Below are 98460 nucleotides of genomic sequence, written 5' to 3' on the forward strand. Positions count from 1 at the left end.
CCACCGAGATCCATCACCACGTGTCGCATGACGGCGACGGCGCGGGCGCGTCCGGCGGCGCGGCCGGCCTGACGATGTGGGCCGCGATCGGCCAGATCGTGATGCTCGACATCGTGTTCTCGATCGACAGCATCGTGACCGCGATCGGCATGACCGAGCACGTCCCGATCATGTTCGTCGCGGTGATCGTCGCGGTGTCCGTGATGCTGTTCGCCGCCCAGCCGCTCGCACGTTTCATCGACCGCAACCCGACCATCGTGATGCTCGCGCTGTCGTTCCTCGTCGTGATCGGCATGACGCTGATCGCGGAAGGCTTCGGGTCGCACGTGCCGAAGGGCTATATCTACGCGGCCATGGCGTTCTCGGCGTTCGTCGAGGGCATGAACATGCTGGCGCGGCGTGCGAAGGCGAAGCGCGTGGCGCGGCGCGAAGGTCATTGAGCCAAGCGGGCGGGACGTGGCCCGCCCGCGATTCGGAATGTCCGACGAAAGGAGAAACGCGATGAAATGTCCGGTCTGCAAGACGCCCGACCTGCTGATGGCCGAGCGGCAATCGATCGAGATCGACTACTGTCCGACGTGCCGCGGCGTGTGGCTCGATCGCGGCGAACTCGACAAGCTGATCGCGCGCGAAACCGGCGACGGGCCGGCGCGCCGCAACGAGGTGCCGGTGCGGCACGATGCGCAGGCGCCGCGCGGGCGTGACGACGGCTGGGGGCGCGACGGCCGCGTGCCCGACGACCGTTACCGGCACGACGGCCGGCGTCGCAAGAAGTCGGTGTTCGACCTGTTCGATTTCGATTGAACGCGACGGCGAGCGTGTACTGCTCGGCACATCGAAAAAAAGCCCCGCCGCGCGTCATGCCCGGCGGGGCTTCGTCATTCGTCATTCGTCATGCGCGTCGCGTGACGAACACGCGCCGACGTTACGCGTTGCCGGCCGTCACGTCGATGCGGCGCGGGCGCGTTTCCTCGCGGCGCGGAATCGTCAGCGTGAGCACGCCGTCGCGCAGGCTCGCATCGATCCGCGACGTGTCGAGGTCGGGGCTCAGCACGAACGTGCGCACGTAGCGCGGCGCGCGGACTTCGGCGTGACGCACGCGCAGGTCGGCCGGCGTGTCGATGCGTGTGTCGGCTTCGATCGTCAGCGTGTTGTCGTGCACCTTCACGTCGAGGTTTTCGCGCGGCACGCCGGGCAGGTCGGCACGCAGCGTGACGCGCTGCCTGTCTTCGACGATATCGACGGCCGGCGTGATCGCGGGCCGGCGCGCGGCTTCGGCGGCGGCTGCCTGCGCGGCACCGGTCTGGCGTTCGGTCAGGGTCTGGCTCTGGCTCGTATTCATATCGTTCTCCTGAAGGTTACTGAACGGTGATCGCGCGCGGCTTCGAGGCCTCGCGCCGGCCGACGCGAATCAGCAGGCAGCCGTTCTCATAGCGGGCGCTGACGTTGTCGGCGTCCGCGTTCTGCGGCAGCTCGACCACGCGGCGGAACGCGCCGTGAAAGCGCTCCTGCGCGTAGGTGCGTACGTCGTCGCCGGCGTCGTGCGGTGCGGGTTTGCGCTCGCCGCTGATCGTCAGCAGGTCCTTGTCGATCGAGACGTCGAAGTCGGCCGCGGCCATCCCGGGAGCGAACGCGACGATCTCGATCGCGTCGTCGGTCGCGCCGACGTTCAGCGCGGGGAACGCGCTCGGACGCACCGCGCGGATGCCGGTCGGGGGCTCGCCGAACAGGCTCGCCATCTGCCGCTGTACCCGGGCGAATTCGTCGAACAGGTCGTGACCGAAATGAATACCGCTCATGAGGATCCTCCGGAACATGAGACGCGAAAGACACGATGGCGCGACGCCGATGGCGAGTGCGACGCACGGTTTTCCGCTGAGTCGAAACGGGGGCAGTGCGCGTGACGGGCACTGCCTGGCAACGGGTAATTAGAGGCCGCCGCGGTCGTTTTCAAGAGGGAAAGTGCAATCGGCATCAACGCGTCGTGACGGGGATCGATGCGACAATCGTCGCGCTATCCACAGACCACGGAGACGGAACGGACATGGAGATTCAACGCATCGCGATCGTCGGGGCCGGCGTGATCGGCGCGAGCTGGGCGGCTTTCTATCTGTCGAAGGGCTTCGACGTCGTCGCGACCGATCCCGCACCACAGGCCGACGCGCGGCTGCGCGACGCGCTCGCGGCCTTCCTCGGCGAGCGGGCCGCCGAACTTTCCGCGCGGCTGTCGTTCGACGCCGATCTCGTGCGCGCGCTCGACGGCGTCGATTTCGTGCAGGAAAACGGCCCCGAGCGGCTCGACCTGAAGCGCGCGCTGTACCGGCAGATGGACGACGTGCTGCCCGCGCGCGTGCCGATCGCGTCGAGCTCGTCGGGCCTGAAGATGTCCGAGATCCAGACCGCGTGCGACAGGCATCCGGAACGCTGCCTGATCGCGCATCCGTTCAACCCGCCGCACCTGATTCCGCTCGTCGAGCTGGTCGGCGGCAGCGCGACCGACCCGAGCGTGATCGCGCGCGTGAAGGCGTTCTACGACGCACTCGGCAAGCAGACGATCGTGCTCAACAAGGAGATGACCGGCCACGTCGCGAACCGGCTCGCGGCCGCGCTGTTTCGCGAGGTGTATCACCTCGTCGGCGAAGGCGTGGTGAGTGTCGCCGATGCGGACAAGGCGGTCGCGTGGGGGCCGGGCCTGCGCTGGGGCTTGATGGGGCAGTGCCTGACCTATCACCTCGGCGGTGGCGCGGGCGGGATCGCACACTTCCTCGAACACCTGTCGGGGCCGATCACGACGTGGTGGGACGACCTCGGCACGCCGTCGTTCGATCCGGCCGTCGATCGCAAGCTGAACGACGAACTGCGCGCGATCCAGGGCGAGCGTTCGATGCAGGAACTGGCGGCCGAGCGCGACCGGCTGCTCGTCGAGCTGATCGACGCGCGGCGCCGCAGCTTCCTGCCCTGAGCGCGTCGCCGCGCGGCGTTCCGGTCGCGCCGGGAAGGCTATTGCTGCACGGCCGTTTGCGGTGCCGGCTGCGGCGTCTGCGCGAGCCACGCGGGCAGCGCGGCCTGCACCAGTTCGCGATTGCGCGCGCGCGTCGCGGTATCCGGCGGATAGTTACCGTCGTTGGTCGGCAATTCGCCGTCGAGGTAGGCCTGCTTCAGCTGGGCGACGACTTCCGCGCGCGTGAGGCCCTGCGCGGGGGCGGCGGCATCGGTTTGCGCAAAGGCGGGGGACAGCAGCGCGGCTGCGGCGGCCGCGACGGCGATTCGCACGACGTTCATGGTGTGCTCCGATCAAGGGGACGGGACAGCGGACGCGCGGCACACTGCCGTGCGTTCCGATGCGGCCCATTGTCGCGAGCGGGGACTGCGCGGACGCTGACGTGTTCCGGGCAAGATGGTCAGTTGCGCGCGAACACCGCGGCGGCGTTGGCGTGAAGGCGGCAGCCAGCCTTACAGCTCGGCCGCCGCCGCGATCAGCGTCGCTTCGAGCGCGAGCGTCGAGCGCGACGCGGCCGCCGGCCGGTCGATCACGTATTCGAGTTCGCCGAGTTCGGGGAGCCCCGCGTCGAGCCGCGCGAGCCCGGCCGGAATCACGTAGCCGGCGAACGCGCTGACGCCGAGCCCCGCGCTCGCGGCCGCGCGCAGCACCGCGATGCTGCTGCTCACGACGGCGATCCGGTAAGGGCGGCCGACCGCCTCGAGCGACTCGAGCACGCGGCGGCGCGATACGCTCGGCTCCGGATGCATCGCGAGCGGCAGCACGGCCTCGTGGCCGGTGATCCGCGAATCGGGGCCGGTGCACCAGTACAGCGGTTCGCTGCGGATCACGCGGCCGCGCCGGCTGCCCGCGACGCGTTTCGCGAACACGAGGTCGTGACGGCCTTCGTCGAGCGCATCGAACAGGTCGCCCGACAGCCCGGTCGAGATCGCCAGCTCGACTTCCGGATTGCGCTGCACGAAGCTCGCGAGCGCGGCCGTCAGGTGCGCGGACGCGAAATCCTCCGACATCGCGAGCCGCACCTTGCCCGACAGCGGCGGGCCACACACCGACGTGACGGCCTCGTCCATCAGCTCGAGGATGCGCACCGCGTAGCGGAACAGTGCATCGCCGTGCTGCGACAGGTGCACGTTGCGCGTGTCGCGCTCGAACAGCGGCCGGTCGAGCAGCTCCTCGAGGCGGCGAATGTGCTGGCTGACGGTCGACTGCGACAGGCTCACGCGTTCGGACGCGGCGGTGAAACTGCCGGACTGGGCGACGGCGACGAAGCTGCGCAGCAGCTCGGGCGGTAATGGACGCATTGCTAAATCCACTGAATCGGTTTCGACAACTTCATAAATGGCCGGATGGTGCGGCGCTAGTATCGGATCACGCGCTGGTGCGGCCCATGCAAACGGGGCGCACCGGACGCGTAGCCCGTGTCGCGCCGCCGGCTCCATCGGTCAGTCTAAGCCATCCGGCGTCCGGCCCGAAACCGCATCATCCCATCGACCGCCTGAGAACGCGCTCGCACGACGAGCCGCCGGGCCGCGGCGCCCCGCCGCAGGAGACACCCAGTCCGCGCCCGGAACCGGCATGCGGGCCCGACTCCCGCACGCGTCAGGCACCCGTCACGAAGAGACTGGAGACGACTCATGATCATCTACGGAACCGCGCTGCTGGCGTTCTGCCATCTGGCCGGACTGTTCCTCGGCGACCTGCTGGGCGCAGCGATCGGCGTGAAGACCAACGTCGGCGGCGTCGGCATCGCGATGCTGCTGCTGATCTGCCTGCGCCTGTGGCTGCACCGGCGCGGCTGGCTGCCGAAGGAGACCGAGGCCGGCGTCGGTTTCTGGGGCGCGATGTACATCCCGGTCGTCGTCGCGATGGCCGCGAACCAGAACGTCGTCGCCGCGCTGAAGGGCGGGCCGGTCGCGCTGCTCGCCGCCATCGGCGCGGTCGCGATCTGCGCATGCTGCATCGCGGTACTCGTGCGCACCGGGCGCGACGACACGGCCTTCGCGGGCATTCCCCAATTCGAAGAACAGTAACGGAGGCCGCCATGCTGCAGATGCTCGAAAAAACCGTCGCCCACAACGGGCTCGTCGCGTCGTTCGCGCTGGTCGGCCTGATCATGTGGCTGTCGTCGCTCGCGTCGCGCAAGCTCACCTTCGGCCGCGTGCACGGCTCCGCGATCGCGATCGTGATCGGCCTCGTGCTTGCGTACGTCGGCGGCGCGTTCACCGGCGGCGAGAAGGGGCTGGCCGACGTCAAGCTGTTCGCCGGCGTCGGCCTGATGGGCGGCGCGATGCTGCGCGATTTCGCGATCGTCGCGACCGCGTTCGAAGTGCAGCCGACCGAGGCGCGCAAGGCCGGCCTCGTCGGCGTCGTGTCGCTGCTGCTCGGCACCGTGCTGCCGTTCATCGTCGGCGCGTGCATCGCGCGCGCGTTCGGCTATACCGATGCGGTCAGCATGACGACCATCGGCGCGGGCGCGGTCACCTACATCGTCGGGCCCGTCACGGGCGCCGCGATCGGCGCGAGCTCCGACGTGATCGCGCTCAGCATCGCGACAGGCCTCGTGAAGGCGATCATCGTGATGGTCGGCACGCCGGTCGCGGCGAACTTCATGGGCCTGAAGACGCCGCGCTCCGCGATGATCTTCGGCGGCCTCGCCGGCACCGTGAGCGGCGTGAGCGCGGGCCTCGCGGCGACGGATCGCCGGCTCGTGCCGTACGGCGCGCTGGTCGCGACGTTCCATACCGGCGTCGGCTGCCTGCTCGGGCCGTCGGTGCTGTTCTTCACGACGCGCGCGCTGGTCGGCGCATAGCCGCCCAAGCGTGCGATCCGGGCGACCGGTGCGCAAGCGCCGGCGCGCGCGGGCCGCGGCGGGGCCGCATCCATCGCGGCGTCCTCTGAGTCGCATTCGTCAACATCATCAATCGGCGGCGGCGCCAGGCTTAGAATGCCGCTGAACCATCGAAGCGGGAGAACTGTTCATGACGGGATGGAATCACGCGCGGCAGGCGCGCGATGCACGCCTCGCGGCCGGCGCGGCTTTCGCGTGGCCCAAGGCCACTTCCTCCGGGGCGCGCGGCAAGCGGGTCGATGCGCGCGACACCGTCGCGTTGCTCGAAGCGGTGCTGCGGCCCGGCGACCGCGTTTGCCTCGAAGGCGACAACCAGAAGCAGGCCGACCTGCTCGCCACCGCGCTCGCCGACGTCGACAGCGCGAAGATCCACGACCTTCACATGGTGCAGTCGGGCGTCGTGCTGCCCGAGCATCTCGACGTGTTCGAGCGCGGCATCGCGAAGCGGCTCGACTTCGCGTATTCGGGCCCGCAGTCGCAGCGCATCGCGAAGCTGCTGTTCGGCGGCAAGATCGCGCTCGGCGCGGTGCACACCTATCTTGAACTGTTCGCCCGCTACTTCATCGATCTCACGCCGCAGGTCGCGCTGATCGCGGCGGTCAGCGCCGATGCCGACGGCAACCTGTACACCGGCCCGAACACGGAAGACACGCCGACCGTCGTCGAGGCCACCGCGTTCAAGGACGGCATCGTGATCGCGCAGGTCGACCGCATCGTCGACAAGGTGCCGCGCGTCGACATTCCGGGCGACCGCGTGCATTTCGTCGTCGAGGCCGGCCGGCCGTTCTACGTCGAGCCGCTGTTCACGCGCGACCCGGCCGCGATCACCGAGACCCAGATCCTGACCGCGATGCTCGCGATCAAGGGCATCTACGAACCGTACGGGATCAAGCGCCTGAACCACGGGATCGGCTTCAACACGGCCGCGATCGAGCTGCTGCTGCCGACCTACGGCGCGAAGCTCGGGCTGAAGGGCAAGGTCTGCACGCACTGGGCGCTCAATCCGCACCCGACGCTGATTCCCGCGATCGAATCGGGCTGGGTCGAGCAGATTCACTGCTTCGGCTCCGAAGTCGGGATGGACGACTACATCCGCGCGCGCTCCGACGTATGGTTCACGGGCCCCGACGGGTCGCTGCGCTCGAACCGCGCGTTCTGCCAGACCGCCGGCCTCTACGCATGCGACATGTTCATCGGCTCGACGCTGCAGATCGACCTGTCCGGCCATTCGTCGACGGTCACGGCCGAGCGGATCGCCGGGTTCGGCGGTGCGCCGAACATGGGCAGCGACGCGCGCGGCCGGCGCCATCCGAGCGAGCCGTGGCTGAAGGCCGGCGCGGAAGCCGACCCCGACACGCCGGCGGCGCTCAGGCGCGGCCGCAAGCTGGTCGTGCAGATCGGCGAGACGTTCGGCGACAAGAACGTGCCGATGTTCGTCGAGAAGCTCGACGCGCTGAAGCTCGCCGACAAGCTGCAGCTCGACCTCGCGCCGATCATGGTCTACGGCGACGACGTCACGCACATCGTCACCGAGGAAGGGATCGCGAACCTGCTGATGTGCCGCGACAAGGACGAACGCGAGCACGCGATCCGCGGCGTGGCCGGCTATACGGGAGTCGGCCGCGGCCGCGATCGCAGGCTGGTCGAGCGGCTGCGCGAGCGCGGCGTGATCCGCCGCCCGGAGGATCTCGGCATCGATCCGCTCGACGCCGACCGCCGCTGGCTTGCCGCACGCTCAATCAAGGATCTCGTGCACTGGTCGGGCGGCCTGTATGCGCCGCCGGCCCGGTTCCGCAACTGGTGAGGAAGATGGCATGGAACAGTTGAACTATCGCTTCACCGCGCGCGAACGCGCGCAGGGCGAACTGGCCACGGCGCTCGTCGGCGTGGTCGCGTCCGGCAATCTCGAGGTGCTCGTCGAGCGCGTGCTGCCGGGCAACGAATGCGAGATCGACATCCGCACCGCGGCGGTCGGTTTCGGCGCGGTGTGGCAGGCCGTCGTGTCGGACTTCGTCGAACGGCGCGCGCCGGGCGGCCTGAAGCTGTCGATCAACGACGGCGGCGCGCGGCCCGACATGGTGTCGCTGCGGCTCGCGCAGGCCGTGCGAGCGATCGAGGGAGGCGCATGATGACCGACGCGATCCACGACGCACCCGCATTCGTCGCGAACCGCGCGAGCTGGTACGAAGCGTCGGCGCGCCAGCGCGTCGACGGGCTGCTCGACGCGGGCAGCTTCACCGAATTTCTCGGACCGGGCGATCGTGTGACGAGCCCGCACTTGCCGCTGTTCGACCTGCCGCAGCAGTTCGACGACGGCATGGTGGTCGGCCGCGGCCGGCTCGACGGCAAGCCGGTGTTGGTCGCCGCGCAGGAGGGCCGCTTCATGGGCGGCGCGTTCGGCGAGGTACACGGCGCGAAGCTCACGGGGCTGCTGCGTGCGGCGCGCGACCTCGGCACGCCGGTGCTGATCCTGTTCGATACGGGTGGCGTGCGGCTGCAGGAAGCGAATGCGGGCGAACTGGCGATCGCCGAGATCATGCGTGCGCTCGTCGAGGCACGCGCGGCCGGCGTGCCGGTGATCGGGCTGATCGGCGGGCGCGCGGGCTGCTACGGCGGCGGCGGCCTGCTCGCCGCGTGCTGTTCGGCGCTCGCGGTGTCCGAGCAGGGGCGCATCAGCGTGTCGGGGCCCGAGGTGATCGAGACCAATCGCGGCGTCGAGGAATTCGATGCGAAGGACCGTGCGCTGATCTGGCGCACGATGGGCGGCAAGCATCGCCGTCTGATCGGCGGCGCGGACCGCTACGTGGCCGATACGCCCGACGCGTTTCGCGCGGCCGCGCTCGACCTGATTGGCCGTGCGCCGAACTTCGACGCGCCGATGCTGCGCGCGGAGCAGGCGCGTCTCGAAGCGCGCGTCGAACGGTTCGGCGCATGCAAGGACGCGCTCGACGTGTGGCGCGCGCTCGGCGCGAGCGAGCCGGAAGCGATTCCCGGCATGCCCGACGATGAATTCGCGAAGCTCGCCGATCAACTGCAGGAGGCGCAGCATGACGCTCGATGAAGTACTGACCTCGCTGTTCCCGAACGGCCACGCGATCCCGCGGACCGGCGGCTTGCTGGCGGGCCACGCTGATCTGACCGGCACGCGCGTCGACGTGATCGGCGTCGCCGATCGTCTGCCGTTCGGCATCGACGAAGCGGTGACGCTCGCGTCGCACGTGCTCGACACGATCGGGCGCGGCGGCGACACGCCGATTCTCGTGCTCGTCGACAGCGACAGCCAGCGGATGAGCAAGCGCGACGAACTGCTCGGCCTGAACGAAGGCTTGTCGCATCTCGCGAAATGCCTGATGCACGCGGAGCTCGCCGGGCACCGGACGATCGGCCTGCTGTACGGCCATACGGCTGCGGGCGCGTTCATCGCGACCGCGCTCGCGACGCGCACGCTGCTCGCGGTGCCGGGCGCGGAGCCGGAAGTGATGGACCTGCCGTCGATGTCGCGCGTGACGAAGCTGCCGATCGACGTGCTGAAGGAGATGGCGTGCTCGACGCCGGTGTTCGCGCCGGGGCTCGACAACCTCGTGAAGATGGGCGCCGTCGACGCCGTGCTCGACCCGGCCCGCGCGCTCGACGCGCAGGTCGCCGAATGGCTCGGCAAGCCGGCCGATCGCAACGACGTGCGTGCGGCGCGCGGCCGGCCGGTCGCGGCCGACGTCGCGCGGCGTGTCGAGGCACTCGCGCGTGCCGCACGCTGACACGCCGCTGCGCCGCCACACGCTCGTCACGCTGACGGCGGCCGGGTGGGGCGCGGCCTGCGCGCGCGATCCCGCGCTGGCGGCCGATCCGCTCGTGCAGGCGTGGGCCGCGCACGGCTGGCCGCTGATCGTGCGCCGCGCGTCGCCCGACGAGGCCGATGCGGGGCGCATCCCGCTCGGCTTGCCGCTGCCGCCTTCGGCGGGCAAGCGGCGCATTGCAATGAACGTCGCCGCCGACGCGCTCGCGTCGGTCGGTCGGCTGCCCACGCTCTCTGATGTGCTCGCTGTCGCGCCCGACGCATGGCACGCGACGCTGCGCGACCTGGCTGCGCTCGGCGCCCGCTGCGGCGTGCAGGGCCGCGTATTCGGCAGCCTCGCATGGCAGGCGCTGACGGGCGAGCGCTACCTGAGCGCGTCGTCCGATCTCGACCTCGTGTTTCCGCTGCCGGACGCCGCATCGCTCGCCGCGCTGCTCGACGGCCTGGCGACACTCGACGCACGCGCGCCGATGCGCATCGACGGCGAACTGCTGCGCGACGACGGCGCCGGCGTGAACTGGCGCGAGCTGCATGCGCGGCTGCCTGAAGTCGCGGTCAAGACTGCAATCGCCGTCGAATTGATGCCTGCCGACGCATTCACCGGAGGCACGCGATGAGTGCGTGGGCCGCCTGCCGCGCGCCGGTGCCGTCCGATGCCGAGCGCATCGCCGAACTCGCCGAGCACAGCCTCGTGCTGGAAATCGACACCTATCCGAAGCCGGGCCTAGTCAGTCACGTCGACGCCGGCAGTCACGCGGACATGGATGCCATGATGTTCGTGCGCAGCGCTGCCGTGCTGCGGCCGTACTTCGCGGAGCTCGCCGAAGCCGGTGCGCGTGACGCCGACATGGCCGTGCTGCGCAAGATCGGGCTGCGCGCGGAACACGCGATGCTTGCCGCGACCGGCGGCGTCAACACGCATCGCGGCGCGATCTTCGGGCTCGGGCTGCTGTGCGCGGCCGCCGGCCGCCGCACGGTGCCGGGCGCCGCGGCACGCACGCTGACGCTCGGCGCGTTCGTCGCGCGGCGCTGGGGCACCGAGATCCTCGGCGGCCCGCGGCTGCCCGACAGTCACGGCGAGCGCGCGAGCCGCCGCTACGGCGTCGGCGGCGCGCGTCGCGAGGCGGCCGACGGGTTCACGACCGTGTACGACGTCGGGCTGCCGGCCCTGCGCCGCGCGCGGCGCTGCATGCCGGACGATCCGGAGGCCGCGCGCGTCGACGCCTGCTTCGCGCTGATCGCCGCGCTCGACGATACCAACCTGCTGCACCGCGGCGGGCAGGCCGGCCTCGATTTCGCGCGCGCCACGGCACGCGCATTCGTTGCCCGCGGCGGCATCCGCGCCCGCGACTGGCGACTGCGAGCGGCCGCCGCGCACCGCGCGTTCGTCGCGCGCCGGCTGAGCCCGGGCGGCGCGGCCGACCTGCTGGCGATGAGCGTGTTCGTCGATGCGCTCGAGACGGACGAGGAGGGACGATGACGCTGGCGATCCTCTGTTCGGGGCAAGGTGCGCAGCGTGCGGACATGTTCGAGCTGACCGGCGCGGTGCCGCAAGCCGATGCGCTGTTCGCGCACGCCGGCCGGCTCCTCGGCGACGATCCGCGCGACTGGGTGCGGCACGCCGAACCGGATGCGCTGCGCGAGAACCGCGCTGCGCAGATCCTCTGCACGGTGCAGGCGCTTGCGGCGACGATGTTGCTCGAGGCGATGTGGCCGCGGCGTCGTTGCGTCGCGGGGTACAGCGTCGGCGAAGTCGCATCGTGGAGCGTCGCGGGGATGATCGATCCGCACGACGCGCTGGCGCTGGCCGAGGCGCGCGCGCGCGCCATGGATGCCGCGAGCGGCGGCGATGAACGGATGGCATTCGTGCGCGGGCTCACGCGTGCGCGGCTCGCGCAACTCTGCGACGGCCGCGATGCGGCGATCGCGATCGCCAATCCGGGCGATGCTTACGTGCTGGCCGGGCGGCAGGCCGACGTCGCCGCGGTGGCCGACGCCGCCGCACGCGACGGTGCGCTGCGTGTCGCGCCCGTGTGCGTGCGGATCGCGTCGCACACGCACCGGCTCGCGGCGGCGGTGCCCGCGTTTCGCGCATCGCTGGCCGCTGTCAACGTGCGCCGGCCGCCGCCCGGCACGCGACTGTTTTCGGGGATCGACGGCGCGTCGGTGCTCGATGTCGACGCCGGGCTCGACAAGCTCGCGCGCCAGATCGCGGAGCCGGTCGAGTGGGCGGCCTGCCTGGCCGCGTGCGTCGAGGCCGGCGCGACCGCGTTTCTCGAACTCGGCCCGGGCCGCGCACTGGCCGAGATGGCGGGCACCGCGTATCCGGCGCTGCCGGCCCGCAGCGTCGCGGATTTCCGTTCCGTCGACGGTATCGCGAGCTGGCTCGCGCGCGTCGCGGCCGGCTGACCGGCGGCGTGCAAGCGGCCGGATCACGCGCCGGAACCGCTTCAAGTCCGCTTCGAATTCCGCTTCGAATTCCGCTTCGAAATCCGCTTCGAAATCCGCCTGCCGACCGGTCGTTCCGCGCCGGGTGTTGCGCCGGCGCAGCAGCGCTGCAGCAGGCGCTTGTCATGCGAATTGGCGTCGCTACAATGGCGCCCGCCATGAGACCAGCCGCCTTCCTCGTCACCGCGCTTTGCTGCGCGGCGACCGCCCACGCCAGCCCGATTCCGTCCGACGCCGCCGCGGTCGGCAGGTACTTTTCGTATGACAATGCGGCGGCCGACGCGACCGTCGACCTGATCGGTCAGGCGCAGCGTCGCGTGCTGCTGGCCGGCTACGCGTACGTGCCGCCCGCGGTCGCGGCGGCGCTGCGCGCGGCGCGTTCGCGCGGGATCGACGTGCGGGTCGTGCTGGTGCGCTCGTCGCGCGCGGGCAAGTACAGCGGCGCGGGCTATCTGAAATCGGCCGGCATCGACGTCGCGATCGATTCGCGGCACGGCGACCCCGCACCGCGTTTCGTGATCGTCGACGACAGCGTCGCGCTGACGACGCTGTCCGACGACGCGGCCGCGCACGCGGAAACGGTCAACGTGTTCCAGCGCGCGCCGGAACTCGCGCAGTCGTACGCGCAGTCGTTCTGGCGGCTGTATCGGCAGGCCGGCGGGCTCTGAGCGCGTGACGGCAGCCCGCCCCGGGCGAACGCCATCCATCCTTGTCAGTGCCGCGATCCGCCTGCCGCGCACGCCGGTATGACCCCGCTTGCATCGGCGTGTCCGATGAACCATGCTCGTTGAACAGGTGCCGGCGCGCAGGTCGCGCATCCGGCCCAACGGCAGGGAGCCGATCTTGACCGAGTGTTTTGCCGATCGCGCCGACGCGGGTCGTCAGCTTGCGCTCGCGCTGCACGACTATGCGGGGCGTCGCGACGTCGTCGTGCTCGCGCTGCCGCGCGGCGGCGTACCGGTTGCATTCCCGATCGCGCAGGCGCTGCGCGCGCCGCTCGACGTGCTGGTCGTGCGCAAGCTCGGCATGCCCTCCGATCCCGAATTCGCGATCGGCGCGATCGCGACCGGCGGGGCGATCCACCTGCAGCACGCGGCGATCCGCGCGATGGGCGTGTCCGATTCCCAGTTGGCCGACGTGATCGTGCGCGAGACCGCCGAACTGCAGCGCCGCGACACGCTGTATCGCGGCGCGCGGCCGCCGCTGCCGGTCGACGGGCGCATCGCGATCGTCGTCGACGACGGCATCGCGACCGGCGCGTCGATGCGCGTCGCACTGCAGGCGCTGCGCAAGCGCCATCCCGCGCGCATCGTGGTCGCCGCACCCGTCGCGCCGGCCGGCGCCCAGCATGCGTTCGACGATCTGGCCGATGCGTTCGTGACGGTGTCGCAGCCGCTGCGCTTCTTCGGGATCAGCCAGTTCTACGCGCGTTTCGACCAGACCGGCGACGACGAGGTGCGCGCGCTCCTCGATGCTGCCCGCGGACCGGACGACGACCTCACGTCCGCCTGACCCGGCGCCGGCGCGATATCGGACGAACGGTTTCCGCCTGCGCGAACACGCGCTGCAGCGCCGGATGGACGTTGCCGTGCCAGCGCGTGCCCGTGAACAGCCCGTAGTGATCGCAGTCGTCGATATCGAGACGCTGGCGCTCGCCGGCCTTGAGGCCGCGGCACATGTCGAGTGCCGCATGCGTCTGGCCGGCGCCGGTGACGGCGTCGCAACCGCCTTCGACCGTCAGCAGCGCGACGCCGCGCAGCGCGGCCGGCTCCACGCGCTGGCCGCCGACTTGCCACGTGCCGTTCGCGAGGCACATCCGCTGGAACACGATATCGACGGTGTCCAGGAAGTATTCGGCCGGCATGTCGAGCAGCGCCGTGTATTCGCGCAGCGCGCGCCGCGCGTCCGCCAGCGCCGTCAGGTCGAAGTGCGACGCGGCGCGCGCGTAGTCCTCGATCAGCGTCAGGAAGCGTTGCGGATACAGCAGCGCGATCTCGCCCTGCTGAAGATAGGTCGGGAACACGTGCCGGCCACGGCCGGGGAAGCGGGGCGGCACGATGTCGATCAGGTGGCGGCGGCACCACGTGAGCGAACGGGACGCGGCCGTGGTGCCGAGCGTGGTCGGGTTGATGCGTGCGTCGAGCGGCCCGCCGATCAGCGTGACGCTCGCGGGCGGTGCGTGGCCGCGCGCGGCGCGCAGCGCGAGTGCGCCGAGTGCGGGAACGGTGGCCTGGCATACGGCGACGACATGCAGCGGCCGGTCGTCGCGGGCGAGCGCGTCGACGAAGCCGTCGAGCGTCGCCACGTACTCGTCGAGCCCGAAGCGGCCCGCCGCGAGCGGGACGTCGCGCGCATTGACCCAGTCGGTCACGCAGACGTCGCCGTCCGCGAGCAGCGCCTCGACGGTCTCCCGCATCATCACGGCCGCGTGCCCCGCTAGCGGCGCGCACAGCAGCACCGCGCGCCGCGCATCGTCGCGTGCGAAGCGCCGCAACTGACAGAACGGCGTGCGCGCGACGATCCGCTCGTCGACGGCCGGCCGCCGGATCTCGAAGCGCGGCGGCCCGGCGGCCGGCCCGAGGAGCGGTTCGAACAGGTCGTCGTAGCACGACGACACGGCGTGCGGCAGCGTCGCGGCGGGCCATACGTCGAACGCGTGGCGCGTCGCGTCGCGCCAGGCGCGCATCCATTCCCGCTGCTGCTCGACGACGTCGTACCACATGGCGAACCTCGAGGCGGAAGGGGGATGAATCTGCATTATGGTCACTCCGGGCGCGCAGCGGGTGTCGGAAACGTGACCGGACGACGCGGATTTCGCCGCGCATTTCGGCGGCATCGCGCTAGGCACCGGCGCACGGCGCTGCTACAGTCGTCGGTCCCATTCCCTCAAGCGGAGCGTTTGCGATGAAGCTGATCGGCATGCTGGATTCCCCGTTCGTGCGCCGTGTCGCCATATCGGCGAAGCTGCTCGACCTGCCGTTCGAACACGAGTCGGTCTCGGTGTTTCGTCAGTTCGACCGGTTCCGGTCGTTCAGCCCGGTCGTGAAGGCGCCGACGCTCGTGACCGACGACGGTGCGACGCTGCTCGATTCGTCGCTGATCGTCGACTACCTCGACCATCGCGTCGCGCCGGAGCGGCGCCTGTTGCCGGACGCCGCCGACGCGCGGCTGCGCACGCTGGTGCCGGTCGGCCTCGCGCTGGCGGCGGCCGAGAAGACGGTGCAGGTGGTGTACGAGCACGCTTTGCGGCCGACCGACAAGCAGCACGCGCCCTGGCTCGAGCGCGTGCTGAGCCAGCTCGAGGCCGCGTACGGCGAACTCGAGCCGCTCGTCGCGGCCGCGAACGGCTGGTTCGGCGGCGCGCGGCTGCTGCAGTCCGACGTGACCGTCGCCGTCGCCTGGCGCTTCACGCAATTCATGGCGGCCGATTACCCGGCGCTCGCGCGGATCGATCCGGCCCGGTATCCGGCGCTGGCCGCGCATTCGGCGCGTGCGGAAGCGCTGCCGGCGTTTCTCGAGACGCCGCTCGCCTGAATCCGGCGTCGATCGCGGCGGCACCGGAACGACGGCGGGCGAGGGCGGCGCGTCCGGCCCCGCCGCGTCGGAACCGGGCCGGCATTCGGCGCGTATCGACCCAACCGCAGTCCGCGGTGCGTCCGACCGCGCGTTATTGTTCGGCGCGACGTGCTGAAAACCACGTCGCGCCGCTGCGTCTTATGCGCCCGCGCGCTCGTGCGCTGCCCGCCCGGCCCCGTCCGGCAAGGACGTGCCGATTGTTCTCCGCCGCTGACAAGTGACTTCGCAATCGCGCTGTTTATCCGGATGCGGGCCGTCCCTAGAATCCACTCCATCGAATATGCATTGCCTGATGGAGCCGATGATGAGAGCGCTGATCGAATCGAGTCTGTACCACCCGTCCGTCGTGTTGCCGCTTGCCGCGCTGACGCAGCTGATGGTCGAGCGCGACTTCAATCTCGGCCAGGTCGGCCTGATCGTCGCCGCGCGCGGCGCCCAGGCAGCCGTGTCGCGTTCGCGTGCGCTGATCTTCTGCCGCCACTGCGAAGCGCACGCATGAACCCGCGTCGCATCGTCGGATGAAAAAACGCCCGGCCGGCGTAAGCCGGTCGGGCGGATCGGGTTCGATCGAGCCCCGGCTTCGGCCGGGGCTTTTTCATGGGCGAGCGGGCGACGCTCAGGCGCGCGCGGGCGACACGACGCCGTAGATTTCCGCGTCGTCTTCCTCGCGCAGCTGGCGCGCCAGCTGGTGTGCCTCGCGGCGCGACGCGACGGCCGGCGGCGAGCCCTTGAGCGGCTGGCGTGCGGTTTCGGCGAGTGCGACGACCGACACGATGCCGATCACGGCCGCGCCCATCATGTAGTACGCGGGCATCATCAGGTTGTGGGTCACGTCGACGAGCCACGCGGTGACGAGCGGCGTCGTGCCGCCGAACAGCGACACCGATACGTTGAAGCCGATCGCGAGCGCGCCGTAGCGGATCTCGGTCGGGAACAGCGCCGGCAGCGCCGACGGCATCACGCCGGTGAAGCACGACAGCAGCACGCCGAGGATCAGCAGGCCGCCGAACACCGACGCGGTGGTGCCCGCATGAATCAGCATCATCGACGGGATCGACAGCGCGAGGAGGCCGACGCAGCCGGCCAGCATCACGGGCTTGCGGCCGACCTTGTCCGACAGGCGGCCGGCGGCGAGCGTCAGCGGCATCATCAGCACCATCACGATCAGCACCAGCACGAGGCTGTGCGACTCGTCGAAGTGCAGCGTCGACGACATGAAGCTCGGCAGGTACGACAGCACCATGTAGTCGGTCACGTTGAAGATCAGCACGAGGCCGACGCAGAGCAGCAGCGCGCGCCAGTTGCGCATCAGCGTCTCGCGGAAGCGCGCTTTCGGCACGGCCTTGTCCTGCGCTTCGCGCTCCTCGGCCTGGCGCTTGAACGCCGGCGTTTCCTCGAGCTTCATCCGGATGTACAGGCCGATCAGGCCGAGCGGGCCCGCGATCAGGAACGGCACGCGCCAGCCCCACGACAGCAGCGCTTCCTGCGACAGCGACGCGGTGAGCAGCGCGACGACGCCGGCGCCCATCACATAGCCGATCAGCGTGCCGAACTCGAGGAAGCTGCCCATGAAGCCGCGGCGCTTGTCGGTCGAGAACTCGGCGATGAAGGTGGCGGCGCCGCCATATTCGCCGCCGGTCGAGAAGCCCTGCACGAGGCGGGCGACGAGCAGCAGCACGGGCGCCATGATGCCGATCGACGCGTAGCTGGGGATCAGGCCGATCGCGAAGGTGCCGACGGCCATCATGATCATGGTGGCGGCGAGTACGCGCTGGCGGCCGATGCGGTCGCCGAGCGGGCCGAACACCATGCCGCCGAGCGGGCGCACGAGGAACGCGGCCGCGAACGTGCCGAAGGTCGCGAGCAGCTGCGCGGAAGGACTGCTGGACGGGAAGAACACCTTGCCGAGCGTGACGGCGATATAGCTGTAGACGCCGAAGTCGAACCATTCCATCGCATTGCCGATGGCCATCGCGCTGACGGCGCGCTTGAGCAGGCTCTGGTCGACGACGGTAATGTCGTCCGCGGCGAGCGGAGCCTCGCCGGACGACGTGGAGGAAGAAGCAGCGGTCGGGCTGACGTGTGTTGCGGTCAAGGTCATGCACTCCTTTGACTGCGCCGGAACGGGCGGGCCGTCCGACACGGTTTGCCGGCGAGCGCGATGTCGTGTGCGGCGCGTCGGGGCAGGCCATTTAAGCGCTTACTGCACATGAGGCGGTAAAGGGCCGTAAGGGACTGCTTCGACGCGGGCCCGATGGGCCGTCGCGACGGTGCGCTCATGAAGAATGGGCCGCGTGATGCGAGCGGCAGATGCCGGCGCGGACGGAGTCCGGCGTTCCGGCAAGCGCCCCGGAGGGGCAACGAAACGAGAAAAGCGGGCCTGTCGGGCGGGCTTTCCTGTGGATGCAATTTCGGTCGAAGCACCGGCCCGCAATGCGCGGACGGACTTCTTGCGAAATCGAATAGACAGAGATTGAATGTTGAAACAGGCGACATGATAGCACGATGACAGACGATCGTGCAAATTGCCCGGAATCCCCCGTCTGGTGGCGGTTCCGGCGGGGTCGGCTCCGGTATGATCGGCGGCGCGCGGCGGGGTCGCGCGGCCCACCGGATGGGGGCCGAATTTTCGAGGAACCGGATGACCGAACTGATCAGGATTGCGGCGTTGTTCGCCGTCACTGCACTGGCCGAGATCGTCGGCTGCTACCTGCCGTGGCTCGTGCTGAAAGGGGGAAGGCCTGTCTGGCTGCTGGTGCCGGCCGCGCTGTCGCTCGCGTTGTTCGCGTGGCTGCTGACGCTGCACCCGAGCGCGGCGGGGCGCACGTATGCGGCGTACGGCGGCGTGTATATCGCGGTGGCGCTGATCTGGCTGCGGGCGGTCGACGGCATCGCGCTGACCCGCTGGGATGTGGCGGGTGCGATGCTCGCGCTCGGCGGGATGGCCGTCATCGCACTGCAGCCGCGCGCTTGAGCGCGGCTGCAGGCACGGCTTCGGCGCGTGAGGCGCCGCGTCAGGCGGCTTCGGCGGCGTCCGCGTCGGCGGACTTGCGCCATACGCAGGCGCCCTTGACCGACTTGTCGAGTTCGTCGAGCTGGGCCTGGTGAGCGGCCAGTTCGTCGTCGCTCGCCGCGAGCACCGGCAGGTCGAGCGACGCGAGCGCCACGCGCTGGCCGTTCGCCGCGCCGCCGTCGGCGCCTGTGTCGTCGAGCATGTCGATCACGAGGCTGTCCTGGCCGCGCGTCATCGCGAGATAGACTTCGGCGAGCAGTTCCGAGTCGAGCAGTGCGCCGTGCAGCGTGCGGTGCGCGTTGCTGATGCCGAACCGGTCGCACAGCGCGTCGAGCGAATTGCGCTTGCCCGGGAACATCTGCTTGGCCTGCACGAGCGTGTCGATCACGCCGCCGCAATGCTCGGTGAACGGCGGCAGGTCGAGCCGCGCGAATTCTGCGTCGAGGAACCCGAGGTCGAACGGCGCGTTATGGATGATCAGCTCGGCGTCCTTCACGAAGTCGCGGATCTGGTCGACGACTTCCGCGAACTTCGGCTTGTCGCTCAGGAATTCGGTCGTGAGGCCGTGCACGGCCAGCGCGCCCGGATCGCTGTCGCGCTCGGGGTTCACGTAGATGTGCAGGTTGTTGCCGGTGAGCCGCCGGTTCAGCAGCTCGACGCAGCCGATTTCGATCAGGCGGTCGCCCGTGCGGGGGTTCAGGCCGGTGGTTTCGGTATCGAGAATGATCTGGCGCATGTCGGATAAATCGGGAAAGACGGTAGGGCGGCCTGCGTTCAGGCTGCGATTCAGGCCGCGAGCGATGCGACGCCGCGGTTCGCGAGCGCGTCCGCGCGTTCGTTTTCGGGATGGCCCGCATGGCCCTTCACCCAGCGCCACTCGACCTCGTGCTGCGCGACGAGCGCGTCGAGCCGCTTCCACAGGTCGGCGTTCTTCACCGGGGTTTTCGCCGCGGTGACCCAGCCCTTCTTCTTCCAGCCGTGGATCCACTCGCTGATGCCTTTCTGCACGTACTGCGAGTCGGTATGGACGATCACGCGGCACGGCCGCTTCAGCGCCTCGAGCGCGGCGATCACGCCCATCAGCTCCATGCGGTTGTTGGTCGTGTTCGGCTCGCCGCCGAACAGCTCCTTTTCGCGGTCGCCGTAGCGCAGCAGTGCGCCCCAGCCGCCGGGGCCGGGGTTGCCCTTGCAGGCGCCGTCGGTATAGATGTCGATGGTGTCGGTGGTCATGAGTGTTCTTGATGGGTGGTCGGGGTGGCCGCCGGCGTCAGGCCCGGCGCGAGCACGGGCTTCTTCATCTTGATCGGGCCGACGAGACGCATGCCGCGCACGCGCTTGACGGCGGTGACCATGTAGACGGCGCCGAAGATCGGCCACCAGCGGTCGCCGGCGGCTTCCATGAAGCCGTAGCGGGCAAGCCATTTGTCGGTGACGAGCGGCGGCCGGTAGCAGCCGAAGCGGCCGCGCTCGAGATCGAAGCCGAGCAGCTTGATCCAGTCCTTGAGCCGGATGAACGCGATCTGGTCGCGTGCGGCCGGCACGAACGGGCGGTTGGCCATGCGCCCGAACGACTGCCGCATGCCCCACAGGCTCAGCGAATTGAAGCCGGTGATCACGAGCTGGCCTTCCGGCATCAGCACGCGTTCGGCCTCGCGCAGCAGGCGGTGCGGGTCGGACGTGAATTCGAGCGTATGCGGCATCACGATCAGGTCGACGCTTTGCGACTCGAACGGCAGGTCGAGCAGGTCGCACCAGGTCGTGCTGCGGTCGGCCGGCGCATGCTCGGGCGCATGCGCCTCGCGCGCCCACGGATACTGGTAGGGCGTGCTCGCGCCGCTCGCCGGATCGAGCACGAGGCCGCGATACGGCATGCGGTTCTCGCGCAGCGCGTCGAGCTGCGGCAGGCCGAGCTGCAGCGCGTGAAACCCGAAGACGTCGGACACGATCCGGTCGAGCTGCGCCTGCTCCCAGTCCAGCACGTAGCGGCCGGGTGGCGAGTCGGTCCAGGCGGGCCAGTCTATAATTTGACGATCGGACATAACGATGATTGCGTGCCCATGAACGAGCTGGAATATGTGCCGGTGCCGGCATTCGAAGACAACTATATCTGGCTCGTCTCGGACGGCCGCGATGCGATCGCCGTCGATCCGGGTGAAGCCGCGCCGGTACGCCGTGTTCTTGCCGAACGCGGCTGGCGCTTGACCGCTATTTTACTCACGCACCATCACGCCGACCACGTCGGCGGTGTCGCGGCGCTGCGCGATGGCCAACCGGACGATGTGCCGCTGGTCGTTTATGGCCCGGCGGAAGAATCGATCGACGTGGTCACGCGCCCGCTCGCGGGCGGCGATCGCGTGACGCTCGGCGCACCGGCGCTTGCGTTCGACGTGCTCGACGTGCCGGGTCATACGCGCGGCCACATCGCCTATTTCCAGGCGGCCGGGCAGGGCGCGGCCACGCCTCACGTGTTCTGCGGAGATACACTGTTCTCATGCGGTTGCGGCCGGCTGTTCGAGGGCACGCCCGCGCAGATGCTCGCGTCGCTCGACGCGCTCGCGGCGCTGCCCGGCGACACGCGCGTGCATTGCGCACACGAATACACGCTGTCGAACATCCGCTTCGCGCTCGCGTGCGAACCGGGCAATACGGCGCTCTCCGCCTGGCGCGACGATGCGCAGGCGCTGCGCGCGCGCGGCGTGCCGACGCTGCCCACGACGATCGCGCACGAACGTGCCGTCAACCCGTTCATGCGGTCGGACAGCGCGGCCATCCATGCGACGCTCGAGGCCGAGCTGCACGAAACGGTGCCGGATCGACTGGCGGCATTCACGCTGATGCGCGAGTGGAAAAACCGGTTCCGATGACGATTTCGGGAGGACTCCAAACCTCAGGTAGCGTCTGTAAAAATTGCTGCAAATGTAGGATTTCGCTGAGTTTTCGGTGTTTTTATTGACGTGAAGCACGCACTTCCGTAGTATCGCCAGCAATTTCCAGCCGTCGGAAGCCGAGATTTTCATGCGACTTATATTGAGTGCGATGGTGGTCCTGCTGCTCGCCGCTTGCGCGAGCCAGGCCCCTGTCGCCAACAACGCCGCCGATTCGCAGGCGACGTCCAACTACCTCCGTAAATCAGCCACCGCCAAAGAAACTGTCGACGTCGACAAGCAATCCGTCGGCGACCTGACCAGTGCGGACTCCGATCTCTGGGGCCGCATTCGCCGCGGCTTCCAGATGCCCGACCTGCAGAGCGACCTCGTCGACATGCAGACGACCTGGTACACGCAACGTCCCGATTACGTGCAGCGCATGACCGAGCGCTCGCAGAAGTACCTCTATCACATCGTCGAGGAGCTCGAGGCGCGCCACATGCCGACCGAGCTCGCGCTGCTGCCGTTCATCGAATCCGCGTTCAACCCGCAGGCGCTGTCGGTCGCGAAGGCGGCCGGCATGTGGCAGTTCATGCCGGGCACGGGCCGCACGTACAACCTGAAGCGCAACATGTGGCAGGACGAGCGTCGCGACGTGCTCGCGTCGACGAGCGCCGCGCTCGACTACCTGTCGCGCCTGCATGACATGTTCGGCGACTGGTATCTCGCACTGGCCGCGTACAACTGGGGCGAAGGCAACGTGCAGCGCGCGATCGCGCGCAACCAGGCGGCCGGCCTGCCGACCGACTACCAGAGCCTGCGGATGCCGAACGAGACGCGCAACTACGTGCCGAAGCTGCAGGCGGTGAAGAACATCATCGCGAATCCGCAGCAGTTCGGCCTGACGCTGCCGGAGATCCCCAACCACCCGTATTTCGTGACGGTCACGACGGCGCGCGACATCGACGTGGCGGTGGCCGCGAAGCTCGCGAATCTGTCGCTCGACGAGTTCCGCTCGCTGAACCCGTCGTTCGCGAAGCCGGTGATCCTCGGCGCGACCGAGCCGCAGATCCTGCTGCCGTTCGACAACGCGGCGGCGTTCGAGAAGAACCTGAAGGCCTACAACGGCCAGTTGTCGACGTGGACCACCTATACGGTGAGCGAGCGCGCGCGCCCTGCCGCGATCGCCGAGAAGATCGGCGTGGACGCCGACACGCTGATGTCGGTCAACAAGATTCCGGCCGGCATGCGCCTGAAGCCGGGCTCGACGATCGTCGTGCCGCGCGGCGATGACGACGACGAGGACATCAGCGCGGACGTCGCGGAAAACGGCGTGCTCGCGATGGAGCCCGACGTGCCCGACACGCGCAAGATGCTGATCCGCGTGCGCCGCAAGCAGTCGATGGCGGCGATCGCCGGCCGCTACGGCGTGTCGGTCGCGCAGCTGAAGGCATGGAACCGCACGCATCGCGATCTCGCGATGCCGGGCCAGGCGCTCGTGCTGCACGTGCCGGTCGGCCGCGCGGTGCCGGCCGAGCCGGGGCCGGAGCGGATCGCGACGTCGACCGCCGGCGCGCATATCGAGCGCGCGAGCCTGTCCGTCGGCGGCAAGTCGCGCGGCGCGAAGCACGGTGCCGCGAAGCCGGCGGCCCGTGCGGCCAAGGCCGCGCCCGCGAAGGCTGCACCGAAGGCCGCTGCGCACAAGGGCAAGAAGTAACGCGGCCGCGATCGCGGTGCGGCGGCCCGACCGGGCCGCGCGATTGCGTTATCATCCGACGAAACGCGTAGCAACGCCGTCACCGAGGTGACGGCGTTTTCGTTTGTGCGCGGCAGCGCGGCCGCCGCTGCGCGCAGTCACAAGGAGAAGCGATGTCGTCGGTGCAGGTGAGGGTGCTCGCGCTGTTTGCGATCGGATATTTCGTGTCGTACGTGTTCCGCGGCGTCAATCTCGGCTTCGCGCCGTTCGTCACGCACGAGCTCGGGCTGTCGGCCGCCGATCTCGGGCTGCTCACCAGTCTCTATTTCCTCGGCTTCGCCGGCGCGCAGATTCCGGCCGGCGTGCTGCTCGACCATTTCGGCCCGCGCCGCGTGGCGGCCGGGATGCTGCTGTTCGCGGCCGCCGGCGCCGCCGTGTTCGGTATCGCGCACGATCTCGGCACGATGATGGTCGGCCGGCTCCTGATCGGCGTCGGCGTATCGGTGTGTCTCGGCGCGGCGTTCAAGGCGCTCGCGCAGCATTTTCCGGTCGGCCGGCTTCCGCTCGTCAACGGTCTCGTGATGGCGGTCGGCGGCCTGGGTGGTGTCGCGGTCGGCTCGCCGCTGACTTGGCTGCTCGGCGTGACGAGCTGGCGCGTGATCTGCGGCGGCCTCGCGGTGCTGACGATCGTCGTCGCGGCCGCGATCGGCCTCGGTGCGCCGGAAGCCGAGCGGCCGCGTCAGCAGGGCGGGATCGTCAGCCAGTTCAAGGGCACGTGGCACATCCTGGGCAGCCGTGCGTTCTGGAAGATTTCGTCGTTCTCGATCGTCACGCAGGGCGTGTTCTATGCGATGCAGTCGCTGTGGGTCGGCCCGTACCTGCGCGACGTCGCGGGGTTCGATGCGCAGCACGCCGCGCGGCTCGTGTCGGTGCTCGGCTTCGCGATGATGGCGGGCTGCGTCGGCTTCGGCGCGGCGGCGCGCGTGCTCGAGCGCCGCGGGGTGTCCGTCCAGGCATTTTGCGGCATCGGCATGGCGCTGTTCGTCGCCACGCAGGGCGCGATCGTCGCGCGCGTGCCGCTGCCGCCGGCCGTGCTGTGGGCGGCCTACGGGATGTTCGGCGGCGTCGGGATCCTGACCTACGCGGTGCTGGCCGGTCACTTTCCGGCGCATCTGATCGGCCGCGCGAATACGACGCTGACGCTCGTGATCTTCGTGCTGATCTTTGCGTTCCAGATCGGCATCGGCGCGGTGCTGTCGCACTGGCCGGCCGTCGACGGCCATTACCCGGCCGCCGCGCACGTCACCGCATGGAGCGTACTGCTCGCGCTGCAGCTCGCGAGCGCGGTCTGGTGCGTGTGGCCCGCGCGCAGCGCTGGCAAGCACGTTGATCCGGCGGTACGCTGACGGGTAGGGCGGCTGCGGAAACGGGGCCGCAGCAACGAGTGTCGTGCGCGACTGCGCGCCGTCACGCGCGCCGCATGCACGATCGGACGGCCATATCGATTGAAGATAAGGCCATTTTCGGGCTATAATTTGAAAGTTTGTGCTGATCAACCTCGCACCCTAGCGCCTACCTCACTCATCCCGTTCATCCGCCGCACGCCGCCTGTCGGGCGATGCCGCGAAGCCTCGTGCGCCACGCGCCGGGTTCGCGTCTCGACAACGCAGGTCGCGTCCAGCTAGCGATTCCGCGCGCCTACGCAGCGCGGCGCTCGCGCGGCAGGGTAAACAGGTCGGCAGCAGGGTGTTCCCCAAGGAGCCTCCCGTGTTGCCGTCTTTTTCTCCCGCCTTGCTTGCACTCGCCGACGGCACGGTCTTTCGTGGTTATTCGATCGGGGCCGAAGGCCACACGATCGGTGAAGTCGTGTTCAACACCGCGATTACCGGCTATCAGGAAATCCTGACCGATCCGAGCTACGCGCGTCAGATCGTCACGCTCACCTACCCGCATATCGGCAACGTCGGCGTCAACGCCGAAGACGTCGAAGCCACGAAAGTCCATGCCGCCGGCCTGATCATCCGTGATCTGCCGACGCTCGCATCGAACTTCCGCATGGACCGCACGCTCGGCGATTACCTGCGCGACGAAGGCGTCGTCGCGATCGCCGGCATCGATACCCGCAAGCTGACCCGGATCCTGCGCGACAAGGGCGCGCAGAGCGGCTGCATCCTGGCCGGCTCGGACGACGAGGCGAAGGCGATCGAGCTCGCGCGCTCGTTCGCGGGCCTCGCGGGCATGGATCTCGCGAAGGTCGTATCGACCACCAAGCCGTTCGAGTGGAAGCAGACCGAATGGCGCCTCGGCAGCGGCTACGGCATGCAGGAAGCGCCGAAGTACCGCGTCGTCGCGTATGACTTCGGCGTCAAGTACAACATCCTGCGCATGCTCGCGGAGCGCGGTTGCCACGTGACGGTGCTGCCGGCACAAGCGAGCGCGGAGGATGCGCTCGCGCTGAATCCGGACGGCATCTTCCTGTCGAACGGCCCCGGCGATCCGGAACCGTGCGACTACGCGATCGCGGCCACGAAGCAGTTCATCGAGCGTGGCGTGCCGACCTTCGGCATCTGCCTCGGCCACCAGATCATGGGCCTCGCGGTCGGCGCGAAGACGCTCAAGATGAAGACGGGCCACCACGGCGCGAACCACCCGGTGAAGGATCTCGGCGACGGTCGCGTGGTGATCACGTCGCAGAACCACGGCTTCGCGGTCGACGCGGATTCGCTGCCGGCCAACGCGCGCGTGACGCACGTGTCGCTGTTCGACGGCACGCTGCAGGGCTTCGAGCTGACCGACAAGCCGGCATTCTGCTTCCAGGGCCACCCGGAAGCGTCGCCCGGCCCGCACGACATCGGCTATCTGTTCGACCGTTTCACCGCACTGATGGACGCGGCGAAGCAGCGCAACGCCTGACGCAACTGAAGCAACCGAAGAACGGGAGATCCGCATCATGTTCGGCCACGCACTCGGCATCACGGATATCTGGACCTACGTGTTCGGCGTGATCTTCATCATCCTGCTGCCGGGGCCGAACTCGATGTACGTGCTGTCGCTCGCGGCGCAGCGCGGCGTGAAGGCCGGCTATCGCGCGGCTTGCGGCGTGTTCGTCGGCGATACGGTGCTGATGGTGCTGTCCGCCGCGGGCGTCGCGTCGCTCCTGAAGGCGAACCCGCTGCTGTTCTCCGTCGTCAAGTACGGCGGCGCCGCGTATCTGCTCTACATCGGCTCAGGCATGCTGCGCAGCGCGTGGCAGAAGCTGCGCGCGCGCAGCGATGCCCCGGCTGACGCACCGCAGGCGGTCGACGGCGAGCGGCCGTTCCGCAAGGCGCTGATCGTGAGCCTCCTGAATCCGAAGGCGATCCTGTTCTTCATCTCGTTCTTCATCCAGTTCGTCGACCCGGCATTCCCGCATCCCGCGCTGTCGTTCGTCGTGCTCGGGGCGATCGCGCAATGCGCGAGCTTCCTGTACCTGAGCACGCTGATCTTCGCGGGCGCACGGCTCGCCGAGCATTTCCGCCGCCGCCGCAGGCTCGCGGCGGGCGCGGCGAGCAGCGTGGGCGGCCTGTTCATCGGTTTCTCGGTGAAGCTCGCGCTCGCCACCATGAGCTGAGCGCGGCCTGCCGACCGACGACAACGCCACGACAAAGATTACTTACTGAATTCACAAGCCATGCCAAAACGCACAGACATCAAAAGCATCCTCATCATCGGCGCCGGCCCGATCATCATCGGCCAGGCTTGCGAGTTCGACTATTCGGGCGCGCAGGCTTGCAAGGCGCTGCGTGAAGAGGGCTACAAGGTCGTCCTCGTGAACAGCAACCCGGCGACGATCATGACCGACCCGAACACGGCCGACGTTACGTACATCGAGCCGATCACGTGGGAAGTGGTCGCACGCATCATCGAGAAGGAGCGCCCGGACGCGATCCTGCCGACGATGGGCGGCCAGACCGCGCTGAACTGCGCGCTCGACCTGCACCACCACGGCGTGCTCGAGAAGTTCGGCGTCGAGCTGATCGGCGCGTCGCCGGAAGCGATCGACAAGGCGGAAGACCGCCAGAAATTCAAGGAAGCGATGACCAAGATCGGTCTCGGTTCCGCGAAGTCGGGCATCGCGCACTCGATGGAAGAAGCGACCCAGGTGCACGCCGAGATCATGGCCGGCACCGGCGGCAGCGGCTACCCGGTCGTGATCCGTCCGTCGTTCACGCTCGGCGGCTCGGGCGGCGGCATCGCATACAACCGCGAAGAATTCGAAGAGATCTGCAAGCGCGGCCTCGACCTGTCGCCGACGCGCGAACTGCTGATCGAGGAATCGCTGCTCGGCTGGAAGGAATACGAGATGGAAGTCGTGCGCGACCGCGCCGACAACTGCATCATCGTGTGCTCGATCGAGAACCTCGACCCGATGGGCGTGCACACCGGCGACTCGATCACGGTCGCGCCGGCGCAGACGCTCACCGACAAGGAATACCAGATCCTGCGTAACGCATCGCTCGCGGTGCTGCGCGAGATCGGCGTCGACACGGGCGGCTCGAACGTGCAGTTCTCGATCAACCCGAAGGACGGCCGCATGGTCGTCATCGAGATGAACCCGCGCGTGTCGCGTTCGTCGGCGCTCGCGTCGAAGGCAACCGGCTTCCCGATCGCGAAGGTCGCGGCGAAGCTGGCGGTCGGCTACACGCTCGACGAGCTGAAGAACGAAATCACCGGCGGCCAGACGCCGGCGTCGTTCGAGCCGACGATCGACTACGTCGTCACGAAGATCCCGCGTTTCGCGTTCGAGAAGTTCCGCGAAGCCGATTCGCGCCTGACCACGCAGATGAAGTCGGTCGGTGAAGTGATGGCGATCGGCCGCACGTTCCAGGAATCGTTCCAGAAGGCGCTGCGCGGCCTCGAAGTCGGCGTCGACGGTCTCGACGAGAAGTCGACCGACCGCGACGAGATCGCGATCGAGATCCACGAGCCGGGCCCGGACCGCATCTGGTACGTCGGCGATGCGTTCCGCATCGGCATGACGGCCGAGGAAATCTTCGCGGAAACCGCGATCGACCCGTGGTTCCTCGAGCAGATCGAGCAGATCATCCTGAAGGAAAAGGCGCTCGCGGGCCGCACGCTCGCGTCGCTGACGTTCGACGAGTTGCGCTTCCTGAAGCAGAGCGGCTTCTCCGACCGCCGCCTCGCGAAGCTGCTCGGCGCGACGCCGGAAGACGTCCGTCGCCGCCGCATCGAACTGAACGTGCGCCCGGTCTACAAGCGCGTCGACACCTGCGCGGCCGAGTTCGCGACCAAGACGGCCTACATGTACTCGACCTATGAGGAAGAGTGCGAGGCGCAGCCGACCACCAACAAGAAGATCATGGTGCTGGGCGGCGGCCCGAACCGGATCGGCCAGGGCATCGAGTTCGACTACTGCTGCGTGCACGCGGCCCTCGCGATGCGCGAGGACGGCTACGAAACGATCATGGTCAACTGCAACCCGGAAACGGTGTCGACCGACTACGACACGTCCGACCGCCTGTACTTCGAGCCGCTGACGCTGGAAGACGTGCTCGAGATCGTCGACAAGGAAAAGCCGGTCGGCGTGATCGTCCAGTACGGCGGTCAGACGCCGCTGAAGCTCGCGCTCGACCTCGAGGCGCACGGCGTGCCGATCGTCGGCACGTCGCCGGACATGATCGACGCGGCCGAAGACCGCGAACGCTTCCAGAAGCTGCTGCAGGACCTCGGCCTGCGCCAGCCGCCGAACCGCACCGCGCGCGCCGAAGACGAAGCGCTCGCGCTGGCGGCCGAAATCGGCTACCCGCTCGTCGTGCGTCCGTCGTACGTGCTGGGCGGCCGCGCGATGGAAATCGTCCACGAGCCGCGCGACCTCGAGCGCTACATGCGCGAGGCCGTGAAGGTGTCGAACGATTCGCCGGTGCTGCTCGACCGCTTCCTGAACGACGCGATCGAATGCGACGTCGACTGCATCTGCGACGGCGAATCGGTGTTCATCGGCGGCGTGATGGAGCACATCGAGCAGGCGGGCGTCCACTCGGGCGACTCGGCATGCTCGCTGCCGCCGTACTCGCTGTCGAAGGAAACCGTGGCCGAGCTGAAGCGCCAGACGGGTGCGATGGCGAAGGCGCTGAACGTGGTCGGCCTGATGAACGTGCAGTTCGCGATCCAGCAGGTGCCGCAGGCGGACGGTTCGAAGCAGGACATCATCTACGTGCTCGAAGTGAACCCGCGCGCGTCGCGCACGGTGCCGTACGTGTCGAAGGCGACCAGCCTGCCGCTCGCGAAGATCGCGGCGCGCGCGATGGTCGGCCAGAAGCTCGCGCAGCAGGGCGTGACGAAGGAAGTCGAGCCGCCGTACTTCAGCGTGAAGGAAGCGGTGTTCCCGTTCGTCAAGTTCCCGACCGTCGATCCGGTCCTCGGGCCTGAAATGCGTTCGACCGGCGAAGTGATGGGCGTCGGCCAGACCTTCGGCGAAGCGCTGTTCAAGTCGCAGCTCGCGGCCGGTTCGCGCCTGCCGGAGTCGGGCACGGTGCTGCTCACCGTGATGGATGCCGACAAGCCGAAGGCGGTCGAAGTCGCGCGCATGCTGCACGACCTCGGCTACCCGATCGTCGCGACCAAGGGCACGGCTGCCGCGATCGAAGCGGCCGGCGTGCCGGTGAAGGTCGTGAACAAGGTGAAGGACGGCCGTCCGCACATCGTCGACATGATCAAGAACGGCGAGATCGCACTCGTGTTCACGACGGTCGACGAGACGCGCCAGGCGATCGCCGATTCGCGTTCGATCCGCATGAGCGCACAGGCGCACAAGGTCACGTACTACACGACGATGTCCGGCGCGCGCGCGGCCGTCGAAGGCCTGCGCTACCTGAAGGATCTGGAAGTCTATGATTTACAAGGTCTTCACGCTCGCCTAAACTAAGCAGTCAGTTACCTGTCGAAGCAACACGTGCCGCGATTAAGCGGTGTTTCCGGTTCACCGGAAATACGTTTAATCGCGGTGATTTTTTTTATAGCCGTTTTTAGCGATTGAGCCGTTTATGAGCACCATTCCGTTGACAAAGCGTGGCGCAGAGCAACTGCGCGATGAATTGCAGCGCCTCAAGTCCGTCGAGCGGCCGGCCGTGATCAACGCGATCGCGGAGGCTCGCGCACAGGGCGATCTGTCCGAAAACGCCGAATACGACGCTGCGAAAGAAAAACAGGGCTTCATCGAGGGTCGCATCGCGGAAATCGAATCGAAGCTGTCGGCCGCGCAGGTCATCGATCCCACCGTGCTCGACGCCGAAGGCCGCGTGGTCTTCGCATCGACGGTCGAACTCGAGGATCTCGAGTCCGGCGACACCGTCAAGTACCAGATCGTCGGCGACGACGAAGCCGATATCGATCACGGCCTGATCTCGGTCAGCTCGCCGATCGCGCGCGCGCTGATCGGCAAGTCCGAAGGCGACGTCGCGGCCGTGCAGGCGCCGAGCGGCGTGCGCGAGTACGAAATCATCTCGGTCAGCTATATCTGAAGCGGGGCGACGTGATGCCGCATCGCGTGTTCCGCCTGCTGTCGGCCGTGTGGGTAGGCAGCCTGCTGACGATCGGGTATGCGGTCGCGCCCGTGCTGTTCCGGACGCTGGAGCGGATGACGGCCGGCTCGGTCGCCGCCCAGCTGTTCCGCATCGAGGCGATCCTCGGTGTCGTATGCGGCGTGCTGCTGCTCGCGCTGTCGAACCAGCAGGTGCGGCGCGGCAGCGGCGATTATCGTCGCGTGCGCTGGATCGTCGCGGCGATGGTCGCGTGCGTGCTGGTCGGGTATTTTGCGTTGCAGCCGTTCATGAACGCGCTGCGGGTGGCCGCGATGGAGGCGGGCACCGATATCGCGAACTCGCCGTATGCGAGCCGCTTCGGGATGCTGCACGGCGTCTCGAGCCTGTTCTATCTCGTCGAGAGCGTGCTGGGGCTGATGCTGATCTGGCGTCTGCCGGCGCAAGACGCCTGAATGGCCTGAGCGCCGCGCGGGCAACGCGGCACGGGGTGCCCCGTGCCGCGCGGCGGGATTACTTGCCCTGGTGCGGCCGCTTCGTGCTGGCCTGACGCTTTTTCGCGCGCTTCACCGTGCCGCCTGCCGTCACGCGCTCGTTGCCGCGCACCGTGACCTTCACCGGCCGCGGACGGCGCACCGGGCTCGCGTTCGGCGACACCTTGACGACCTTGACGGTGCGCGGTGCACGGCCTTTCTTGTCGTCGACGGCTTCGGCCGCGCTCGGCAGCGCGCCGGCACGACGGCCGCGGGCCGGGGCCGTCACGGCAGCCTCGGGCTTCCAGATCACCAGCAGCTTGCCGATGTGCTGGATCGGCGCCGCGTTCAGGCGGTCGCAGATCTCGTCGTAAATGGCGACGCGCTCGTCGCGCTCGTCACCGAACACACGGATCTTGATCAACTGGTGCGCAGCGAGGTGCACCTTGATTTCCTTCAGCACGGCGTCGGTGAGCCCTTCGGCGCCGATCAGCACGACGGGCTTGAGCGCATGGGCCTGGGAGCGCAGCGCGGAGCGCTCGGCGGGGGAAAGCGAAAGGGCGGGCATGGAAATGTCGAAATCTAAATAGGGGCGCGCTGCGTCAGAAGCGAATCGCGGGAAGTTACCGCATCAGCCGCGCGCCGAAACCACGTAAAATCGCGGCTTGGGCCCGGAAGGGGCCGCAGCCGCGCGAAGAAGACGCGTATTATCCGCCAAAAGCACGGCTTCACGAAGCAAATAGCAGCAATCTCTCTCTCGAATGGCAAAAAACCGCTTTAACCAGCACTGGCTGCACGACCACATCAACGACCCGTACGTCAAAATGGCGCAGCGGGAGGGCTATCGCGCGCGCGCCGCGTACAAGCTGAAGGAAATCGACGAGCAGGACAAGCTGATCCGTCCGGGCCAGGTGATCGTCGACCTCGGCGCGACGCCGGGCAGCTGGAGCCAGTATGCCCGCAACAAGCTCGCGCAGGGCAAGAAGCGCGACGCGGAGCGCGAAGGCGGCATCGACGGCACGATCGTGGCGCTCGACATCCTGCCGATGGAGCCGATCGCCGACGTCCACTTCCTGCAGGGCGATTTCCGCGAGGACGACGTCCTCCACCGGCTCGAAGAAGTGCTCGAAGGTCGCTCGGTGGACCTTGTTATTTCCGACATGGCCCCCAACCTCTCCGGCGTGGCCTCGGCGGACGCGGCGCGCATCGAGCATCTGTGCGATCTGGCGCTCGAATTCGCGCAGAATCATCTGAAGCCGGACGGTGCGCTGCTCGTGAAGTGCTTTCACGGCAGCGGCTACAGCCAGATCGTCGAAAAGTTCAAACAGCAGTTTAAGACTGTCGCGCCGCGCAAGCCGAAGGCGTCCCGCGACAAATCGTCCGAAACGTTCATTTTGGGTCGGCATCTGAAGCATCCGCGCTGACGCGCAGCGGCGTGCCGCAAACGGGCTCCGGCCCTTGCCAGACAAGCGAAGCGCTATCGCGGCGGTTGTCAATCCTTATGGCAGGGGTGGTCGGACTGGATTAGAATGACCGAGGAGCGCCGCAAGGAAAATGTAGGCGCTCGTCTACGAGTGAAGGAGTGGTGCTTTGAACAACAATATGTTTTCGAAGGCAGCAGTGTGGCTGGTGATCGCACTGGTGCTGTTTACGGTGTTCAAGCAGTTCGACAAGCCCCGCGTCCAGGAAGGTGTGTCCTATTCGCAGTTCATGGACGACGCCAAGAACGGCAAGGTCAAGAACGTCATCGTTCAGGGGCGCAACCTCACCGTCACTCCGGCTGATGGCCAGAAATACCAGATCGTGTCGCCCGGCGACATCTGGATGGTCGGCGATCTGATGAAGTACGGCGTGCAGGTCAGCGGCAAGGCCGACGACGAGCCGAACGCGCTGATGTCCGCGCTGTACTACCTCGGGCCGACGATCCTGATCATCGTGTTCTGGTTCTACATGATGAGGCAGATGCAGGGAGGCGGCAAAGGCGGCGCATTCTCGTTCGGGAAATCGCGCGCGCGGCTGATCGACGAGAACAACAACGCGGTGAACTTCTCCGACGTCGCGGGCTGCGACGAAGCGAAGGAGGAAGTGTCCGAGCTCGTCGACTTCCTGCGCGACCCGCAGAAATTCCAGAAGCTGGGCGGTCGCATTCCGCGCGGCGTGCTGCTCGTCGGCCCTCCGGGTACCGGCAAGACGCTGCTGGCCCGCGCGATCGCCGGTGAAGCGAAGGTGCCGTTCTTCAGCATCTCGGGTTCCGACTTCGTCGAAATGTTCGTCGGCGTCGGCGCGGCCCGTGTGCGCGATATGTTCGAGCAGGCGAAGAAGCACGCGCCGTGCATCGTGTTCATCGACGAAATCGACGCGGTCGGCCGTCATCGCGGCGCCGGCATGGGCGGCGGCAACGACGAGCGCGAGCAGACGCTGAACCAGATGCTGGTCGAGATGGACGGCTTCGAAGCGAACTCGGGCGTGATCGTGATCGCCGCGACCAACCGTTCCGACGTGCTCGACAAGGCGCTGCTGCGTCCGGGTCGTTTCGACCGCCAGGTCTATGTCGGCCTGCCGGACATCCGCGGCCGCGAGCAGATCATGCGCGTGCACCTGCGCAAGGTGCCGATCGCGAACGACGTCGACGCAGCGGTCATCGCGCGCGGCACGCCGGGCTTCTCGGGCGCCGATCTCGCGAACCTCGTGAACGAAGCGGCGCTGTTCGCCGCCCGCCGCGGCAAGCGCATCGTCGAGATGCAGGATTTCGAGGACGCGAAGGACAAGATCTTCATGGGTCCGGAGCGCAAGTCGGCGGTGATTCGCGAGGAAGCGAAGCGCGCCACGGCTTACCACGAGTCGGGCCACGCGGTGATCGCGAAGCTGCTGCCGAAGGCCGATCCGGTACACAAGGTCACGATCATCCCGCGCGGTCGCGCGCTGGGCGTCACGTGGCAGCTGCCGGAGCACGACAACGAGACGTATTCGAAGGATTACCTGCTCGACCGCCTGGCGATCCTGTTCGGCGGCCGCGTGGCCGAGGAGCTGTTCCTGAACCTGATCAGCACCGGCGCGTCGGACGACTTCAACAAGGCCACGCAGACGGCACGCGCGATGGTGGCCCGTTTCGGCATGACCGACGCGCTCGGGCCGATGGTCTACGTCGACGACGAGAGCGACAACGGCCCGTTCGGCCGAGGCTTCACGCGCACGATCTCGGAAGCGACGCAGCAGAAGGTCGACGGCGAAATCCGCCGCGTGCTCGACGAACAGTACGGCCTTGCACGCCGCCTGCTTGAAGAGAACCGCGACAAGGTGGAGGCAATGACGGCCGCGCTGATGGAGTGGGAAACGATCGACGCCGATCAGATCAACGACATCATGGAAGGGCGTCCGCCGCGCTCGCCGAAGAGTTCGCCGGCTGTCGGCGGCGATTCGTCGGGCGGCGGCACCACCGCCGAAGTGAAGCCCGGCAACGCGCCGGCGCCTGCTTCGCCGGCCTGACCTTCGCCGTAGCACCGTTCACGGGCTGGTGTGGCTTCACACCGGCCCGTTTTGCATTCATCAACGCCTCCCGCCCGTGCCCGATTCCGCTGTTTCAGCATCCATTCCCGCGCCGCTGCAGTGCGGCCGTTTCTCCCTGACGTTCGAGCGCCCGCTCGTGATGGGCATTCTGAACGCCACCCCCGATTCGTTCTCCGACGGCGGCCGCTTCCTCGCGCGCGACGATGCGCTGCGCCAGGCCGAGCGGATGATCGCCGAAGGCGTCGACCTGATCGACATCGGTGGCGAGTCGACGCGCCCCGGCGCGCCGCCCGTGCCGCTCGACGAGGAACTCGCGCGCGTGATCCCGCTGGTCGAAGCGTTGCGGCCGCTGAACGTGCCGCTGTCGATCGACACCTACAAGCCGGCCGTGATGCGCGCGGCGCTCGCTGCCGGCGCGGACCTGATCAACGACATCTGGGGTTTCCGTCAGCCGGGCGCGATCGATGCGGTGCGCAAGGGTAACAGCGGGCTGTGCGCGATGCACATGCTCGGCGAGCCGCAGACGATGCAGGTCGGCGAGCCCGATTACGGCGACGTCGTGAGCGACGTGCGCGATTTTCTCGCCGCGCGCGCGCAGGCGCTGCGCGACGCGGGTGTCGCGCCGGAACGGATCTGCGTCGATCCGGGCTTCGGGTTCGGCAAGGCGGTGGTCGACGACAACTACGCGCTGCTGGCCGCGTTGCCGGACACGGCGCCGGCGCGGCCCGACGGGCGCGCGTATCCGATTCTCGCGGGCATGTCGCGCAAGTCGATGCTCGGCGCGGTGATCGGCGGCAAGCCGCCGATGGAACGCGTCGCGGCGAGCGTGGCGGCCGCGTTGTGCGCGCTCGAGCGTGGAGCTGCGATCGTGCGCGTGCACGACGTCGCGGCGACGGTCGATGCGTTGAAGGTCTGGAACGCCGTGCGCGAAGCCGCGCGGCAACGATAAGTCAGAAATCAGAAAGACGAAGGAGGAAGGTTCGCCATGGGACGTCGATATTTCGGCACGGACGGCATTCGCGGCACGGTGGGCGAGGCGCCCATCACGCCTGATTTCGTGTTGCGTCTCGGCTATGCAGCCGGCAAGGTACTGGCCGGTGCGGCCGACGTCGCGGCCGGTGCACGGCCGACGGTACTGATCGGCAAGGACACGCGCGTGTCGGGCTACATGCTCGAGGCCGCGCTCGAGGCCGGCTTCTCGGCGGCCGGCGTCGACGTGATGCTGGCCGGCCCGATGCCGACGCCGGGCGTCGCGTATCTCACGCGCGCGCTGCGCCTGTCGGCCGGCGTCGTGATCAGCGCATCGCACAACCCGTACCAGGACAACGGGATCAAGTTCTTCTCCGCCGACGGCAACAAGCTGCCCGACGAAACGGAAGCCGAAATCGAGGCATGGCTCGACAAGCCGCTCGAATGCGCATCGTCGGACCGGCTCGGCAAGGCGCGCCGCCTCGACGATGCGGCCGGCCGCTACATCGAGTTCTGCAAGAGCACGTTCCCGGCCGCCTACGATCTGCGCGGGCTGAAGCTCGTGATCGATTGCGCGCACGGCGCCGCGTACCAGATCGCGCCGCACGTGTTCCACGAGCTCGGCGCGGACGTGATCCCGGTCGGCGTCGCGCCGAACGGCTTCAACATCAACGACGGGGTCGGCGCGACGGCGCCCGACGCGCTGATGCGCGCGGTGCGGGCGAACCATGCGGACCTCGGCATCGCGCTCGACGGCGATGCGGACCGCCTGCAGGTCGTCGATTCGACCGGCCGGCTGTACAACGGCGACGAGCTGCTCTACGTGCTCGTGAAGGACCGCATCGCGACCGTCGGCAAGGTCGACGGCGCAGTCGGCACGCTGATGACGAACCTCGCGGTCGAAGTCGCGCTGCAGCGTGAGGGCGTCGAGTTCGTGCGCGCGGCGGTCGGCGACCGCTATGTGCTCGAACAGTTGCGCGAGCGCGGCTGGCAGCTCGGCGCGGAAGGCTCGGGCCACATCCTGTCGCTCGACCGCCATTCGACCGGCGACGGCATCGTGTCGGCGCTGCTCGTGCTGGCCGCGCTCAAGCGCAGCGGCCGCACGCTTGCGCAGATGCTCGACGGCGTCACGCTGTTCCCGCAGAAGCTGATCAACGTGCGGATGAAACCGGGTGCCGACTGGAAGGGCAACGCATCGATTCGCGCGGCGATCGACGCGGCCGAAGGCGCGCTGGCCGGTCACGGCCGCGTGCTGATCCGCGCGTCGGGCACCGAGCCCGTGCTGCGCGTGATGGTCGAGGCCCGGCATGCGGCCGACGCGACGCGTCACGCGGAAGCGATCGCCGACGCGGTGCGAGCGGCGACGGCCTGAACCGGCTCGGCGACGGCGCGCGACGGTCCGGCCGTGTGCGCGCCGCCGCCCCGGTGATTCGACATGCGGCGCCTGCGGGCGCCGCAATTCGTCAGACGCAAAGGTTTGCGCTATTAAATAGAGGCCGCTTTCGACGCGGATTTCGTCTGATCAAATAAATCCTCCGTCCCTGAATCGGGACAGCCGCGGCAAGGGGCTTTCCGGCCCGCGCGCGCTGCGATACGATCCGCTCGCAACCCGCATCGGCGGGCGCGGATCTGCCTCTTCCCGACCGGCAATTCTTGCCGCTAATCCCGCCACGCCGCGCTTGTGCGGCTGCCCGAACCGGGCCCGCTACACCCTTTCAACCAGTCATGTTACTGTCACGCCAGTTTCATCGATTGTCACATTATCGTCATGAGGAGCCCCTAACCTTCGCGGTGCCGTAGTCATCCGCTCACACACTGGAGGTCTCATGAAATTGATGCAAACCGCGATTGCCGGCCTGGCTGGCGCGCTTTTCGCAGTCGCCGCGCAAGCTGCCGACATCACGGGCGCAGGCAGCACATTCGCGATGCCGATCTATACGAAATGGGCTGCGGACTACCAGCAGTCCGGCGGCGCGAAGGTGAACTACCAGGGTATCGGCTCGTCGGGCGGCCTGAAGCAGATCGTCGCGAAGACGGTCGATTTTGCCGGTTCGGACGCGCCGCTGAAGGATGAAGAGCTCGCGAAGGAAGGCCTGTTCCAGTTCCCGACGGTGGTCGGCGGCGTGGTGCCGGTGATCAACGTGCCGGGCGTGAAGGCCGGCGAACTGACGCTGTCGGGCCCGGTGCTCGGCGACATCTATCTCGGCAAGATCAAGAAGTGGAACGACCCGGCGATCGCCGCGCTGAACCCGAAGGTCAAGCTGCCGGATACGGACATCGCGGTCGTTCGCCGCGCTGACGGCTCGGGCACGAGCTTCATCTGGACGAACTACCTGTCGAAGGTCAACGACGAATGGAAGTCGAAGATCGGCGAAGGCACGACGGTCAACTGGCCGACGGGTACGGGCGGCAAGGGCAACGACGGCGTCGCGGCGTTCGTGCAGCGCCTGCCGGGCGCGATCGGCTACGTCGAGTGGGCGTACGCGAAGAAGAACAACATGATCTACACGGCCCTGAAGAACTCGACGGGCACGGTGGTCGAGCCGAAGACCGAAACGTTCAAGGCCGCTGCTGCAGGCGCGAACTGGTCGAAGTCGTTCTACCAGATCCTGACGAACCAGCCGGGCAAGGAAGCATGGCCGGTCGTCGGCGCGACGTTCGTGCTGCTGCACGCGAAGCAGGACAAGCCGGAGCAGGGCGCCGAAACGCTGAAGTTCTTCAGCTGGGCGTTCAAGAACGGCGAGAAGGCTGCCGACAGCCTCGACTACATCTCGCTGCCGGCATCGGTCGAGACGGAAATCCGCAAGCAGTGGAAGACGAAGGTGACGGACGCATCGGGCAAGCCGGTCGCCGCAGAGTAAGCCATCCAGCGGTTCGCTGCCCGGTCGTGCCGGCCGGGCAGTGTGTGCGGTAAGGCCGGGCGTTACGGCGCCCGGCGATCCAGAACAGGCGCCCATGTCTGATATTTCGTACACGTCCTCCCGGTCCGATGCCGCGCAGCAACGCGCGCCGAGCCGTCTCGGAGACGTTCTGTTCGGCGGCCTCGCACGGCTCGCCGCGATCGTGACCCTGCTGCTGCTGGGCGGGATCATCGTTTCCCTCATCATTGCGTCGCTGCCGACCATCCAGAAGTTCGGCCTCGGCTTCCTGTGGCAATCCGAGTGGGATCCGAACTCGGATGTCTACGGCGCAGTCGTGCCGATCTACGGCACGATCGTGACGTCGTTGATTGCACTCGTCATCGCGGTGCCGGTCAGCTTCGGCATCGCGCTGTTCCTCACCGAACTGTCGCCCGTGTGGCTGCGCCGCCCGCTCGGCATCGCGATCGAACTGCTCGCCGCGATTCCGTCGATCGTGTACGGCATGTGGGGCCTGCTCGTGTTCGCGCCGATCTTCGCCGAATACTTCCAGAAACCGATCGGCCGTCTCTTCAAGGACGTGTGGGTGCTCGGTCCGCTGACGGCCGGCGCGCCGATCGGCATCGGCATTCTCGCGGCCGGCGTGATCCTCGCGATCATGATCATCCCGTACATCGCATCGGTGATGCGCGACGTGTTCGAAGTCACGCCCGTGCTGCTGAAGGAATCGGCGTACGGGATCGGCTGCACGACGTGGGAAGTGATGTGGAAGGTCGTGCTGCCCTATACGAAGACCGGCGTGATCGGCGGCGTGATGCTCGGCCTCGGCCGCGCGCTCGGCGAAACGATGGCCGTGACCTTCGTGATCGGCAACACGAACCTGCTCGACAGCGTGTCGCTGTTCGCGCCGGGCAACAGCATCACGTCGGCGCTCGCGAACGAATTCGCGGAAGCGCAACCGGGCCTGCATACGTCCGCCCTGATGGAACTGGGCCTGATCCTGTTCGTGATCACGTTCATCGTGCTGTCCATCTCCAAACTGCTGCTGCTTCGTCTCGAGAAGGGAGAGGGCAAGAAATGAGCGAGCCCATCATGAATTTCCCGGGGCCGAACGGCGCCGCGCTCGACGCGATGCGCAACCGCCTGCAGCGCAAGCGCAAGGTGACCAACGCGATCGCGCTGACCGCGTCGCTCGCCGCGATGGCATTCGGCCTGCTGTGGCTCGTGTGGATTCTCTACACGACGGTGCATCTCGGTGTCGGCGGCCTGTCGCTGCAGCTGTTCACCGAATCGACGCCGGCACCGAACACCGAAGGCGGCGGCCTGGCGAACGCGATCGTCGGCAGCCTGCTGCTGTGCGGTTTCGGCACGCTGGTCGGCACGCCGATCGGCATCCTCGCGGGCGTCTATCTCGCCGAATACGGCCAGAAGAACCTGCTGGCGAGCACGATCCGCTTCATCAACGACATCCTGCTGTCGGCGCCGTCGATCGTGATCGGCCTGTTCGTGTACGCGATCGTCGTCGCGAAGTCGGGGCGCTTCTCGGGCTGGGCCGGCGTGATCGCGCTCGCGCTGCTGCAGATCCCGATCGTGATCCGCACGACCGAGAACATGCTGAAGCTCGTGCCGAACGCGCTGCGTGAGGCAGCCGTCGCGCTCGGCACGCCGAAGTGGCGCATGGTGCTGAAGATCACGCTGCGCGCGTCGGTCGGCGGGATCGTGACGGGCGTGCTGCTCGCGGTCGCGCGGATCGCCGGCGAAACGGCGCCGCTGCTGTTCACGGCCTTGTCGAACCAGTTCTTCTCGGTCGACATGAGCCAGCCGATGGCCAACCTGCCCGTCACGATCTACAAGTTCGCGATGAGCCCGTTCGCCGAATGGCAGTCGCTCGCATGGGCGGGCGTGTTCCTGATCACGCTCGGGGTGCTCGGACTCAACATCCTGGCGCGCTCGATCTTCTCGAAAAAGTAACGGCGGAGCAATCCGATGAATATGGCAGAAAGCCACCTGAATCCCGTCGAGCGCACCGCTGCGCCCGCCGGCACGCACGATGCGTCGCATGGCCGTCCGCTGGCGCCGCTGAACGCGAAGATCGAGGTCAACAACCTCAACTTCTTCTACAACAAGTTCCACGCGCTGAAGAACATCAACCTGCGCATTCCCGAAGGGAAGGTGACGGCGTTCATCGGCCCGTCGGGCTGCGGCAAGTCGACGCTCTTGCGCACGTTCAACAAGATGTTCGCGCTCTATCCGGAGCAGCGCGCCGAAGGCGAAATCCTGATGGACGGCGAGAACCTGCTGACCACCAAGCGCGACATCTCGCTGTTGCGTGCGCGGATCGGCATGGTGTTCCAGAAGCCGACCCCGTTCCCGATGTCGATCTACGACAACATCGCGTTCGGCGTGAAGATGTTCGAAAAGCTCACGCGCTCGGAGATGGACGATCGTGTCGAGTGGGCGCTGACGAAGGCCGCGCTGTGGAACGAAGTGAAGGACAAGCTGAACCAGAGCGGCTACGGTCTGTCGGGCGGCCAGCAGCAGCGTCTGTGCATCGCGCGCGGCATCGCGATCCGTCCGGAAGTGCTGCTGCTCGACGAGCCGTGCTCGGCGCTCGACCCGATCTCGACGGGCCGCATCGAGGAACTGATCGCGGAGCTGAAGAGCGACTACACGGTCGTGATCGTCACGCACAACATGCAGCAGGCCGCGCGCTGCTCGGACTTCACGGCCTACATGTACCTGGGCGAGTTGATCGAATTCGGCGAAACCGAAAAGATCTTCATCAAGCCGGTGCGCAAGGAAACGGAAGACTACATCACCGGCCGTTTCGGCTGATGACGGAGAACCACAACCATGTCGGATAAACATCTGTCGAGCCAGTTCGACGCGGACCTGAATGCCGTGTCGTCGAAAGTGCTGGAAATGGGCGGGCTCGTCGAGTCGCAGATCGTCGGCGCGATGCATGCGCTGAACGAATTCGACCGCGATGCGGCCGAGAAGGTGATCGCGGCCGAGGAAACGCTGAACGCGATGGAAGTCGACATCGACCAGGAGTGCGGCAACATCATCGCGCGGAGGCAGCCGGCCGCGCGCGACCTGCGTCTTCTGATGTCGATTTCGAAAACGATTACGAACCTCGAGCGCGCCGGCGACGAGGCCGAGAAGATCGCGAAGCGCGTGCGCCGCCTGATCGAAGAACCGGCCGCGCGTGCGGTGAACATCGCCGAGATCAAGGTGTCGGGCGAGATGGCCGTGACGATCCTGCGCCGCGCGCTCGACGCGTTCGCGCGCCTCGATACGGTGGCGGCCGCGCAGATCGTCAAGGACGACAAGGAAATCGACCTCGAATTCCGCGCGTTCGTGCGCAAGCTCGTGTCGTACATGCAGGAAGATCCGCGCACGATCTCGGTCGGCCTCGAGTATCTGTTCATCGCGAAGGCGATCGAACGGATCGGCGACCACGCGAAGAACATCGCCGAATTCATCATCTACATCGTGAAGGGCACCGACGTGCGGCACCAGCCGCGCGACACGCTCGATCGCGAAGCCAACAGTTAATCGACTCCGTATAGGAAGAACAGAGGTGCCGATGCCCAGCAACATTCTCGTCGTCGAAGATGAGCCAGCGATTTCCGAACTGATCTCGGTGAATCTCCAGCATGCCGGTCACTGCCCGATCCGCGCGTACAACGCGGAGCAGGCGCAGAACCTGATCAGCGACGTGCTGCCCGATCTCGTGCTGCTCGACTGGATGCTGCCGGGCAAGTCCGGCATCGCGTTCGCGCGCGACCTGCGCAACAACGAACGGACCAAGCACATCCCGATCATCATGCTGACCGCGCGCGGCGACGAGCAGGACAAGGTGCTCGGCCTCGAGATCGGCGCGGACGACTACGTGACGAAGCCGTTCTCGCCGAAGGAGCTGATGGCGCGCATCAAGGCCGTGCTGCGCCGCCGCGCGCCGCAGCTGACCGAGGACGTCGTGTCGATCAACGGGCTGCGCCTCGATCCGGCCACGCATCGGGTCGCCGCGCACGGCGACGGCAGCGAGATCAAGCTCGATCTCGGCCCGACCGAATTCCGCCTGCTGCATTTCTTCATGACGCATCCGGAGCGCGTGCACAGCCGCACGCAACTGCTCGACCAGGTCTGGGGCGATCATGTGTTCGTCGAGGAACGCACCGTCGACGTCCATATCAAACGATTGCGCGCGGCCTTGAAACCGGCCGGCTGCGATGCGATGATCGAGACCGTGCGCGGCAGCGGCTACCGGCTCGCCAAGCACGCGTAACGTATCCGGGCATGCCGTGTGCCGCGGCATGCCGTTCATTCTTTCGGACGCTGAATCATGAACATCATCTGGGCGCGCTTTCTGGTGTCGCTCGTGCTGCTCGTGCTGATCAGCGTATTGGTCGGCGTATTCGCCGGCCCGACCGCGGCCCTCGGGTTCGCGGTCGTGATGCTGGTCGCGCAGGGCTTCTTCAGCACCTTCCATACGCAACGCCTGTGGCGTCTGCTCGATGCGCCCGTCTACGGCGAGGTGCCGAGCGCACCGGGCATCTGGGGCGAAATCTACTACCGGCTGCACAAGCTCGCGAAGCAGTGGCATGCGCAGGTGCGCCAGGTCGAGCAGCAGCATTCGCGCTTCATCCAGGCGATCCAGGCGTCGCCGAACGGCGTCGCGATGCTCGACGACCATGACCAGATCGAGTGGTGCAACGCGATCGCCGAGGTGCACTTCGGCCTCGATGCGAAGCGCGACCTGCGCCAGCACATCACGAACCTGGTGCGTCATCCGGAGTTCGTCCGTTACCTGAACGCGCAGCATTACGACGAGACGCTCGTGATGCGCGGGATGGGCGACTCGCGGCAGAACGTGCTGGAAGTGCAGGTGTTCCCGTACGGCGAGAACCGCAAGCTGCTGCTCACGCAGGACATCACGGAGCTCGAGCGGACCGACGCGATGCGGCGCGACTTCGTCGCGAACGTGTCGCACGAACTGAAGACGCCGCTCACCGTGCTGTCGGGCTTCCTCGAGACGATGCGCGAACTGCCGCTGAACGAGGAAGATCGCGCGCGCTATCTCGAGATGATGGAGCAGCAGGCGTCGCGGATGCGGCACATCGTCACCGACCTGCTGGTGCTCGCGAAGCTCGAGGGCGAAAGCAAGCCGCCGATGGATCACGCGATCGACATGCGTGCCGTGTTCGACCATCTGAAGGAAGATGCGCAGACGCTGTCGAACGGGCATCACGAGATCGCGTTCGCGATCGACGAGACGCTCGGCGTGACGGGCGCGCAGACCGAAGTGTTCAGTGCGTTCGCGAATCTCGTGACCAACGCGATCCGCTATACGCCGGACGGCGGCAAGATTTTCGTGTCGTGGCGGCGCGAGGGCGCGCAGGGCGTGTTCTCCGTCACCGACAGCGGCTTCGGCATTCCGGCCGCCGACCTGCCGCGGCTGACCGAACGCTTCTACCGTGTCGACCGCAGCCGCTCGCGCGATACGGGCGGCACGGGGCTCGGCCTCGCGATCGTCAAGCACGTGCTGCAGCGGCACGACTCGCACCTGTACGTGCAGAGCGAGGAAGGGCGCGGCAGCACGTTCACCGCGCGCTTCCCGGGCTCGCGGATCATCGCGATCCGGCCGGCCGCGTTCGAGGCGTGAGCGCGTCACGCGAAGCGGTGCCTCACGTCGGCACCCCGGCGGAATGAAAAAAGCACAGCCCTCGGACTGTGCTTTTTTGCTTGTTACGCGGCACGCGAAACCGCGCGCCGTATGTCTACGAACAGAACTTCGCGAGCAGCCCGAGTTGCGCATTGCGGATCGTCTTGCCCGCGCGCCGCCGGCGGTAGTGGCCGTCGCTGAGCATCTGCCAGGCCGACTGGTTGTCGCCGAGACAGACCGACAGCCCTTCGGCGATCACGCGGCGCTTCAGCTTGCGCTCGCGGATCGGGAACGCGACTTCGACGCGGCGGAACAGGTTGCGGTCCATCCAGTCGGCGCTCGACAGATACACGTCCTCGGCGCCGCCCGCGTGGAAATAGTAGATGCGGTGGTGTTCGAGGAAGCGCCCGACGATCGAGCGCACGGTGATGTTGTCCGACAGCCCCGGCACGCCGGGCTTCAGCGCGCACACGCCGCGCACGATCAGGTCGACCTTCACGCCGGCCTGCGACGCTTCGTACAGCGCGGCGATCACCGACGGCTCCAGCAGCGCGTTCATCTTCGCGACCACGCGCGCGCGCTTGCCGGCGCGTGCATTGTCGATCTCCGCGCGGATCGATTCGATGATGCGCGGATGCAGCGTGAACGGCGACTGCCACAGCTCGTGCAGCGTGAGCTCGCCGCCGATCCCGGTCAGCTGCTGGAACACGTGATGGACGTCCTCGCAGATCTTCTGGTCGGCCGTCATCAGCCCGAAGTCGGTGTAGAGGCGGGCGGTGCGCGGGTGATAGTTGCCGGTGCCGAGGTGCACGTAGCGGCGCAGCGACGCCTTGCCGTTCTGCACGACGCGCCGCACGATCAGCATCATCTTCGCGTGGCACTTGTGGCCGACCACGCCGTACACGACGTGCGCGCCGACGGCTTCGAGCTGCGACGCCCAGTTGATGTTGGTTTCCTCGTCGAAGCGCGCGAGCAGCTCGACGACGACGGTCACTTCCTTGCCGTTGCGCGCGGCTTCCATCAGCGCGTCCATCAGCGGCGAATCGGTGCCGGTGCGATAGATCGTCTGCTTGATCGCGACGACGCTCGGGTCCTTCGCGGCCTGCTGCAGCAGTTCGAGCACCGGCTGGAAGCTCTCGTACGGGTGATGCAGCAGGATGTCGCCGTCGTCGATCGCGTCGAACATCGTCGGCGCGTTCGCGATCGCGGGCGGGATCGATGCGGTGAACGGCGCGAACTTCAGGTCGGGTCGATCGACGAGATCGGGGATCTGCATCAGCCGCACGAGGTTCACGGAGCCGGACACGCGGTAGCAGTCCTTCTCGCCGAGCAGGCTTTCCTCGAGCAGGCGTCGCACGATATGCGTGGGCGTATCGGCCGACACTTCGAGCCGTACCGCATTGCCGAGGTGGCGCGCGGGCAGTTCGCCCTGCAGCGCGACGCGCAGGTTGGTGATTTCGTCCTCGTCGACGAACAGCTCGCTGTTGCGCGTGATGCGGAACTGGTTGCAGCTCTTCACGACCAGTTGCGGGAACAGTTCGCCGACGAAGCGTTGCATGAACGAGCTGAGCAGCACGAAGCCGTGCTCGAAGCCCGACAGCGCCTGCGGCATGCGCACGACGCGCGGCAGCGCGCGCGGCGCCTGCACGATGCCCATCACCGCCTGGCGGCCGAACGCGTCGCGGCCTTCGAGCTCGACGACGAAGTTCAGGCTCTTGTTCAGCACGCGCGGGAACGGATGCGCGGGATCGAGGCCGATCGGCGTCAGCACCGGCAGCAGTTCGTCGAGGAAGTAGCGACGCGCCCATTCGAGCTGCTCGTCGTTCCACGAGTCGCTCGCGTGGAAGTAGATGCCTTCTTGTTCGAGCGCGGGGAGCACGGTTTCGTGCAGCATCGTGTACTGGCGGTGCACGAGCCGCTGCGCGCGCTCGACGACGAGATCGTAAGCGTGCTGCAGCGACATGCCGTCGGGCGTCAGGGCGCCCGGGTTGTCGCGGATCTGTTCCTGGAGGCCGGCCATCCGGACTTCGAAGAACTCGTCGAGGTTGCTGCTGGTGATGCAGATGAAGCGCAGTCGCTCGAGCAACGGAATGTGCGGGTCGGCTGCCTGGGCCAGCACGCGCTCGTTGAAGCCGAGGATGCCGAGTTCACGATTGAGAAGCGGATAGCGGACGGACATCGGCAGAGTAGGGGGTGATTCGGGCGATGATTCGAAAGGACGCTCGGAAACTCTCACGGTACGATGACGTGCTGATGACAATAATGTATTTATATCGGGAAATTCTACGCTTGAACCGATTCGTCTCATAAATGTTTCGGCCATATACTTTCTACCCGAGTACATGCCCGTGAAGCGTGGCAATGGCAAGCGTTCCACGCTTAAAATATCGCCTTTGATTGATCGTCCAGCGAGGCCGGAGCGGCTGCCGCGGGCGAACGCGCACGGAGCCCCCTTCTGATGGTTACATCCCCCCACTTGCTGGCTGCCGTGGATCTCGGCTCGAACAGCTTCCGGCTGATCGTCGGGCGCGTCGAGGAAACGCCGGCGGGCAGCCAGATCTATCCCGTCGATGCGCTGCGCGAGCCGGTTCGACTGGCCGCGGGGCTGTCGAGCGACAAGATGCTCGATCGCGCGTCGCAGGAACGTGGCTGGGAGGCGCTCAAGCGGTTCGGCGAGCGCCTGCGCGATTTCCATCCCGATCATGTGCGCGCGGTGGCGACCAACACGCTGCGCGTCGCGAAGAACGCGGGCGAATTCCTCGGCGAAGCCGAAGCGGCGCTCGGTTTTCCGATAGAAGTGATCGCGGGTCGCGAAGAGGCGCGCCTGATCTATGCGGGTGCCGCGCATTCGGTGCCGGCGAGCGCGGGCAAGCGGCTCGTCGTCGACATCGGCGGCGGCTCGACCGAATTCATCATCGGCTCGCACTACACGCCGCTCGTGATGGAGAGCCTCTACATCGGCTGCGTGAGCCATAGCCGGGCGTTCTTCCCGGCCGGCAACGTCGACGAATACACGATGCGGCAGGCCGAACTCGCGGCCAAGCGCGAGATCCAGATCATTTCCAGCGAGTACAAGAAGGCCGGATGGGACCAGGCGATCGGTTCGTCGGGCACCGCGCGTGCGCTCGCGGAGCTCGTCGAGGCGAACGGCTTCAACGACGCCGGCATCACGCACGGCATTTCGCGCGGCGGGCTCGAACGCCTGAAGCGCGCGCTGATCAAGGCCGAGAACGTGAACCGGCTGAAGCTGATCGCGCTGAAGCCCGATCGCGTGCCGGTGCTTGCCGGCGGCCTCGCGATCATGCTCGCGGTATTCGAGGAACTGGGTGTCGACTACGTCGACACCACCGACGGCGCGCTGCGTCTCGGCGTGCTGTACGACCTGCTCGGCCGGGCCCAGCACGAGGACATGCGTGCGGTGACCGTCGAGGGTTTCACGCGCCGCTACGGCGTCGATCGCGCGCAGGCCGAGCGGATCGCCGCACTGGCGGTGCGGTTCTACGACGAGCTCGAGGCGTCCGACGACGAAGAAGCGCGCGAGGAAGGCCGGATGTTCCTCGGCTGGGCCGCCGCGCTGCACGAGATCGGCCTGTCGATCTCGCACAGCTCGTATCACAAGCATTCCGCGTATATCGCCAGCAACGCCGACATGCCGGGCTTCTCGCGCACCGACCAGGCGCGCCTTGCCGCGCTTGTGCTCGGGCATGCGGGCAAGCTCGGCAAGCTGTCGCAGGCGCGCGACGTCGAATGGCCGCTGCTGTTTTGCCTGCGGCTCGCCGCGCTGCTGTGCCGGCGCCGGACCGATGCCGGGCTGCCGGACATTTCCGTGTCGCAGATGAAGAAGGGCGGGTATGAAGTGCGCCTGCCGAGCGCATGGGTCGAGCAGAACCCGTTGACCGACTACAGCCTCAGCCAGGAAGCGGCCGAGTGGGAGAAGGTCGGGATTCCGTATCGCGTGGTTTATACGGGCGCGTAACGAGACGCTACCGAGGGCGCGGAGCCCTCGCGCCGCTTGCCTCGCGGCGTGCTCAGTCGGAGCATACGATCGCGGTCAGGAACGGGAACGCCTGCTTGACGGTGGCGTCGCTGCCGGCATTGCGAACGGCCTGTTCGACTGCACTCTTCGTGCCGCGTACCACGACGCCGTACGCCCATTTGCCGATCGGCGTGCCGTCGCCCGGCTGGAAGATCGGATCGTTCGCCTGGTAGCCGAGCACGACGTAGACGCCGAAGCCGTAGGCGGTCAGCGGATGGTTCGTGCGGAACGCGTTCACCGAATTCGCTTCGACGTGCATCGGCTCTGACTGGATGTCGCCGGCCGCGAGCAGCGGCGCGACGAACTTGTGGCCGTTCGAATGGCAGTCGAGCGCGTCGTCGAGCGACTTGGCCGACGCGGCGCCGGACGCGCCGAGGGTGCCGAATGCGCCGATTGCGAGCAGCGCGCCGAGCAGGGCGGTCTTGAAAACTTGGTTTTTCATGCGCGGTTGCGGGTTGGGTCGCGGACATTATCGCGTGTTCCCGCAAGATTCGTGCGCGGGCTCTGCATGGGGCGGCAGCGGTTGAGAAGGCGCACGGCGGAGCAAACGAAAAAGGGCTGCAAGCGCGATGGCTTGCAACCCTTATCGTGTATCGTGGTCGGAGCGAAAGGATTCGAACCTTCGACCCTCTGATCCCAAATCAGATGCGCTACCAGGCTGCGCTACGCTCCGACGAGCCAAAGATTCTATCGTCTAATGGGTGGCCGGGTCAATCACGTTTTGCATACGGCGCACATCATCACGAACCGCTCACGATTGGCGACAATTCGAAGTGTGATCGTCCGGCCCGCGGGTGGTCGGCCGAACCATTCGTCGAAGCATGGAAGGAGACATCATGATGAACCTGATCCTGTGGCGCCACGCCGAAGCCGAAGACTACGCGGCAAACGACCTCGCACGCCAGTTGACGGCCCGCGGGCGCAAGGAAGCGCAGGCCATGGCCAAATGGCTGCGCAGCCGGCTCGAGTCGAACAGCGTGATCCTCGCGAGCCCGGCGGCGCGCACCGTGCAGACGGTCGAGGCGCTGACCGACCAGTACCGGACCGTCGATGCGCTCGCGCCGGGCGGTAGCGTCGACGACGTGCTGGCCGCCGCCGGCTGGCCGGACGGCATCGCGCCGACGGTCGTGATCGTCGGACACCAGCCGACGCTCGGCAGCGTCGCGGCGCAATTGATGGCCGGCAACGACGACAGCTGGAGCATCAAGAAGGGCGGCATCGTGTGGCTCACGAGCCGCACGCGCGACGGCAACCATCAGGCCGTACTGCGCGCGGTACTGACGCCGGAGCTGGCCTGAAGGGGTTTGCGGGCTTTGATCATACGGTTTCGCAAGCTTTCTGCTAAAGTCAATTCGGCGACACGTCATTGAAAGGACACGGTCGTGCCACAGAACGGTAACGACCGGTTACTACATTGGCTGGCATGTCGTCCTATTCCTTACGATCAGGAAAGCCTAATGCGAGAACTGCCGACGCCTACGCTCCCTTTTGCCTCGCTTCCCCTCGACACGACGCGGCGCCACCTGCCGCGCGCTGCTGAAACCGTCACATCCGAGTACCGTCTGCGTGCCGCCTGGGCGCGCACGGAAGACGAACTGCGCGAGGCCCAACGCCTGCGCTACACCGTGTTCGCCGAAGAGATGGGCGCGCAGGTCAGCGGTCCGTCCGGTCTCGACGTCGATCCGTTCGATGCCTACTGCGACCATCTGCTGGTGCGCGATCTCGACACGCTGAAGGTGGTCGGTACGTACCGCGTGCTGCCGCCGCACGAGGCCGCTCGGGTCGGCCGCCTGTATGCCGAGGGCGAATTCGACCTGTCGCGCCTCACGCACCTGCGCGGCAAGATGGTCGAGGTCGGCCGCTCGTGCGTGCACAGCGACTACCGCAGCGGCGCCGTCATCATGGCGCTGTGGGGCGGTCTCGGCGCATACATGATGCAAAACGGCTACGAGACGATGCTCGGCTGCGCGAGCGTATCGATGGCCGACGGCGGCCATTACGCGGCGAACCTGTATCAGTCGCTGCCGGCGAACGCGCTGACGGCGCCGGAATACCGTGCGTTCCCGCATACGGCGCTGCCGGTCGACGAACTGCAGACGGGCACCGTCGTCGCGCCGCCGCCGCTGATCAAGGGCTATCTGCGTCTCGGCGCGAAGATTTGCGGCGCGCCGGCGTGGGATCCCGATTTCAACTGCGCGGACTTCCTCACGCTGTTCCGGCTGTCGGACATCAACGCCCGCTACGCCCGGCACTTCCTGGGCTGAGCCATCCCGATCGCGGCGCGCTGCTCCAGGCGCGCGCAAGCGAACGCCGTCGCGCGGCAGGTTGTCGCGCGATGGCGTTCGACCATTCCGAGGATGTTGTCTTATCAGACCCTGTTAATTCGAGCGATATGCGCCGACCACCGTGCGGGTGGGTGCACGTTCGGAGCGGGCCCCGCGCGCGGCGGCCCGGACGACACGGCGGGCTTGCCTAGTGCTTGCGCCGCCAGTCGAGCAGATGGTGTTCGGCCATCCAGTGATGGATCATCCCTTCGCCGCCATGGTTGCGCTTGTATTCGCGCGACTCGAAATAGGACAGGGCGACGAGCACCATCAGGCCGATGAACAGGCCGATCAGGCCGGCAATCTCTTCAGACGACATGGCTGCCTCCTTTCAACGGCACAGCGCCATGGATTCATATTAGGACACGCGCGGGACGATCCCTAACCCGGAATTCCGCTAGACTCGGCGCGGTCCTGGCGCGCGATGGGCGCGCCGTTTTACGGAGCCTTCCCGATGACCCGTTTCATGCTGGCCGTGCTGGCCGCGTCCATTCTTGCCGGCTGTGCCAGCGATCCCCGCCAGGCCCGTCGCGGCCACCCGCCACAAGATCCGGCCGATTACCACGGTGTGCCGACCGACATGACGCCGCCGTCGATGCTCGGCGAGCCGGCGCCGTCGGCACCCGCAGCCGTGCAGTGACGATGGCGGCAGGCCTTCGCGGCCGTCAGGTGCCGGCCGCGGCTGCGTCGGCGCCGATTCGCCGCGTCAGCGCCGGCAGGTAGCGCGCGAGCGTCGCGCCGCGCGCGACCATGAACAGCAGCAGCGCGAACCACAGCCCGTGATTGCCGAACGGGCCGACGGCCGCCAGCGTCGCGGCGATGAAGATCGCGAACGACGCGACCATCGCACGCATCAGCGATTGCGTCTGCGTCGCGCCGATGAACACGCCGTCGAGCAGGAATCCCCACACGGACACGATCGGCGAGACTGCCGCCCAGGGCAGGTAGCGCAGCGCGACCGCGCGGATTTCGGCCTGGTCGGTCAGCCGCGCGACGATCCAGCCGCCCGCGACCCAGTAGACGAGCGCGAACAGCAGCGCGCCGAGCGCGGACCACAGCAGCGTGACGCGCACGGCCTGCCGGAAGGCGGCGCGGTCGCGCGCGCCGGCGGCGGCGCCGACGAGCGCCTCGGCCGCATGCGCGAAACCGTCGAGTCCATAGGCCATGAAGGTCTGGAAATTCAGTAGCAGTGCGTTGGCCGCGAGCGTCGCGTCGCCCTGTCTGGCGCCGAGATGCGCGAACCAGCCGAACGCGCCGAGCAGGCACAGCGTGCGCAGGAAGATGTCGCGATTGAGCGCGATCAGCCGCTTGAGTGCCGTACGGTCCGCGAGCGCCCGCGCGGCCAGTGGCGCGAGGCCGCGCGGCCGCAGCCGCCACAGCATCCAGGCGCCGAGCGCGAAGCCGCATGCGTCGGCGGTCGCGGTCGCCGCACCGATTCCGGCGATGCCCCAGCCGAAGCCGTACACGTAGAGCAGCACGGCCCCGATATTCACCGCGTTGATGAAGACCTGCGCGACGAGCGCGAGCCGTACGCGTTGCACGCCGAGCAGGTAGCCGAGCACGACGTAGTTGGCGAGCGCGAACGGCGCGCTCCAGATCCGTGCGTGGCCATAGGCCAGCGCCGTCGTGCGCACGGCCTCGCTGCCGCCCAGCGCGGTCAGCGCGAACGACAGCAGCGGCACCTGCAGCGCGAGCACGGCGGTGCCGAGCGCGAACGCGACGATCAGCGCGCGCAGCACGTTCAGCCGGATGCCGGCGGCGTCGCCGGCGCCGTGCGCCTGCGCGACGAGGCCGGTCGTGCCCATGCGCAGGAAGCCGAAGCCCCAGAACACGAAATTGAAGAACAGCCCGCCGAGTGCGACGCCGCCGAGATACTGGGCGCCGTCGAGGTGGCCGGCGACGGCCGTGTCGACCGCGCCGAGGATCGGCTGGGTCAGGTTCGCGAGGACGATCGGGAAGGCGAGCGCAAGGACGCGCCGGTGCGAGACGGCGGCCGACCCGGTGCCGGCCCCGTGCGGTAATGCGGATTCGGACATGGCGAACGCGTCAGGCGCGTTCCTGCACGCAGACCCACGGCGACACGACGACCGCCCACAGCTCCGGATTGCGCGCCGCGAAGTCGGCGGCGGTTTCCGCCGGCATGCGTGCGACGAGGCCGGACGACAGCCAGCGCGTGACCTGTTGCGCGTCGTCGCCGGCGATCGCTTCCGCGACGCTCACGAGATCGAGATCGCGTGCAACCGATAGCAGCTTGCCCTGTGCGAAGAAGCGCTCGAGATCGCACCAGTCGATCTTGGCGGTTTCGCCGAGGAGTTTGGCGTAAAGCGGGCTGTGCGACGCGCCCGCGGCGGATTCGTGTTGGTCGGAGGACATCGGTTGTGTGCTGGAAAGACTGCGTGGCGCCACTATAAACCATCCGGGCGCGCGGCCGGCCGCCCGGTACGGCCACGACCGTATCAAGCGTCGCGCAACGCGCGCCGCACGATCTTGCCGGTCGGCGTCATCGGCAGGCCGTCGACGAACGCGATCGCGCGCGGGTACTCGTGCGCGGCCAGGCGCGTGCGCACGTGCGCCTGCAGCGCCTGCACGAGCGCATCGTCGCAGACGTGGCCGGGGTTCAGCACGACGAACGCCTTGACGATCTCGGTGCGCGTCGGGTCGGGCACGCCGACGACGGCCGCCATGCGTACCGCCGGATGCGTGAGCAGGCAGTCCTCGATCGGCCCCGGGCCGATCCGGTAGCCGGCGCTCGTGATCACGTCGTCGTCGCGGCCGACGAAGCGCACGAAGCCGTCGGCGTCGATCGTGCCGGTGTCGCCGGTGAGCAGGTAGTCGCCCGCGAACTTGTCGCGCGTGGCGGCGGGATTGCGCCAGTATTCGATAAACATCACCGGGTCGGGGCGGCGCACCGCGATGCGCCCCTCGACGCCGGGCGGCAGCGGCATGCCGTGCTCGTCGACGATCGCGACCACGTGGCCGGGCACGGCCTTGCCGATCGCACCGGGCTGCGCATCGAACAGCGCCGCGCACGACGACAGCACCATGTTGCATTCGGTCTGTCCGTAGAACTCGTTGATCGTCACGCCGAGCGCGTCGCGCCCCCAGGCCGTCAGCCCGGCGCCGAGGGATTCTCCACCGCTCGCGACCGATTTCAGCGCCAGCGCGTGGCGCTCGCGCGGCGCCGGCACCGCGCGCATCAGCTTCAGCGCGGTGGGCGGCAGGAACGCGTGGGTCACGCCGTGCCGCGCCATCAGCGCGAACGCGGCTTCGCCGTCGAACTTCTCGAAGCGGCGCGCCAGCACGGGCACGCCGTGATGCCATGACGGCAGCAGCACGTCGAGCAGCCCGCCGATCCATGCCCAGTCGGCGGGCGTCCAGAACAGGCGTGCGTCGCGCGGGAAGCATTGCTGCGACATCTCGACGCCCGGCAGATGGCCCAGCAGCACGCGATGCGCATGGAGCGCGCCTTTCGGCTTGCCGGTCGTCCCGGACGTGTAGATGATCACCGCCGGATCGTCGGCCGCGGTGTCCGCCGGCACGAAGTCCGGCGATTCGGCGGCGAGCGCGGCGTCGAAGCGCTGCACGCCGGGGGCGTCGGGTGCATCGTCGCCGATGCAGTAGCACGTGCGCAGCATCGGCAGTTGCGCGCGCAGCGACGCGATCTTCGCGTAACCGGCTGCGTCGGTGACGAGCGCGGCGGCTTCGCTGTTCGCGAGCCGGTATTCGAGTGCGTCGGCGCCGAACAGCGTGAACAGCGGCACCGCGATCGCGCCGAGCTTGTACGCGGCGAGATGCGCGATCGCTGTTTCCGGACCCTGTGCGAGGAAGATCGCGATCCGGTCGCCGCGTTGCAAACCTGCCCGCGCGAGGCTGTTCGCGAAACGGTTAGAAGCATTCTTCAGGTCGTCGAACGTGAGGCGCGACACGTCGCCTTGCGCCGTTTCGTGGATCAGCGCGAGCCGTCCGCTGCCGTCGGCCCACTTGTCGCAGACGTCCACGCCGATGTTGTAACGGGCCGGAACGTCCCACCGGAAGCGGGCGAGCAGGTCGTCGTAGCGGTCGGCGGCGGGCAGCATGCGAGTCTCCTTGGCGTCGATCGTCGGCATCGGTCGATAGATTACATCGGCATTTCACGCGACCGAAACCACAATGGCGTCTGATAGATAGGGAATGTGCGGACTCGTGCAACGGGTGCGGCTCAGTGCACGATTCCGTCATGACGCATAAGATCACGACAAAACAGTGATATGACCATGGATTTGCTTCTGATAGCTGCGGGGTTCAGCCTCTTCGGAATCGGGGCGCTGGTGGCGTTCGCCAGCCGTGTCGATCCGCTGTCCGGCCGGTTCACCGGCCGTCTGCGCAAGCGCTGACACAACCTTCCCGTTCTCCCTCGCGACGACATGCGATGCGTGCCGGCATCGCGTGTCGTCCGTCGTCTGCCGTCGACGCTGGCGCGCTCAGCGCGCCGGCAGGTAGCGTGCCGGATCGATCGAGCGGCCACCGTAGCGCAGCTCGAAGTGCAGCGCGGTGCGATCGCTGTCGCTGTTGCCCATCTCCGCGATCGTCTGCCCCTGCGTGACCGGCTGGCCTTCCTTCACGAGCAGCGCGCGGTTGTGCGCGTAGGCCGTCAGGTAATCGGCGTTGTGCTTGAGGATGATCAGGTTGCCGTAGCCGCGCAATCCGTTGCCCGCATAGACGACGGTGCCCGGCGCGGCGGCCAGCACCGGCGTGCCCGCAGCGTTCGCGATATCGATGCCCTTGGATTTCGAGCCGTCGAAGCTGCGCACCACGTTGCCGGCGGCCGGCCAGATCAGTGCGATGCTGGTGGCCGGCTTGACCGCCGATTCGACCGGCGCGGAAGGCGCGGGGCGGCTGCGGCCCGCGCTGCCGGTGCCGGTGGTCGACGCCGTCGTCGTGCCGGGCGGCGGCGCGACCCGCAGCACCTGGCCGACTTCGATCGCGTCGGGGTTCGTGATCTGGTTCCAGCGCACGATGTTGGCCGTCGACGTGCGATTCTCGCGCGCGATCTTGTAGAGCGTGTCGCCGCGCTCGACGCGGTAGTAACCCGGGCCGACGGGAGCGGAGCCGCACGCGACGAGCAGCGCGGCGCAGGCGGCCGCGAAGAGCCGCTTCGTTGTTGTTCCGATCATTGAACCTCGCAAAACCCTGCCGCGCGCGACGCGGCAGGCGATACAAAACGTCCGATTTTAACGGGTTCGACCCGCGCACCGCAGTTTCGGGCCGCGGGCGCGGCCGGCGCGCACCGGTTCGGCGCGGCCGGTGTCAGCCGGCGAGCGGCAGCACGCGAATCCGCAGCGTGGCCGTTTCCGTCGCGCCCGGCGCGAGCGTGCGCAGCCCGAGGCCGTTGTGGATCGCGTCTGGCAGGCCGAGCCAAGGCTCGACGCAGTAGAAGTCCGATTCCGGTTTTTCCGTCCAGGTCGTGACTGCGTACCACGGGATCGAGCCCGGTACGTCGAGCGCGATCTCGATCGTGCGGCGGCGGCCCGGCATCACGATGCGTACCGGCGCGGACGGCGCGCCGTCGAGACAGTGGAAGCGGTCGAGGATGTCCGGATCGCCGAGGTTGTACGACGCTGCGCCGGGCTCGAGCGGGCTGATCGAGCCGTCGGCGCGCTGCATGCAGCGGCGCGTCGGCGGCAGCTCGAGCGTGGTTTCTGCACGTTCGCCGTGCGGCAGCGCGAAATAGAAATGATGGCCCGCGTAGTAGGGCAGCGGCGTGTCGCCGCGATTGGTCGTGGTGAGTGCGACGTCGAGCGTGTGCGCATCGGCGAGCCGGTAGGTCGTCTCGAACCGGAAATCGAACGGATAGCTGTCGCGCAGCGCGTCGTTCGCGTCGAGCGTCATCGACAGCGCGGCGCCGTCGGCCGACGGCCGTGCCGCGAACGGCAGGTCGCGCGCGAAGCCGTGCATCGGCAGGTCGCGGACCACGCCGGCGGCATCGCGCCAGCGGCCCAGTTCACCGTCGACGCGATGGCGGCCGAGGAACGGAAACAGCAGCGGATTGCCGCCGCGCACGCGCGCGAGGTTGCTCCAGTCGGCCGCGTCCGGCCAGAAGATGACCGGCTCGCCGTCGACGTGCCACGACAGCAGGCGGCCGCCGAATTGCGGGGCGACCCGGACGAGCGACGGGCCGGCGTGGAGTTCATGAATGTCGTGCTGCTGGAAGATCGGCATGGCGAATCGGTATGAACGGGTGGGCGGGGTGCGCGATGGCGCGCTCCATTATCGGGTTGCGAGGCGGTCGGGGAAAACCCTTCTCGGGGAAATTGCGAGTTTTTCAACCTGCCGACGGTCTGGATAATGCCTCTAAACCGGTGATGTTGCCGGGTCATGACACTTCGTGGAGGGGGCCATGGATCTGGCAATGGCAATGGGAATCGCACTGTTCGGCATGTTCACCGGCAGCACGGTATTGTTTTTCTATCAGCTCGGCCGCTGACGGCAATTTCTGCCGGAATCGCAAGGCCCGCCATGCAAATGGCGGGCTTTTTGCTTTCTGCGTGCTTACAAATTGCAAGCGTTTGTGTGCATTGCCGCAATAAGCTGCCAAATGCCTTGGCGCGGTAATCTTGGCTGGGCATAATCGGGGCGCGTTTTTTTCGGACGCGCGTTGCGTCGTCCGCTCTTCTTCCCGACTGATCATCACCAAAAGGACCGACGCGTGAGTCTCTGGTTTCTGGTATTCCTGAGCGTCCTGCAGGGCGTTACCGAACTCTTCCCCGTCAGCAGTCTCGGCCACACGCTGCTCGTGCCCGCGCTGTTCGGCATGCACATCGACAAGCATGCGCCGCAGTTGCTGCCGTTCCTCGTCGCGCTGCACCTCGGCACCGCGCTCGCGCTGCTGTGGTATTTCCGTGCACGCTGGATCGCGCTGATCAGCGGCTTCTTCGCGCAGCTCGGCGGCCGCAAGAACGACGACGGGCACCTGATGTGGGCGCTGATCATCGGCACGATCCCGACCGGGATCGTCGGCCTGCTGCTCGAGAAGCGCATCGAGCGCGTGTTCCACGACCTGCGGATCGTCGCGATCGCGCTGATCATCAACGGCGTGCTGCTGTGGATCGGCGACCGGATCCAGCGCAGCCGTGCGCATCAACCGCCCGAGAAGATGACGTTCAAGCAGGCGTTCTTCGTGGGCCTGGCGCAGATCGGCGCGCTGATTCCGGGTTTCTCGCGCAGCGGGCTGACGATGATCGCCGGCAACGTGGCCGGGCTGACGGCGGAGAAGGCCGCGGAGTTTTCGTTCCTGCTCGGCACGCCGATCATTTTTGCCGCGGGCGTGCTCGAACTGCCGAAGCTGTTCCATGCGCGCGACCAGCTCGCCGATGCGCTGCTCGGCGGCGTGCTGACGGCGATCGCGGCTTATCTGAGCGTACGGTTCCTGATGCGCTATTTCGAAGGGCGCGGGCGCCTGGCTTCGTTCGGCGTGTATTGCGTGATTGCCGGGGTGTTTTGCCTCGGGTGGTTCATGCTGCATCCGCAGCCGGTTTGAGGGGCGCGGTGCCGCCGGTCGCGCGTCGCGCGTGATGTGACGCGATGATCGGGTATAATTTCGGGCTCGGCTTCATGCCGGGCCCGTTTCGTTTCGGGGCTTCGAGTTTTGGGTTGTGGTGGTGGTGCTCGAAGCCTTTCGCGTGAAATGCGGTCCGGGTTTTGTCGCCGTGTCTTTTCCCCTCGACCGCCCTTAGCTCAGTTGGATAGAGCAACGGCCTTCTAAGCCGTAGGTCACACGTTCGAATCGTGTAGGGCGGGCCAGAATTCCTCGCTTATTCAAGCGCTTACAATTTCACTCACGCCGCTTGGTTGAGGTCAAAATCCACTCCCGCTGTGGCGAGAGTGTGGCGGGATTCTACCGGCTACAACCGACGAGTGGGTACTACAGCAATGCAGTGCGTGAATCCAGTCCGGCCGAGTTGCTATGGTTGGCCCCCTGCGCGGCATCAAGCGTCTACCTTGATTGAAGGTCGCGAGTTCGGAGCGTGATCCAGCGGAGTCTGAACATCAAGTCCATCACTGCAATTCGCTATTTTGCGGGGACAAGATAGCATCGTGTCAACTCGCTTGCAGCAAGAAGTGGTGCGCGTTCAAATGCGACTTCAGTTAGTCTGTCGATAGTCAATGCGAGAGGGGAGCTTGTTTCGATATGATTTAACCATTTGTCTGGAAAATATCGGGCGAAGTTTCCGGTAATATGTAATGCGATGTAGATTAACCCATACTCGTTGAGTGAGCTTGCGCGAGTCGAGAACCATGCGTTGTCGACATCGGTGCATATGGCCCACGGAAGCTGAACTGGTAAGTATGGCGTCAGTGGAAATTTCAAGCTAAAGCCGTTCTGAAACTCTATTACATTGACGTGGTGAAGTCCCCGTGGCCCAAATGTTATCAAATTTGTAAAGGCGTCCATTGCTTCGCTTCGTGATGGATGAGCAGTAATGGTTATTTCTGGTTCGTTCGAATTCTCCTCTAGCTCTGCACTGCATGTTGCTCGAATCAGTGTCGGTGAGACGCCGTATGCTACGAGTATTTCTATCATTTCTGGTAGGCCTTGCAGTACTTCGAGGAGGTTGATCCCCCTGAGCGGAATTGGATCCGGTTCGGCGTCGGTCCCGCCCATGAGTGCTGCCGGGCCATGTGTTTGCGTGCCATTACTGCGAAAGATCCGAGTTAGCGTTCCTATGACTGGTTGTTCGCGGCTAGACCGACGCCAAACCTCAAATGTGCCTCGGGCCGATCCATCCGGGGCAGTTTGTGGCTTAGCTTTCAATGTGGACGCGGATTCCTCAAGACTCATCTCGGAGGATATGGTTCCAGTGATCGATAGCTGGAGGCCATGACAACCGTGAAGCTCTCGCAGTTTTTCCAGGCGGCTATCCGCATTTTGCTTGAACAGAATTTCACATAACGCTAGAGACATAACGGAGTAGTACAACAACACTGGCCGCGTTGCGAGGCTCACAGTTTGTGCAGCCTCGTAGTATTCCCGTGCTTGCATTAGACATTGTCGGATTTGAATTGCCTGCTTCTTCGCATTCGCTCGATGCCGTTCTGGAAGCGCGTGTAACCCCATTATTTCCCGAGTGACTACCTCAACGTTTTGAAATTGGGCGAGGCGGCCCCATGCGTATTTGGCTACGTCGGTAGCTCGAAACGTTGTGCATTGTTTGATTATCATTTGACAGCCTTGTCTTGTTTTTGGTTAGCGTGGCACACGGTATGCCTATTAATGGCCTTGCTCGGCGCGGTCGAAATCTACGGCCCTCCCCCCACGGGGAATCGCAATGCTAATGTTCTCAATTATGCCGCCGATCCACCAAACTGCCGCGCCAAAATTGACGGGGATTTCTGCGCGGACTTACGCCGCCCGCTCGCCCCCGTGCGCCCCCGTGCGCCCGCGTGTGCCTTTGTCCGACGGATAATGTCCGTCTGGGCCAACGTCATTTGGTTGACTTGGCAAAGCCAGCGAACGCATCGCGGATGTCCTTCGGGATCGAAGCGCGTGACGACGGCAAGTTGATAGCTAGCACGGCCGTAACGTTTCGCAGGCGATCCGCCAGCGTGCGCAGTTCTTCGAGACTGAAGGATTGCGTTGCGAATTCTCCGCCAACCCGCTGCTTGACGAAGTTGCTGATGGACGGCAGCCCCTCTGCACCTGTGCCCCATTGCCAATGCACGAACTTGTTGCGTTGCTGAGTAAGTTTGTCGAATTCAGTCAACGAATTACGCACGGATTCGTCGGCATCTGGATCATCTGATGGGAAGTGTTCGATAAACGCCTTGATGATGCGCGGCATGTGACCGATCTTCACTTGCCCGTGCTCTTGAATGATGCGTAGCCTGTCGGCGTCGATCCCACTGTAATCCATGAAAGCGGCGTGGATCAGTGCTTCGCCGTGCGCGTGGGCAGTCACAACGTCGCCAAGGGCGCGCAGACGCGCTTCGTATTCTTCTGAATGGTTCATAGTCGTCCTCTTTGTCAGGCCGCATCTTACCTCTGCCATCGCAGCATCGCGCCCGCACTGGTAGGTGGCGAGCGGGGCTGCTCATGGATCGTAATGGTGTACATCATCGATCCACGGATGGAAGCGTCTTAGGTTGGATCGAAATGGTTGTGGGCAGCACGCCAGGATGGCTGCTCGGCCGACGACTTTCGCGGCTACATGGGCAGGATCGAGTCGGCGGCCCCGTGCTGGTTGGGCGAGACGCCGCTGTCGTCGCAGCGCAAGTACCTGCTGAAGCAGACCGCGAGCACGGCGTTCGCGAAGATCTGCCGTTTCTCCTGTCGCGTCACGGGATACACGTGCGCTCCCGGTGCGTTGCACATTCTGCAGAAAATGCGAATGTCCCCCGGATGCCAAAGTGTTTTCGCGGAATAGCCCTTCCGCGGCACAGCGTCGGCCACGGATACTGACAGCCATACACGTTCCGCATTCGCGGACGCCACACCGATCCCTGCTTGATCGATGCCGCGGACACCGGACGACTATGCGACGCCGCTCGGCGGCGTCGGCGAGCCGGGGCTGCCGCCGGTCGCACCGGCGCTGACCAACGCGATCTTCGCGGCGACGGGCACGCGCATCCGCAGCCTGCCCGTCGCGGACCAGCTCGCGAAGCCGAAAGCGGCGTGATGCCGTGCTGCGCGCCGGGCCGTCCGCAAGGCCCGGTGCGTATATTCGCCCGCGCGCCCGCCGTTGCGTGCGGCCCGTTCATGCACTCTGTTTGCATATCAATTCGACGGATTCCATCGGGCCGATCGGCCGCCACGACAATCGCTTTCCGGCATCAACTGCGGGAATTCAATCTCGACATTTACGTCCCGAATTCCACCCGAAAATAGAATAAATAGCCCTCCGACATCGGGTTTGCCCGATGGTGCGGTATCGTACAAAGAGGGGCCGGAAAGTGTCGGATCATTGGCCCGTGAATTCATTTTTTGTAAGAAATTCATTGAGCAAAACCTGACGCGGCTCAATCATTTCTTGAGGGTTGATTTGGGCGGCTGGTAATCGTTGCATATCTGATTTTTGCTGATTATCGGGCAAGTATTCATTCGCGTTTTCATTCTTTTGTTCCGCGACGTGCATGGTGCCGTGAGGTCCACGCATGGGGTGTCTGCTCGTCTGCAGGTTGAAGTCGTCGAACCGGATGCCGGGCGGCGCGAGGATTAATTGCATATCGACAAACAGCCGGTTTGTCGAATGCTGATCGAACGTGAGGGCGTTGCGAAAGAATTCATCGCGATATTCGACCCGATGGGACGTCGCACGCCATCTGGCTGGAATGATCGGTGAAAAATAAACGAGAGATGGAGTCGTTTCGTTCATAAATTTAACATATTTAACGTATTGATCTGCGTCGCGATTCGCGGCGTGGTTCGATGCCCCGCTAGATGGGTTATCTAGCATTCTCAATCTGGAGAAACGCAATGCAAGAACTGAATCAGCAGGAAATCGCACAAGTTTCCGGCGGCTACTACGGCGGCGGCTCGATTTTCGACACGCTGGGCAACGTGGTCGAGCTGTACGGCCAGACGCTCTACAACGTCGGCGAAGCGCTGACGACGGCTGTCGTAGGCACGGGCAACGCACTGCTCGGCCTGCTGGGCGGTCAGCACGCGTAAGCCGGACGCGATTTCCGTGCGATGGCGCGCGTTGCGCCGCCATCGCGTGAATCGCGGGGCCGCCGCGGCACCGGAGCGGGGTGCCGCGGCGATCTTCCCGGGCAACCGGAACGCATCCCGTCGAACCCAATTGACAGTCAGTCATCCCGTATCTTGACGAACCCGACTTCTATCTTCCGGCACGAAGCACAAAAGGCGCAGCGCGCCGGCGCGCTGGGCGAGATCGTGCTGGTGCGCCCCGTGTCGCTGACGCTGCTGGCGGCCGCCGCGGTCGCGATGGCCGCGTGCGTGCTGCTGTTCTTCACGTTCGGCACCTACACGCGTCGCACGACGGTCAGCGGCGTCGTGATGCCGGATGCGGGGCTGGTGAAGGTCTATGCGCTGCAGCCGGGGATCGTCGTCGAGCGCGACGTGAAGGAAGGGCAGCACGTCGCACGCGGGCAGACGCTCTATACGGTGTCCACCGACCTGCAGAGCGCGGCGCAAGGCGCGACGCAAGCCGCGCTGATCGAGCAGGCGCGGCAACGCAAGGCATCGCTGCTCACGGAAATGCACAAGACACGCAGCCTGCAGCAGGACGAACGCGCAACGGTGCGCGCGAAGATCGCGAGCCTGGGCGGCGAGCTTGCGCAGATCGACGATCAGCTCGCGGCGCAGCGGTTGCGCACGTCGATCGCGGCCGACGGCGCGAAACGCTATCGCGGCCTGCTGGCCCAGGACTACATCTCGAAGGATCAGGCGCAGCAGCGCGAAGCCGACCTGCTCGACCAGCAGTCGAAGCTGAACGGGCTGCTGCGCGAGCGTGCGTCGACGGCGCAGTCGCTGACGGAAGCGAACAACCAGTTGGCCGGCCTCGACCTCAAGCAGCAGAACCAGCTCGCTCAGATCGACCGCAACGTGATCGACGTCGACCAGAACCTGATCGAAAGCGAGGCGAAGCGCCGGATCGTCGTCGCCGCGCCGGAAGCGGGCGTCGTGACGGCGGCGATCGCCGACGTCGGTCAGTCGGTCGATACGTCTAGGCCGCTCGCGAGCGTGGTGCCCGGCGGCGCGCGCTGGCAGGCGCACCTGTTCGTGCCGAGCACGGCGATCGGTTTCGTGCGGGTCGGCGAGCCGGTGCTGGTCCGCTACCAGGCATTTCCGTACCAGAAATTCGGCCAGTATCGCGCCGAGGTCGTGTCGATCGCGCGCACGGCGCTGTCGGCGGCCGAACTCGCGAACGACGGCGGCCCGGCGGCGACGCCGGGCGAGGGGCGCGACGCGACCTTCTATCGCGTGATCGTCGCGCTCGATGCGCAGCACGTCACCGCGTATGGCGCGCAGCAACCGTTGCAGGCGGGCATGACGCTGCAGGCAGACATCCTGCAGGAGCGCAGGCGCCTGTACGAATGGGTGCTGGAGCCGCTTTACAGCCTGACCGGCAAACTCTGACGAGGTCGCGCATGGCACTACTCGATCGACTCTCGTTCGGCCTCGGCCGCCAGCTGCCGATGATCCTGCAGACGGAGGCCGCGGAATGCGGGCTCGCGTGTCTCGCGATGGTGGCCGGCTATCACGGCCATCACGTGGATCTCGCGACGCTGCGCGGGCAATTCCCCGTTTCGCTGAAGGGCGCGGGGCTCGGGCGCGTGATCGAGGTCGCGCAGCGCCTCGCGCTCGGCACGCGCGCGGTGAAGCTCGACCTGGCGCAGCTCGGCCAGCTTCGCCTGCCGTGCCTGCTGCACTGGAATTTCAACCACTTCGTGGTGCTGAAGGACGTGAGCGGCAAGACCGCTACGATTCATGACCCGTCGCACGGCATCCGCAAGGTGCCGCTCGCCGAAGTGTCGCGCGCCTTCACCGGCGTCGCGCTCGAACTGTGGCCGGCCGCCGGGTTCGCGCCGCGCGCGGCGCGGCCGGCGGTGAAGCTGCGCGAGCTGCTCGGCCCGGTGTCGGGGCTGTCGCGCTCGCTCGCGCAGATCCTCGCGCTCGCGATCGCGCTCGAAGTCTTCATGCTGGTGCAGCCGTTCTTCCTGCAGTGGGTGATCGACGAGGTGATCGTCAGCGCCGATCGCGACCTGCTGACGGTGCTGGCGCTCGGCTTCGGCCTGTTGCTGCTGATGCAGCAGGCGACCGGCACGATTCGCGCGTGGGCGCTGATGTACGTCGGCGTCACGCTGAACATCCAGTGGCGCGCGAACGTGTTCACGCACCTGCTGAGCCTGCCGGTGCGCTACTACGAGCGGCGTCATCTCGGCGACGTCGTGTCGCGCTTCGGTTCGATCGACACGATCCAGCAGACGCTGACCACGTCGTTTCTCGGCGCGGTGATCGACGGGCTGATGACGATCGTGACGCTCGCGATGATGTTCGTGTACAGCCGCGTGCTGGGCCTGGTCGCGCTGGCGACGATGGCGCTGTACGCGCTCGTCCGGTGGCTGTGGTACGGCCCGCTGCGGCGTGCGACCGAGGACCAGATCGTGCACGCGGCCAAGCAGCAGAGCCATTTCCTCGAAACGGTGCGCGGCGTGAAGACGATCAAGCTGTTCAACCGCCAGACGGAGCGCCGCGCGAGCTGGATCACGCTGCTGGTCGAGCAGGTCAATGCGAGCCTGCACGTGCAGAAGCTGCAGATCTTCTACCAGCAGCTCAACGGCCTGCTGTTCGGCATCGAGAACGTGCTGATCATCTGGCTCGGCGCGCGCATGGTGATGGACGGCCAGTTCACGGTCGGCGTGCTGATGGCGTTCAACGCGTACAAGAACCAGTTCGACAGCCGGGTCGGCAGCCTGATCGACAAGTACTTCGAAGTCAGGATGCTGCAGCTCCAGGGCGAACGGCTGGCCGACATCGTGTTCGCGGCAAGCGAGCCGGACGCGAGCCTGCGCAACGTGCCGGGCGAGGCCGACGCGCTCGACGCGAGCATCGAGATCGACGCGCTGTCGTTTCGCTACGCGGACGGCGAGCCGCTCGTGCTGGACGGCGTGAGCGCGACGATCGCGGCGGGCGAGTCGGTCGCGATCGTCGGGCCGTCGGGTTGCGGCAAGACGACGCTGATCGGCGTGCTGCTCGGCATCCACGAACCGACGGGCGGCACGGTGCGGATCGGCGGGCTCGACGTCGGCCGGCTCGGCATCGAGCGGCTGCGCGCGCTGGTCGGCACGGTGCTGCAGGACGACGTGTTGTTCGCGGGCTCGATCGCGGACAACATCAGTTTCTTCGATCCGGACGCGGACCCGCGCTGGGTCGCCGAATGCGCGCGCGTCGCGGCCGTGCACGACGACATCGCCGCGATGCCGATGGGCTACAACACGCTGGTCGGCGACATGGGCACGGTGCTGTCCGGCGGGCAGAAGCAGCGCGTGCTGCTCGCGCGTGCACTGTACAAGCGGCCGGGCATTCTTGTGCTCGACGAAGCGACGAGCCATCTCGACATCCAGCGTGAGATGCAGGTCAACGCGGCCGTCACGCAGCTCGCGATGACGCGGCTGATCGTCGCGCACCGGCCGGAGACGATCGCGTCCGCGCAGCGCGTCATCATGCTGCAGGGCGGCAAGGTCGTGCTCGACCAGTCGACCGCCGCGATGCGCGCGGCGATGGCGGCAAGGACGTCCGCCGCTGCACCCGTCGCGCCGCAGCCGGCGACGCACGACGCCGGTGCGGCGGAACCGGTCGCGGGGCGCTGAGCGATGAAGCGTCCCCTCGCTACCGTGCTGGCCGTCGTCGCGCTCGCGGTGTCCGCGCCGCCGGCACGCGCGCAGCTGCTCGACGTGTACGGCACGCGCAATGACGTCGCGGCCACGCCGGCCGGGTCGATGGCGTCGGCCACCGCGTGCGGCGCACAGCCTGTCGACGCGCGGCCGCTCGCGCTCGAGGACGCGATCCTGCTGGCGATCTGCTCGCATCCGCAACTGAGCCGGACATGGTCGGATGCGCGCGCGGCGGCGGCCGAGGTCGGCGTGTCGAAGGCCGCGTACTGGCCGACGCTCAACGCGACGGCGGGTGTCGAGCGCGACAACCTGACGACGAACTACAGCGGCGGCTATTCGCAGGACCAGCGCAGCACCAGCCGCTACGGCATGCTCAACCTGAGCTGGGTGCTGTTCGATTTCGGCAAGCGCGGCGCGACGCTCGACCGTGCGCGCGCGCTGCTGCGCGCGGCCAACGCGGCGCACGACGATGCGCTGCAGAGTGTCTTCTACGACGCGGCGCAGGCGTTCTATGCGCTGCGCGACGCGCAGGCGGCACTCGCCGCCGCGCAGGCGGTCGAGCACGCGGCGCAGGAGAGCCTCGCCGAGGCGAGCGCGCGGCACGACGGCGGCGCGGGCACGCTCGGCGACGCATTGCAGGCGCAGACCACCTACCGCAAGGCGCTGCTCGATCGCGTGAGCGCGGAGGGCGACCTGCAGAGCGCGATCGGCACGCTCGCGACGACGCTGGGCGCCGACGCCGATACGCCGCTGCGCATCGCCGACGCGGAACCGTCGCCCGATCGCGACGACTTCACGCGCGGTGTCGCCGACCTGATCGCCGAAGCGAAGCGCCATCACCCGAAGCTGATCGCGGCGCGCGAAAAGCTCGAAGCGGCGCACGACGAGGTGCGGGCGGTGCGCGCGCAGTCGTTGCCGACGATTTCGCTGACGGGCAGCGTTGCGCGCAACAACCCGTCCTACCAGCAGCAGGCGTCGTTTCTCCAGTTGCGGAGCAGTCACAGCAACTCGATCGGCATCCAGGTCTCGATTCCGCTGTTCGAAGGGTTCGCGTCGGGCTACCGGGTCGCGCAAGCGAAGGCGCAAGCGGACGCACAGGAAGCCGACGTGCGCAATACCGAACTGAAGGTGTCGCTCGACGTATGGAAGAGCTACCAGAGCCTGCAGACCGATACGACGAACCTGGACAACTCGCGGCATCTGCTCGATACCGCGCTGCATTCGCTCGACATCGCACGTGGGCGCTACAAGGCCGGCGTCGGCACGTTCACGGAATTGCTGAACGCGCAGTCGGCGCTCGCGGATGCGCGCCGGCAGCGTGTGCTCGCGGTGTCGAAGTGGCGGATCGCGAGACTGAAACTGGCCGAGAGCCTCGGGAGGTTGGGATTATGGAACGACGCGGGCTGAACGGCGCCGGGCCGGACGCGAGCGGCGCGCAAGCGCGCGGCTGCGCGTTCCTGTTCCCGGGACAGGGCGCGTTTTATGCGGGCGCGCTGCGGCAGCTGGGCCGCGAACACTCGAGCGTGCGGCTGACGCTCGACATGCTCGACGCGGTCGCGAGCGAGCGCCTCGGCCGCCCGCTGACGGGTGCGCTGTGGCGTGACGATGCCGGGCTCGACGTCTGGCTGCACGAAGCGCCCGATTTGCTGCAGCTCGGGATTTACGGCGCGTCGGTCGGGATGTTCGGCGTGCTGCGCGAGCACGGCGTGACGCCCGACGTGCTGATCGGACACAGCTTCGGCGAGATCGCGGCGCTGGTGTGCGGCGGCATGTATTCGATCGAGCAGGGCGCGCGGATCGTCTGCGACCGGATTGCGTCGTTGCAGGCGGCGGCGCCGGCCGACGGGACGATGGCCGCGATCTCGACGGGTGCCGACGCGACGCGCGAGCTGATCGACGCGAGCGCCGTCACGCACGCGGTGCGCAACGTGTGCGTCGCGGTCGAGAACCATCCGTCGCAGACCGTCGTGTCCGGCCCGCGCGACGCGCTGGAGCGCTTCGTCGCGGCATGCTCGGCACGCGGCGTGACCGCACAGACGCTCAGGTCTCCGTATGGATTTCATCACCCCGATCTGGCCGGCGCGCGCGAACAGTTCGCCGCGCGGCTCGCCGCGTATCGGCACGGCCCGCTCGCGATTCCGGTGTATTCGCCGATCCTCGGCCGCCGCTACAGCGGCGCCGACGATCCGGGCGCGCGGCTCGCGTCGCATTTCGTGCTGCCGGTGCGGTTCGCCGATGCGATTCGCGCGGCGTGCGCGGACGGCATCGGGCGCTACGTCGAATGCGGCGCGCTCAACGCGTTGGCGCGCATCGTCGTGCGCATCGCGGGGCCCGGCACGGTCAGGACGTTCGGCGGCCCGTCGAACGCGACCGAGGAATCGAGCGTCGTCACGACCATCACCCGTTATTTCCAGGAGGACAGCATCATGAAGGACGATATTCGCATCGGCAACGCCGGCTCCGGGTTCGACGCGTTCTGGCATGCGCGCGGACCGCACATCGTCGACTGGCTCAAGGGCGAGCTGCGTCACGCGTTCGATGCGGCGAGCACGGCGCCGGCCGGCGCCGCGCCGGTCGCGGCACCGACGCTCGCCGCATTGGCACCGCAGGCCGAGCCGCGCGGCGCGTCCGCGCCGCGCCTGGCAGCCGTGGCCGTGGCCGCGCCGACCCTGACGGCGGTGCCGGCGCCGTCGGCGCCGCACGAGCCGCTCGCCCCGGCGAAGCCCGCCCACGTGCCGCGCGAGCGGCTGTTCACGGAGCTCGTCGATATCTACGCGCAAGCGATGGAGTATCCGGCCGAGGTGTTCTCCGAAACGATCGAGCTCGAAGCCGAGCTCGGCATCGATTCGGTCAAGCAGACCGAGATCATCCAGCGCATCACCGCGCGCTACGCGCTGCCGCCGCTGCCGGCCAATTTCCGCAGCGGCGATTTCAAGGCGATGGGGCAGATCGTCGATTTCGTCTACGAGAACCAGGGGAAGGCGCTCGCCTGACGGCCGTGGGCTGAAACGTTGATCGGCAGGGGGGGCCCTGCCCGTAATGACAAGTTCTCGATAGGCAGGTGATCCATGGCGACTACCAGCATGCGCGGCAAGCTCGTTCTCGTGACGGGCGGTGCGAAAAACGTGGGCAAGGCCATCTGCAGGCGTTTCGCCGAGCAGGGCGCGCACGTGATCCTGAATTTCTTCCACTCGCTCGACGCGTCGAAGCAGACGGCCGACGAACTGCGCGCGCTCGGCGCGACGGTCGACGTGATCCGTGCGTCGGTCGCGCAGCAGGCGCAGGTCGACCGGATGTTCGACGAGATCGAACGGCGCTACGGCCGGCTCGACGTGCTCGTCAACAATGCGGCGTCCGGCGCGCTGCTGGGCGTCGACGAGATCGGCGCCGAGCATTTCGATCGCGCGCTCGACACCAACCTGAAGGGCGCGTTCTGGTGCGCGCGCCGCGCCGCGGCGTTGATGGCGCGCTCGGGCGGCGGCGCGATCGTCAACGTGTCGTCGGTGGGCGCGACGCTCGTGCCGGCGAACTATCTGGTCGTCGGCACCGCGAAGGCAGCGCTCGAATCGCTGACGCGCTATCTCGCGGTCGAGTACGCGGGGCGCGACATTCGCGTGAACGGCGCGTCGTCGACGCTGATCGACGGCGACGTCGCCGCGCAGTTTCCGGACCCGGAGAACACGAAGCGCTCGAGCATCGCGGCGACGCCGCTGAAGCGGCTCGCACGCGCGGAGGACCTCGCCGATCTCGTCGTGTTTCTCGCGTCGGATGCGGCGCGCTGGATCACGGGGCAGGTGGTCGTCGCGGACGGCGGGCTGTCGCTGTGCAGCGAAGGGTTGTCGCCGCGCGCGGAATGGGCGGGCGCGGCGCGTGCCGAGGGCGCGGGCGAGGCGGCGCCGGCCGCGGCGCCGCCCGTCTCCGTGAACGCGCAGCGGGCCGATGGTCCCGCCGCGCCACCGGACGACGCGCCGGACAGCGACGACATCGCCGTGGTCGGCATGGGTCTCGCGTTGCCTGGCGCGAGCGATCCGGACGCGTTCTGGCGCGCGCTGCTCGACGGCCCCGAACTGTTCGGCAACGTGCCGCCGGATCGCTGGGATTACCGCTCGTTCTATTCGCCCGACACGTCGGCCGAGGACAAGAGCTATCAGTCGCGCTCGGTCTTCATCGAGCAGTTCGAGCCGTGCCCGACGGTGCGCGCCGAACTCGACGCGGGTACCGCGCCGCATGAGCTGACGACGCTGTGGCTGCGTCACGCACTGTGCCAGTCGCTCGACGGCGTGACGCTGCGTGACGCCGATCGCGTGGCGTTCCTCGTCGGCTACACGGCGGACGGCAGCCAGCATCTCGAGGAGGGGATGGTGCTGGCCGCCGCGCGCGAACGCCTGAACGCGGTGCTGATCGAGGCAGGCGTGGACGCGGCCGAGCGCGAGCGGCGCGTGGCCGCGATCGATGCGGTGCTGAGCGCGCGTTATGCGCGCGGCGCCGGCGATCTCGCGTCGTTCTTCCCGCACCGGGTCGGCCTGAACGCGATGCAAGGCGTGCTGCCGGACGACGCGCAATGCATGATGGTCGACACCGCGTGTTCGTCGTCGCTGTATTCGATCGATCTCGGGATCAAGGCGCTGCTGCTCGGCAAGCAGGACGTGGTTGCGTGCGGCGGCGCCTTCGCGCTCGCGCCGCGCGGCTCGGTCCTGTTCTCGAAGCTGCACGGGCTGTCGCGCAGCGGCGAGGTGCGGCCGCTCGATCGCGACTGCGACGGCGTGCTGTTCGCGGACGGCGCGGGCGTCGTGATCCTGAAGCGCGTCGCGCGGGCGCGCGCGGACGGCGACCGCATCCTCGGCGTGCTGAAATCGTTCGGCTCGTCGTCCGACGGCAAGGGCAAGGCGATCTACGCGCCGAATTCGGCCGGCCAGCGCATCGCGATCGACCGCGCGTATGCGCGCACCGCGACGGTGCCGGCCGACGTCGACTGGGTCGTTGCGCATGCAACGGGCACGCCGGCCGGCGATCTCGCGGAATTCCAGAGCCTGCGCGACGCGATCCGGCGCGACCGTCCGGTGCAGGTGACGTCGAACAAGTCGCTGGTCGGGCATACGGGGTGGGCGGCCGGCGTCGTGTCGGTGATCCAGGTGCTGCTCGGGTTGCGCCATCAGGTGATCCCGCCGCAGCACCGCTTCAGCGAGCCGCCGCCTGAGTTCGACATCGCCGGCACGAACCTGCGGATTCCGGTGGCGCCGGTATCGTGGCCGGTCCGGCGTGAATTGGCACGCGTCGCGGCGGTGTCCGGGTTCGGCTTCGGCGGTACGAACGGTCACCTGATCGTGTCGGAATACCGCGCGGATCTGCCTGCCGGCGAGGCGAGCGGACGGTTCGAGCGCGAGCCGCTCGCGATCGTCGGCTGGTCCGCGAAGTTTCCGGGCCTCGACGGCGACGCCCAGGTCGCCGCGTGGCTGCGAGGCGAAGGCCGTGCGCCCGACGCGAGCTTCGGAACCGGCTACCCGCTGCCGAGCTTCGCGCGCGTGAAGATGCCGCCGGCGGTGCTGCGCGCGCTCGATCGCTGCCAGCTGATGGCGCTCGACGCCGCGCACGACCTGCGCGAACGCCTCGGCACGTTCTGGCACGCGCATGCGGACACGATCGGACTCGTGATGGGGCACATGGGGCCCACGCGCAATGCGGCGCTCTATGCGAGCCGCTGCTATCTCGACGACATCGCGGCCGCGGTGCTCGACGCGACGCGGCCGGACGATCGCGCGGCGACCGAACGCGTGCTGGACGGCTTGCGCGAGGCGACGAAGCAACTCGTCGCGCCGACGACCGAGAATTCGTTTCCGGGAATGATGCCGAACGTGATCCCGGCGCGCGTCGCGAACTATCACGACCTGCACGGGATGAACATGACGGTCGATGCGGGCCACGCGTCGACGCTCGCGGCATTCGAGGCGGCCGAGCGTTTCCTGTGCAGCGGCGAACTCGACATGGCGATCGTCGGCGGCATCAACGGCAACTCGGCGGAAGAGGTGCGGCCCGCGTTCGGGCTGCCGCTCGCGGAGGGCATCGTGCTGTTCGCCGTCACGACGGTGCGGCGTGCGCAGGCCGAAGGGCTGTCGGTGCTCGCAGTAGTGGGCGGCGGCGACGCGAGGGCTGCTGTCGAACCGGCTGCGCCGTGCGATCCGACGGGCCGCGCGGTCACGTATGCGGGGGCCGACTCGGCGATCGACGTGCTGCGCGCAATCGTCGCGCGCGATGCCGGTACGACGCTCACGCGTGACGGCGGCGGCGACCGCGCGCGCTACGCGCTGCACGTTGCATGTGAGCCGGCCGGCCCGCACGGGACCACGCCGCACGAGCCGCATCGCGACGCGCTGCGTGTGCCGCCTGCCCATGCGACGGCGCCGGCCGCCGCGACCGCGGAACCGGCCGCATCGACAACCGCGGCGACCGCACCCGTTGAACCCGGCACCCTGATACCCGGCCCGCTGCGCCGGACCGGCGTCGCGGCCGACGGCGAGCCGCTCGGCGTCGCGCGTTACCGGATCGAATGGCGCGACGCGCCGTGGCGGCCCGCGGGCCGGTCGACGCCGTTCATCGCGCCGCGCTGCGTGATCGTGACCGACATGCCGGACGCGCTGGCCGCACAGGCCGCACACGCCGACGCGGGCCCCGGCTGCGTGGTGCTGTCGACGCGGCCGTTCGCCACGCACAGGCCGGGCTGGCACTGGATCGAGCGGATCGACGCGGCGGCGCTCGATTTCCTGCCCGACGACATCGGCCACGTGCGCGTGCTCACGTCGCTCGACGCCGGCACGCTCGCACCGGGCGCAGCAGCGCCGGCTGCGTCCGCGCGGCTCGCGCTGCACGACCTGGCGTTTCTCGCGATCAAGCGCTGCCATGCGGCACTCGAGCGCGACGGCAGCTTGATCGTATTGCTGCTCGACGCGCTCGCGGGCGACGTGCCGCATCCGGATGCCGGCCTGTTCACGGGCCTCGTGAAGGCGCTGGCGATCGAGATGCCGGAAGCGCGCCCGGTTGCCGTGCTGACCGATACGCGCGCGCTGCCGGACGCGCTGCGCGACGCGGAGCGGGAAAGCGGCGCCCGTCACTGGCTGCCGGTCGTCGCGCTGGGCGCCGGACGGCGCCGCACGCCGCGCGTGATCGCGGACGCGGGTGAACTGCGCGCGGACGAGCGGCTGTCGCTCGGCCAGGATTCGGTCGTGGTCGCGGTCGGCGGTGCGCGCGGGATCACCGGCGAGCTGATGAAGACGCTCGCCGCACAGGTGCGCCCGACGCTGTACCTGATCGGCAGCAGCGCGCTGGACGCGATCGACGCGGAACTGCTCGCTATGGATGACGAAACGTTCGCGAAGAGCCGTCCGGACTACATCCGCCAGCAGAAGGCGCTGCATCCGCAACGGTCGTTGCCCGAGATCATCCGCGCCTTCGAGCGGCGTGCCGACGCGCGCACGGCCTGCATGAACATCGAGGCGATGCGCGCATTCTGCGGCGCGCACCGCGTGACCTACTTGCGCGCCGACGTGCTCGACCCCGACAGCGTGAAGACGGCCATCGACACGATTCTCGCGCGCGAGCCGCGCGTCGACCTGCTGGTCAACGCGGCCGGACTGAACCGTTCGGCATCGGTGCGCGTGAAGTCGCTGGACGATTTCGTCGCGGTGCGCGACATCAAGGTACGCGGCTACTGGAACCTGCGCCGCGCGTTCGGCGCGCGGCAGCCGCGCTTGTGGTGCAACTTCGGCTCGTTCATCGGGCTGACCGGGCAGGCGGGCGAAACCGACTACGCGTCGGGCAACGACTTCCTGAACACGCAGGCGTCGTATCACCGCGCGGCGCTCGGTCACGACGAATTCACGATCGGCTGGACGCTGTGGCGCTCGGTCGGGCTCGGCGCGAACCCGGTCACGCGCGCGTTTCTCGAGAAGAGCGGGCTGTTCACGAGCATGCGCACCGCGGAGGGGCAGCATCACTTCATGCGCGAACTCGGGCTCGGCGAGCGCGCGGCGATGTCCGTGCATCTCGGCGACGCCGAGCGACGCGCGATCGAAACGCACCTGCCGGGTTACTTCGACCTCGACGAAGGCGCGCCGGCCGCCGTCGCCGCGTCGCGCGATCCCGATTTCTATCTCGGCGCGGAACGCGCGCGGACCGACGACAGCGTGACGTTCGAGCGCGTGTTCGACCTCGAGCGCGACGCGTACCTGCAGCATCACGTCGTCAACGGCTTTCCGACGCTGCCGGGAACCTTCGTGCCCGAAGTGGCCGCCGAGGCCGCGCTGCGGCTCGTGCCGGGGCTCAAGGTCGTCGGCTTCGCGGACGCGGCATTCCTGCACTTCCTGCGTGTGTACGACGCGAAGCGGCCGAGCGTGAAGCGCATCCACGCGCGGATCGCGTCGCGCGACGGCGACGCGGTGCACGTGCGCGTGCGGATTTCCGGCGACGTGCTGGCGCCGGGCGGGCAGGTGCTCGTGCGCGACAAGCCGCACTTCGAGATCACCGTGCGCCTGGCCGACGCCTACGCGCCGGCGCCGGTGTGGCACGAACCGGCAATGGCGACGTTCACGCCCGTCGCCGATCCGTATCACTTCGATGCGGCGCCGGTGCGGCTGACCGGCATGTTCGTGTCGACGACCGACACCGGCATGAGCGACGCGGGCAAGCAGGCGCGCTTCCGGCTGAACGTGCCGGACGGCGACCCGGTGTTCTCGCGCTTCGTGGTGCCGAGCATCCTGCTGGACGGGCTCGCGCGCGTGGCCGCGCTCGATCACGTCGCCGGCGACTACATTCCGCTCGCGGCGCCGATGTCGATCGGCCGCATCGATATCTACGAAGCCGGCAACGACTGCGAGCTGGCGAGCCGCCACACGTCGATCGCGCTGCGCGTGAGCCCGCGCGCGTTCGCGCTGGAAGGGCCGGCGAGCAGCGGCAACCGGTTCGTCGCGGTGCGCCCGGACGGCAGGATCCTGATGCAGATGCGCGACGTGACGGGCATCGTGATCGGCTACGTGCATCGCGTGACCGGCGCGTTCGCCGCGCGCGGCGAGATCGACGCGCAACTGGCCGGGCGCGCGCCTTCCGAACAGGTGTCCGCATGAGCATGAAGCGACTCGCGCCCGGCCCGCGCGGCAGCGTCGTGATGGGCAACCTCGCGGCGTACAAGCGCAATCCCGTCACGATGCTGCTGAAGCTGCAGCAGCAGTACGGTGACATCGCGCGCAACCGTCTCGGCCCGTTCCTCACGCACGCGCTCGCGCATCCCGACGGCGTGCAGCACGTGCTGCAGGACAACCACCGCAACTACGTGCGCGGCCGCTTCTACGACAACTTCAAGATGTTCTTCGGCGACGGCCTGCTGACGACCGACGGCGAATTCTGGCGGCGTCACCGTCGCGTGGTGCAGCCGCTGTTTCACCGCAAGCAGGTCGAGTTGCACACGGCCGCGGTCGGCGCTGCGGCGCTCGCGCTCGTCGAGGCGTGGCTGAAGCGGCCGGCGCATGCGCCGTTCGACGCCGTCGAGGAAATGATGCGCGTGAGCCTGCGCATGCTCGGGCTGATGCTGTTCAACGCGGACATCTCGCGGCATGCGGACGACGTCGGGCCGGCCGTGCGCTTCGGCATCGCGGCGATGATGCCGCAGGGCAACCTGAACGATTTCGTGCCGCGCTGGATGCCGACGCCGTTCAATCGCCGGATCGCGCACGCACGCCGCGGGATCGACACGATCGTGGACGCGATCGTCACCGAGCATCGCGCGGGGCGCTGCGACACGAGCGACGTGATCTCGCTGCTGCTCGCCGCGCGCGACCCGGACACGGGCGCGCCGCTGACCGAGCGCGAGGTGCACGACGAGGTGATGACCGTGTTTCTCGCCGGCCACGAAACCACCGGCAGCGGGATGGCGTGGGGGCTCTATGCGCTCGCGCAGCATCCGCAGGTGTTGCGCCGTTTGCGCGAGGAGCTCGATGCGGTGCTCGGCGGCCGCGCGCCCGATGCGGCGGATCTCGAACGCCTGCCGTACCTCGCGCAGACCGTCGACGAGATCCTGCGCCTGTACCCGCCGATCTGGGGCTTCACGCGCGATCTGGTCGACGACGACGAGATCGGCGGTTATCACGTGCCGGCCGGCTCGTCGGTGTTCATGTCGCCGTACGTCACGCATCGTCATCCGGCGCTGTGGGCGAACCCCGACGCGTTCGATCCGGAGAACTTCGGATCGCATGCGCCGGAGCGCCACAGGTACGCGTACTTTCCGTTCGGCGGCGGGATGCGCAAATGCATCGGCTATCAGACCGCGTTGCTGCAGATGCGCGTGCTGATCGCGGTGGTGGCGCAGCATGTCGACCTGAGCGCGGTGCCTGGTCATTCGCTCGACACCGGCGCGACGATCTCGCTGCGTCCGCGCGACGGGATCCGGTTGACCGCGAAGCCGCGCTTGCGCGAGCGGGTGTCCGCGGGGCAGGCGGGGGGGGATGCAAGCGCGCCGGCTGTCAGGACATCGGTGTGTCCGTTTACGGGCACGCAAGCGCTGGGGGCTACGTCGTTGCCGTTGCCGTCACCATCGCTGTCGCCAACGCCAACGCCAACGCCAACGCCAACGCCGACACCGACACCGACACCGACACCGACACCGACACCGACACCCGGTGCCGAGCAACCGGCGAGCGCGGCATCACCCACGCCCGTTCATTCCGCCGGCCCTACGCTGGCGCCGGACGTGCTGGCCTTTCTGCAACGCGACGCGATCGCGGACGACGCGCCTCAGCGTACCGACGCCACGCCGACGCACCGCTTCACCTGGCGGCCGGTCGAGATCGAGCCGCTGCCCGACCTGCCGGCGGCCGAGCTGAGCGGCAAGCGGATCGCGATCGTCAACGGCCGCGGTCGCACGGTCGAGCGCGTGGTGGCGACGCTCACGCGCGCCTGTGCGAAACCGGGCGTGTTCGCGCCGGCCGACGGCGTCGATCCGGCAGCCGCCGCGAGCGCGTTCGCCGCGCAGTCGGGGCCGTTCGACGGGATCGTCGATCTCGGCATCGAAGCGCAGTTCTCGCTCGACGCGCGCGATCAATGGGAAGCGCCGCTGCGCCGTACGGTCGCACTGCTGCAGGCGTGCTACGGCGACTGGTCGCAGGAAGAATCGACGTCGCGGCTGTTCTATCTGGCGCTCACCTGGCAGGACGGCCTGATGGGCCATGGCCACGGCCCGCTCGTGCAGCCGCTCGGCGGACTGTGGGCCGGCCTCGCGAAGACGCTGCCGCAGGAACTGCCGAACTGCAACGTGCGCGTGCTCGACATCGCGCCCGACGAAACGGGGCGCGTCGACCAGCTGGTCGCGCGCGAACTGTACCGCTGGGGACGCTTCGAGGTCGGCCACCGCGGCGGACGCCGCCATACGCTCGTCGCGACCCGCGACGATCTGCCGGCCGACGCGGCGCCCGACTGGGCGCGCGACGACGTCGTGCTGTTCTCGGGCGGCGCGCGCGGCATCGGTTTCCTGGCCGCGTGCGCGCTGGCAAAACGCCATCGCTGCACGGTGGTCGTCACCGGGCGCGATGCGTTGCCCGCCGGCGACGAGCCGTGGCTCGCGCTCGACGACGCGGGCTTCAAGCGCTACGGGCTCGAGCAACTGCGCCAGGCGACGCCCGGGCGATCGCCGAAGGCGATCCGGGATGCGCTGCGGCAGCTCGAACGCCGGCGCGACCTGAAGGCGTCGCTCGACGCCGTGGCCGCGCTCGGCCTGCCGGTGCACTACCGCGTATGCGACGTGACCGACGCGGATGCCGTGCGCACGCTGTGCGACGCATTCGGCGACCGGCTGCGCGCCGTGATCCACAACGCGGGCATCGATCAGCCGGTGCGCTTGCCGCGCAAGCGCGCCGACGAGTTCATCGGCATCGCGCGCGTGAAGGTGCTCGGCTTTCTCAATCTCTACGCGGCGGTGCGCAACCGGCCGCGCGTCGACTGTTTCGTCAACGTCGGCTCGCTGACCGGCCGCTGGGGCGGAATGACAGGCGAGACCGACTATGCGGCCGCGAACGAGGCGCTGGCGCGGCTCGGCTGGTGGGCGCGGCGCGACGCCGGCGAGCGCGTCGTGAAGACGATCGCGTGGCCGACCTGGGACGGCGTCGGGATGATCACGAACCTCGCCGTCACGCGGCGCTACGTAACGCCGATGCGAATCGACGAAGGCGTGCGCCACTGGCTCGCGGAACTCGCGAATCCAGCGAATCCAGCGACATCCAACAGCGGCGAGCCGATGTACATGGGCGCGGTCGGCCGCGCACTGACGCCGATCCAGCTGCGCGGGTTCGACGCGGTGGAAGGCTTGCCGAACCTCGGCGAACTCGCGACGCGCCGGCATCACGCGGGCGCGCCGCGACGCTTCCGGCCGTTCGCTTGCTTCTCGACGCGCTATCGCACGGCCGGCGCACCGTACACGCATGCCTTCCGCGTCGACGGCCGCGCGGCCGTGCCGGCGTCGCTGCTGCTCGAGCACGCGCGCGTCGTGGCCGACTGGGTCGCGCCGCCCGGCGGCGAGCGGGCCTGCCTGCAGGAAGCCGTCGACATCACGATCGCGCTCGACGCGCTCGCCGACGCGCTCGACGGCCATGGCGATCTCGCGCTCGACACCGACGTGAGCGGCCGCACGGTGGACGACGGCTGGCACGTGACGGTGCGCTGCGCGTCGCTTGCCGCCCGCGTGCTGCTCGATGCGACGTTCGTGTACCGCAGTCATCCACCCGGCGGCACGACCGTCGCGCTGCCGCGCGAGACGGACGACGGCCCGGCCCGGCGGTCCGCACGCGCGAGCTGGCGCGACGACTTGTTGCCCGAGGCCCGATGGAGCGGCGGCATCGCTCAGGCGAAGGCCGCCGACCCCGCCGCGCTGTGGGGTGTACAGGGTGTGCAGGGTGATGCAGGGTGCGTGCCGTGTCCGCAGCTGTGGCTGCCGGTCAATCACCTGGAAAACGTGCTGCGCGTGCTGCTCGGCGCGTGGCCCGCCGACGGCGAGCCGCCGCACGCATGGCGCATCGGCCGCATCGTGTTCGGCTCCGCGCACGCGGGCGACGCCGACATGCTGCTGCGCTATCCGGACGATCGCTTCGCGATCGCGGATCGCGCGGGCGCATCGATCGCAGACCTGTACGACGCGCGGCTCGCCGGCGCGACCGACACGCAAGCCGTGACGGCGTCGGCTACTTGAACGGGAAGAGGAGGTTCACCATGACGGAGCGCAACGACGGCGCGCGGTACTGCATCATCGGCGCGGGCGCGGCGGGCATCACCGCCGCGAAGAACCTGCTCGCGGCCGGCATCGGCTTCGACGTGATCGAGCGCGAGGACGACGTCGGCGGCAACTGGTACTACGGCCGCCCGAGCGGCGCGGTGTATCGCTCGATCCACATGATCAGCTCGAAGCGGTTTTCCGAGTACACCGACTTTCCGATTCCCGACGACTATCCGACCTATGCACGCGGCGACCAGGCACTCGCGTATCTGCGCGCGTACGCGCGGCGCTTCGGCGTGTACGACCGGATCGAGTTCGGCCGCTCGGTGCTCGAGATCGCACCGGTGCAGGGCGGCACGCAGTGGCGCGTGGAACTGGATCGCGGCGAGGTGCGGACCTATCGCGGCGTGATCGTCTGCAACGGCCACCTGTCGCATCCGCAACTGCCCGACTATCCGGGGCGGTTCGACGGGCTGCAGCTGCATTCGTCGCAGTACCGCACGCCGGAGATCTTCGACGGCAAGCGCGTGCTCGTGGTCGGCGCCGGCAATTCCGGCTGCGACATCGCGGTCGAGGCTTCGCATCGTGCGCGCGCGGTCTTCCACAGCACGCGCCGCGGGTACTACTACTGGCCCAAATTCCTGTTCGGGATGCCAGCGGACGAGTGGGCGGAATGGCCGCTGCGGCTGCGCATGCCGCTGTGGGCGCGGCGCTTTTTCGGCGAACGGCTGCTGCGCCTGACGACGGCCGGGCAACCCGAACACTACGGGCTGCGCAAGCCGGACCACAAGCTGTTCGAATCGCATTTCATCATCAATTCGACGCTGTTCTATCACCTCGGCCATGGCGACCTCGCCGCGCGGCCGGACGTGCGCGAACTGAAGGGCGATCGCGTCGTGTTCGTCGACGGCAGCGAGGAGGCGATCGACGTGATCGTGTACGCGACCGGCTACCAGCCGAGCTTTCCGTTCATCGACCAGGCGCACCTGCAATGGCGCAAGCCGCAGCCGTCGCTGTACCTGAACCTGTTCGACGCGCAGCATCGCGACCTGTTCTTCATCGGGCTGTTCCAGACCTCGACCGGCAACTGGCCGTTGATGGACTACCAGGCGCAACTGCTCGCCCGCTATCTGCATGCGCGCGACGCGGCGCCGCGCAAGGCCGCGCGCATCGACCGGCTGATCCGGCGCGGCCGCTCTGACTGGAGCGGCGGCATCGCGTTCCATCGCACGCCGCGGCACGTGATCGAGGTCGAGCATTTCGCATATCGGCTGCAGCTGCGGCGGCTGATACGCGGGTTGCCGGCCTTGCCCGGCGGCGCGGGCGCGGACGCATCGAAGGTGGCGCCGGCGCACGCGGTGCGCGCGGGAGGTGCGTCGTGAGCCTCGTGCATGTCGAACACCTGTCGAAGACCTACCTGCTCGACAGCGTGCGCGTGACCGGGCTCGCCGACGTGTCGGCGACGCTCGACGCGGGCCGCTTCACCGTGCTGAGCGGCCCGTCGGGCAGCGGCAAGACGACGCTGCTGAACCTGATCGGCTGCATCGACCGCCCCGACAGCGGGCGCGTGATGATCGCCGGTCACGACACGGCGTCGCTGTCGGACGATGCGCTGTCGGATTTTCGCGCGCGCCATGTCGGCCACGTGTTCCAGACCTTCAACCTGCTGCCGGTGCTGTCCGCGTACGAGAACGTCGAGTATCCGCTGCTGATGGCGGGCTGGTTACCCGCGCGGCGCGCGGCGCGGGTGCGCGACCTGCTCGACGCGGTCGGCCTGGCCGACAAGGCGCGGCACCGGCCGAGCCAGCTGTCGGGCGGCCAGCGCCAGCGCGTCGCGATCGCGCGTGCGCTCGCGGCCGAGCCCGCGATGGTCCTCGCGGACGAACCCACCGCGAACCTCGACAGCGCGACCGGGCACGCGATCATCGCGTTGATGCGCGCGATCCAGCGCGAGCGCGACGTGTCGTTCATCGTGTCGTCGCACGATCCGGAGGTGGTGAAGGTGGCCGACGCCGTGATCCGGATTCTCGACGGCCGCATCGTCGGCCACGAGCGGGCCGGCGACGACACGGCGACGCAGGAGGTGTACCGATGACCCATACGCTGATGCTCGCGCTGCGCAACCTGCAGCGCAACCGCCGGCGCTCGCTCACCACGCTGCTCGCGATGATCGTCGGCGTCAGCGCGATCCTGTTGTTCGGCGGCTTCAGCCGCGACATCACGCTCGGCCTGCAGACCGACTTCGTGCAGCGCAGCGGCCACCTGCAGATCCAGCGGCAGGGCTATTTCCTGTACGGCACGGGCGACCCGGCCGCGTACGGGATTCGCGGCTACCCGGCGCTGATCGAACGATTGCGGCACGACCCGCAGCTCGCGCCGCTGCTGCAGGTCGTCACGCCGACGCTGCAGTTCGGCGGGATCGCCGGCAATTTCGCGGCCGGCGTGTCGCGCACCGTGATGGGCTTCGGCGCGATTGCGGACGACCAGTACCGGATGCAGCAATGGAACGCCTACGGGTTCCCGCTGCAGCCGCGCACATTCGCGTTGCGCGGCAGCGCCGGCGACGCGGCGATCGTCGGCCTCGGCGTCGCGCGCGTGCTGCACCTGTGCGGCCCGCTGCGCGTGCCGGATTGCCGCGATGCGCCGCCGGCCCCGGCCGAGCCGCCTGCCGACGGCCCGGCCGCGACCGCGCCGCCCGACGTGCTCGCGCTCGCACAGGCCGAGGCCGGAACGCGGCCGGCCGCCGACGGCGCGCCCCATGTCGAAGTGCTGACCGCGAGCGCGGGCGGCGCGCCGAACGTCGGCCGCTTCTCGGTCGTGAAGGCGGACCAGCAGGGCGTGAAGGAACTCGACGACGTGTATCTCGCGGTGCAACTGCCGCAGGCGCAGCGGCTCGTCTACGGCGGCGCCGCGCCGCGCGCGACCGCGATCGAGATCCAGCTCGCGCGCACGGCCGACCTGCCGGCGGCGCGCGCGCGCATCGAACAGCTGCTGCACGGCGGCTTCGACGGGCAGGCGCTCGACGTCGTCGATTTCGCGACGCTGAACCCGTTCTACGACCAGACCAACCGGATGTTCTCGGTGATCTTCGGTTTCGTGTTCGTGCTGATCAGCGCGATCGTGCTGTTCGTGATCAGCAACACGATGAGCACCGCGATCATCGAGCGCACCGTCGAGATCGGCACGCTGCGCGCGATGGGCATGCGGCGCGGCGGCATCCAGGCGCTGTTCGTCTGCGAGGGCGCGCTGCTCGGCGTGGCCGGCGCGTCGCTCGGCGTGCTGGTCGCGCTCGCCATTGCCGCGATCGTCAATCGCAGCGGGCTGGCCTGGACGCCGCCCGCGCGGATCGACGCCGTCGCGCTGACGGTGCGCGTGTGGGGCGAGTGGCGAACCATCGCCGTCACGTTCGCCGGGCTCGCGTGCGTGGCCGGGCTGTCCGCGTGGCTGCCGTCGCGGCATGCGGCGCGGCTGTCGATCGTCGATGCGCTGCGGCACGTGTGAGGTCGCCCGATTGCCGCGTTTTTCGTTCACTTCACTTTCGGGAGAGCGCCCGTGCGTCGCCTGTTCGTTTCATGCTGTCTGAGTCTTTCGTTCCTGGCCGGCGTCGCGCCTGCGCAGCCGGCGCCCGATCCGCAGAAGGTGCTCGCCGCGAGCGACGCGATCCGCACGCCGGAGAAATCGTTCGTGTTGACCGCGACGCTCGTCGAGTACCGGTCCGGCAAGCAGGTCGACGGCAATACGCTGTCGATCCATTCGAAGCCCGACGCGCCCGGCGGTGCGTTCCGCACGCTGGTGCGCTTCGTCGCGCCGGCGCGCGACACGGGCAAGCTGATGCTGAAGAACGGCAACGACCTGTGGTTCTACGATCCGGCGAACCAGGCCAGCGTGCGGATCTCGCCGGACCAGCGGCTGCTCGGCCAGGCCGCCAACGGCGACGTCGTGACGGTCAATCTCGCGCACGACTATACGGCCGCGCTGAAGGGCGTCGAGGACATCGTCGACGGCGACCGGCAGACCCGTCGCGCGTACCGGCTCGCGCTCGCCGGCCACGGCGACGGGCTCACGTACCGGCGCATCGAGATCTGGATCGACGCGGCGAACAACCGGCCGCTGAAGGCACGCTTCTATTCGGAAAGCGACCGGCTGCTGAAGACCGCGTTCTATCGCCGCTACACGATGCAGCTGGGCGTCGAGCGGCCGACCGAGACCGTCATCGTCGACGGGCTCGACAGCAACTGGGTCACGGTCATGCGCTTCTCCGACTACGCGTGGCGCGACATTCCCGATGCATGGCTGCAGCGCGACTACCTGTCCCGCTTCCAGGCGCAATGACGGCGCGGCGCCGAGGCCGGATCGCGGCGCTCGCGTTCGTGCTGCTGCCTGCGCTCGTGCGTGCAGCGGATGCGGGTGGAGCGGGTGGAGCGGGTGCGGCGGATGGCACGGCCGGCGTCGACGCGGCCGATGCCGCGGCGCTCGCGCTGGCCGACCAGCCGGCCGCGACGCCCGCCGACACCGCGAAGCCGTGGAAGCTGAACGTGCAGGACGCGCTGCGCACGAGCCGCTATCGCGACGGCGGCGAGGCCGGCCGCAACCAGCTGTCGATCGAGTTCGAATACGGCCAGTGGCTGACGCCGTCGTTCGCCGCGCATTTCTCGATGCGCTTCGACCGTTTCGATCCGCTCGGCACGTCGCGCACGTCGTCGCGCGACGTGACGCTCGTGAAGGAAGCGTATGCGAGCTGGCGCGCGTCGCCCGCGTTCGTCGTCGACGCGGGGCGCGTGAACGAGCGGCTCGGCGCGGCGATCGGCTACAACCCGACCGACTTCTTCCGGGCCGGGGCGGTGAGTCTCGACGTGCCGCCCGATCCGGACAGCCGGCACACGAACCGGCTCGGCACGGTCGGGCTGCGCGCACAACAGGTGTGGGACTCGGGCTCGCTCGCGGCGCTGCTGTCGCCGCGGCTCGAGCGCCGCAGCCTGCCGGGCGATCCGGCCGCGTCGACCGACCTGCAGCGCACCAACGGCGTCGACCGCTGGATGCTCGTCGCGAGCCAGCGGCTCACCGCGGCGATCCAGCCGCAATGGATCGTCTACGGCGAAAGCGGGCAGGCGCCGCAGTTCGGCCAGAATCTGAGCGTGCTGCTCGGCAACTCGGTGGTCGCGTACCTCGAGTGGACGGGCGGCTACCGGCGCTCGCTGATCGCGCGTGCCACCGGCGCGGCCGACGATCGTGCGTTCCGCACCAGTTCGTCGGCGGGCGCGACGTGGACGCTGCCGGTCGACCTGTCGCTGACCGCCGAATTCCAGAGCAACGGCGGCGGCGCAAACGCGGCCCAATGGCGGTCGTTGCAGCGCGCGAACCCGCTCGCATGGGGCCGTGCGGTGCAGACCTCGATTGCCGCGCAGGAACTGCAAACCCGTCACGGCATGTTCGTGATGGCGGCGTGGCGAAATGTCGGCGTGCGTCGCCTCGACCTGTCGGGCTTCGTGCAGGCCGATCTCGGCGGCGGCCGGCAATACTGGCTCGAGTTGCGTCGGCGTTTCGACCGCTTCGACGTCGCGCTGCAATGGCTGCATCAGGGTGGGCCGTCGTGGAGCCGCTTCGGCGCGATGCCGGAGTCGACGAGCGTTCAGGTGCTGGGCATTTTTTATCGATGACGCAAGGAGAATTCGAATGAGCAAACGCGCGCTTCAGGCGGCGACCGCCGTGCTTGCGCTGGTTCCGACGATCACCGGAGTGCTCGGCATGATGGGCATCCATGATCCGCTGTACGCGTCGCTCGGCATCGCGCTGCCGGCCGACGCGACGCTGGACGGCAACCTGCGTTTCTATGCGGGCGTCTGGCTCGGGCTCGGGCTCGCGGCGTTTTCGGTGATCCCGCGCATCGAGCATCAGGGGCGGCTGTTCGCGACGCTGTGGATGATGATCTTTCTCGGCGGTATCGGGCGGCTGATTTCGCTCGCGGCGCTCGGGCTGCCGTGGCCGCCGTTCGTCGGCTTCACGGCGCTCGAAGTCGTCGGCGCGCCGCTGTTCATCGCATGGCAGCGGCGCATGGCCGCGCATGCCGCATGGGAGCACGCGAATGCATGACTTCGACATCGACCAGCGCATCGCGCCGCGTCGTCGCGCCGATGCGGCCGTGCGGGGCATCGCGGCAGCGTTCCTGCACGCCGTGGCGGCGCGACGCGTATCGCTCGGGTACGCACGGCTCATCGCCCGTATCGCGCTGCTCGCGTGGGTCCTGCTGGGCCCGGCGCAGGCCGGCGCGCAGACGGCCGTCGACGACTACGCGGCGACCCGCTATCCGATCGTCCTCGTGCACGGGTTGACCGGGACCGACGACTATTTCGGCATCCTGCCGTACTGGTACGGCATCCAGGCCGATCTTCAGCGGCATGGCGCGACCGTCTACGTCGCCGACCTGTCCGGTTTCCAGGGCGACCTCGGCCCGAACGGGCGCGGCGAACAGTTGCTGGCCTACGTCAAGCAGGTGCTCGCGGTCACGGGCGCGGCCAGGGTGAACCTGATCGGCCACAGCCAGGGCGGGCTGACGTCGCGCTACGTGGCGTCGGTCGCGCCCTCGCTCGTCGCGTCGGTCACGACGATCGCGACGCCGCACCGCGGCTCGCAGTTCGCCGATTTCGTGCTGGGCGCGCTGAAGCTCGACCCGACCGGCCTGTCGACGCCGATATTCGGTGCGCTGCTGAACCTGTTCGGGATCCTCACCAGCGACACGCACAACACGAACCAGGATGCGATCGCGGCGCTCAACGCGCTGAGCACGCCCCATGCCGCGCAGTTCAACCAGCTGTTCCCGAGCCCGGGGCTCGGCGCCGGCGCGTGCGGCACCGGCGCACCGGTCGAGACGATCGGCGGCAACGTGCATCTGCTGTACTCGTGGAGCGGGGCCGCGTATCAGCCGGTATCGCTGCTCGGCATCGTGACCGGCGCGGTCGACACCAGCGTGATTCCGGTCATCGATCCGGCGAACGTGCTGGATCCGTCGACGCTCGTGTTCCTGACGGCCGGCAACGTCATGGCGCTGGCCGGCGCCGGCCCGAACGACGGTTTCACGTCGACCTGCAGTGCGCGGTTCGGCACGGTGATTTCGACGCGCTATCGCTGGAATCACTTCGACGCGATCAACCAGCTGCTCGGCGTTCGCGGCGCCTATGCGGAAGACCCGGTCGCCGCGCTGCGCGTGCAGGCAAACCGGCTGAAGCAGCAGGGCGTCTGAGCGATGGAGGTCCGGACCATGCTGTCCCGCGCGGTGTTGTACGGCGCGACCGGGGCGATCGCCGCGGCCGCCGTTTGGCACGCGTTCGGTCGTCAGGCTGCGTCGACGGCTGCCGTGGCCGCCACGGATACCGCGCCGCCCGGCCACGCCGCGCCGAGCGGTGCGGCGGTGCCGCGGCCGGTGCTTGCCGTGTCGGATGTCACGCTGCCGGCATCGCTCGCGGGCGCGCGTGCGCCGCGCCTGCCGGTCGGGCCCGGCGGGCGCCTCGCGCACGCGCATGCGGTGCGGGAATTCTTCGATTACTTTTTGCTTGCGCAGCATGACCTGACGCCCGCGGCGCTCGATGCGCTGGTCGCGCACGAAATCGCATCGCAGCCGATCGGCGAGCCGGCCCGCCGCGATGCGCTCGATCTGTGGCCGCGCTATCGCGCGTGCATCGCCGCGTTCGACACGCTGCCGGGCGCGCTGCCGGCAGGCGCCGGTCTCGATCCGGACGGCATCGCAGGCGAACTCGAGCGGCGTGCGGCGCTCGCGCGCCGCTGGCTCGGCGACTGGAGCGCGCCGTTCTTCGACGCGGAATTGCGGCGGCAGCGCGGCGATCTCGACCGGATCAGGATCGCGCGCGATCCGACGCTCGACGACGCGCAGAAGCGCGCACGCCTCGCCGCACTCGATCAGGCGTTGCCGCCGGACGAGCGCGACGCACGCGAGCGCGCGGCGCGCCAACGCGATGCGCTTGCAACGCTCGCGCGGCTCGACGGCCAGCGCGCGACGCCCGATGCGCTGCGTGCGCAGCTCGGCGCCGAAGTCGCCGCGCGCGTCGAGCGGATGCAGCAGGGCGACGATGCGTGGCGGGCACGCTATCGCGATTACGCGGCCGAACGCGACCGGCTCGACGCGCAGCCGCTTGCGCCCGACGCGCGCGATGCGCGGCTCGCGCAATTGCGGCAACGCGACTTCCCGGATCCGGCGGACGCATTGCGGGCCGCATCGCTCGACGCGGGCCGGGCCACGGCATCGGCGCACTAGCACCCGTCTCGGACGTGCACGCCGTCACGGCGCTCACACCTGACGAGGGAGAAGTGTGGGATAACCCACACTTTCCGCATTCTTTTCGATTCGGGAATGATTTTAATTTCCAGTGTAAATCGCATTACCGCGCATTGACATTCATGCGCCGTTTTCAATGATTCATTGCGCAATCCGTTTTATATGGGTGGGATTTAAATCGCCAATTTTTTATTGACAATGCAAGTATCTTCGGATGGCGAGCCGAACTGTCAAATTACTTCATGTAACAAAAGCGGAGTGTCGCGTACGGTTGGGCTGCGTGATACCTTTTTGCTCAATGTCACCGCGCTGAAAAGGCGGAGAAACCGTTAAACCGGTGCGGTGAAAACAGCAGGAAGGTCCGGTGGCCGAGGGGCAGGGATACAACGTACGAGGTGCGCCGTGATACATCAGGCCAACAACGTCATCGAGTTGCCGCATGCACTTGGTGCCAATCATTTCCTGTCAGCGCTCGACGGAATTAACCGTTCCGAATTGGCGCCTCATCTGATGCTTTCGAATCTCGAGACCGGCCAGGTGCTGTGCGATGCCGGCGAGAATCTGGAGGCCGTCTATTTTCCGGTGACGGCGGGCATTTCCCTGCAATACACGGCGGGCGGCAAGACGACACTCGGCGTGACGGAAATCGGCCGCGAAGGCATCGTGTGCGACGACGTCATCGGCAGCGCGATGCAGCGCCGCGTCGTCGTCTACCGCGGCGGGTTCGCGTACCGGCTGTATGCGCGCCGCTTCGCGGACGCGTGCGACGTGTCGGCGGCGATCCGGCGGCAGGTCTTCGTGCGGATGCAGCTGGCGTTGTCCCAGGCGTCGCAGGTCATGTTCTGCAGCCGTCATCACGTGATGCGGCAGCAACTGGGCCGCTGGCTGCTGATCGCCTACGAGCGCGCACGCAGCATCGAAATCCCGGTCACGCACGGCATGCTGGGGCAGATGCTGGGCGTGCGCCGCGAGACCGTCACCGATGCCACGCGGCAGCTTCACGAGCTCGGCCTGATCCATCAGCATCGCGGTGCCATCGTGCTCACGGATCTCGCCGGTCTCGAACGGCAGGGCTGCGATTGCCATCGGGTCGTGCGCGACGAAACACGCCGCATTCTCGCGACCGATGCCGGTACGGATGCCGGCGCCGAGTTGTCGCGCCGCGTCCGGACGACATAGTCGCCGGCACCGCGTCGTGGCGCGATGGCATGCACGGCGGCGCGGCGCGCAAAGGGAACGGGGAGGTGCCTGGCGCAGGCGGTGCGGCGACGCGTCGGGCAGGCGGCATCGACAAGAATCAGAAAAACAGTCATTCACGTATGGAAAACATTTCGAAGCTCCAGAGTCAGCGCAGCTCGTTCCACGTGTGGCCATGGAGTCCGGCGCTCGGCATCCTGCCGATCGTCGTCGTGGTCGTCGCGCTGGCCGGGTTCGTCGCCGTCAGCCTGATCGTGATCATGTCGTTGCGCGTGTACGTCGGCGGCGAAAGCAGCTGGTCGAAGGCGCAGAAGGACGAGATCCTGCTGCTGAGCCGCTACGGGCAGACCGGCGACGAAAAGCTGTTCGACGAATACCTAGCGGTCGACCGGACCCTCACCTTCCTCGGCGCCGCGCGCCGCGCGATGACCAGTACGCCGCCGGACCACGGCGTGGCGCGCCAGGCGCTGATCGAGGCGGGCATCAATCCGGTCGATGCGGCGGCGGTGGTGTGGTTCTACCCGATCCTGAGCAGCTTCGCACGCCTGAACGCCGCGTTGCAATACTGGGAGGACGCGGACCGGCAACTGGTCGACCTGCGCAGGATCGCCAACGCGCTGCACGCGTCGGTGCATGCGGACGACGTCCGGCGCACGAGCAGCCTGAACCACGCGATCTGGGATCTCAACGCGCACATCGAACCGCTGCCGAAGCGCTTTTCCGACGAACTGAGCGCCGAATTCCGCTCGGCCGTCATCCAGCTGTTCCTGTCGTACATCGTGGCCTCGCTGCTGATCATCCTGCTGTCGGTGCGGTGGGCGAGCCGCGCGCAACGCCAGCAGGTGTCGATGCAGACCGAGCTGGACCGGAGCCAGGCATTCGCGGCAGCCGCGCTGCGCTCGGTCGCCGATGCGATCGTCACGATCGGCCTCACGCGCGGTATCGAGACCGTCAATCCGGCGGCCGAGCAGCTGCTCGGCACGTCGTCGCGGCAGTGTGTCGGCAAGCCGATCAACGACGTGCTGGACCTGATCGACACCTCGACGGGCATGTCGATCAAGCTGCTCGCGTCGCTCGGCAACCGCAGCGACCCGACGTTCACCCGTGATCTCGACCTGATCCGCGTGTGCGGCTCGGCGGTGTCGGTGCGCGCGTCGCTGTCGAAGATGGACAACGCCGCGGGCCGCTGCGTCGGCTACGTGCTGATCCTGCGCGACATGACGCGCGAACACCAGTTGATCGAGAAGCTGACCTGGCAGGCGTCGCACGATGCGCTGACCGGCCTCATCAATCGCACGGCGTTCGAGCGACGCCTGGGCGACGCGCTGGCGCAGCGCGGCGGCGGGATGCTGCTGGTGCTCGACCTCGACGGCTTCAAGGAAGTCAACGACGTGTGCGGCCACGCGGCCGGCGACGCGCTGCTGCGCGACGCGACCGCGGTGTTCGCGCGCAGTCTCGGCCACGACGACGTGTTCGGCCGGCTGGGCGGCGACGAATTCGGCATCCTGCTGCCGGCCGGCCGCGACGGCGCGCCGGACGGCGGCAAGGCGGAACGCCTGCGCGCGAGTCTCGAGGACTTCACGTTCCTGTGGGAAGGCGAGCCGTTCAAGCTCAGCGTGAGCATCGGCGTGCTGGATCTCGCGTGCCGGCCCGAGAGCGTCGAGAAGGCGATGCAGATGGCCGACGTCGCGTGCTACGTCGCGAAGGATCGCGGCCGCAACCGCGTGCATGTCGCGGATTCGCGCGACATGCATTCGAGCCGCCAGGCGTATCACACGCAGTGGAGCCGGCGCGTGAAGACGGCGCTCGAGACGAATTCATTCCAGTTGTATGCGCAACCGATCGTGCCGATCCAGCCCGCGCTCGGCGCGCGGGAGCGCGCGGAGATCCTGCTGCGCATTCCGGACGCCGACGGCAAGCTGATCTCGCCGGTGTTCCTGCCGGCCGCCGAGCGCTACGGCCACATGACGATGATCGACCGCTGGGTCGTACGCACCGTGATCCGGCGCCTCGCGCGGCTCGAACAGCGCCGCTACGTCGAATACAACGTGAACCTGTCGGCGATGTCGATCACCGACGAGCGCTTCGTGGAGTTCGTGATCGCCGAACTGTCGGCGTCGGGGCTCGACCCGTCGCTGCTGTGTTTCGAGATCACGGAGACGAGCGCCGTGCGCAACCTGGAGGTCGCGTCGCGCTTCATGTGCGAGCTGCGCGACCTCGGCTGCCGCTTCGCGCTCGACGACTTCGGCGCCGGCATGTCGTCGTTTTCGTATCTGCGCCAGTTGCCGATCGACTACCTGAAGATCGACGGCGGCCTCGTGTCGACCATGACGTCCGACAGCATCAAGCGCGGCATCGCGTCCGCGATCAACGACATCGCGCACGTGATGCAGTACCGCACCGTCGCCGAGCACGTCGAGGATACGGCGACGGCCGAGATGCTTCGCGCGCTGGGCGTCGACTATTGCCAGGGCTATTACTTCAGCCGCCCCGCGCCCTGGCAGGAAGGGGGATTCCATTGAACCAAGCGAGGAACGAACGCATGAGTGCTCCATTTGAACTGACCGGCGACCTGATGGACCTGGCGAGCTATCCGGCCTGGCTGCGCGACGTGGTCGGCGCGACCGACGAACTGAAGGCGCGCGTCCGTGCGCATCCGGTGTTCGCGGCGATGAGCGGCGGGACGCTGCGCGCGTCGCAACTGCGCGCATTCTTCGTGACCGGCTGGGCGGTGGTCAGCCAGTTTCCGGAATACATGGCGATGAACCTGGTGAAGACCGCCGCCTACCGGTCGCGCGGCGACGAGAAGGCGCGGCGCTATCTGATCCGCAATATCCGCGTCGAGCAGAACCACGTCGATCACTGGGCCAACTGGGCGGCGGAATCGGGCGTGACGATCGACATGCTGCTGCGCGGCGACGCGCCGCTGGCCGGATTCTCGCTGAGCCACTGGTGCTGGAAGAGCGGCAGTACCGACGCGCTCGCGCCGAGCATCGCCGCGACCAACTATGCGATCGAGGGCGTGACGGGCGAGTGGAGCGCGCTGCTGTGCGCATCGCCGTACGAACGGCAGTTCGATCCGGCCGTGCGGCATCGCGCGATGCGCTGGCTCAAGCTGCATGCCGACTACGACGACCGGCATCCGTGGGAGGCGCTCGACATCGTCGCGACGCTGCTCGGCCAGTCGCCCGCGGCGCGCGACGTGCGGGACGTCGAGACGTCGATCCGCAAGAGCCTGAGCTATTTCCTGACGAGTCTCGATTGCTGCATGCATGTGTAGTCGCCGGCGTCGTGCGCGCGCGGGTTCGTGCGGGCCGCACCCGGCCGTTCCGGCTGGAAGGCGGGCCGGCGTGACGTCGCGATGCGCCGTGCGGGCCGTCGTGCTGGACGATTTTCCATGGCCACCCAAGTTCTCGTCGTAGAGCCCGATCCGCGCATGCGCGACAGGATCCGCGTGCTCCTGCGCGGCTGCCAGATCGATACGTCGGCGCTCGACGATGTGTCGATGCTGCTCGCGCACGTGAGCGCGGCACCGCCCACCCTGATCGTGTTGCGGGTCGAACGGCCAGCCACGACGTTCTACATGGCGCTCGGCGCACTGCGGCGGGCCGGTTACGACATGCCGGTGATCGTGATCAGCCGCGACGCGCAGGTGGTCGACAAGGTCGTCGCGCTCGAGATCGGCGCGGACGACTATGTCGTGGAGCCGTTCGAGCCGATGGAGCTGGTCGCACGCGTGCGCAGCGCGATGCGCCGCTACGCGCCGAACCGGCCGGAGTCGCCGCGCGGGCCGCGGAATGCCGAAACCTATGCGTTCGGCGACATCGAGGTGAATTTCGTCACGCGGCGCGCGACCCGCGCGGGAGACGACCTCGGGCTGCGCGCGAGCGAATTCGCGCTGCTCGAACTGTTCATCTCGCAGCCGCTGCGCGTCCTGTCGCGCGCGGAGATCCTCGCGCTGCTGGGGCTGACCGTGGCCGGGCGCTCCGAGCGCGGGCTCGACGTGCTGATCTTCCGGCTGCGCAACCTGATCGAGCAGGCGGTCGGCGACTATCGCTACATCCGCACGGTGCGCGGCAAGGGCTACATCTTCGTGCCGCTCGGCACGCTGGCAGACGACGCGGCCCCCCCGCCGCACGCGTGAGCGGGGCGCGGGCACGTCGGGCATCGCGCCCGGTGCGTCGCGCGCCGGCATCGACCAACCTTCGCCTGCGCATGCCGCCATCGCCCCGGTTCACCATCGGGGCGACCCGCCATTGTCGGTTTAGAACGACCGTGCTAAATTTCCCGCCAGCATTGGCAGTCGCCGACCCGATCATCCGGTTTCGGAGCCTTTGGTCATCGGGTCGTCGCGTGGCCGTGGCTCGACGTGACGCTCGCCGCGCACGCGTGCGATCGCGATTTCCACGCCGGCAAGCGTGCCGCCGCGCGTTACTTCTTTCGCCGGGAGCTGCCGAAGGTGGATGCGCAGCTCGACCTGCTGGCGAGCGCCGATACGACGACGCTCGAGATGCGCGACGCGTGGTTCAGAGCGCCGCGCAGCACGAATGATGGTGACGCGGCGCGGGCCGATGCGCGTGCGCTGCGCGCCGATCGCGCGGGCGCGTCCCGCTGCCGTATCGATGCCGTATCGCTGCGCGACGACGTCGCGCGAGGAGAGAGGAGAGCATGAAAGCCCTGTTGTGTACCGCATTCGGCCCGATCGACCGCTTGCGCATCGAGGACGTCGCGGTTCCCGAACCGGCCGCCGGCCAGGTGCGGATTCGCGTGAAGGCGGCGTCGCTCAACTTCCCCGATGCGCTGATCGTCCAGGGGCTCTATCAGGTGAAGCCGGCGCTGCCGTTCTCGCCCGGCGCGGAATTCGCCGGCGTGATCGACGCGGTCGGCGACGGCGTGAGCGCCTGGCGGCCCGGCGACGAGGTGGTCGCGTTCACCGGTCATGGCGGTTTCGCGGAGCATTGCGTGGCTGACGTGCAGCAGATCGCGGCGCTGCCGCCGGGGATGACGTTCGAGCAGGGCGCGGCGCTCGTGCTGGCCTACGGCACGTCGCTGCATGCGCTGCAGCAGCGCGCGCGCCTGCAGCAGGGCGAGACACTGCTGGTGCTGGGCGCGGGCGGCGGTGTCGGGCTGGCCGCGATCGAGATCGCGAAGGCGCTGGGCGCACGCGTGATCGCGGCCGCGTCGAGCGCGGACAAGCTCGCGCTGTGCCGCGCGGCCGGCGCCGACGACACGATCGACTATGCGACCGAGGACCTGCGGCGCCGTGTCGACGAACTGACCGGCGGACGCGGCGCGGACGTCGTCTACGATCCGGTCGGCGGCGCGTACAGCGAGGCGGCGCTGCGCGCGACCGCGTGGCGCGGCCGGTTCCTCGTGGTCGGCTTCGCGGCCGGCGAGATTCCGAAGATCGCGCTGAACCTCGCGCTGCTCAAGGAGCGCGACATCCTGGGCGTGTTCTGGGGCGACGCGGTGCGGCGCGACCCCGCGCAGCATGCGGCGAACATGCACCAGCTCGCGCAATGGTTCGCGGCCGGCAAGGTGCGGCCCGCGATCACCGAGCGCGTGCCGCTCTCGGGCGCGGCCGACGCAATCGCGCGCATGGCGAGCCGGCAGGTGAAGGGCAAGGTCGTGATCCTGCCGGACGCGTGACGGCGCCGGCGCGGCATCATGCGGCGGCGACCCGAGCGGGCGCCGCCTTCGAGCGGGTTTCTTTCGTGTGACGTTACCGGAGTCGTTGAGCATGCAACCCCTGTCGAATCTGCAACCCGCCGTCGCGGCATCGCTCGCGACGTGGCACGCGATGCTCGCGCGCAAGGATTTCAGCGAACTCGACACGATCGTCCATCCGGACGCCGTGTTCCGCTCGCCGATGGCGTTCAAGCCGTACGGACCGGCGCCCGCGCTGCTGCTGGCGCTGCGCACGGTGCTCACGATCCTCGAGAACTTCGAATACCACCGCGCGTTCGCCGACGACGACGGCACGAGCGTCGTGCTGGAATTCAGTGCGACGGTCGGCGACAAGCGGCTGAAGGGCATCGACATGATCCGCTTCGACGTCGACGGGCGGATCGTCGAATTCGAGGTGATGATCCGGCCGTTCAATGCGCTGCAGGCGCTCGGCGCGGCGATGGGCGCGCGGCTCGGGCAGCAGTTGCCGGGGTTCAAGATCGGCGGGTGAGCGGCGGGCCGCCGGCCGGTGCGGAAAATGTCGCCGGCGCAACGCGACGGTCGCGCTCGCGTGCGGCGCCAGCCGGGCGCGCGTCAGTGAGTCTTGATCCTGACGCTGTAGCCCGCATCCTCGAACGCGACGACGAATTCCTCGGGGAACAGCCACGACTCGACCTTCACGTGCGACGTCGCGCGATCGATCTCGACCTTGGCGTCGGGATCGACGCGCCAGATTTCATGTTCGACCGCGCGGGCGGTATCCTCGTCGAGCGAGTGGTCCAGTACGAATTCCATGATCAATTTCCTGTTTTGACGGCCGCATTCACATGAGCGAGAGCGGCCGGTTGGCGAACGAAGCCGATGACGTCGACGGGATCGGACAACATGGGTCGACGATACGCGCGATCGCGTCGAACGATAAGCCGGCATGCGCGTGACGCACTGTCGCCCGTTGATCAACGAATCCGGTGAAGCGTGTGCGAACGGGCTTCCGGAGTGCGAAAGATGCGTTGCAGCCAAGATCGACTTGGCTCGCAGCGATGCGCGGCTCACTTCGCGCCAGTGAATTGCCGATGAAGCAAGTACCGTTCCGCGCGATCGATGTTGCACGACACGGCACCGCATCACACCACGCACAACGCACAACGCACAACGCACAACGCACAACGCACAACGCACAACGCACAACGCACAACGCACAACGCGCATCACGCATCGAGCGACGCCACCGCATCGGCCGCGATCATCGCGAGGTGATTCGCGGGCCGCGGCCGGCCGGTCGGACGAAACACGGCCTCGCCCTGCACGATGGCGCGGCCCGAATACGCGCACCGTCCGTCGCGCCGTGCGACCGCGCGGCGCCATTTCTGTTCGCCGTAGTGCAGGCGGCCGCTTTCGACCCAGCGGACCAGCAGCGATTCGTGCGACCACTCCAGCAGCGTGACGTGAACCTGGCTGCGACCGGGTGACGATGCGCGCGGCGCGATGCCGACGGAAGAGACGGTCAGCATGATCGATTGCTTTCGGCGCGACCGCCGCGGCGCCGATCCGCATCGCGCGGCAACGAACGGCACTGCATCGGCCGCCCGGTGCGGCGCCGGAGTTCGTGAGTTACGCTGAATGCCATTGCCAGTCTCCTGCCGGCCGGCGAGGCCGGCGCGGGGTCGATCGAGGCCGCGCGCGCTCGACGCGGCCGGTTCGGGATGCGTCGACGGAGCGGGTGCGCAGTACGTACCGCTCGCATCGCCGACGAACGCCCAGTGTAAAAGCGCATGCCGGGCCACCGGAAGGCGCGCGAACAAGAACATGGTGTTGCCCGATATCGAACACGGGCGTGCGTGCCTACGGCCGCACCACGGCATCAAGTGCGCGTATCCGGTGCCGCGCCGCGCGCCATACCGTCCAGCCGGATCCGGACCGGCACGCGCTGCGCGAGCCGCACCCACGTGAAGATCGGGTTGAGGTCGGCGAGCAGCGTCGCGCCGGCCGGATTGTCGCGATCGCTGAGGCCGCGCGCGACGCTTTCGACGTGTCCGGTCAGCGACGGCCCGCCGGACAGCAGCCGGATCGCCGGCATCATCAGGATCACGACCGTCACCATCGCCATGCGTGGCGCTGCCAGCTCCAGCCGCATCGACACGCCCACCGCCAGCACGACGGCGACGATGGTATTCGCGACATGGATCAGGCGCGCGCCGTCGGTTCGGCCGTATTCGCGGCTCACGCCGAGCAGCATGCGAGCGAACGCCGCTGCGTTGACAGGCCTGGCCAGCGCGGGCTTGGTCGGCGGCATGGCGTGACGGCAGGACGGATCCGGTGGGACGGCGGCGACACGGTGGCGCGCATCGCGTCAGACGGAATCCGTCGACAGCATTTCGACATGCAGCTCCTTGTCCGTGCCGGCGGACGACGGCGGATCGAGCAGCGCGATGCGCACGTGTTCGATGAACAGCTTCAGCTTGTTGCTCGCGTACGGATTGCGCGGATAGACCGCGTAGATCACTTCGTCCTGCGGTGCTTCATCGGCGAGCACGCGCACCAGCCGGCCGTCGCGCAGGCAGTCGTCCGCGATGTAGCGCGGCAGCATCGCGATGCCGATGCCTTGCACCGCGGCGTCGCACAGCGTTTCGCCGTTGTTGGACAGGAACACGCTGCCCGGGCTGATTGCGCGCGGCTTGCCGAGGCTGCCGGGCGTCGTGAACGTCCAGGTGGCCGACGGCGCCGTATGGCTGTAGTTCAGGCAGCGGTGCTCGAGCAGCGCGTCGATCGAGTCCGGTTCGCCGTGAGCGGCGAGGTAGTCGGGACTGCAGACGACGACGCGCTCGCATGCGGCGACGCGGCGTGCGATCAGCGCGCTGTCGGGCAGTCGCGCGGAGCGGATCGCGACGTCGAAGCGCTCGACTTCGAGGTTCATCGTGCGATCGTCGGTGTCGAGCGTGACGCGCAGCTGCGGATGCGCGGCGGCGAAGGCCGCGACCGCCGGCCCGAGCAGGCGGCGAGTGAGACTCACCGGCGACGTGATGCGCAGCTCGCCGCACAGTCCGTGCGAGCGTTCCGCGATTTCTTCGGCGACGTCGACGAGCCGGCGCATCGATTCCGACGCGGCACGATAGAAGATCATGCCGTCTTCGGTCGGCGTTACGTTGCGGGTCGAGCGCATCAGCAGCTGCACGCCGAGCGTGCGCTCGAGGTCGCTGATGCGCTTGCTGACGACGGACTTCGACAGGCCGAGCCGGCGTGCGGATTCGGTGATGCTTTGCCGCTCGACGGCGAACAGGAAGGCCTGGATATCGTCTATGTTCAGGGATTTCATGATGCTGTCCGAGGGGCGTCGGGCATGAGTAAAGGGCGGCCGTTTGCTGCGCTGCCACGCATGCCGAGGCGATCGACGGGCGACGCGACGGCGGCGGCCGGCCGCGCGAATCGTGTGACGAAAGCGCGGCGCGCGGCGGCATGCGCCGAAACGGCTGCAACGCGTGGGAAACGCGACGCGCCGCCGGCATGTCGCAGCCGCGCGAACGACTTCGCGCGGCTGCGCTGCAACGCGGCACGAACGGGCGGTTCGGGGGCGTGGCGGGTTACGCGAGCTTGATGCGAGTCCGATGCCGTTGGCAATCCGTATGAGTCCAAGCGTAGTGGAACGTGTCGCCTGTCGATAGCCGGGCCGGATGGTCCTCAGTGTTCCGTGCAGGGAACAATCGATCGCGCCACCATCGGGGACGGCACGATCTGCGAATCGCTGCCGGTGCTTGCCGGCGCGGCGGCGGGCTTCAGGCGATCTGATCGAGGCGATAGACCTCCACCGTGTCGACGGCATCCCAGTCGCGAGCCTGGAACGCCGCGATGTGCGTGCGTATTCGTAACGGATCGGAGGGAATGCGTCGACGCAGGGTGGTGTCGCGGTTGCGACCGCCGGTATCCGGACGGTCGCAACCGCACGAAACGGCATGCGCCGTCGCGGCTCAGTTCTTGTCGTACGAGAACTGGATGCCCGCGGTGCCGCTGGTTTCGATGAACAGGTTGATGAATGCCGGAACGGTTGCGCTGCGCGCCCAGTCGCGCTGCAGTTCGCAGAACAGCTGCGCGACGCTGATCATCTGGCCGCCGGCCTGCTCGAT

The 98460-nt window shown here is 67.9% G+C and carries 87 protein-coding genes, 2 tRNA genes and 4 pseudogenes; 65 read left to right on the plus strand and 28 right to left on the minus strand.

Translation table 11 applies throughout. The annotated features are described in order from the left end of the window. Positions 1 to 440 (plus strand): TerC family protein (locus DIE02_RS26085; RefSeq protein ID WP_148093145.1); only part of this gene is annotated, 440 nt, incomplete at its 5' end. Between the two features lie 61 nt (positions 441 to 501). Beyond that, on the plus strand, positions 502 to 804 hold the full coding sequence (locus tag DIE02_RS26090) for a zf-TFIIB domain-containing protein (RefSeq protein ID WP_124523580.1): 303 nt from the start codon (positions 502 to 504) through the stop codon (positions 802 to 804). Positions 805 to 925: 121 nt separating this feature from the next. On the opposite strand, the gene DIE02_RS26095 is transcribed toward DIE02_RS26090, so the two are convergent. Beyond that, positions 926 to 1342 (minus strand): Hsp20/alpha crystallin family protein, encoded by a 417-nt coding sequence (locus DIE02_RS26095; protein WP_044844923.1) that lies wholly within the window; start codon positions 1340 to 1342, stop codon positions 926 to 928. Between the two features lie 16 nt (positions 1343 to 1358). Continuing rightward, positions 1359 to 1799: an Hsp20/alpha crystallin family protein gene (locus DIE02_RS26100; RefSeq protein ID WP_044844922.1), complete on the minus strand. Its 441-nt coding sequence runs from the start codon at positions 1797 to 1799 to the stop codon at positions 1359 to 1361. 245 nt (positions 1800 to 2044) lie between these two features. On the opposite strand from DIE02_RS26100, the gene DIE02_RS26105 reads away from it, so the two are divergent. After that, positions 2045 to 2962: a 3-hydroxyacyl-CoA dehydrogenase NAD-binding domain-containing protein gene (locus DIE02_RS26105; protein WP_124487560.1), complete on the plus strand. Its 918-nt coding sequence runs from the start codon at positions 2045 to 2047 to the stop codon at positions 2960 to 2962. A 38-nt stretch (positions 2963 to 3000) separates the two neighbouring features. Here DIE02_RS26105 and DIE02_RS26110 read toward each other — a convergent pair whose 3' ends face one another. Both DIE02_RS26110 and DIE02_RS26115 read right to left on the minus strand, forming a co-directional pair. Beyond that, positions 3001 to 3282 carry a DUF4148 domain-containing protein gene (locus tag DIE02_RS26110; protein ID WP_124523578.1) on the minus strand — a complete coding sequence of 94 codons (282 nt, stop codon included), beginning with the start codon at positions 3280 to 3282 and terminating at the stop codon, positions 3001 to 3003. Between the two features lie 171 nt (positions 3283 to 3453). Then, positions 3454 to 4302 carry a LysR substrate-binding domain-containing protein gene (locus tag DIE02_RS26115; RefSeq protein ID WP_039322076.1) on the minus strand — a complete coding sequence of 283 codons (849 nt, stop codon included), beginning with the start codon at positions 4300 to 4302 and terminating at the stop codon, positions 3454 to 3456. Between the two features lie 333 nt (positions 4303 to 4635). Between DIE02_RS26115 and madL the strand changes: the two genes are divergently transcribed. From madL to DIE02_RS26170, 11 genes are all read left to right on the plus strand, one after another. After that, positions 4636 to 5031 (plus strand): malonate transporter subunit MadL, encoded by a 396-nt coding sequence (gene madL / locus DIE02_RS26120; protein ID WP_124487562.1) that lies wholly within the window; start codon positions 4636 to 4638, stop codon positions 5029 to 5031. 11 nt (positions 5032 to 5042) lie between these two features. Beyond that, on the plus strand, positions 5043 to 5810 hold the full coding sequence (madM, locus tag DIE02_RS26125) for a malonate transporter subunit MadM (RefSeq protein WP_124523577.1): 768 nt from the start codon (positions 5043 to 5045) through the stop codon (positions 5808 to 5810). Positions 5811 to 5979: 169 nt separating this feature from the next. Further along, entirely contained in the window at positions 5980 to 7653 is a 1674-nt protein-coding gene (gene mdcA, locus DIE02_RS26130; protein ID WP_124523575.1) for a malonate decarboxylase subunit alpha, read from the plus strand. 10 nt (positions 7654 to 7663) lie between these two features. Then, on the plus strand, positions 7664 to 7978 hold the full coding sequence (gene mdcC, locus DIE02_RS26135) for a malonate decarboxylase acyl carrier protein (protein ID WP_044844916.1): 315 nt from the start codon (positions 7664 to 7666) through the stop codon (positions 7976 to 7978). Further along, positions 7975 to 8910 (plus strand): biotin-independent malonate decarboxylase subunit beta, encoded by a 936-nt coding sequence (locus tag DIE02_RS26140; RefSeq protein WP_124523573.1) that lies wholly within the window; start codon positions 7975 to 7977, stop codon positions 8908 to 8910. Before mdcC ends, DIE02_RS26140 begins: the two co-directional genes overlap by 4 nt. Continuing rightward, entirely contained in the window at positions 8897 to 9604 is a 708-nt protein-coding gene (gene mdcE, locus DIE02_RS26145; protein ID WP_124523572.1) for a biotin-independent malonate decarboxylase subunit gamma, read from the plus strand. Before DIE02_RS26140 ends, mdcE begins: the two co-directional genes overlap by 14 nt. Next, positions 9591 to 10259 (plus strand): malonate decarboxylase holo-[acyl-carrier-protein] synthase, encoded by a 669-nt coding sequence (gene mdcG, locus DIE02_RS26150; RefSeq protein ID WP_124523570.1) that lies wholly within the window; start codon positions 9591 to 9593, stop codon positions 10257 to 10259. Before mdcE ends, mdcG begins: the two co-directional genes overlap by 14 nt. Continuing rightward, on the plus strand, positions 10256 to 11122 hold the full coding sequence (gene mdcB / locus DIE02_RS26155) for a triphosphoribosyl-dephospho-CoA synthase MdcB (protein ID WP_124523567.1): 867 nt from the start codon (positions 10256 to 10258) through the stop codon (positions 11120 to 11122). The genes mdcG and mdcB overlap by 4 nt, the downstream gene beginning before the upstream one ends. After that, positions 11119 to 12051, plus strand: a complete 933-nt coding sequence (mdcH, locus tag DIE02_RS26160) for a malonate decarboxylase subunit epsilon (RefSeq protein ID WP_124523564.1) — start codon at positions 11119 to 11121, stop codon at positions 12049 to 12051. The genes mdcB and mdcH overlap by 4 nt, the downstream gene beginning before the upstream one ends. A 185-nt stretch (positions 12052 to 12236) precedes the next feature. Continuing rightward, positions 12237 to 12758 (plus strand): phospholipase D-like domain-containing protein, encoded by a 522-nt coding sequence (locus DIE02_RS26165; protein WP_124523563.1) that lies wholly within the window; start codon positions 12237 to 12239, stop codon positions 12756 to 12758. A 175-nt stretch (positions 12759 to 12933) separates the two neighbouring features. Then, entirely contained in the window at positions 12934 to 13602 is a 669-nt protein-coding gene (locus tag DIE02_RS26170; protein ID WP_124487571.1) for a phosphoribosyltransferase, read from the plus strand. On the opposite strand, the gene phaZ is transcribed toward DIE02_RS26170, so the two are convergent. Then, positions 13589 to 14812: a polyhydroxyalkanoate depolymerase gene (gene phaZ, locus DIE02_RS26175; RefSeq protein WP_124523561.1), complete on the minus strand. Its 1224-nt coding sequence runs from the start codon at positions 14810 to 14812 to the stop codon at positions 13589 to 13591. The genes DIE02_RS26170 and phaZ overlap by 14 nt on opposite strands. Before the next feature lie 182 nt (positions 14813 to 14994). On the opposite strand from phaZ, the gene DIE02_RS26180 reads away from it, so the two are divergent. Together DIE02_RS26180 and DIE02_RS26185 are read left to right on the plus strand one after the other, a co-directional pair. Then, entirely contained in the window at positions 14995 to 15624 is a 630-nt protein-coding gene (locus DIE02_RS26180; protein WP_124523559.1) for a glutathione S-transferase family protein, read from the plus strand. Positions 15625 to 15967: 343 nt separating this feature from the next. After that, a complete protein-coding gene (locus DIE02_RS26185; RefSeq protein WP_044844954.1) occupies positions 15968 to 16165 on the plus strand; it encodes a hypothetical protein in 198 nt (65 codons plus the stop codon). 117 nt (positions 16166 to 16282) lie between these two features. On the opposite strand, the gene proP is transcribed toward DIE02_RS26185, so the two are convergent. Beyond that, positions 16283 to 17767, minus strand: a complete 1485-nt coding sequence (gene proP, locus DIE02_RS26190) for a glycine betaine/L-proline transporter ProP (RefSeq protein ID WP_124523557.1) — start codon at positions 17765 to 17767, stop codon at positions 16283 to 16285. Positions 17768 to 18307: 540 nt separating this feature from the next. On the opposite strand from proP, the gene DIE02_RS26200 reads away from it, so the two are divergent. Beyond that, on the plus strand, positions 18308 to 18640 hold the full coding sequence (locus tag DIE02_RS26200; protein ID WP_044844907.1) for a YnfA family protein: 333 nt from the start codon (positions 18308 to 18310) through the stop codon (positions 18638 to 18640). Positions 18641 to 18680: 40 nt separating this feature from the next. Here the strand turns inward: DIE02_RS26200 and dnaQ are convergent, their stop codons facing one another. The 3 genes from dnaQ to DIE02_RS26215 are packed head-to-tail and all read right to left on the minus strand — an operon-like array spanning position 18681 to position 20718. Continuing rightward, positions 18681 to 19415 carry a DNA polymerase III subunit epsilon gene (dnaQ, locus tag DIE02_RS26205; RefSeq protein WP_124487575.1) on the minus strand — a complete coding sequence of 245 codons (735 nt, stop codon included), beginning with the start codon at positions 19413 to 19415 and terminating at the stop codon, positions 18681 to 18683. A gap of 50 nt (positions 19416 to 19465) precedes the next feature. Further along, a complete protein-coding gene (gene rnhA, locus DIE02_RS26210; RefSeq protein ID WP_044844905.1) occupies positions 19466 to 19909 on the minus strand; it encodes a ribonuclease HI in 444 nt (147 codons plus the stop codon). Beyond that, positions 19906 to 20718 (minus strand): class I SAM-dependent methyltransferase, encoded by an 813-nt coding sequence (locus DIE02_RS26215; protein ID WP_124523555.1) that lies wholly within the window; start codon positions 20716 to 20718, stop codon positions 19906 to 19908. The genes rnhA and DIE02_RS26215 overlap by 4 nt, the downstream gene beginning before the upstream one ends. A gap of 18 nt (positions 20719 to 20736) precedes the next feature. Here DIE02_RS26215 and gloB point away from each other — a divergent pair, with 18 nt between their 5' ends. The 8 genes from gloB (at position 20737) to DIE02_RS26260 (ending at position 31235) form a co-directional block, all read left to right on the plus strand. Then, positions 20737 to 21543 carry a hydroxyacylglutathione hydrolase gene (gene gloB, locus DIE02_RS26220; RefSeq protein ID WP_124529808.1) on the plus strand — a complete coding sequence of 269 codons (807 nt, stop codon included), beginning with the start codon at positions 20737 to 20739 and terminating at the stop codon, positions 21541 to 21543. A 151-nt stretch (positions 21544 to 21694) separates the two neighbouring features. Beyond that, the gene (locus DIE02_RS26225) at positions 21695 to 23263 is read left to right on the plus strand and encodes a transglycosylase SLT domain-containing protein (RefSeq protein WP_124487579.1); all 1569 of its coding nucleotides are present in this window, start codon (positions 21695 to 21697) and stop codon (positions 23261 to 23263) included. A gap of 152 nt (positions 23264 to 23415) precedes the next feature. Next, a complete protein-coding gene (locus DIE02_RS26230; RefSeq protein ID WP_124523552.1) occupies positions 23416 to 24648 on the plus strand; it encodes a nitrate/nitrite transporter in 1233 nt (410 codons plus the stop codon). Positions 24649 to 25009: 361 nt separating this feature from the next. Next, positions 25010 to 26155 (plus strand): glutamine-hydrolyzing carbamoyl-phosphate synthase small subunit, encoded by a 1146-nt coding sequence (carA, locus tag DIE02_RS26240; protein WP_044844900.1) that lies wholly within the window; start codon positions 25010 to 25012, stop codon positions 26153 to 26155. 37 nt (positions 26156 to 26192) lie between these two features. Further along, on the plus strand, positions 26193 to 26852 hold the full coding sequence (gene leuE / locus DIE02_RS26245) for a leucine efflux protein LeuE (protein ID WP_124487581.1): 660 nt from the start codon (positions 26193 to 26195) through the stop codon (positions 26850 to 26852). Between the two features lie 60 nt (positions 26853 to 26912). Then, positions 26913 to 30167: a carbamoyl-phosphate synthase large subunit gene (gene carB, locus DIE02_RS26250; RefSeq protein ID WP_044844898.1), complete on the plus strand. Its 3255-nt coding sequence runs from the start codon at positions 26913 to 26915 to the stop codon at positions 30165 to 30167. A 118-nt stretch (positions 30168 to 30285) separates the two neighbouring features. After that, the gene (greA, locus tag DIE02_RS26255) at positions 30286 to 30762 is read left to right on the plus strand and encodes a transcription elongation factor GreA (protein WP_021163362.1); all 477 of its coding nucleotides are present in this window, start codon (positions 30286 to 30288) and stop codon (positions 30760 to 30762) included. A gap of 14 nt (positions 30763 to 30776) precedes the next feature. Continuing rightward, positions 30777 to 31235 carry a DUF4149 domain-containing protein gene (locus DIE02_RS26260; RefSeq protein ID WP_044844897.1) on the plus strand — a complete coding sequence of 153 codons (459 nt, stop codon included), beginning with the start codon at positions 30777 to 30779 and terminating at the stop codon, positions 31233 to 31235. Positions 31236 to 31293: 58 nt separating this feature from the next. Here DIE02_RS26260 and DIE02_RS26265 read toward each other — a convergent pair whose 3' ends face one another. Further along, positions 31294 to 31821, minus strand: coding sequence for a YhbY family RNA-binding protein (locus DIE02_RS26265; protein ID WP_124487583.1), 528 nt, complete (start codon positions 31819 to 31821; stop codon positions 31294 to 31296). A 193-nt stretch (positions 31822 to 32014) separates the two neighbouring features. On the opposite strand from DIE02_RS26265, the gene DIE02_RS26270 reads away from it, so the two are divergent. From DIE02_RS26270 to phoR, 11 genes are all read left to right on the plus strand, one after another. Next, entirely contained in the window at positions 32015 to 32677 is a 663-nt protein-coding gene (locus DIE02_RS26270) for an RlmE family RNA methyltransferase (RefSeq protein WP_124523550.1), read from the plus strand. A gap of 166 nt (positions 32678 to 32843) precedes the next feature. Continuing rightward, positions 32844 to 34739, plus strand: coding sequence for an ATP-dependent zinc metalloprotease FtsH (gene ftsH / locus DIE02_RS26275; RefSeq protein ID WP_044844894.1), 1896 nt, complete (start codon positions 32844 to 32846; stop codon positions 34737 to 34739). A 28-nt stretch (positions 34740 to 34767) separates the two neighbouring features. Next, positions 34768 to 35709, plus strand: coding sequence for a dihydropteroate synthase (folP, locus tag DIE02_RS26280; RefSeq protein ID WP_124523548.1), 942 nt, complete (start codon positions 34768 to 34770; stop codon positions 35707 to 35709). Between the two features lie 36 nt (positions 35710 to 35745). Then, positions 35746 to 37101, plus strand: coding sequence for a phosphoglucosamine mutase (glmM, locus tag DIE02_RS26285; RefSeq protein ID WP_044844892.1), 1356 nt, complete (start codon positions 35746 to 35748; stop codon positions 37099 to 37101). A gap of 454 nt (positions 37102 to 37555) precedes the next feature. Further along, the gene (gene pstS, locus DIE02_RS26295; RefSeq protein ID WP_124523546.1) at positions 37556 to 38590 is read left to right on the plus strand and encodes a phosphate ABC transporter substrate-binding protein PstS; all 1035 of its coding nucleotides are present in this window, start codon (positions 37556 to 37558) and stop codon (positions 38588 to 38590) included. A gap of 94 nt (positions 38591 to 38684) precedes the next feature. Further along, positions 38685 to 39668, plus strand: a complete 984-nt coding sequence (gene pstC / locus DIE02_RS26300) for a phosphate ABC transporter permease PstC (RefSeq protein ID WP_124523544.1) — start codon at positions 38685 to 38687, stop codon at positions 39666 to 39668. Then, positions 39665 to 40558, plus strand: coding sequence for a phosphate ABC transporter permease PstA (gene pstA / locus DIE02_RS26305; protein ID WP_044844889.1), 894 nt, complete (start codon positions 39665 to 39667; stop codon positions 40556 to 40558). Before pstC ends, pstA begins: the two co-directional genes overlap by 4 nt. A gap of 15 nt (positions 40559 to 40573) precedes the next feature. Beyond that, positions 40574 to 41422 (plus strand): phosphate ABC transporter ATP-binding protein PstB, encoded by an 849-nt coding sequence (pstB, locus tag DIE02_RS26310; protein WP_124487588.1) that lies wholly within the window; start codon positions 40574 to 40576, stop codon positions 41420 to 41422. A gap of 18 nt (positions 41423 to 41440) precedes the next feature. Then, positions 41441 to 42145: a phosphate signaling complex protein PhoU gene (gene phoU / locus DIE02_RS26315; RefSeq protein WP_044844888.1), complete on the plus strand. Its 705-nt coding sequence runs from the start codon at positions 41441 to 41443 to the stop codon at positions 42143 to 42145. Between the two features lie 31 nt (positions 42146 to 42176). Further along, entirely contained in the window at positions 42177 to 42878 is a 702-nt protein-coding gene (gene phoB, locus DIE02_RS26320) for a phosphate regulon transcriptional regulator PhoB (RefSeq protein WP_006750313.1), read from the plus strand. 57 nt (positions 42879 to 42935) lie between these two features. Then, complete coding sequence (phoR, locus tag DIE02_RS26325) at positions 42936 to 44255, plus strand: phosphate regulon sensor histidine kinase PhoR (protein ID WP_044844887.1); 1320 nt, start codon at positions 42936 to 42938, stop codon at positions 44253 to 44255. 115 nt (positions 44256 to 44370) lie between these two features. On the opposite strand, the gene ppk1 is transcribed toward phoR, so the two are convergent. After that, a complete protein-coding gene (ppk1, locus tag DIE02_RS26330) occupies positions 44371 to 46434 on the minus strand; it encodes a polyphosphate kinase 1 (RefSeq protein ID WP_124523542.1) in 2064 nt (687 codons plus the stop codon). Positions 46435 to 46713: 279 nt separating this feature from the next. Here ppk1 and ppx point away from each other — a divergent pair, with 279 nt between their 5' ends. Continuing rightward, a complete protein-coding gene (gene ppx, locus DIE02_RS26335; protein ID WP_044844885.1) occupies positions 46714 to 48231 on the plus strand; it encodes an exopolyphosphatase in 1518 nt (505 codons plus the stop codon). A 52-nt stretch (positions 48232 to 48283) separates the two neighbouring features. On the opposite strand, the gene DIE02_RS26340 is transcribed toward ppx, so the two are convergent. Both DIE02_RS26340 and DIE02_RS26345 read right to left on the minus strand, forming a co-directional pair. Then, positions 48284 to 48733 carry a hypothetical protein gene (locus DIE02_RS26340; RefSeq protein WP_044844884.1) on the minus strand — a complete coding sequence of 150 codons (450 nt, stop codon included), beginning with the start codon at positions 48731 to 48733 and terminating at the stop codon, positions 48284 to 48286. Between the two features lie 154 nt (positions 48734 to 48887). After that, positions 48888 to 48964 (minus strand) — tRNA-Pro (locus DIE02_RS26345). A 163-nt stretch (positions 48965 to 49127) separates the two neighbouring features. Here DIE02_RS26345 and sixA point away from each other — a divergent pair. Then, complete coding sequence (sixA, locus tag DIE02_RS26350) at positions 49128 to 49589, plus strand: phosphohistidine phosphatase SixA (protein ID WP_124523540.1); 462 nt, start codon at positions 49128 to 49130, stop codon at positions 49587 to 49589. 159 nt (positions 49590 to 49748) lie between these two features. Further along, complete coding sequence (locus DIE02_RS26355; RefSeq protein ID WP_044844882.1) at positions 49749 to 50555, plus strand: GNAT family N-acetyltransferase; 807 nt, start codon at positions 49749 to 49751, stop codon at positions 50553 to 50555. Positions 50556 to 50763: 208 nt separating this feature from the next. On the opposite strand, the gene DIE02_RS35655 is transcribed toward DIE02_RS26355, so the two are convergent. Continuing rightward, positions 50764 to 50934: a hypothetical protein gene (locus DIE02_RS35655; RefSeq protein ID WP_014897413.1), complete on the minus strand. Its 171-nt coding sequence runs from the start codon at positions 50932 to 50934 to the stop codon at positions 50764 to 50766. Between the two features lie 135 nt (positions 50935 to 51069). Between DIE02_RS35655 and DIE02_RS26360 the strand changes: the two genes are divergently transcribed. Beyond that, positions 51070 to 51255 carry a hypothetical protein gene (locus DIE02_RS26360; RefSeq protein ID WP_124487592.1) on the plus strand — a complete coding sequence of 62 codons (186 nt, stop codon included), beginning with the start codon at positions 51070 to 51072 and terminating at the stop codon, positions 51253 to 51255. 25 nt (positions 51256 to 51280) lie between these two features. On the opposite strand, the gene DIE02_RS26365 is transcribed toward DIE02_RS26360, so the two are convergent. The 5 genes from DIE02_RS26365 to DIE02_RS26385 form a co-directional block, all read right to left on the minus strand. Further along, on the minus strand, positions 51281 to 52651 hold the full coding sequence (locus DIE02_RS26365; RefSeq protein WP_124487593.1) for an MATE family efflux transporter: 1371 nt from the start codon (positions 52649 to 52651) through the stop codon (positions 51281 to 51283). 10 nt (positions 52652 to 52661) lie between these two features. Next, complete coding sequence (locus DIE02_RS26370; RefSeq protein ID WP_041491140.1) at positions 52662 to 52988, minus strand: DUF2288 domain-containing protein; 327 nt, start codon at positions 52986 to 52988, stop codon at positions 52662 to 52664. 83 nt (positions 52989 to 53071) lie between these two features. Continuing rightward, positions 53072 to 54691, minus strand: coding sequence for an acyl-CoA synthetase (locus DIE02_RS26375; RefSeq protein ID WP_124529810.1), 1620 nt, complete (start codon positions 54689 to 54691; stop codon positions 53072 to 53074). Positions 54692 to 55075: 384 nt separating this feature from the next. After that, complete coding sequence (locus DIE02_RS26380; RefSeq protein WP_124487595.1) at positions 55076 to 55768, minus strand: peptidoglycan DD-metalloendopeptidase family protein; 693 nt, start codon at positions 55766 to 55768, stop codon at positions 55076 to 55078. 133 nt (positions 55769 to 55901) lie between these two features. Continuing rightward, positions 55902 to 56813 carry an aldose epimerase gene (locus DIE02_RS26385; protein ID WP_124529812.1) on the minus strand — a complete coding sequence of 304 codons (912 nt, stop codon included), beginning with the start codon at positions 56811 to 56813 and terminating at the stop codon, positions 55902 to 55904. Positions 56814 to 57300: 487 nt separating this feature from the next. Between DIE02_RS26385 and DIE02_RS26390 the strand changes: the two genes are divergently transcribed. Continuing rightward, positions 57301 to 58131, plus strand: a complete 831-nt coding sequence (locus DIE02_RS26390; RefSeq protein ID WP_124487597.1) for an undecaprenyl-diphosphate phosphatase — start codon at positions 57301 to 57303, stop codon at positions 58129 to 58131. Between the two features lie 186 nt (positions 58132 to 58317). Continuing rightward, positions 58318 to 58394 (plus strand) — tRNA-Arg (locus DIE02_RS26395). 268 nt (positions 58395 to 58662) lie between these two features. On the opposite strand, the gene DIE02_RS36495 is transcribed toward DIE02_RS26395, so the two are convergent. Both DIE02_RS36495 and DIE02_RS26405 read right to left on the minus strand, forming a co-directional pair. Beyond that, on the minus strand, positions 58663 to 59814 hold the full coding sequence (locus DIE02_RS36495; protein ID WP_124529814.1) for a YaaC family protein: 1152 nt from the start codon (positions 59812 to 59814) through the stop codon (positions 58663 to 58665). 262 nt (positions 59815 to 60076) lie between these two features. Continuing rightward, positions 60077 to 60601: a hypothetical protein gene (locus DIE02_RS26405; RefSeq protein WP_124529816.1), complete on the minus strand. Its 525-nt coding sequence runs from the start codon at positions 60599 to 60601 to the stop codon at positions 60077 to 60079. A gap of 501 nt (positions 60602 to 61102) precedes the next feature. Here DIE02_RS26405 and DIE02_RS35660 point away from each other — a divergent pair. Continuing rightward, positions 61103 to 61267, plus strand: a complete 165-nt coding sequence (locus DIE02_RS35660; RefSeq protein ID WP_185500370.1) for a hypothetical protein — start codon at positions 61103 to 61105, stop codon at positions 61265 to 61267. A gap of 282 nt (positions 61268 to 61549) precedes the next feature. On the opposite strand, the gene DIE02_RS26415 is transcribed toward DIE02_RS35660, so the two are convergent. Beyond that, complete coding sequence (locus DIE02_RS26415) at positions 61550 to 61963, minus strand: hypothetical protein (protein ID WP_124529820.1); 414 nt, start codon at positions 61961 to 61963, stop codon at positions 61550 to 61552. A gap of 101 nt (positions 61964 to 62064) precedes the next feature. Here DIE02_RS26415 and DIE02_RS26420 point away from each other — a divergent pair, with 101 nt between their 5' ends. The 22 genes and pseudogenes from DIE02_RS26420 (at position 62065) to DIE02_RS26525 (ending at position 94853) form a co-directional block, all read left to right on the plus strand. After that, positions 62065 to 62259, plus strand: a complete 195-nt coding sequence (locus tag DIE02_RS26420; protein WP_044844870.1) for a hypothetical protein — start codon at positions 62065 to 62067, stop codon at positions 62257 to 62259. 153 nt (positions 62260 to 62412) lie between these two features. Beyond that, entirely contained in the window at positions 62413 to 63690 is a 1278-nt protein-coding gene (locus DIE02_RS26425; protein WP_185702656.1) for an HlyD family secretion protein, read from the plus strand. Positions 63691 to 63701: 11 nt separating this feature from the next. Next, positions 63702 to 65924: a peptidase domain-containing ABC transporter gene (locus tag DIE02_RS26430; protein ID WP_124529824.1), complete on the plus strand. Its 2223-nt coding sequence runs from the start codon at positions 63702 to 63704 to the stop codon at positions 65922 to 65924. Positions 65925 to 65927: 3 nt separating this feature from the next. Further along, positions 65928 to 67355: a TolC family protein gene (locus DIE02_RS26435; protein ID WP_124523484.1), complete on the plus strand. Its 1428-nt coding sequence runs from the start codon at positions 65928 to 65930 to the stop codon at positions 67353 to 67355. Beyond that, the gene (locus tag DIE02_RS26440) at positions 67337 to 68941 is read left to right on the plus strand and encodes an acyltransferase domain-containing protein (protein ID WP_124529826.1); all 1605 of its coding nucleotides are present in this window, start codon (positions 67337 to 67339) and stop codon (positions 68939 to 68941) included. Before DIE02_RS26435 ends, DIE02_RS26440 begins: the two co-directional genes overlap by 19 nt. 75 nt (positions 68942 to 69016) lie before the next feature. Next, a complete protein-coding gene (locus DIE02_RS26445; RefSeq protein WP_124529827.1) occupies positions 69017 to 75061 on the plus strand; it encodes an SDR family oxidoreductase in 6045 nt (2014 codons plus the stop codon). After that, on the plus strand, positions 75058 to 79167 hold the full coding sequence (locus DIE02_RS26450; protein ID WP_124529829.1) for a cytochrome P450: 4110 nt from the start codon (positions 75058 to 75060) through the stop codon (positions 79165 to 79167). The genes DIE02_RS26445 and DIE02_RS26450 overlap by 4 nt, the downstream gene beginning before the upstream one ends. A 20-nt stretch (positions 79168 to 79187) precedes the next feature. Continuing rightward, the gene (locus DIE02_RS26455) at positions 79188 to 80573 is read left to right on the plus strand and encodes an NAD(P)/FAD-dependent oxidoreductase (RefSeq protein WP_124487610.1); all 1386 of its coding nucleotides are present in this window, start codon (positions 79188 to 79190) and stop codon (positions 80571 to 80573) included. Continuing rightward, the gene (locus tag DIE02_RS26460) at positions 80570 to 81286 is read left to right on the plus strand and encodes an ABC transporter ATP-binding protein (RefSeq protein WP_124487611.1); all 717 of its coding nucleotides are present in this window, start codon (positions 80570 to 80572) and stop codon (positions 81284 to 81286) included. Before DIE02_RS26455 ends, DIE02_RS26460 begins: the two co-directional genes overlap by 4 nt. Continuing rightward, on the plus strand, positions 81283 to 82692 hold the full coding sequence (locus DIE02_RS26465) for an ABC transporter permease (protein ID WP_124487612.1): 1410 nt from the start codon (positions 81283 to 81285) through the stop codon (positions 82690 to 82692). Before DIE02_RS26460 ends, DIE02_RS26465 begins: the two co-directional genes overlap by 4 nt. Positions 82693 to 82743: 51 nt before the next feature. Then, positions 82744 to 83523 carry an outer membrane lipoprotein-sorting protein gene (locus DIE02_RS26470; RefSeq protein ID WP_124487613.1) on the plus strand — a complete coding sequence of 260 codons (780 nt, stop codon included), beginning with the start codon at positions 82744 to 82746 and terminating at the stop codon, positions 83521 to 83523. Between the two features lie 20 nt (positions 83524 to 83543). After that, positions 83544 to 84848, plus strand: coding sequence for a hypothetical protein (locus tag DIE02_RS26475; protein WP_409362238.1), 1305 nt, complete (start codon positions 83544 to 83546; stop codon positions 84846 to 84848). A gap of 16 nt (positions 84849 to 84864) precedes the next feature. Further along, positions 84865 to 85281, plus strand: a complete 417-nt coding sequence (locus DIE02_RS26480; protein ID WP_124487615.1) for a DUF4345 domain-containing protein — start codon at positions 84865 to 84867, stop codon at positions 85279 to 85281. Continuing rightward, positions 85274 to 86428, plus strand: coding sequence for a triacylglycerol lipase (locus tag DIE02_RS26485; RefSeq protein ID WP_260427387.1), 1155 nt, complete (start codon positions 85274 to 85276; stop codon positions 86426 to 86428). Before DIE02_RS26480 ends, DIE02_RS26485 begins: the two co-directional genes overlap by 8 nt. A gap of 18 nt (positions 86429 to 86446) precedes the next feature. Further along, the gene (locus tag DIE02_RS26490; protein WP_260426338.1) at positions 86447 to 87457 is read left to right on the plus strand and encodes a lipase secretion chaperone; all 1011 of its coding nucleotides are present in this window, start codon (positions 86447 to 86449) and stop codon (positions 87455 to 87457) included. 423 nt (positions 87458 to 87880) lie between these two features. Beyond that, positions 87881 to 88657 carry a Crp/Fnr family transcriptional regulator gene (locus DIE02_RS26495; RefSeq protein WP_124487617.1) on the plus strand — a complete coding sequence of 259 codons (777 nt, stop codon included), beginning with the start codon at positions 87881 to 87883 and terminating at the stop codon, positions 88655 to 88657. A gap of 140 nt (positions 88658 to 88797) precedes the next feature. Next, complete coding sequence (locus DIE02_RS26500) at positions 88798 to 91197, plus strand: bifunctional diguanylate cyclase/phosphodiesterase (RefSeq protein ID WP_124487618.1); 2400 nt, start codon at positions 88798 to 88800, stop codon at positions 91195 to 91197. Positions 91198 to 91217: 20 nt separating this feature from the next. Then, positions 91218 to 91955 carry a TenA family transcriptional regulator gene (locus DIE02_RS26505; RefSeq protein WP_044848403.1) on the plus strand — a complete coding sequence of 246 codons (738 nt, stop codon included), beginning with the start codon at positions 91218 to 91220 and terminating at the stop codon, positions 91953 to 91955. A gap of 117 nt (positions 91956 to 92072) precedes the next feature. Beyond that, positions 92073 to 92819 carry a winged helix-turn-helix domain-containing protein gene (locus tag DIE02_RS26510; protein WP_124487619.1) on the plus strand — a complete coding sequence of 249 codons (747 nt, stop codon included), beginning with the start codon at positions 92073 to 92075 and terminating at the stop codon, positions 92817 to 92819. A gap of 186 nt (positions 92820 to 93005) precedes the next feature. After that, a pseudogene (locus DIE02_RS36140) lies at positions 93006 to 93203 on the plus strand (acyl-CoA dehydrogenase C-terminal domain-containing protein); the annotation flags it as partial. Between the two features lie 140 nt (positions 93204 to 93343). Next, a complete protein-coding gene (locus tag DIE02_RS26520; RefSeq protein ID WP_124487620.1) occupies positions 93344 to 94324 on the plus strand; it encodes an NADPH:quinone oxidoreductase family protein in 981 nt (326 codons plus the stop codon). Between the two features lie 91 nt (positions 94325 to 94415). Continuing rightward, the gene (locus DIE02_RS26525; protein WP_124487621.1) at positions 94416 to 94853 is read left to right on the plus strand and encodes a nuclear transport factor 2 family protein; all 438 of its coding nucleotides are present in this window, start codon (positions 94416 to 94418) and stop codon (positions 94851 to 94853) included. An 83-nt stretch (positions 94854 to 94936) separates the two neighbouring features. On the opposite strand, the gene DIE02_RS26530 is transcribed toward DIE02_RS26525, so the two are convergent. The 6 genes and pseudogenes from DIE02_RS26530 to DIE02_RS26565 form a co-directional block, all read right to left on the minus strand. After that, on the minus strand, positions 94937 to 95137 hold the full coding sequence (locus DIE02_RS26530) for a hypothetical protein (protein ID WP_044848408.1): 201 nt from the start codon (positions 95135 to 95137) through the stop codon (positions 94937 to 94939). 413 nt (positions 95138 to 95550) lie between these two features. Then, positions 95551 to 95853, minus strand: coding sequence for a DUF3331 domain-containing protein (locus DIE02_RS26540; RefSeq protein ID WP_124487623.1), 303 nt, complete (start codon positions 95851 to 95853; stop codon positions 95551 to 95553). A gap of 350 nt (positions 95854 to 96203) precedes the next feature. Continuing rightward, positions 96204 to 96410, minus strand: a pseudogene (locus tag DIE02_RS26545) (hypothetical protein); the annotation flags it as partial. A gap of 12 nt (positions 96411 to 96422) precedes the next feature. Next, positions 96423 to 96635 (minus strand): annotated as a pseudogene (locus DIE02_RS26550) (hypothetical protein); the annotation flags it as partial. A gap of 57 nt (positions 96636 to 96692) precedes the next feature. Then, positions 96693 to 97646 (minus strand): LysR family transcriptional regulator, encoded by a 954-nt coding sequence (locus DIE02_RS26555; RefSeq protein WP_124487631.1) that lies wholly within the window; start codon positions 97644 to 97646, stop codon positions 96693 to 96695. 658 nt (positions 97647 to 98304) lie between these two features. Continuing rightward, positions 98305 to 98460: pseudogene (locus DIE02_RS26565) on the minus strand (hydrolase); the annotation flags it as partial.

The sequence above is a fragment of the Burkholderia sp. Bp8991 genome (genome assembly GCF_003853795.1).
Classification (GTDB): domain Bacteria; phylum Pseudomonadota; class Gammaproteobacteria; order Burkholderiales; family Burkholderiaceae; genus Burkholderia.

Coding starts and splice junctions, on each gene's coding strand:
- DIE02_RS26435 (WP_124523484.1), top strand. CDS start 65,928: ATGAAGCGTCCCCTCGCTACCGTGCTGGCCGTCGTCGCGCTCGCGGTG.
- DIE02_RS26370 (WP_041491140.1), bottom strand. CDS start 52,988: ATGTCCTCCGACCAACACGAATCCGCCGCGGGCGCGTCGCACAGCCCG.
- DIE02_RS26385 (WP_124529812.1), bottom strand. CDS start 56,813: ATGCCGATCTTCCAGCAGCACGACATTCATGAACTCCACGCCGGCCCG.
- proP (WP_124523557.1), bottom strand. CDS start 17,767: ATGACCTTGACCGCAACACACGTCAGCCCGACCGCTGCTTCTTCCTCC.
- DIE02_RS26540 (WP_124487623.1), bottom strand. CDS start 95,853: ATGCTGACCGTCTCTTCCGTCGGCATCGCGCCGCGCGCATCGTCACCC.
- DIE02_RS26165 (WP_124523563.1), top strand. CDS start 12,237: ATGGCGCCCGCCATGAGACCAGCCGCCTTCCTCGTCACCGCGCTTTGC.
- dnaQ (WP_124487575.1), bottom strand. CDS start 19,415: ATGCGCCAGATCATTCTCGATACCGAAACCACCGGCCTGAACCCCCGC.
- DIE02_RS26090 (WP_124523580.1), top strand. CDS start 502: ATGAAATGTCCGGTCTGCAAGACGCCCGACCTGCTGATGGCCGAGCGG.
- phoB (WP_006750313.1), top strand. CDS start 42,177: ATGCCCAGCAACATTCTCGTCGTCGAAGATGAGCCAGCGATTTCCGAA.
- DIE02_RS26480 (WP_124487615.1), top strand. CDS start 84,865: ATGAGCAAACGCGCGCTTCAGGCGGCGACCGCCGTGCTTGCGCTGGTT.
- madL (WP_124487562.1), top strand. CDS start 4,636: ATGATCATCTACGGAACCGCGCTGCTGGCGTTCTGCCATCTGGCCGGA.
- DIE02_RS26450 (WP_124529829.1), top strand. CDS start 75,058: ATGAGCATGAAGCGACTCGCGCCCGGCCCGCGCGGCAGCGTCGTGATG.
- gloB (WP_124529808.1), top strand. CDS start 20,737: ATGAACGAGCTGGAATATGTGCCGGTGCCGGCATTCGAAGACAACTAT.
- DIE02_RS26140 (WP_124523573.1), top strand. CDS start 7,975: ATGATGACCGACGCGATCCACGACGCACCCGCATTCGTCGCGAACCGC.
- DIE02_RS26110 (WP_124523578.1), bottom strand. CDS start 3,282: ATGAACGTCGTGCGAATCGCCGTCGCGGCCGCCGCAGCCGCGCTGCTG.
- DIE02_RS26115 (WP_039322076.1), bottom strand. CDS start 4,302: ATGCGTCCATTACCGCCCGAGCTGCTGCGCAGCTTCGTCGCCGTCGCC.
- DIE02_RS26105 (WP_124487560.1), top strand. CDS start 2,045: ATGGAGATTCAACGCATCGCGATCGTCGGGGCCGGCGTGATCGGCGCG.
- phaZ (WP_124523561.1), bottom strand. CDS start 14,812: ATGTGGTACGACGTCGTCGAGCAGCAGCGGGAATGGATGCGCGCCTGG.
- pstB (WP_124487588.1), top strand. CDS start 40,574: ATGAATATGGCAGAAAGCCACCTGAATCCCGTCGAGCGCACCGCTGCG.
- DIE02_RS26375 (WP_124529810.1), bottom strand. CDS start 54,691: ATGCTGCCCGCCGCCGACCGCTACGACGACCTGCTCGCCCGCTTCCGG.
- DIE02_RS26415 (WP_124529820.1), bottom strand. CDS start 61,963: ATGAACGAAACGACTCCATCTCTCGTTTATTTTTCACCGATCATTCCA.
- pstC (WP_124523544.1), top strand. CDS start 38,685: ATGTCTGATATTTCGTACACGTCCTCCCGGTCCGATGCCGCGCAGCAA.
- rnhA (WP_044844905.1), bottom strand. CDS start 19,909: ATGACCACCGACACCATCGACATCTATACCGACGGCGCCTGCAAGGGC.
- DIE02_RS26420 (WP_044844870.1), top strand. CDS start 62,065: ATGCAAGAACTGAATCAGCAGGAAATCGCACAAGTTTCCGGCGGCTAC.
- DIE02_RS26270 (WP_124523550.1), top strand. CDS start 32,015: ATGGCAAAAAACCGCTTTAACCAGCACTGGCTGCACGACCACATCAAC.
- sixA (WP_124523540.1), top strand. CDS start 49,128: ATGATGAACCTGATCCTGTGGCGCCACGCCGAAGCCGAAGACTACGCG.
- DIE02_RS26215 (WP_124523555.1), bottom strand. CDS start 20,718: ATGTCCGATCGTCAAATTATAGACTGGCCCGCCTGGACCGACTCGCCA.
- greA (WP_021163362.1), top strand. CDS start 30,286: ATGAGCACCATTCCGTTGACAAAGCGTGGCGCAGAGCAACTGCGCGAT.
- DIE02_RS26265 (WP_124487583.1), bottom strand. CDS start 31,821: ATGCCCGCCCTTTCGCTTTCCCCCGCCGAGCGCTCCGCGCTGCGCTCC.
- glmM (WP_044844892.1), top strand. CDS start 35,746: ATGGGACGTCGATATTTCGGCACGGACGGCATTCGCGGCACGGTGGGC.
- DIE02_RS26225 (WP_124487579.1), top strand. CDS start 21,695: ATGCGACTTATATTGAGTGCGATGGTGGTCCTGCTGCTCGCCGCTTGC.
- DIE02_RS26520 (WP_124487620.1), top strand. CDS start 93,344: ATGAAAGCCCTGTTGTGTACCGCATTCGGCCCGATCGACCGCTTGCGC.
- DIE02_RS26505 (WP_044848403.1), top strand. CDS start 91,218: ATGAGTGCTCCATTTGAACTGACCGGCGACCTGATGGACCTGGCGAGC.
- ppx (WP_044844885.1), top strand. CDS start 46,714: ATGGTTACATCCCCCCACTTGCTGGCTGCCGTGGATCTCGGCTCGAAC.
- DIE02_RS26525 (WP_124487621.1), top strand. CDS start 94,416: ATGCAACCCCTGTCGAATCTGCAACCCGCCGTCGCGGCATCGCTCGCG.
- DIE02_RS26230 (WP_124523552.1), top strand. CDS start 23,416: ATGTCGTCGGTGCAGGTGAGGGTGCTCGCGCTGTTTGCGATCGGATAT.
- phoU (WP_044844888.1), top strand. CDS start 41,441: ATGTCGGATAAACATCTGTCGAGCCAGTTCGACGCGGACCTGAATGCC.
- ppk1 (WP_124523542.1), bottom strand. CDS start 46,434: ATGTCCGTCCGCTATCCGCTTCTCAATCGTGAACTCGGCATCCTCGGC.
- mdcH (WP_124523564.1), top strand. CDS start 11,119: ATGACGCTGGCGATCCTCTGTTCGGGGCAAGGTGCGCAGCGTGCGGAC.
- pstA (WP_044844889.1), top strand. CDS start 39,665: ATGAGCGAGCCCATCATGAATTTCCCGGGGCCGAACGGCGCCGCGCTC.
- DIE02_RS26100 (WP_044844922.1), bottom strand. CDS start 1,799: ATGAGCGGTATTCATTTCGGTCACGACCTGTTCGACGAATTCGCCCGG.
- DIE02_RS26380 (WP_124487595.1), bottom strand. CDS start 55,768: ATGATCGGAACAACAACGAAGCGGCTCTTCGCGGCCGCCTGCGCCGCG.
- mdcA (WP_124523575.1), top strand. CDS start 5,980: ATGACGGGATGGAATCACGCGCGGCAGGCGCGCGATGCACGCCTCGCG.
- DIE02_RS26440 (WP_124529826.1), top strand. CDS start 67,337: ATGGAACGACGCGGGCTGAACGGCGCCGGGCCGGACGCGAGCGGCGCG.
- phoR (WP_044844887.1), top strand. CDS start 42,936: ATGAACATCATCTGGGCGCGCTTTCTGGTGTCGCTCGTGCTGCTCGTG.
- DIE02_RS26360 (WP_124487592.1), top strand. CDS start 51,070: ATGACCCGTTTCATGCTGGCCGTGCTGGCCGCGTCCATTCTTGCCGGC.
- DIE02_RS26530 (WP_044848408.1), bottom strand. CDS start 95,137: ATGGAATTCGTACTGGACCACTCGCTCGACGAGGATACCGCCCGCGCG.
- DIE02_RS35660 (WP_185500370.1), top strand. CDS start 61,103: ATGCCGCGGACACCGGACGACTATGCGACGCCGCTCGGCGGCGTCGGC.
- leuE (WP_124487581.1), top strand. CDS start 26,193: ATGTTCGGCCACGCACTCGGCATCACGGATATCTGGACCTACGTGTTC.
- DIE02_RS26260 (WP_044844897.1), top strand. CDS start 30,777: ATGCCGCATCGCGTGTTCCGCCTGCTGTCGGCCGTGTGGGTAGGCAGC.
- DIE02_RS26355 (WP_044844882.1), top strand. CDS start 49,749: ATGCGAGAACTGCCGACGCCTACGCTCCCTTTTGCCTCGCTTCCCCTC.
- DIE02_RS26490 (WP_260426338.1), top strand. CDS start 86,447: ATGCTGTCCCGCGCGGTGTTGTACGGCGCGACCGGGGCGATCGCCGCG.
- DIE02_RS26465 (WP_124487612.1), top strand. CDS start 81,283: ATGACCCATACGCTGATGCTCGCGCTGCGCAACCTGCAGCGCAACCGC.
- DIE02_RS26500 (WP_124487618.1), top strand. CDS start 88,798: ATGGAAAACATTTCGAAGCTCCAGAGTCAGCGCAGCTCGTTCCACGTG.
- DIE02_RS26430 (WP_124529824.1), top strand. CDS start 63,702: ATGGCACTACTCGATCGACTCTCGTTCGGCCTCGGCCGCCAGCTGCCG.
- DIE02_RS26485 (WP_260427387.1), top strand. CDS start 85,274: ATGCATGACTTCGACATCGACCAGCGCATCGCGCCGCGTCGTCGCGCC.
- carB (WP_044844898.1), top strand. CDS start 26,913: ATGCCAAAACGCACAGACATCAAAAGCATCCTCATCATCGGCGCCGGC.
- DIE02_RS36495 (WP_124529814.1), bottom strand. CDS start 59,814: ATGATAATCAAACAATGCACAACGTTTCGAGCTACCGACGTAGCCAAA.
- DIE02_RS26445 (WP_124529827.1), top strand. CDS start 69,017: ATGGCGACTACCAGCATGCGCGGCAAGCTCGTTCTCGTGACGGGCGGT.
- madM (WP_124523577.1), top strand. CDS start 5,043: ATGCTGCAGATGCTCGAAAAAACCGTCGCCCACAACGGGCTCGTCGCG.
- mdcC (WP_044844916.1), top strand. CDS start 7,664: ATGGAACAGTTGAACTATCGCTTCACCGCGCGCGAACGCGCGCAGGGC.
- DIE02_RS26095 (WP_044844923.1), bottom strand. CDS start 1,342: ATGAATACGAGCCAGAGCCAGACCCTGACCGAACGCCAGACCGGTGCC.
- DIE02_RS26340 (WP_044844884.1), bottom strand. CDS start 48,733: ATGAAAAACCAAGTTTTCAAGACCGCCCTGCTCGGCGCGCTGCTCGCA.
- DIE02_RS26200 (WP_044844907.1), top strand. CDS start 18,308: ATGACCGAACTGATCAGGATTGCGGCGTTGTTCGCCGTCACTGCACTG.
- DIE02_RS26180 (WP_124523559.1), top strand. CDS start 14,995: ATGAAGCTGATCGGCATGCTGGATTCCCCGTTCGTGCGCCGTGTCGCC.
- DIE02_RS26405 (WP_124529816.1), bottom strand. CDS start 60,601: ATGAACCATTCAGAAGAATACGAAGCGCGTCTGCGCGCCCTTGGCGAC.
- mdcE (WP_124523572.1), top strand. CDS start 8,897: ATGACGCTCGATGAAGTACTGACCTCGCTGTTCCCGAACGGCCACGCG.
- DIE02_RS26510 (WP_124487619.1), top strand. CDS start 92,073: ATGGCCACCCAAGTTCTCGTCGTAGAGCCCGATCCGCGCATGCGCGAC.
- mdcB (WP_124523567.1), top strand. CDS start 10,256: ATGAGTGCGTGGGCCGCCTGCCGCGCGCCGGTGCCGTCCGATGCCGAG.
- DIE02_RS26455 (WP_124487610.1), top strand. CDS start 79,188: ATGACGGAGCGCAACGACGGCGCGCGGTACTGCATCATCGGCGCGGGC.
- DIE02_RS35655 (WP_014897413.1), bottom strand. CDS start 50,934: ATGTCGTCTGAAGAGATTGCCGGCCTGATCGGCCTGTTCATCGGCCTG.
- DIE02_RS26365 (WP_124487593.1), bottom strand. CDS start 52,651: ATGTCCGAATCCGCATTACCGCACGGGGCCGGCACCGGGTCGGCCGCC.
- pstS (WP_124523546.1), top strand. CDS start 37,556: ATGAAATTGATGCAAACCGCGATTGCCGGCCTGGCTGGCGCGCTTTTC.
- DIE02_RS26185 (WP_044844954.1), top strand. CDS start 15,968: ATGATGAGAGCGCTGATCGAATCGAGTCTGTACCACCCGTCCGTCGTG.